Origin of the sequence: Micromonospora chalcea, assembly GCF_002926165.1 — a bacterium.
Classification (GTDB): domain Bacteria; phylum Actinomycetota; class Actinomycetes; order Mycobacteriales; family Micromonosporaceae; genus Micromonospora; species Micromonospora chalcea.
On the sequence record NZ_MAGP01000106.1, the window covers coordinates 1 to 87798 of the forward strand.

An 87798-nucleotide genomic window follows, 5' to 3' on the forward strand; every position below is an offset into this window, starting at 1 on the left:
CGCAACCACCGGCCAAACCCGGCCGCCCGCCCCGGCCGGCCGGAGCGCCGACCCGGAACACCGTCCCGCAGCGGGCGGACCTCTCCGCTGCCACGCTGCCGCCCCGGCAGCAGCCCGTGCCGACGGCGATCGGGCGAGCGCTCACCGACAAGTACCAGATGGTGCACGTCCTCGACCAGGGCTCCCCGGGCCTGGGCCACCAGGCGGCGACGGTCGCCATGCTCGACGGGCTGGCCGCGACCGGCTACCAGGGCACTGTGGTGCTGACCTACCCCAGCAACAAGACGCCGTACTACGCCGGGCAGCTCGGCCGGCAGGCCGACTTCGACAGCCCGGTGGGCTCGTACGACCTGTTCCACCGCGAGTGGACCGGTCGCCGGGGCGGGATGAACGTCGTCATGCGTCCGCAGCAGAAGCCCGTCGACCCGGGCGAGGGGCGGATACAGACGCCCGCCGACGACCTGCGCAAGGAGCGGGACTGGAAGGAGAGGCAGTGGCCCGGCGCCGGCGGCAGCGATCTGCCCGACTGGCGACGGGAGCTGCAGCCGTCGTTCCGGAAAGAGGCGGAGACCACCGCTCAGGAAGTCGGCCAGGGCCTGCGCCTCGACCTGGTCCGCGCCGAAACGCTACCTCCGGGCGCCGTCCTGATCGTCCTGCCGGCCGTGGACGCGAAGAACAGCGACGGCTCGGAGGTAAGCGGGGAGAAGAAGGAGGAGTGGTTCCAGGAGAACTGGGAGCGTGGGCTGCGCACCGCCCACAACGGCAAGCACGACGTGCTCACGCTCCAGCCGTTCCTGTGGGACAAGTTCCCCCGTCAGTTCCGCGGCGCGGACGGGACGGTCACGAATCTGGACGAGATCCTGCCCGGTGTGCCGACCTACCGTGGCCGGCCACCGGCCACCCCGCCGCCGGCCGCCGCCGAGGTAGTCAGGGCCACCGGCGTTCCCGGGGCCGACGCTCTCGCGAATCTGGTCGACGACCCGGGCACCGACGTGGTGCTCGTCTACTACGGCATGACCGAGGCCACTCCTGAGCACAGGGACGTGGTCGGCCGGCTTGCCGTCGCCGCCCGGCCCGGCCGGCCGACTGTCGTCCTGGTGGTCGGCGACGCCGGGCGGAGCTTCACGACAGGCAACCCCGACGTCCACGTCGCGGCGCTGCCCCGGGTCTCGCCGGAGCAGATGGCCGGGCTCCGTGACCGCGCCACGCTCGTGGTCACCGAGGGCGCCAACACCTGGCAGGAGTCCCTCGCGGCGGGCAAGCCCACGCTCTCGGTGACCGCGTCCGCGGGTGACACCCGGCCGTGGGAGCACGGGCCCGCGTCGGTCCGGACCGACTCCGGCGAAGGCCGCGACCGGCTATTGGCGGCGTCGGAGTACCTGCGGCACGGCGGCGATCCCGCCACCCTGCGGGACTTCGTCCAGGACGACGACGGCAGCGTCCGCACGTACTTCGACGGGTGGCAGCAGGCCCTCGGCCAGCGCGGCTCCGACCAGGTCGACCAGGCCCTCGCCACGGTCACCGGTCTGCCGTTGGACCCGGAGGCCCGCTCGCGTGAGGCCGCTCCGGGCGCGCCCCCGGTGGACACCACCGCCCGCACGGCCGGGACCCCGCCGGCCCGGCTCGACGTACCCAAGACCCGCGACGAGATCGCCCGGGCGCGCCACGAGCAGCGCGACACCGCGCCGCGGCGGGTCGCGAACACCAGCGCGTACGACGTCATCGTCCGCGACCCGAGTCCGGACACCCGGGTTCCGGACGTGGTCGCGCGCTCCTACGAGCGGGCCGGTCTGCCCCTTCCGGCGGCCGGCCGCCCCCGGCTGCGCCTCGAAGCGGTCGACAACCGGATCGCGTACGACCACCGGGTGCTCGACCTCGGCGACCGGAACGTGCAGGACTTCACGGTCAAGGTCTTCCTGGACGCGCGCGACGCCACGGCCGCCGCCGCCCGGGACGAGGTGGAGACCCGGGTGACCGAGGCGGTCGACCGGATCTACAACCAGGGCTTCCGCATCGGTGACCGCGACCAGCTGAACGTCACCGTGGAGTTCGTGACCCGGCCCGGCGAGGCGCACGCCGTCGTCGCGCTGCACGGCACTCCGTCGCCGACCACGCAGACCGCCTGGTCGACGCATTCGTCCGACCTGGACCTGGCGCACGAGATCGGGCACTTCCTGGGCCTGCGCGACGAGTACGCGATACCGGGCCGGGCCCTGGAGCGCGCGCTGGTCCGCGACGACAACTCGCTGATGGCGACCACCACGCCGCAGCCCGGCAACGAGCCGCGGCTGCTGGCCCGCGGCGTCGAGCGGATCGCCGGCCTGCGGCACGACGTGCTCTCGCCCGATCGCGGCGCGCTGCCGCCACGGACGCGGCCGGCCCGGTTCGAGCCGGTACGGGTGCCCGGCGGCCGCAACGCGCGGTTCGACGAGCTGACCGGGCACACCCGCGACGTCGACCCGGGCAACTACCGGCAGGCGACGATCGACCTGAAGGCCGAGGCGGCGCCGATCGGGTTCGTCGTCAACTCGATGCTCCCGGCCGCCGACGTCGACCAGATCCCCGAGGTGGTGCGTGCCGTCACCGAGGGCCTCGCCCCGGGCACCCGGGTCGCGTTCGTCTTCGGCGTCAACACCACCGCCGAGGTGCCGGACCTGGCGTTCCGGGACGCTGTCGCCCGGGCCGCCCGGCTCGCCGAGAGCCTCGACGCGCCGGTGGCGGTGAACGGCTACGCGGTCGGCACGAAGAACGACAAGTTCCCGTACGGCCGCACCCGCAACCAGGTGCTGCGCGATCCCGACACGGTGGCCGCGATCCGGGGCCTCGCGCAGGGCGGCCCGGACGGCGCGGACCGCCGCTACCCGTACGTCTCGATCCAGGACTTCGACCGGGGCGCCCGTACGGTCGCCGACGGCACCCACGTCTTCGACCGCGTCGACCGGGCGACCCGGTTCGACCCGGAGGCGACCGGGCAGCAGGCGGACTCCCCGGCCCGGCCCTTGATGATCTCCGGCGGTTACCGGGTCGGCGACGCCGCGGATCTGGTCCGGCGGACCCGGGAACGGCTGGAACGACGCGCCCGCGACCACGAGGCGAGGATCGCCGAACTCGCCACGCGCGACGACCGGGAGGCGCGCAAGGAACTCGGGATCGAGCGACAGAAGCTGGCCGCCGTCCACGGCGGGCTCGGCAAGCTCGCCACCGAGGCCGGGCAGGAGAAGTTCGTCCGGGACTTCGCCACGGCCGTGGACGAGGACATGCGCTCCCGGGACCGGCAGGCCACCGTCCACCCCATGCTCCCGTACTCGCCGGAGCCGAACCTCTTCGTCGACGGCCTGCTCGTCCTCGGCCGGCCCGAGGTCCGGTTCGGTGACGCGGGCGCCGAGTTCCTCCTGCTGGCCGAGAGCCTGCACCAGGCGTACGGCGACGAGCTGGCCGTCGCCCACGGCGCGGCGACGCCGGCCGGCCTGCCCCCGGACGTCCTCACCACCGATGTCCAGGTCGAGTCGCAGAACAACAGGCACCCCGACCGCGACCTGGGGTTCATGACGGACTTCGTGGGCGCCGCCACGCCCACCGACCTGTCCCGGCTGGCGGCCGACTTCGCCGCCGGCAACTTCCTGCCCCAGTCGCACGCCGTGCCCACGAACGCCAACCGGCAGCTGTTCTACACCGAGGGCACCGGCTTCAAGGAGTACCGGGCCGAGCTGCGCAAGCCCGACAGAGCCGCCGGCAAGCCGTACGCCGCCCCCACCGACGTGACGCCCCGCCGTGCCGGGGTGGCGCGTGCCCCGGGCGAGCCGCCGCGCACGTGGCAGGAGTCGCTGACGCCGGAGCAGCTCCAGCAGCTCGGCGCGCAGCCGCACAACCGGCTCGTCACCACCGTCTCGCTGCCGCCGCCCGGGTCCGGTCCCGCGCCGGAGCCGAGCGGCGAGTTCACCGTCGACCCCGACCTGGACCCGTCGAAGCCGGCCCGGACCGTGGGCCTGCCGACCAGCCAGCGCCTCGTCGCCGCGCACCTGGTCGCCACGTCCAACGACTCCGGGACCATCCAGCAGGAGTTCGCCGCCGCCACCGCCATCGCCGATCGTGGTGGGCTCAGCCGGCAGCCCGGCTCCCTCTACGACGCCATCGCGGCCGGGCTGCCGGGCGCCGATGCGAACACCCTGCGGATCGACACCCTGCGGGCGGGCCGGGACACGATCGTGCTGGACGACGCCGCCGCGATGCGGCAGCAGCGCCCGTACGACAACGGGCACTTCGTGCGGGCGGCCCTCGAACCCGACCCCGGCACGCAGCGCCGCGGCGCCCCGATCGACGACGCCGAACGGCAGCGGATCGGCAACGCGCACGACGTGGTCGAGTTCGCCGCCGCCCGGGGCAGCCGGGTGCACCTCACCGTGCACGACGGGGCGGGCGGCCCGGTCCGGGAGTATCAGGTGCGCGGCGCCAAGCCGCAGGGCCGGCTGGCGCTGGTCCGCACGATCGACGCGTGGGGCGGGGTCACCTACGCGCCGTACGTGCCCCCGCCGCCCCCGGCGGCTGACACCGGCGACGACAGCGACAGCGAGTCCGGCGACTTCGGGATGTTCGGCGACGACGGCCTCGCCACGTTCGCGCCGACCGCCACCACGACAACGACCACGACCACGACCACGAGCGCCACGACCGGCGGCGCCGTCGACTCCGGCCTGGTGTTCGCCGCGCCCGACGACCGCGCCACCAGGTCCACCGCCCGGGACTTCCCGGACCGGCCCGACCGCTACCACGTGTTCGGACACGGCGAGACGGACGCGATCCGGGTCGGCGACGCCCGGATCACCCCGGCGCAGCTCGCCGCGCGCATCCGCGAGGACCACGACCGCTGGCAGGGACGCCCGATCGTCCTGATCGTCTGCGACAGCGGCACCGACCGCCGGGACGGCTTCGCCGCGCAGCTCGCCCGCGAACTGCCCGGCACCAGGATCATCGCGCCTGGCGGCGTGGTGTGGGCCGGGTCGACCGGACACGCGATCGTCACCGGCAGCGACAGTCGCGGCCCGGACGGCGAAGCGCTCACCCCGCCGACCGGTGACACCCGGTTCGTCGAGTTCGAGGCGTCACCCACCGACCCCGCCCGGCTCACCGTCACCGAGTTGTCGCACGTGCTCGACGCGTACACCCCGGTCGGTCAGGTCGACCCCGACCGGACGGCTCGGTCCGTCGCGCAGCTCTCCGCCTGGGCGCGGTCCGACGCCACCGAGGTCGAGACCCGGACCCGGCCGGCGCTCGACGCGCTCGCTCCGGCCCTCGACGACGCCACCCGGGCCGACGCCACGCACCGGCGCGCCGCCGGGCTGCACCGCGACGCGGCGAACCGGGTGGCCGACCTGTCGGAGAGCCAGCTCCAGCTCGACCAGCGCGCCGACGAGGCACCGAAGCTGGCGCGGGCCGGCGTCGACGCGGCGGCCCGGGCCGGGGACACGGCCGACGCGCGGCGGCTGCGCGAGATCGCCGGCCGGACCGAGGAGCACATCCGCGACCGGGACGCCGGGGTACGCGCCTCGCTCGCCGCCTCGGCCGCCGAGGTGGCGACCGTACGCGACCTGCGCGACGACGCCGCGTGGGCGCAGTCGACGGCGGCGCGCGCCGACGCGGACCTGCGGTTCCTGCGGGAGCGGCACGACCGGCTCGCCGCCCTGCGGGCCGAGACCCGGCACTGGGCGGACCAGGCCGCCCGGGCGGCCGCCGACGCCACCGCGGCGCTCGGCCTCCCGCCCGGCCCACGACGGGACCTGGCGCTCGCGGACGCGCTGCTGCGGGCGTACCCGGCGGTCAACGCGACCGCGCGGCGACGCGCCGACCTCGACCGGATCACCGCCGAGCTGGCCCCGCTCGGTGACCTGCCCACCGCGGTCCGGGACCGGCGCGACATCGCCGCCCAGGCCGAGCGCCTGGTCGCCGACGTGGCGTCCCGGGCGCCCGGGGCGTACGCCGCGCACACGGCCGCGCTGTCGCACATGGACGAGGCCCACGACTCGCTGACCGGGTCGGAGGAGCGACTCAACGACGTCTACGACCTGGCCGAGCGGCTCGGCGTGCCGCCCCGGACCCCGTCGCCCGCGCCGGCCGACGCGCCGGACGCGACGACGCCGCAGGACGACGCCGACTCCGACCTGGAACCGCCCGCCGACCTGCTGGTGGAGACCGCACCGGCGGGGCTGGCGCCGTTCTCTGCGCCGGAGGCCGGCACCGACGCGGCCACGACGGGCGAGGCGACCCCGGCCGAAGCCGGCCCGGAACAGATCGGCACGGCGCTGACCACCGAGGGCGAGGCGGCGCTGCCGTCACCCGAGGCGGTGCGCCGCCGCCTGCCCGCCTACCTGCGGGACAGCCGCACCCTCGGCCTCGCCGAGCAGCTACGGGCCACCCGGGACGCGGCGCTCGGCGCGGCGCTGCGGACCCTCGACCCCCGCCTGCCGGCCGACGTCGTCGCCGCGGTGGAGGCCGACAGCCGCGACGACATCGACCAGTGCCTCGGCGCGGGCCGCCCCTACCCGGTCACGGTCGGCGGCCGCCCCGCCGAACTGGTGGTGACCGCCGTCCTCGACTGGGACCGGCTGACGGTCGACCGGGTGCACGACGACCCGCGCAAGGTCACCACGAAGACCCGGGAGAACCTCACCCACACGCTGCGGCACACCCGGGACCGGCACGTCGAGCCGAAGGCGACTGTCACCGCGCTGCCGGGCGTGATCGTCGGCGCGGGCGGCTCGGTGCCGACGGCGCCCACCACCGAACACTCCACCGCCCACAAGAGCACCTACACGTCCACCACCACGGTCAAGGTCAGCGACCTGGCCGAAGTGACAGTGCCGATCCGCTTCGTCGCCCGGCTCGTCCGGCCCGGCCGCCCCGACACCGGACCGGTCCAGGCCGCCGGCACCGTCGCTCTCGCCGTACCGACCGGGTTGCGTCCGGTCGGCGCGACCGCGCCGTCGGCCGCGGGCCCGGCGCTCGACGGACCGGTGCCGGCCCGGTTCGCGGTGGAGAGCGTACGCAGCCGCCCGGCCGATCCGGGCGCCACGTTCTTCGAGCAGGTCGAGGCGATCCTCGCCGAGGACGGCATGGGCGACCTGGTCCGCATCGGCGCGCCCGGCCGTCCGGCCGTGCAGAAGCTGCTCAGCGACGCGGCGTTCGCCGGCAAGCTGCCGACGACGGTCGTCACCGACCCGGCGAACCGGCACGACGGCTGGGTCCGGTCCGGTTCGCTGCCGCGCGGCGCGCGCACCGGCTGGCGGCGCTTCTTCCCGGGCCGCAGCCAGCAGGTCGAGGTGCGCCTGGTCGCCGTCCGCGTCGAGCAGGTGGAGAGCGTCGACGGCATCACGCACGTCGACACGTCCGCGCTCGCCGCCGAGAGCACCGGCGGCGCCACCGCCAAGCGGCTGTGGGGTGTCTGGGGCACCGCCGGTCCCGGTGTGGACGCAGGGCCGCTCAGCCTGGTCGTCGCGCCCCGGGTCGGCGGCAGCCGGGAGTCCGGCGTCAGCCGGACGATCACCGAGCGGACCGGCGCAAAGCAGACCGTGACGGGCACCGCTCCCGCCGTGCGGTACCGCGTCGAGTACGGCGTCCAGGTGCGCGTCCTGGGCCGGCCGCCGCGGATGCTGGCCGGCTCCGTCGAGGCGCTCCAGTGGACCACCCGCGACCGGCTGCCGGGCACCGCGCTCGACCCGGGCGGCCGGGAATGGCACGGACGGCGCGGCGCCGCCCGGACCCACTTCGCGCCGGCCCGCATCGAGCGGGGCGAGTCGTTCGGCGGCGCGTACCTGACCCGGTTCGGCGACCAGGGGCTCTACGAGACGGTCGCCGAAGCGGTGCGGTCGGTGCCCGGTCACGACCGGTTCCGCCTGGCCACCCGGGACGAGATGCTGCGGCACTTCGACGACCCGCGGCTCGCCGACGGGCTGACCCCGCAACTGCAGGCGGCGCTGAGCCGCGACGCGGACCTGCGTACCCAGCTCTCCCCCGACCAGCTGCGCCACCTGGCGGACCGGATCGTCGGCCCCGGGCTGAAGATCCCGCTGATCCGCACCGGCACGTTCCACGACCACGTCACTGTGGTGACCATCCGGGGCACCCTCGGCGACGTGTCCGACGGCGACCTGCTCGACCACGACAAGGTCGGCGCCGACGCCAAACAGGACGCCCGGTCCACTGTGACCGGCGGGCGCGACCGCAGCACGTCGGCCGAGATCAGCCTGGAGCCGCGCATCCTCGGCCCGCTCGGCCAGGCCGCCTCGGCGATGCACGGCGGCCCCCGCGCCGCCGTCACCTGGAGCGCCGCCGACGAGAGCGCGATCACCGGCCGGCAGGCCGCCGAGAGCAGCCACGGACCGGCGCTCGACGACAAGGGCAAGCCCACCGGGGTACGGCTGCGCCAGTTCGCCGCCACCCTCGACCTCACCGTCACGACCCGGTCCAGCGTGCGGGTCAACCAGGCGGGCCGGCAGCTGTCCGTCGGGGCGTACGGCCGGGACGTGCCCACCGTCGTCGCGACGTCCGAGCAGCGCCCCCGCACCCACCGCCTCGACGTGCGCATGCTCGTTCCCGAGACGCGGGTCTCCCGGCAGCGCCCCGCTCCCGAGCCCGGCCCCGCCGTCCGGGACGAGCAGACCATCGCGTACCCGCCGCCGCTGAGCCGGATGACCGGCGGACCGCACGACCTCGACGGACGCCGGGTGGAGTCCTTCGTCGGCGCCGGCCGGCTGCAGGAAGCCGTGGTCGACACGCTGCACGAGGCCAGCGGCGACGACATCTACACCGCCGAGGACGGCCGGATCTCCACAGTCGTCGCGGACGAGCTGTCGCCGGAGCGCCTCACCGGTGACGCCGAGCTGTTCAGCCGGCCGCTGGCGCTGAGCAACCTGTGGCACGGCCGCCGGGCCGCGGACGCCCGCGCCGACGTGCGGGTACGGCTGCGACCGACGAACCCGGTGGTGCTCGACGACGCGGACGAGTTCGCCCGGATCAAGCGGACCTTCGCCAGCGGCACCGCGCGCAAGACCACGCACGGACGCTCGGTCGAGCTGAGTCTCTCCGCGACCGGCGTCGCCACGGTGAGCGGGCCGGCCGCCGACCACGGCGGCAGCACCGGCCGGCCGGCGGGCGCCGTCGTCCTGTCCGTCACGCCGTGGCGGCGCGCCTGGGGCCGGATCAGCGAGCGCAGCGTCTCGGGCATCTCGAAGCTGCGCGTCGGCGGCCGGCCCGAACGCGAGCTGCTGGTGCGGGTCGACGTGGAGGCGGAGGTGGTCGCCGAGGCGCGGCACGACACCAACCTGCTTCCGCTGGGCCTCTGGCCCGCCTCCCCGGCCCGCCGCGCCGGCCGGCGGCTCACCCTGCCGGGCGCTGTCGTCATGCGGATGACGCCGGCGGAGCTGAAGCGGCTCCAGGACCGCGACCGGGCCCGCCGGCACCGGAGCGCCGACGTGCGGCTGCAACTGCGGCACGCCGAGAACGCCGAGACGGTCCGCGCCGACCAGCGCGAGCAGCGCGCCCGGATGGCGCGGGCGCAGGCCACCGAGCGCGGGAAACTGCTGCGGCGGCAGCACACCGAACGCCGCGACGCCTCCGACTACGTCGACCGGGTACGCCGGCGCCGCGAGGTCGGCGAGGCGGAGCGGCGGCTCGTCGACCAGTCCTTCGCCGCGCTGCAGGAGCGGCACCGGCGCGAGCTCGCCGAGCTGACCGCGACGCACGACGAGGCCACGCAGGCGCTGCTTCAGGCGCAGGAGCGCCAGCGGGCCGTACAGGCCGAGCACCAGCGGCGCGAACGCGAGCTCGTCCGGCAGGAACAGCAGCGGCAGGACGAGGCCGCGGCCGACCCCGGCACCCCGGACGACGGGGAACAACCCGCGTTCCGGCCCGGACCGCAACGCTCGTTCGGCATCGGCGGCGCCACCACCCACGTCGACCTCACCGACCGCATCCCGCACCTGCGGCGGGCCCTGGCCCGGGCGGCCGGCGAGGAACTCGCCCAGGCGATCCTGCCGTCCACCCAGGACCGCAGCCCGTTCGACCCGGTACGCGGGCTCGGCAGCTCCGGTTTCCTCGGCGCCGCCCACCTGCACCTGGCCGACGCGCTCAACGGCGGCCGGAGCGAGCCGATCCGGGTGGAGCGGCGCTTCCGGGGCTCCACCTACCACGTCACGCTCACCGCCGAGCCGATGGGCGAGCCGAGCTTCACCGGCATCGAGGTGGTCGACGAGCTGTCGGTCACCGACCGCTCGGTCGTCGGCGAGGCGCACACCCGCACCACCTCCCGGACGGCGGCGCAGGTGACGCTGACCGCGCGGGCGCAGGGCACCGAGACCGAACGGGTCGAGGACGACGCCACCCGGACCACCGGGCACGGCCCGGCCTCCGGCACCGTCGCCGCCGGTCTCACCGGCACCGCCGCCCTCGACAACCGGGCCACCAAGGCGACCGAACGCGCCGGCCGCACGTACGAACAGACGCTCACCGTCTCCGGGCCGGTGCCGACGTTCCGCGGGGCGGTCCGGCTGACCATGACCGTCACCGGCAAGGGGCTGCCCGAGGACGGCGTGTCGATCCGGGCCGTCCGCGACGTCACCACGTACTCGGCCACGCCGGGCCGGTCGCAGGCCGTCTCCGAGCCGGTCACGGCGGTACCCGCCGGGCAGACCACCGATGCGGGGCGGCAGGTGTGGCGCGCCGCCACCGGCTTCGATCCGCTGCCCGAGCCGGGCCGCTTCGCCGTCGAGGACGTCCTGGTCCGCCTGCCCGACCTGCACGAGGCGGCCCGGCAGGCGCTCGTCGCCTCGGGCGTCGAACCCGGCCGCGACGTCACCGCAGCGCTGCGCGACGCCCTGACCGTCACCCGGATGAAGGCGCTGCCGGCCATGCTGGCCGGCGCGTTCCCGCTGCCGATGCCGGCCCGGCTGGGCCGCGACCTGTTCCTCGACGCCCGCCTGGTGGCCCGCCCGAAGCTGCTGCGCGCGGACGCCACCGTGAAGATCGGCGGCTCGGCGAAGCGCAGCGCCGACACCGAGTACGAGCAGACCAGCGCTCATTCGTTCGCGCTGAGGACGGCCGGGCCGCTGGTCGTCTGCGGCGTCGGTCATCCGGGCGGCGCGAGCAAGGTCGGCGAGCGGGACGCCTTCAACGCGGTGAACGCCGCGACCCTCGTCGAGCAGCAGCTCTACCGCACCGACCCGGCCCGCCAGGTGAAGGACGAGGGCAAGGTCGCCGTCAGCACGACCGGCAAGCCGACCCGGCGCACCGACCCGGACGACAAGCTCACCGCGGCGGTGGAGTACGACGTCGAGTTCCGCTTCGTGGCGCGTTCCCGCGACGCCGCCGGCAAGCACCGGGGCGGCGCCGAGGTCCGGGTGCCGGGCGGCTACGTGGTCCGGCTGGACGAGGAGGCGGCCCGCACCGTCACCGGCCGGGACCTCCCCCCGGGGCTGCGCGCGTCCGCGCTCGCCGTCGCCGACGCGGCGAAGACGCTGTCCGAGACGACGGCCCGCCGGGACGGCCTGACGTCCCGGGCCGACGCGGACCCGGAGGACGTCGCCGCCGCCGAGCGGGCCGTGACGGACGCCGAGCGCGCCTGGTGGGACGCCCACCACGCGCACGAGGCCGAGGTGACCCGGCCGCCGGAGCCGGTCCCGCCGGAGGACGTGCCGGCCGAGGACGTCGCCACGCCGACCGCGCAGACGCCGCTCGTCGGCGACCCGGTCGACGTCGCCACCGGCCGGGTGATCTACACCGAGGTGGACGCCCGGCTCCCCGGGCTCACGCTGGAGCGGACCCACCGATCCGACTACCGCCAGGGCCGCTGCTTCGGCCCGGCCTGGGCCTCCACGCTGGACCAGCGCGTCGTCACCGACGCCACGCACGCGCGGTTCCTGGCCGCCGACGGCTCCGTCCACACGTACCCGCTGCCCGCCGAGGGCGACGAGGCCCGGCCGGTCCTGGGCCCGGGCGGGCCGCTGCGCCGGCTGACCGGCGGCGGCTGGCTGCTCACCGAGCCGGGCCGGCGGCTGCTGTTCGATCCGGCCACCGGGCACGGTGACTCCTGGCTCAGCGACGTGGTCAGCGACGACGTCGGGTGGCACGTCGAACGCGCCGCCGACGGCACCCCCGAGCTGCTGACCTCGACCTCCGGCGTGGTCGTGGTGCCGCACCTGGCCGGTGGCCTGGTCGTCGGCGCGCACGTACGGGCAGCCGGCGACACCGCCGCCGAGGCGCTCCACCTGCCCACCTTCGGCTACGACGACCGGCGGCACCTGGTCGAGGTACGCAACTCCTCCGGCCACGCCACGCGGCTGCGCTACGACGAGGCGGGCCGGCTGGTGCGCTGGCAGGACCGCAACGGCGAGTGGTTCGGCTACGACTACGACGAGGCGGGCCGCTGCGTGCGGGCCGGCGGCGCCGGTGACTGGCTGCGCTACCGCCTGCGGTACGACGACGGCGTCACGTCCGTGACGAACTCGCTGGGCCAGGTGACCCGGTACGAGATCAACGAACGCCGCCAGGTCACCGCGATCGTCGACCCGCTGGGCGCTACCACCCGGCAGGAGTGGGACGCGGCGAACCGGCTGCTGTCGCGCACCGACCCGCTCGGGCGCGTCACCCGGTTCGACCACGACGCGCGCACGGTCACCCTGCCGGACGGCTCGACCCACCGGGTCCCGCCGCCCCGGCCCGCGCCCGCGGGCGGCATCGAGTTCGACGCGCTCGGACGGGTCCGGGCGACCCGGGCCCCGGACCGGGCGGTCACGACGTACGGCTGGACCGCCGAGGGGGACCTCGCGTGGCGGGTCCGCCCGGACGGCTCCACGCAACGGTGGTTCTACGACGGTGAAGGGAATCTGGTGGACGTCATCGACGCCTCAGGAAGGGCGGTGAGCTTCGAGTACGGCCCCTTCGATCTACCCACGGCCCGGGTGGATCAGGCGGGGAACCGCACCGAGTTCACGTACGACACGGAACTACGGCTCGTCGGGGTGACGAATCCGGCGGGCCGGACGTGGCGCTACGAGTACGACGCGGCCGGCCGCCTGTGCGGGCAGACCGACTTCGACGGCCGTACCCAGCGCTACGAGCACGACGACGCGGGACAGCTGATCGCGCACACCGACGCCGCCGGCACCGTCACCCACTACCGCTGGGACGCGCTGGGCCGGGTCGTCGAACGCCGGGTCGGTGACGCCGTCACCCGCGTCGAGTACGACGCCGACGGCCACGTCGCGGCCGTGCTCAGCCCGGACGCGCAGGTGCGGTTCACCCGGGACGCCGAGGGCCGGGTGCTGTCCGAGACGATCAACGGCCGGACGGTGCACACGTCGTACACCGATTCCGGCGCGGTCGCGACGCGCACCACGCCGTCGGGCCGGTCGAGCCGGTGGACGTTCGACGCCGCCGGCCGCCCGGAGCGCCTGACCGCCGGGGAGCACCTGCTCGGCTTCACGCACGACGACGCCGGCCGGGAGATCGGCCGGACCGTCGGCGGCCTGGTCGCGCTGCGGCAGACCTTCGACGCGGCGGGCCGGCTCACCGGGCAGCACATCGCCGACGCCGCCGAGCGCCGCTACAGCTACGACGCCGCCGACCGGGTCACCGCGATCGCCGACTCGCTCGCCGGTGACCAGTCCTTCACCGCCGACGACACCGGCCGCATCCGGGCCGTCGACGGGGACGTCCCGCAGCGGTACGACTACGACGAGGCCGGCAACCTGGTCGGCGCCGGTGGTGGACGCTGGGAGTTCACCGGCACGATGCTGGTGCGCTCCGACGACGCGACGTTCTCCTACGACGCGAAGGGACGCCTCACCGGCCGGGTCGACGCCGCTGGCGCGTGGCGCTTCGAGTGGGACGCCGAGGACCGGCTGGTGCTGGCCGTCACCCCCGGCGGCGACCGCTGGCGCTACCGCTACGACGGCTTCGGCCGGCGCATCGCCAAGCAGCGCCTCGGTGACGGCGACCGGGTGCTGGAGGAGGTGTGCTTCGCCTGGTCCGGCGACCTGATGCTGGAGCAGACGCACCGCGACGTCACCGGCGCGACCACCACGACCACGTGGGACTACCGGCCGGACGCGCCGGTGCCGGTCGCGCAGACCGACGGCGGCACGCTCCGCGCGGTGATCACCGACAGCATCGGCACCCCGACCCACCTGGTCGAGCCGGTCGGCGGGCTGCGCTGGTGGTCGCGGGGTGACCTGTGGGGACGCGGCGCGGACCGCACCGTGACGCCGCTGGCCTTCCCCGGCCAGTACGTCGACGCCGAGACCGGCCTGCACTACAACCGGTTCCGCTACTACGACCCGGCGACCGGCCGGTACGTCAGCCCCGACCCGCTCGGTCTGACCGGCGGCCCGAACCCGACGGCGTACGTCGCCGACCCGCTGACCGTGGCCGACCCGCTGGGTCTGACCAGTTGCACGCCGGCCCCGGCTACGCCCCACCCGATGGCCGCGGTGGAGCCGGCGCTCGCCGTTCCCTCCGCGCAGACGCCCAGCAGCCTGCCCACGACCGCGGCGCCGCCCCCGCCGAGCGCGCTGTACGGCATGCCGGTCTGGGTGCGGGAGACCAGGCGCAACGCGGACGGCACCGTCACCCACGTGTACGTGGAGCGCGACACCCCGTCGCCGCCGCCGTTGAGCACACCGGTCGGTCAGGTCACCGCGCAGGCCCAGGCCTGGTTCGACACCGTCGGTTTCGCCCCGCAGACGGCGCTGGCCGACACGTCCTCGACGGCGCACCAGAGCTTCGAGAGCATCCGCGCCGACATGTACGCGCGGACCGGTCACCGCCCGCGTACCGGTCCCCGCAGCAACCGCGAGGGTCACTTCAACGAGCCGATGATCGGCAGCCGCCCGTACAACCATGCGGACGGGACGAGCGGCCTCGGCGACCGGATCGGCGCGGAGTCCGACGGCGGCCGCCGTACCGCCGGCCAGATCGCGAACTACCTGCGCGGCTTCACCGCCCTGGAGTCCATCGAGAGCACCGCCGGGCGGGAGTTCGCCACAGTTGTCGCGTTCGCCGAGCAGGCCCGTGGCTACCGCCAGGAGCGGCACGAGGCGGCGAACGCGCTCCAGGAGATCCACTCACTGGCCCGGAGCGGGCGCGCACGGCGCTACTGGGGGGACGTCGGTCACTGGTACGGCCCCGCCCGTCGTGGCTACGCCAGCGAGGAGGACTACGTACCGCCGTCGGAGCGCCCCCGGCCAGATCAGCTGATCACCGGTGAACGCCGGCCGCAGCGGACCGCGGCCCGCACGTTGGCGGTCGACGGCGAGCCCAGCGGCAGCCGCGACCGCAGCGACAGGTCACGCAGCCCGCGGGACCGGAGCCGTCCCGGCGGCAGCAGCCACCGGCGCGGCGGTGGCCAGGCGTACGGCTTCCAGGGGCCGCAGAGCGCTCCCGCGAGCCTCGGCGCCGCCTCCGCCACGCCGTCGGCGGACACCACGACGCCGCTGGCCGAGCAACTGGCAGCCGCGCAGGGTGACCCGGCGGCGCAGTCCCGGATCCTCGACACCTTCCGGGACGCGCTGTCCCGCGACGTCCCGCTGAGCAACGGGTCGACGCTGCGGATCCTGGCGGCCAACTCGCACGGCGGCACCGCGAACACCGCCGCCGACCTGGCGACGCTCGACGACGCTGACCGGGGGCACCTGCGGCAGATCCACCAGGGCCGGGACGCGGCCAACCAGAACGACTGCGTCACGCTCACGATGGCCGTGGACAGCTACAAGCAGTCCGGGCTGATCACCCAGATCCCGCCGCAGACGCACCCGAGAGCGCTCAGCGACATCCAGAAGCAGTACCCGGGCCGCACCACCGAGGAGGTCGGCACCCTCCAGGGCCTGATGGACGCGCTCGGCGCCATGCCGAACGGCACCAACGGCATCGTCGGCTTCCGCACCGACGGCCCCGGCGCCGTCGGCCACGTGGTCAACGTGTCGAAGGACTCGCAGGGCCGCGTGACGTTCGAGGACTCGCAGGTGCCGGGCCTGGCCACGCTGCCGCAGATCGGCCCGGACGGCTCCGTCGTCCTGATCCGGACCAGCGACCCGCAGCCGGCCCCGTCCTCGGACGTGGACATGGCCTCGGTCCGCGACACCGACTCCGACGTCGACATGACCTCGGTCCGCGACACCGACTCCGACGTCGACATGGCCGACTTCTCGCCGACCACCGAGACGTTCGCGGGTGTGGCGCCCGAGGAGGTGGCGAAGACCACCGCGCAGACGCCCACCGTGGGTGACCCGATCGACGTCACCACCGGGCGGATGATCCTCACCCACACCGACGCGGTCCTGCCGGGCCTCACGCTGGAGCGGACCTACCGCTCCGACTACCGGTGGGGCCGGTCGTTCGGCCGGGCCTGGGCCTCCACGCTGGACCAGCGGATCATCGTCGACGGCGAGCAGGTCCGCTACCTGGCCGCCGACGGCTCGCTGCTCACCTACCCGCTGCCCGCCGAGGGCGAGGTGGCGCAGCCGGAGACCGGCCGGACGCTGCCGCTGCGCCGGCTGGTGGGCGGCGGCTGGCTGCTGACCGATCCGACGTCCGGCCGCAGCCTGCTGTTCGCCGCGGCGTCGGACACCGAGTCGCTGCTCACCGACGTCACCGACGGCGGCGTCAGCTGGACGATCCAGCGCGACCGCCGGGGTACGCCGACGCAGCTGCTGTCGTCGACCGGGGCCACCATCGCGTTCACCTCGTCCGCCGGGCTGATCACGATGGTCTCCCTGCCCAACGCGGCCGGTGACCTCATGGCGGCGTCGCGGTTCGGCTACGACGGTGACCTGAACCTGATCGAGGTGACGAACTCCTCGGGCGACCCCGAGCGCTTCACGTACGCCGACGGGCGGCTCGTGCGCTGGGAGGACCGCAACGGCGAGTGGTACACGTACACCTACGACGAGGCCGGCCGGTGCGTCGCCACCGACGGCAAGGGCGGCTACCTGCGCTACCGGTTCGACTACCAGCCGGGCCGCACCGTGGTGACCGACTCGCTCGGCGCGGTGCGCGTCTACGAGCTCAACGACCGCTTCCAGGTGGTCGCCGAGACCGACGCGCTGGGCGCGACCACGCGCAACGTCTGGGACGAGGCGTACCGCCTGCGGTCCACGACCGACCCGCTGGGCCGCACCACCTCCAGCGAGTACGACGCGCTCGGGCGGCTGGTCGCGGTCACCCGGCCGGACGGCAGCCGGTCCACCACCACGTACGACGACCTCGGTCGTGCGGTGTCCTGGACCGACTTCGACGGGAGCACCCGCAACCGTCAGTTCGGCCCGGACGGCCTGATGGTCGCCGAGGTGGACGCCGCAGGCGAGGTGGTCCGGTACGAGCAGCCGGCCGCCGACGGCCGGGGCACGACCACGCACGTCGGCCCGACGGCTGTCGTGCGCAACCCCGCCCGGCAGATCACGTCGGTGAGCACCGGGCAGGGCGAGACGGAGTACATCTATGACGCGCTCGGCCGCCTGTTCAGCATCGAGGACGACAACGGTCTCACCGAGTTCGGCTGGACGCTGGAGGGCGACCTGGCCTGGCGGGAGAACCCGGACGGCTCGGTCGAGGAGTTCCGCTACGACGGCGAGGGCAACCTGGTCGAGTGGGTTGACGCCACCGGCCGCCGGACGATCCGCGAGTACGGCGCGTTCGACCTGGTCACGGCCGAGATCGACGACGAGGGCAACCGCACCGAGTACGCGTACGACACCGAGCTGCGGCTGGTCCGGGTCACCAACCCGGCGGGCGCGACGTGGACGTACACGTACGACCCGAACGGCCGGATGGTGTCCGAGACCGACTTCGACGGCCGCACCCAGCGGTACGTCTACGACGCCGCCGGGCAGCTCGTCGAGCGCACCGACGCGGCCGGCGCTGTCACGCACTACGCGTACGACCTGCTCGGCCGGGTCGTGGAACGGCGCACCGGCGAGGCGGTGACGCGGTTCGCGTACGACGCGGCGGGCCGGGTCGTCCCCGCCGGGGACGACGACTCGCAGATGCGGCTGGAGCGTGACCCCGTACCCCGGCGCTGACCCACCGCCCGCCCCGGCCGTCACCGCGGCCGGGGCGGGCACCCTGCCCGACCACCATCGACAGACAAGGACAATCTGATGGACGCCGACGACGCCCGCACCCGGGCGCAGGACGCGCTGCGCCGGCTGGAGAACCCGGCGCAGCCGCTGACGCTGCTCGCCCCGGACGCCCCGGCCGAGTACGCCTGGTGCTGGGTGTACCCGTTCAACACGGTCCGGGCCACCGAGACCGGCAGCATCATGGACACGCTCGCGGTGGGCCCGCTCGTGGTGCCGAAGAACGGCGCCGAGCCCTGGGTGGCCCCGTCCGGCCCGCCGCTGGAGCGCTGGCTCAACGAGTACGCCGCACGCGAGGGGCTGCCCCCGGTGCCGGTTCCGGCCGCGCCGGACCCGTTCGCCTGAGCCCGGACGGTCCGCCGCGACCGGCACGACTGTCGCGGCGGACCGCCCGCCACCTGGAGGAACCATGACGGACCGGCCTTCCCCGCCCGGACCACCGCTGGCTGATCTGCTGCACCGGATGATGCGCGGCGACGAACCGGTGGAGCGGATCGGGTCGGCGCTGCGCGACGCCCGGCTCGACCTCGCGATGAACGGCGACGGCCGGCCGCTGGTCGTGCGCTCCTTCGACGACATGCCCTGCGTGGTGGTGGCCACCTCGGCGGCCACGCGCGCGGACACGTTCGCCCCGCTGTGGCGCCCGGTCGAGCTGGCCGAGCTCGCCGAACTGCTGCCCGACGGCATCGACCTGCTCGTCGACCCGGACGGTCCCGAGCCGGTACGGCTGGCCGCCGCGATCGTCTGGCACGCCCTGCTGCCCGCCGACGAGGAGGCCGCCGGGTGAGCGACGCCGAGTTCCTTCTGCTGCTCGATCCGGAGTGGACCGACGGCGAGGACGACGAGCCGCCGTTCGAGGCGGTCGTCGGGATGTGGCCGGTCGGCCCGGACGGCGAGGTCGGCCGGTTCCGGAGCAACCCGGAGTACCGTCCCCGCTTCCCGGACTCCCCCACCGACCCGGCCGACGCCCTGCTGCGCCTGACCGCGGCGGGCGAGGCCGAGCCGGCGGACCTGCTCGCGGTCCTGCGGGACGCCACGTTCCACCTGGCGACGAACGGCGACGGGCGGCCACTCGTCGTGCCCGATCCCGAGGACGGGAGCTGCATAGTGGTCACCACGAGCGCGGCGCACCGGGAGCGGGTGCCGGCGCCCGGCTGGTGGCTGCTCGACCTGACGGAACTGGCCACCGCGGCCGGCGCGTACGACGCGCTGGTCAACCCGGGCGGCCCGGCGCCGGCCCGCCTGTCCGCCGCCTTCCTGCGCGAGGCGGCGCCGTGAGCGCCGGGACGCTGCACCTGCTCCTGCTGCGCGCCGCGGGCCGCATCCCGGACGACGACCTCGTCGCACTGCGCGCGCTGCTCGCCGACGGCGACCGCGGCGCCTGCGCGGCCCGGCTGCTCGGCGCGTTCCCGCAGTCCGCGGCGGAGATCACGGCGCTGGCCGCGCTGCTGCCACCGGAGACACCGTTGCCGCCGGACCCGGCGGCCGACGAGGACGTGGACACCGAGCCGCGCACCCCGTTCGTCCCGTTCCCGCCGGCCGACCTGCCGCTGTACGCGACCGCCGCGCCGCTCGTCGTGGACGAGACCGCGGGCGGAAACGTGGACGACCTCGACCGGGCCCTGCTCGACGTGCTGGACCCGGCGCACACCGCCGGGGTGTGGCGCTGCTGGCGGATCACCGCCGGGCCGGGCGACACGGCGAGCGCCGTGCGCGTCTACCTGGTCGAGGCGACACTGCCCGACGACGAGCTGCCCGACGTCGCCGACCGGGGACAGCGGGCGCTCGGCGCCGCCGGTCACGCCGTGCCGGTCGAGGTCTACCGGCCCGGCCTGCCGCTGCCCGCGTACCAGTGGGCGGCCCGGTCCCGGTCGGCGCTGATCTGGGCCCCGCGGCCACCCGGCGAGGTCCGGGTGGCGGCCGACGGAGACGGGCGGCTCCCACTGGACGACGACGAGATCGCGCCGTTCGTCACCTACCTGCGGTCCGCCCCCGCGCTGACCGAGCGCCTGCGCACCGACGGCGCGTGGATCTGGCCGGCCGACCTGGCCGACCGGGTGCTCGACGAGGGCGCGCTGGCCGACGAGGGCCTGCGCCGGCACCTGCGGCTGCGCCGGGCCGAGCCGGGGCCGCCGGCCGACGCGGTCGCCGTGCACCGGGCGCTCGCCGCTCTGGTACGCGCCGGCTGGCCGCGCTGATGCACGAACGGCTTCGGTCGGGGTGTCCTTAGGGCACGACCGTCCGGCCGGACCGGCGCCCACGGCACCCGGCGTGGTCGAATGCGCCGAGCGCCGCCGACGAGGACGCGAGGAGGCCGGGAATGACGGAGCAGGAGCAGCTGCACATCGCGCTGCTGCGCCTCGGCGGGCAGGTCCCCGACGCGATGCTGGCCGAGGCACGGCTGCGGCTCGCCGACACCGGCACGGTGGCCCTGCCCGAGCCGCCCGCGGACCTCGACCTGGCGTTCACGTTCGCCTCGGCCGTACCCGATCCGCGTGTCTTCGGTGGACGGGTGCCGCCGCTGGCGGACCTCACCGGCCGCGAGGGCCTGATGGACGACACCGACCGGGACGCCGTCGCGGCGGTCCGGCGGCAGCCCGACGCCGTGGCGCTGTGGCGCGCGTGGCGGATCGCCCCGGAGTGGGCGGCCTCGGTGATCCCGCCCGCGCCGGTGTACGTGCTGGAGGCGAACGGGCCGCAGGCGGTGACGACGGCGAACGTGATGCGGGCGCTCGCCGGGGCCGGGCTCACCGCGCCGCTGGTCGAGGTGTACCGCTCCGGTGACAAGCTTCCGCCGTACGCCGCGGCGGCCCGCGCATCCGGCGCGCTGCTCTGGGCCGACCGGGACGCCGAGCCACTGCGGATCGCCCGGGTCCACGACGAGGTGGACGACGACGGGGCCCGCTTCGCGCCCGACCGGGAGCGGCTGTCGGGCCCGGAACTGGCCCGGGTGGCCGCGTACCTCGACGCGGGCACCCCGGTGCTGGCCACCACCGCGCGGGGACCGGACGTGGTCCGGCCCGAACGCGGCCGGGTCGTGCCGATGACCTACCGCACGGACGGCCGCTGGCTGTGGCCCGAGTCGGTCGCCTACTACCTGCAGGCGTACGGGCTGGCGCCGGAACCGGACCTGCTGGCCCACATCCGCTCGCGCGGGGATCTGCTGCCGGTCACCGATCCCGCCGACGAGCACCGCGCGCTGGCCCTGCTGTTCCAGTCGTACGCCCTCGTGCCGGCGGCGCCGGACGCATGACGATCTTCGTGGCGATCGCGTCGTACCGGGACCGGGAACTGGTGCCGACGGTGCTGGACTGCCTGGCGAAGGCGGCGCGCCCACAGGACGTCCGCGTCGCGGTCTGCTGGCAGCACCTCGGCGACGAGGACATCTCCGCCATCCGGGACCTGCCCGGCGTGGACGTCCAGGAGTACGACGCCCGCGACAGCCGGGGCGCCTGCTGGGCACGCGACCAGACGTTCCAGCGGTACCGCGGTGAGGACTGGCTGTTGCAGGTCGACAGCCACACCCGGTTCGCGCCGGACTGGGACACGCGGCTGATCCGGATGGCGCGGGAGACCGGCGCGGCGAAGCCGGTCCTGACCGCGTACCCGGCGAGTTACGAGCCCGAGCGGGAGTTCACCGGCGACGGCGTGCCGGCCGAGATCGTGGTCACCGACTGGACGGCGTTCGGCATACCGGTCTTCGGTCAGCGTCCCATCGAGGGTGCGGCGCCCGGCGTACCACCCAAGCCGGCGCTGTTCCTGGCCGCCGGTTTCCTCTTCGCGCCCGGCTCGTTCGCCGTCGAGGTGCCGTACGACCCGGGCATCTACTTCCACGGTGAGGAGATCACCCTGGCGTTGCGCGCCTACACGTGGGGCTACGACCTGTTCCATCCCACCGAGGTGCTGGCGTGGCACTACTACATCCGCCAGGACAAGCCGCGGCACTGGAGCGACCACGTCGAGTCCGACTGGGCCCGCTACGAGGAGCTGAGCCGCCGGCGGGTGCTCTACATGCTGCACACGCCGCCGGTCGACCGGCTCGGCATCGGCCCGGTACGCACGCTGCGGCAGTTCGTGGAACACACCGGCTGCAACTTCACCCGGCGCACCTGGACCGACATGCTGGCCCAGGAACTCGTGCTGCTCTTCTGACATTCCGTCGGCCGGCTACCGGGCGAGCCGGTTCCGTTCGTAGTGGCCTGTGAAGTCGAAGAAGCGCAGCCCGTCCACAGTCGCGTCGGCAGCGATCTGCTCCGCCGTCCAGACATGGTCGGAGTAGTCGTCCATCGCGACGCCGCCCCGACCGAGCAGCGTCAACGTCAGGCGACGGACCTCCACCGTCCCGTCGACCCGGCCAGAGACGTCGACCTGCACCGCCCACCTCGGCCGGTCACCGCGGGCGCGGCTCAGGGCCCGCACCGCCGCCGGCTCCCAGTCCGCGTACAGGTGCTCGTCCTCGTCGGTCAGATCCGGGTACAGGCATCCGTCCACCAGCCACGGATGTCTCTGATCCGGCGACAGCCGGTCGAGCAGGGCGACGACGGCGGCCTGCGCCATGGCCGGGAAGACGAAGACGGTACGCACGCCACGAGCGTCGCACGCCGCAGCCGATCCGACAGCGCCCCGCCACTGCGACCTGCCGGCGTGCGGGCAGGCGTTCAGCCGTTGCTGGGACTGGAGATCCCGCGCCTCGCGAAGGACTCGGCGACCTCGTCGAAGGCCGCGACGGCCAGCTCCGGCCGCGCGGCGGCCTCGGCCAACGGCAGCTCCGCCTGAGGGTCGTAGCCGGACAGACCGGTGACCGCTTCGACGACCGCGCCGAGCCGGTGCACCGCCGCGACGACGGCCCGGGCGTCACCGCCCCGGTACCAGTACGGCACGGTGACACTGACCTCGTCCGCGTAGTAGCTGACCTGGACGCCGGTCGGCTCGTGCGTCAGCTCGTAGTTGTCGGCCCCCTCGAACACGGAGACCTCACCGAGCACCTGCCGCGCCGCCGCCACGATCCCGTTCCACGCCTCGGCGCGCGGACACTCGTCGCTGTCGGCCTCCGCCGCCGCCTCCAGAGCGTCCTCCCAGGACTGGTCGTCGCCTCGGGGTACGAAGATCAGGTCATAGCTCATGACGAAGGACCGTACATCCAGGCGCTTTGATTCTCCGGTGGGCAGCCGCCCACGAACTTCCGGCTGGTGCGATATGGCGCAGCCGAACCGAGCCAACGCTTCTCCGGCAGGCCGCATCGCTGTTCCAGCTTCCATTGACGTCGGTCGACAAGTAACGTGAGGTATCGATCAAATCGCATTGAGTAACGTTCCGGCCGTGCCGCGACCCGGGCCTGCCGGATGAGCGAGGTGGCCCCGACATGGACGCCGACAGGCACAACCCTCGTTGCGCGAAGGCTGAAAAACATCGCTGCGTCTGCAGCGAGTGCGGCGGCTCTCAGCACGGCGTGCAGGGATGGCTCGACCTCGTCAACCAGGACGATGCAGGCCGTCGAGGGCGACGGGAGTTCTTCGAGAACAAGCTGTCCTGGACGCAGGATCGGTCACAGCGCGCGCAGAAGGACCGCGTCAACAGGGAGGTCGCCACCGACCTCGCGCGCGTCGACATCGCAGACTGGCTCGCCACCACCCCACCTCCGCACGCCGGGGGCGAGACCGAGGCTTACCCGTCCCCCGCCGAGCAGGTGACCGCGCTCGCCGAAGAGATGGCGCGCGGAGCATGGCGGGAGATCACACCGGAGCTCGATCGCGCCGCCGCAGATGCCCGGGGCGTCAGGCGCGACCTCACCCACCACGGCTGGTGTGACCTCTTCATCGCCATGGCCCGAGTCGTCGAGGCGACCCGGCGCGGCTTCGACAGCATCCCCGGTCAGGTGAAGCACATGATCCTGCGCTCGCCGTTGCAGGCCGGCCGGCCGAACGTCACCGAAGCCGTCGTCGGCCTGATCGTCGACAAGGCGTGGCGCGGGTTCCAGGTGGCGGCATTCTCCGGCGTACCGTTGCTCGACCTCATCTCCAACGAAGAAGCCTTGCGGGCCCTGCGGATCCTCGCGGTGTTCATCTGCCCCGCGCCGGCACAACACCCCGCGGTACGGCAGCATGCGCTGACACCACTCGGAGAAGACGCCACCAAGATCCTCACCGACCGGACCAGGGCCCGGCTCGCCGAACTGTTCACCGACCCGCCACCCGACGGCGTTGCCCTGACAGGCGGATGACGGGCCGTACTCCCGGCTGCGGAACGCGACACCTCACTCCGCGCCATGGACGACCGCGCTGTCGCCGACGACACGCTGCCGGGTCAGGCGGCGGGAGAGCTTGCCGTGCCCCGACTTGGGCAGGTCGTCGAGCACCACGATCCGCTTCGGCACCTTGTAGCGCGGCAGGTGGTCGCGGCAGTGGGCGATCAGCGCGGCCGGCGGGTCGGCGGGAGCGGGCTGCCGCAGTGCCACCGCGGCGACCACCGCCTCGCCCCACCGTCCGTCGGGCGCGCCGAACACCGCCACCTCGCGCACGCTCGGGTGTTCGCCGAGCACGTGCTCGACCTCGGTCGGGAACACGTTGTAGCCGCCGGAGATGATCATGTCGTCGCGCCGGTCGACCAGATAGAGGTAGCCGTCCTCGTACCGGCCGAGGTCGCCGGTGAGGAACCAGCCGTCCCGGAGCCGCTCGGCCCAGGCATCCGGCTGACGCCAGTAGCCGGACGCCAGCCACGGCGTGCAGAGGGCGAGTTGTCCGACCTCGCCGGGCGGCACCTCGCGCATGTCGTCGTCGACGATGCGCGTCTGCACGCCCCACGGGTGTTCCCGCCCGCACGAGGTCAGCAGATGCGCGGCGCCGGCCATCGCCCGCTCGTGGTCGGCCGTGTCCAGCACCGTCACCGGAGCCGGCGCCTCCGTCGAGCCGTACACCGACGCCACGACCGGGCCGAGCCGCTCGTGTGCCCGCCGCACCAGCGACGGTGACGCCGGGGCCGACGAGTACACCACCTGCCGCAACGACGACAGGTCGCCGCCGGCGGCGCCGTCCACGAGGTCCTGGAGCACCGTCGGCACCAGCAGCATGTGGGTCACGCCGTACCGCTCGATCGCGGCGGCGACCGGACCGGGCTTGGGCGACTCGGCGATCACCACCCGTCCACCGGCGACCAGGGCGGACTCCACCAGCCGCCCGGCGGCGTGGCTCATCGGCGTGGTGACCAGGACGACCTGGTCCGGCCCCGCCTTCGTCACGGCGGCCCAGGCCCCCATCGCCCCGGCCGTGCTGTCAAAGCTGTGCACGACGCCCTTGGGCCGGCCGGACGAGCCGGACGTGAACAGGACCTGGGAGACAGCGCCCGGCGGCACGTCCACCGGGGCCTCACCGCCGTGATCGCCGGGCGGGCCGGGGTCGGCTGCGTCGAGCACGGCCACCGGCTCCACGGTCTCCTCGATGTAGTGGCGTTCCCCAGCGGAGAGCACCCCCAGCACCGGCACGTACGCAGCCCCCCGCCAGGCCGCCGCCAGCACCGCCTCCAGGTAGCCGTACGTGTTGGCCTGCCGGACGAGGACGCGGTCGCCGGGGCCGACACCGGCCCGGGCCAGCGTGGCGGCACGCCGGGCCACCCGGTCGGCCAGTTCCCGCCAGGTCAGCTCGACGTCCCGGGCCGGATCCGCGACCGCCGGCCGGTCCGGGAACAGCAGCGCGGCGCGCCGCAGGCAATGGGCGTACGGATGCAGCACGTTCCCTCCCTCAGCTCCGGTCCAGGCCGAACACCTTCCAGGCGTTGTCGCGCAGGAACATCCGCTCGACATCGGCCGGAAGATCAAGGGTGGACACCTCGCCGACCGCGCGGTCGTAGCGAAGAGCCGGGTAGTCGGTGCCGAACAGCACCTTGTGCGGCGCCCGGCGCTTGAGGAACCGGACGAACCGGTCCGGGTAGCGGGTGGGCGCGTGGGCCGACGTGTCGACGTACACGTTGTCGTGCTTCCAGGCGAGCATGCCCATCTCCTCCTCCCACGGCCACCCGATGTGCGCGCCGACGATGGTCAGTTCGGGGAACGTGAGCGCCACCTCGTCGAGGTAGATCGGCCGGCCGGGCTCCGACGGCAGCAGCGGCCCGGTGTGCCCCACCTGGATGGTGACGGAGACGCCGAGCTCGCAGGCCTTGGCGTAGATGGGGTACCACAGCTTGCTGTTCGGCGGGTTGTCGTAGCCGTACGCGTACGGGCACACCTTCACGTTGACGAAGCCGTAGTCGCGTACCCATGTCTGCATCTCCCGCAGCGCGGCCATCGGCCGGCGCGGATCGACGGCCAGGCTGCCGCGGAACCGCGTCGGGTACTTCTCGACGCAGGCGGCGACCTCCTCGTTGCTGATCTTCACATCGTCGGCCTCGCGGATGGCGGACAGCACGGCCATCTCGACGCCCCACCGGTCCATCTCCTCGACCTGCTCGTCGATCGACCAGCCGCCGAAGCCGGATGCGCCGAACAGCGCCATTCCGTGGGTCCGTTTGGGATCGGAGTTCCACCGGTCGGAGATCGGCGGGTGGCAGGGCATCGCCCAGGCGTCCACGATGCCGTACGGGCGTTCGCTCATCTGTGCTCCTCTCGTTGCCTACACCGCCGCGCCGAAGCGCAGCGACAGTCCTCCGTCGACGACGAGCAGGGCGCCGGTGACGTACCGGGCCTCCTCGCTCGCCAGGAACAGCGCAGCGTGGGCGACGTCCCACGCGTCACCCATGGCGCCGGTCGGGCAGCGCCGGGCCCGGCGCGCGCGCAGGACCGCCGGGTCGGCGTCCGGCTGGCCGGCGTACACGGTCGGCGTGTCCACCAGACCCACCACGACGGCGTTGCAGCGGACACCGGTGGCCGCGTGCTCGGCGGCGACAGCGCGGGTGAGGTGGTTGAGCCCGGCCTTGCTGACCCCGTACGCGGTCAGCCGGTCGCCGGTCGCGCCGAGCGAGGCGACCGACGAGATGTTGACGATCGAACCGCCGCCCTGCTCGCGCATGTGCGGAACGACGGCCCGCGTGGTGAGGTACGCGGAGGTGAGGTTGATCCGGTGGACCAGGTCCCACTGCCGCGGCTCGGTGTCCTCGACACCCGCGACGACGCCGACGCCGACGTTGTTGAGCAGCACGTCGACCCGCCCGTACCGGCGCAGGCACGCCTCCACCAGCGCGGCGACTCCGTCGGGGCGGGACACGTCGGCGGTGAACGGCTCGCACTCGCCGCCTTCGGCCCGTACGATCGCGGCCGTCTGCTCGGCCGCGTCGGCGCGCCGGTCGACGGCGAGGACACGGGCGCCGGCCCGGGCGAACAGCACGCTGGCCGCCTTCCCGTTGCCCCATCCGCCGCCGAGCGATCCGGCCCCGGTGACGACGGCGACGCGGTCGCGCAGCCGCCCGGTGACGTCGCCTCGCGCTTCGGGGGCCGGCGTGGTCATCGGGCGACGTCCGGGAAGTAGGAACGCGCGATGATCATCCGCTGGATCTGGTTGGTGCCCTCGTAGATCTGGTTGATCTTGGCGTCGCGCATGAACATCTCGACCGGGAAGTCGGTGACGTAGCCGTAGCCGCCGTGCACCTGGACGGCGTCGGTCGTGACCGCCATCGCCATGTCGCTCGCGTACGTCTTGGCGATCGAGGCCAGCCGGGCGGCGTCCGGATGGCCGTCGACGTAGGCCTGCGCCGCGTCGTAGACCAGCGACCGGGCGGCGTGCAACGGGATCGCCATGTCGGCGATGAGGAACTGCATGCCCTGGAACGCGGCGATCGGCCGCCCGAACTGCCGCCGCTCGCCGGCGTACCGGACGGCCGCGTCGAACGCGCCCTCGGCGATGCCGAGCGCGAGGGCGGCGACGACGATGCGGCCCTCGTCGAAGCCCTGCATCAGCAGGGGGAAGCCACCGTTCTCCGGCCCGAGCAGGTGGTCGGCCGGCACCCGGACGTCGGCGAAGACCATCTCGGCGGTCGCCGAGGCGTGCAGGCCCATCTTCTCCTCGAACCGCACCGCCTCGACCCCGGGCCGGTCGGCCTCGACGTAGAAGGCGGACACGCCGCGCGGCCCGGGACCGCCGGTCCGGGCGACGACGACGTAGAAGTCGGCGTGGCCGCCGTTGGTGATGAACCGCTTGCTGCCGTTGATCACCCACTCGTCGCCGTCGCGCCGCGCGGTGGTCGCCACGCCGCCGAGGTCCGACCCGGCTTCGGGTTCGGTGGCCGCGACCGCGCCGAGCCGGTCGCCGGATGCCACGTCCCGCAGCACGCCGGGGAGCCAGGCCGGCGCGTCGGGCCGGTCGGCCGCCCGCACCATCACCTTGGTCGGGAACCAGGTCGCGGTCAGCACGGTGGACGCGCTCGGGTAGACCTTGGAGATCTCCTCGAGGACGACGACCTCGGCCCGGACGTCGGTGTCGACGCCGCCGAACCGCTCGGGCACCACGAGCCCGGTGAAGCCGGCGCCGGCCAGGATCTTGCGCAGCTCCGGTGAGAACGTGCGGCCGCGCTCGAGTTCGGGTACGAGCGGCGCGATCCGCTCCGTCGCGACGTCGCGGGCGACCGCCGCGAGGTCCCGTAGCTCCGTTGGCAACATGTCGAAGAACACGCGTGGATCCCTTTCAGCTCAAGCGCCGGTATACGGGATATTGGAAGGGACGGGATGACCGCGACTCCGGACGCGGTGCGGCAAAATGGCAGTAAGCGGCGGAAACGAACAAACCAGCCGCAGAGGAGGACCTGTGAGTCTGACGTCGGAACGGCTCGACCGCACGCCGCTCGGCCAGCGGATCGCCGACGCGCTGCGGCACGACATCCTGTTCGGGCGACTCGCGCCCGGCACCAAGCTGGCCCAGACACAGGTGTGCGAGCGGTTCGGCACCAGCCGGATGCCGGTCCGCGACGCCCTGCGGCAGCTGACGTACGAAGGATTCCTGACCGGCGACGGCGGCGGGCACAGCGTCGTGGCGCCCCTGCGCCGGCACGACATCGAGGACAGCTTCCTCATCGAGGGCCAGCTGCACGGCATCGCCACGCGGCGGGTCGCCGAGCGGGCCGACCCGGCCCACCTGGCCGAGCTGGCCGAGCGCCACGCACAGATGTGCGGCGCCGCCGAGGACGCCCAGCTGGCCGCCGATCTGAACTGGCACCTGCACCGGCGGATCAACCAGATGGCGCAGTCGCGCCGGCTGATCGTCGCGCTGCGGGCCCTTGCGGTCACGATTCCGCGCGACCTGCTCCTGGAGTTCCCGCAGTGGATCGACCGGGCCAACGACGAGCACGCGCAGATCATCGCGGCGGTCGCGGCGGGTCGCGGCGAGCAGGCCGCCGGCCTGATGCGCGACCACGTGGCCGAGGCCGGCCGCGACCTCGTCCGCTACCTGGAGAAGAAGGGCGTCGACCTGACCTGATCCGGCGGCGGTCATGGCGCCGCCGCGAGTTCGTCGGCGACGAGCAGGCAGCCGTGCAGCCCGATGCCGCACGCCAGCGCGACGGCCTCGGCGACCTGCCCCGGTGTGGCGCCCAGGTCCAGGGCGGCCCGGATGTGCTCGCGGACGACATCCGCGTCGGCGAGGGTGACCGCCGCCGCGACGGCGACCGCGATCAGCTCCCGGTCGACGGCCGGCAGCCCCGCCGCCCCGCCCGCGTCGACCACCTCGGTGTGGGCCGAGGCGAGCGCGGCGTCGACCGGCGGCAGCCCGACCTCGCCGTCCGCGGCCGGGCCGGCGAGGTCGGCGAGGATCGGCAACGCCAGCGTCGCGGCCCGGATGCCGACCGAGCCGGCCACCGCCGCCGCGTGCATGACGTGCGCGCGCGGGGCGCCGGCGCGCAGCGCGCCGGCGACGTGCATGCGCACCCCGGCCGGATAGAGGTGACCCGGCGCCGCACTCAGCGCCACGCAGATCAGTTCCTTGAGCGCCACCGGCAGCTCCCGGCCGCGCCACGGCACGGCCGCCAGGCGCAGGTACGCCTCCAGCACCTGTGGCGCCTCGACCGCGATCGCGTCGAAGGCCGGTGTCCACCGTCCGCCCAGGTAGCGGTCGGCCAGGGTGCGGTCAGCCGGCATCGGCCACCACCCCGCCGCACAGCGCCTCGCGCAGCCAGTCCGGCATCGGGGCCGCCCGCAGCCGGCCACCATCGAGCCGCGACCACACGTGCACCGTGCGTACGCGCACCGCCTCGCGCCGGTCGGGCCGGCGGAATCCGGTCGAGCACAGCGTGAACGAGCTGCGCCCCACCGGCCCGGACCGCAGCTCCAGGTCGACCCGGTCGTCGAGACCGACCGGCGCGAGGTAGTCGGCGTTCGCGCTCACCGTGGCCGTCGCCTCGCCGACCCGCAGCAGGCCGCTCAGCGGATGGCCGATCGCGTCCAGCCAGCCGGTGTAGACCTGCTCGTGCCAGGCCAGCGGGGCCGGGTAGTAGATGACACCAGCCTGATCGACGTCGCGCATCGGCACCCGCAGCCCGAGGCGGGCGAGCAGCGGCGCGACGCCATCAGTCACGGCCCATCCCCAGTGTCCGGGCCACCCGGTTGCGCACGAGTTCCTCGGTGATCCGCTCGAGCCGGAAGGCGCGCAGGTCCCGCCACACGTGCTCGACCCCACCCCAGCGGGTGAAGCCGATGCCGCCCATCAGCTGCACCGCTACGTCGGCGACCCGCTGCGCCGCGTCGACGCTGCGCGACTTCGCGACGTCCGCGCCGACCGTGACCGGCGCGCCGGCCGCCCACCGCCGCGCCATGGCGTACGCGTAGTGGCGGGCCGTCTCGAGGTCCATGACCGCGTCGGCGACCTGGTGCTGGAGCGCCTGGTAGCTGTCCACGCGGGTGCCGAACGCGGTGCGCCGGGCCGCGTAGGCCAGGCCGCGTCGCAGCGCGCCGTGCGCGGCGCCGACCACGATGGCCGGGATCAACAGCCGCTCCTCCACCAGCACCGTGCGCAGCGCCGCCTTGACCGCCGGACCGGTGAACGCGTGGTCGACGGCCACCCCGTCGAGGTCGACCTCGTACGTGCCGAACGAGGACGCGAAGCTGGGCGTCGGCACCCGGGACATCGACAGCCCGGGCGCGTCCGTACGCACGAGCGCGAATGCCAGTCCGCTCGTGCCGCCGGCCGGCGCCCCGGCCTCCCGGACCAGCAGGAAGAGATGGTCGGCCGAGGCCGCGGCGGTGCAGTAGCGCTTGCGTCCGCTGACCCGCCCGTCGTCCAGGGTGGTGTCCAGCGCGCCGAACAGGTCGGATCCACCGCCCGGCTCGGTGACCCCGAACGCGAAGCGCCGGCGGCCGGCGGCCAGCCCGGGCAGCAGCTCCTTGCGGGTGGGCTCGTCGGCCAGCGCGGCCAGCAGCGGCGCGGCGAAGCAGTTGGAGATGCCCCAGACCCAGGCCAGCACCCCGACCCGCTCGGCCAGCACCTCGGCGATGCGCATCTTCGCCACGATGTCGGCCGGTTCACCGCCGTACTCCTCGGCGATCCCGACCCGGTGCAGGTCGTGCTCCGCGACCCAGTCCCACAGGTCGGCGGGAAACTCGGTGCGGGCGGCCAGGTCGGCAGCTGTCTCGTCGTCGATCCGGGCGACGAGTTCCCGGGCGCGGTTCACCGCGTCGTGCTCAGGTCCGTCGAGCGGCTCGAGGACCTGCTCGGCGGGGGCCGCGGACGGTACGAGGGTCATGAGGGCCTCCGTCGGTCGATGAGACGGCTCCTAGCGGTCGACATACTGTATCCCGTATGCTGTTTTTGCTGAAGGGGGTCGTCATGGTGAACGTCGGATGCTTCCTGCCCACCTACTCCGCGAGCGGTCCGATCGAGCCCGCATCGGTGCTCGACATGGCCCGTGACGCGGAGGAGCTCGGCCTCGACCATGTCTGGGTCGGCGACCACTACCTCTGGAACGTCGGCATGCTCTCGCCCCTGCCGGCGCTCGCCGCGGTCGCCGCGGTGACCCGGCGGGTCCGCCTCGGCACCGGCGTCTACCTGCTGAACCTGCGTCATCCGGCGCTGACCGCGAAGGACGTCGCGACAGTCGACGTGCTCTCCGGCGGCCGGCTGGTGCTGGGCGCGGGCATCGGCGGCGACAACCCCGAGGAATACCGGGCCCTCGGCGTGGACCCCGGCCGGCGGGCCCGCCGCTTCGAGGAGACGGCCGCCGCCGTCCGGGGCCTGCTGGCCGGCAGCGGCGAGCCGTACCAGGGGCGCATCGTCGACCTGCCGGCGTTCACGATGGAGCCGCTGCCGGTGCAGCAACCTGTGCCGCTGTGGCTCGGCGGGCGCGCGTCCGCCGTCGTCGAGCGCGCGGCCCGGGGCGCCGAGGGCTGGTTCCCGGTGTGGGTCAGCGCCGGCCGCTTCCAGGCGGCCACGGACACCGTGGGCACGATCCGCGGCGACCTCTCCGGCTTCGCGTTCGCGCTGAATCTCTTCACCACCATCGCCGACACCCGCGAGGCGGCCCGCGACGCCGTGTCCAACCACCTTGCCACGGCGTACGGGCTGCCGTTCGACAGCTTCGAGCGGTACAGCGCCTACGGCACCGCCGACGACATCCGCGAGTACCTGGCTCCGTACGTCGAGGCCGGCATGACCGATGTCGTGTTCAACATCGCCGGGCCGGACCCGCGCGGGCAGCTGCGCCGGCTCGCGGCCGAGGTCGTGCCGGCGCTGCGCTGACCGGTCAGCCGAACACCGGAAAGATGTCCGGCGCCCGCCGGCCGGTGGCCACCTCGATGAGGGCGAGCGGCGGCGCCATGCCGGTCAGGAAGCGCACCGTGTGCTCGGTCGCCCCGTCCGGCAGGTCCGGTTCGCGGCCCAGCGCCGCCGCGAGGTCGAGCAGGTGGACGGTGGCCTCCACGAGCCGGACGACGGTCGCTGCCCGCACCGTCGTGGTGCCCCGGCGGAAGTACTCGACCGTCTGGTCCGGCTCGGCCGCGGCCAGCGCCACCGCCGCGGGGCCGTCCTCGGCCAGCCGCCGCACCAGCTCCGCGGTACCGGCCGCGCGGGCGTCCGCCACCGCCGCGTCCGCGTTGCGGGCAGCGAGGTCCGCCGCGACGTGCTCGTCCGGCTTGAGGGCGCGCAGCAGGGCCACCGCGTCGCCGTGCTCCGGCGGACCCTCGGCCCGGCGCCGCCGCACCAGCGCCGCCAGCCCGCCGACACCCTGCGAGACGTGGGCGTAGAGCGCGGCCACGTCCCACCCGGCGCAGCGCGTCGGTGCCGTCCACCGTTCCTCGTCGAGATCCGCGCCCCAGGCGCCCCAGACCCGCCACAGGTCCCCGAGGACCTCCGTCTCCGTGCGCATGCGACTCCTCTCAGGTCACTGCCGCGAACAGGCCGATCGCGGCGCCGCCGGCGCCCAGCAGCGCCAGGCCGAACGGGAGATTCCAGCGCAGCCCGATGTGGACGGCACTGCGCCCACTCAGCGCCGACACCAGCAGGGTCAGGCCACTGAGCGGGGACAACACGAAGGCCGCCATCGTGCCCACCAGCGCTGCCGCCGCGACCAGCGCCGGCCACGCGCCCGTGCCCAGCGGGGCGAGCACCGTCGTCACCACGATGAGGGTGGTCAGCGGGTACAGCCCGGCCAGCCCCAGCACGGTGATGGCCAGCGCGCCACCGGCCAGCAGCGCCCACGCGGGCAGCCCGGCGGCGTCGAGCAGCCGGCCGACCGCTCCGTCGGCCGTCCACCGGCCGGCCGCGGCGACCACGAAGCCACCGGCGCCGAAGAGCAGGAACTGCTCGCGCCAGGAGCCGGCCTCCGAGCGCGCCAGGGCCACGGCGCGGGCCGGCAGGCGGGTCCCGCGTTCCCAGAGCGGCACGACGAGCAGGACCGCCGTCATCGTCGCGGCCGGATGGCTGAGCGGCGTAACCATCTCCAGCACGACGAGCACCACCACGACACAGCCGATCATCGCCGCGAACCCCGCGGCAAGCCGTCCTCGCTCCGGTCGCGGCGCGGGCAGCGCCCGGGCCCGCGGCACCGGCCCGAGCGGCACCAGCATCGCGGCGACCAGGCCCAGCGCCAGCGCGTACGGCAGGAAGCCGGTCCAGGTCAGGCCGGTGAGCGTGAGCACCACGGCCAGCGGTGGCGACAGCGGCGTCACCAGGTTGGCCGCTATGAACGCGCGGCACACGACTCCGGCCGAGCCCGCCTCGTCGGCGGCGGAGTCCATCGCCCGCACCGACCGGTACGCCAGGGCGACCCCGCCGAACGACAGCGCCAGCGAGAGCAGGTAGGTCAGCGTGGCCGCGGACCAGACCGCGCGGGTCCGGCGCAGCCGCACGAGGGTGACCTCGGCGATCGCCGTGTGGTAGCCGCGACGCAGCATCGGCAGTTCCAGCAGCCGTACCACGGCGACGAACGAGAAGACGCCGCACATCGTCGCGAACGCGGCCGACACGTCCGACCAGCGGGCGCCCGCCACCAGGCAGAGCGCGGCGCCGGCGAGCATCATGGCGAGCACCGTGCGGCGTACCGGCGGGCGCAGCGTGGGCCAGGCCGTCGCGGCGACGACCACCACTCCGGCGACGAGCAGCGGCGCCGTGTAGGGCCGCGCGGCCGGCACGACCAGGGTGCCGACGCCGGCGGCCGCGCTCAGCCACAGGACGGCGTCGGGCACCCCCAGCCGCGGCGCGACGCCGGCTCGGGTCATGCCCGGCCGGACGACGCCGAATCGGCAGTGAGCCGCTGCCGCAGCACGTTCTTCTGGATCTTCCCGGTGGGGGTGGCCGGCAGGGCCTCGATCACCTCGAGCCGCTCCGGCCACTTCTGCCGGGTGACCCCCATCTCGTCGAGGAACGCGGAGATCTGCGCCAGGGTCAGCTCCGCGCCGCCCCGGGTGACCACGAAGGCGCAGGCCCGCTCGCCGAGCCGCTGGTCGGGTACGGCCACGACGGCCGCCGCCTGGACCAGCGGATGGGCGGCGAGCAGGTTCTCGACCTCCAGCGCGCTGATCTTCACGCCACCGCGGTTGACGATGTCCTTCATGCGGTCGACGTACAGCACGTAGCCGTCCTCGTCGACGGTGCAGAGGTCGCCGCTGTAGTAGCGGCCGGACTCGTCGCGGGCCTCCGCCGTGGCTTCCGGGCTGCCGTAGTAGCCGAGGAACACGTGCGGCCCGGCGGTGGAGTACTCGCCGACCTCACCCACCGGCACGGGTGTCGCGCGGTCGGCCGGGTCCACGATCGTGACGTCGATGCCGTCGAACGGACGGCCGTCGCGGCCGGTCACCTTCTCCCACGGGTCGTCTGGGAAGTTGAGCGTGTGCAGCGGCGCCTCGGACTGGCCGAAGACCCGCAGCAACAGGCAACCCAGCTCCGAGCGGGCCCGCTCGACGAGCGCCGGCGCCACCCGCGCGCCGCCGGAGACGAAGTAGCGGAACGACGACAGGTCGTACGAGGAGAGGTTGTCCTGCTCGACGAGGTCGCCGATGAACGGGGTGGCGCTCACCGTGAAGGTGGCCCGCTCCCGGCTGATCATCTCCAGCGCGCGCTGCGGATCCCACTGGTCCTGCAGCACGAGTTTGGCCCCGCACAACAGCGAGTCGTAGACGCCGAACAGCAGGCCGGTGGCGTGCGCGATGGGACTCGGCATCCAGATCGGCGTCTCCGGGCCGAGGCCGAGCGCGCCGGCGATCATCGTGGGCGGCGACAGGTCGGTGTTGTGCGTGTGCACGACGCCCTTGGGCAGCCCGGTGGTGCCCGAGGTGAAGCTCACCTTGGACACCTGGTCCGGGTGGGGCCGCAGGTGGGCGAAGGCGCCGGGGGCCGGCGCCCGTTCGGCCAGGAACCGCTCGTACGGCACCATGCCCTCGCCGGCCTCGCCGAGCACGATGACGGTGCGCAGGTCGGGCGCCTGCGAGCGCAGCCGCTGCGCCATCGCGACGAAGTCGAACCGGCGGTGCGTGTCCGGCACGATGTACGCCCGGGCGCCGGTGGTGCGCAGCATGTACGCGACGTCGTGCTCCCGGTAGATGGACATCATGGTGAGCGCGCGCAGACCGGCCCGCTGGATCGCGAGGTAGATCTCCACGAACTCGATCCGGTTGGGCATCTGCACGGCCACGAACTCACCCGGCCGAAGCCCGGCGTCCACGAACGCCGCGGCGAGCCGGTCGACGCGGTCGGCGAGGGCGGCCCAGGTGATCCGCCCGTTCTCGTCGACCACCGCGGTCCGGTCCGGGCGCTGTCTCCGGTGCCGGTCGAGGAAGTCGACGATCAACTGGTCCCGCCACTGCCCGGACGCCTTGAACGCGGCGATCCGCTCGAGGGTGTACACGTCACTGGCCGAGGTGATGACACCCGGTACGGTCACAGACATCCGAAGAACCCTCCTGACACGTGGATCACCTCGCCGGTGACGTACCGGCCGTCGTCCCCGGCGAGGAACGCCACGGCCCTGGCCACGTCGACCGGATCACCGAAGTCGGCGAGCGGGATCCGCTCGCGGTAGCGCGCCTGGACGTCGGCCGGGATCCGCTCCATCACCGAGGTGCGGATGACGCCGGGCGCGACGGCGTTGACGGTGACCGCCGGGCCGAGTTCGAGCGCGCAGCTGCGCGTGAACGCGACGACACCCGCCTTGGCAGCGGCGTAGTCGGCCTGGCCGGACGCCCCGTCCTTGGCCACCGAGGAGATGTTGACGATCCGGCCGTGGCCGCGCTCGCGCATGTGCCGGCCGAACAGCTGGGTGAGGTTGAACGTGCCGCGCAGGTTCAGCCGCATGGCCTCGTCGAACCGGTCCAGCGGGATGTCGAGCACGTCCTCGTACATCCGGCCGCGGTAGCCGCCGACCACGTTGACCAGCACGTCGACCCGGCCGAAGGCGGCGAGCGCCGCCGTGGCCAGCGCCTCGGCCTCGGCCCGGTCGGTGACGTCGCACCGGTACGGGTGCGCCGCCCGGCCGTGCGCGGTCAACCGGTCCCCGGCCTCGGCGAGCCGGCGGCCGGAGATGTCGGCCAGTACCAGTGCGTGCCCGCGTGCGCCGAGTTCCGCCGCGATGGCGCCGCCCATCGCCCCGGCCGCGCCGGTCACCACCGCGACCATCAGACCGGTCCTTTCTCGACCGCGTCACCGAGGTAGGCGGCCCGGATCCGGTCGTCGGCGAGCAGTTCCGCCGGCGGGCCGGACGCCTCGATCACGCCGGTGTTCAGCACGTAGGCGTGGTCGGTGACGCGCAGCGCCTGGTGCGCGTTCTGCTCGGCGATCAGCACCGCGGCGCCTTCCGAACGCGCGACGTCGGCGACGATGTCGAAGACGTGCCGCATGGTGCGCGGCGCCAGCCCGGCCGACGGCTCGTCGAGCATCAGCACCGTCGGCCGGGGCATCAGCGCCCGGGCGATGGCCAGCATCTGCTGCTCGCCGCCGGACAGGCTGCCCGCGGTCTGCCCGGCGCGCTCGCGCAGCCGCGGGAAGAACTCGAACAGCTCCTCCATCCGGGCCGGGATGTCACGACGGCGCATGGTGAAGCCGCCGAGACGCAGGTTGTCCCGCACCGACATGTCCGCGAACAGCTCGCGCCCCTGGGGTACGTAGGCCAGCCGCTCGGCGACGATGCGGTGCGGCGGGAAGCCGCTGACCCGCTTTCCGCCCAGCCGTACCTCGCCGCCGCGCAGCGGCAGCAGACCGGCGACGCCGCGGACCGTGGTGGTCTTGCCCGCGCCGTTGGGGCCGAGGACGGAGACGATCCGCCCCGCGTCCAGGCGCAGCGACAACTCGTGGACGACGACGATCTTGCCGTAGCCGAGAGTCACGCGATCGAGTTCGAGCAGCGCTGTCATGACTCCACCTCGCCCAGGTAGGCGGCCACCACCGCGGGGTCGCTCTGCGCCCGCTGTGGTGAGCCGTCGAAGATGACCCGGCCGTGGTCGAGCACCGTGACCGAGTCCGACAGGCCCATCACGAACCGCATGTTGTGCTCGATCAGCAGCACCGTGACCCCGGCGGCACGGATCCGGCGTACGTCGTCCATCAGCGCGGCCGCCTCGCCCGCGGTGAGGCCGGACGCCGGCTCGTCGAGCATGAGCAGCCGCGGCTCGGCGACCACCCCCAGGCCGATCTCCAGTCGTCGCTGCACGCCGAGCGGCAGGCTCTCGGCCGGGGTGTCCGCGTAGCGTTCCAGGCCCAGCGTCGCCAGCGCCGCCCGCGCGGCGTCGCGGGCCCGCCGCTCCTCCGCCCGGGCGGACGGCAGGCGCAGCCCGGTCCGCCACAGTCCGCAGACGTCGCGGTGGTGCCGCCCGACGAGCACGTTCTCCAGCGCGGTCATCGAACGGAACATCTCCACGTTCTGGAACGTGCGGGCCAGCCCGGCGCCGACCACCTGGTGCGGGCGCAGCCGGAGCATGTCCCGGCCGGCGAACGTGACCGACCCCTCGTGCACGGGGTAGACCCGGGTCAGGACGTTGAACAAGGTGGTCTTGCCGGCGCCGTTGGGGCCGATCAGCCCCTTGATCTCGCCGTCACGTACCCGCAGGTCGACACCCTCGAGCGCGATCAGCCCGCCGAAGCGCACGGTGACGCCGCCGGCGGTCAGCATCGGCTCCCCCACCGGACCGCCGGTGAGCGCGGGCCGCTCGGCCGGCGGCGCCGGCCGGTCGCGGACCGCGGTCACCGCGCCGGCGGTGACGGCGGCGTCGGGCGGCGGCGCGCCGGAGCGGCGGCGCCGCACCCACGCGGCGGTCCGGCTCACCCCGGAGGCGAGTCCGCCCCGCAGGAAGATCAGGACCAGCAGGAGTACGACGTAGAACACGAGCAGCGAGTGCTCACGGAACGGGGTCAGGAACTCCGGCGCGAGGACGAGGAGCGTCGCGCCGAGCGGCGGGCCGACGAGCGTGCCGAGCCCACCGAAGAGCACCATGGTGAGCTGCTTGACCGACTCCCACAGGTTGAACGCGGCCGGGTCGAGGAATCCGACGGTGATGGCGAACATCGCGCCGGCCAGGCCCGCGTATGCGGCGCTCACCCCGAAGGCGAGCGTCTTGTACCGGGCCACGTCGACGCCGAACACGGACGCGGCGATCTCCTTGTCCCGGATCGCCCGCCACGCCCGCCCGACCCGGGAACGCACCACGTTGCGGACGAAGAGCAGGCTGAGCAGCGCGGCGACGAGGACGAGGTAGTACAGGTTGCGGTCGGCGAGCGGGAACACCCCGACCACTGCGGGCGGTACGGCGATGCCGCGTGGCCCGTTGGTGACCGATTCCCAGTTGAAGATGACGCTCTGCACGATGAGCTGGAACGCCAGCGTGGCCAGGGCCAGGTAGTGCCCCGCGATGCGCAGCGCCGGCAGGCCGACCACGTAGCCGAGCAGGGTCGCGAGCAGGACGCCGGCCAGCGCGGCGAGCGGGAACGGCAGCTCCCACCGTCCCATCAGGACGGCTGTGGTGTAGGCGCCGACCCCCATGAACGCCGCGTGCGAGATGGAGATCTGCCCGGAGAAGCCCATCACGACGTTGAGGCCGACCACGGCAATGACGTAGACGAGGACCACTGTGGCCAGATAGGTCCGGAACGGTGGTAGCAGCAGCGGGAGCGCCAGCAGGACGATTCCGACGAGGAGCCATGCCGCGGCCCGGGCTGCGCGTGGCAGACGGCCGTCGCCGGCCTTCTGCGGCGCCGGCCCCGGGATGGTGGCCGCCGGGGCCTTCTCGGTGCTGCCTGCGGTCTGGTTGCTCATCCGCTCAGACCCTCCGGACCACGCGGCGGCCGAGCAGGCCGGCCGGCCGCACCCACATGACGACGAGCAGCAGGCCGTAGACGACCACGTCGACGGCTGCCTGGTTGAGGTAGACTTGGGTGAAGGTCTCGATCGCGGCCACCGCGACGCCGCCCATCACCGCGCCTTCGAGGCTGTCCAGGCCGCCGAGCGCCGCCGCGACGAATCCCTTGACCAGCAGCAGGCCGATCTCCGGTGAGACGTCTGTCGACGGGGCGATCAGGACGGCGGCGACAGCGCTCACCGCGCCGGCGAGAGCCCAGGTGACCATCAGGGCCCGGCTCAGGTTGATGCCGACGATCTGGGCGCCGACCCGGTTCTGCGCGACCGCCTCCAGCGCGCGCCCGTACGTGGTGTAGCGGAAGAACAGCAGCAGCGCGGTCACCACGACGACCGTCGCGCCGAGCACCCACAGGTTCTGCGGTGTGATGCGTACGCCGAGGACCTCGACCGGGTCGCGGGACAGCACCGGCGGGAACGGGAAGTGGTTGGACTGGTAGCGCAGGACGGCGAGCTCGCGCAGCAGCCCGCCGACCGCGAGGCTCGCGACGACGAACGTCCACGGTGAGGCGCTCATGATCCGGCGGAACACCGCGCGGTCGATGACCAGCCCCATCAGCGCGCCGCCCAGCGGCGCCAGGATCAGCACCAGGTAGAGGGGCAGGCCGGCGGTCAGCAGGGCGAGCGCGATGTACGCGCCGGCGAGCACCCAGTCGCCGGCCCCGAAGTTGACCAGGTCGGAGGACTTGAAGACCAGTACGAGACCCAGCGCCACGAGCGCATAGATCGCGCCGAGCGTGAGCGAGTTGACAAGCAGTTGGATGACTGTCACATCAGTACCTCGCTTGCGCCGCGGGCCCGGCCGGTGCGGCCGGGCCCGGGAGGGGTTGAGTCAGGAGCCGGAGACCTTGCCGGCGATCTGGGCGAGGCCGGCGTCGTCCACCGGTACCGCCTTGCCGCCCTGGATCCGCATCCAGACCAGGTCGACGAAGCACTCGTGGCGTTCGTTGGCGCAGCTGACGTTGGGGCTGATCGGCGTCGGCCTGGCGTCCTTGACGGCGGCGAGCGCCTCGATGAACTTCTCCGCCGTGAGGTCCTTGCCGGCCTCCTCCAGCGCGCTCTTGAGCAGATAGGCAGCGGTGTAGGAGAAGTTGTCGGCGTGGTTGGGCCGTCCGGTCGGCGCCGACGGGTACTCGGCCTTGTACTTCTGCAGGAACTCGCCCTGCGCGCCGGTGGTGTCGGTGAGGAACTGCGGCTCGTACCAGTTGAACAGCCAGTCCTCGGCGGCCGCCTCGTTGCCCGTCCAGACGGTGGCGTTGGCCTGGCCCGCGTCGCCGACGAACTGGGCCTTCAGCCCCAGCTCGCGAGCCTGCCGCAGGATGATCTTCGCGGCCGGGAACAGGCCACAGTTGACGACGACCTGCGGGTTGGCGTTACGGATCGCCACGAGCTGGCCGGTGAAGTCGTTGCCGGCGGCCGGGTACGTCTCGTTGGCGACCACCTGCAGGCCGCTCTTGCCCTGCAGCTCGGTCGCGACCTGGGCGCACAGCGTGCGGCCCCACTCGCCGTCCTCGTGCAGGATCGCAACCCGGGTGGCCTTGAGGTTGTCCGCGACCATGTCGGCGATGCTGGGCGCGACCCACTTGGTGGAGACGGCCTCGCCGTGGAACATGTTGTCGACCTCGGGGGTCTTGCGGGCGGCCTCGCTGCCGGAGAAGCCGTTGTAGACCGGCAGTCCGCTCTGCCGCAGCTGGTCGGCGACCGCGAGGAAGGTCGTGCTGCCCGTGCCGGCGTACACCATGAACGGCTTGTCCTGCTGGATGATGCGCCGCGCGACCTGCTGGGCCTGCGCGACCTGGAACGCGTCGTCGTGGAACTCGAACCGGATCTTCCGGCCGTGCACACCGCCCGCGGCGTTGATCTCCTTGACCGCGAGGGCGAAGCCGTCGCGGTTGCCGAGGCCGACCCAGCTGGCCGGACCGGTAATGGGGCCGAATCCCTGGATGTAGATCTCCGTGTCGGTGACGCCCTGTGTGCTGACCTGCGTGCCGCCGCCCTCACTCGAGGTGGTTGTGCAACCCGCAAGCGCCAACGCCAACAGGGCGATCGCCGTAACCGACTTTCGCACCATGAGCTGCCTCCAAACTGTGGCCGCGACGGCGGACGACGCGGAAGGCGTCGGGTGAAGCCGTCGCTCGCCAGGCCGGCTCCGAAGGTCACCGGGCGGAAGAGCACCAGCTCATCGCCCTGTCGGCCGGACTCGTCGCCTCAACCGGGCTGCCTCAGGAGCATAGGAAAAACGGTATCCAGTGTCCAGTATTCAGTTTTCCTCGACCGTGCCGATCGACCGAAGACGTGCCACGTCATCCGCCGTTCGGCCCAGCTCGACCAACACCTCGGCGGTGTGCTCGCCGACCCGCGGCGCCGGCCGTCCGGCCGAGAGCGGGGTACGGGACAGCCGCGGAGCCGGCGCCGGCTGCCACCGGCCCGCCGCCTCCTCGAACACCCCCCGGGCGACGTTGTGCGGATGGTGCGGCGCCTCGGCCAGCCGCAGCACCGGGCTGACGCAGGCGTCCCGCCCCGCGAACCGCCGCGCCCACTCGTCCCGGGTGGACGTCGCGAACCGCGCGGTCAGCGCGGACCGCAACGCCGGCCACCGGGTCCGGTCGTGCTGCGGCCACTCGGCCGGGTCCAGGCCGACGCCGTGCAGCATCTCCACGTAGAAGCGCGGCTCCAGCGCGCCCACCGCCACGAATCCGCCGTCAGCGGTCTGGTACGTGTCGTAGAAGGGGCACCCGCCGTCGCTGAGGTTGGCCTCCCGCTCGTCCGTCCACTCGCCCAGCCCGGTCAGGCCGAACACGAACGAGCCGAGCGACGCCGCTCCGTCCAGCACCGAGGCGTCGACCACCTGGCCCAGCCCGGTGTGCCGCCGGTCCAGCAGCGCGGCCAGCACGCCGATCGCCAGGAAGGCCCCGCCGCCACCGAAGTCACCGACGTAGCCGGGCAGCGGTGGAGGCGGGGCGTCCGCCCGGCCCATCCCGTGCAGCAGGCCGGCGACGGCGAGGAAGTTGAGGTCGTGACCGGCCGCGGTCGACAGTGGCCCGTCCTGGCCCCAGCCGGTCATCCGCGCGTAGACCAGGCGCGGGTTGCGGGTCAGGCACACCTGCGGCCCGAAGCCGAGCCGCTCGTCCACGCCCGGCCGGAAACCCTCGACCAGGACGTCGGCGCCGTCGGCGAGGTCGAGCAGGATCTGCAGGCCCGCGTCGTGCTTGAGGTTCACCGCCACCGACCGCCGGCCCCGCCAGCAGCCGGCCATGAGCCGGCCCAGATCCGCCGGATCCGACGGGGCCCGGTCGACCCGGACGACGTCGGCGCCGAGGTCGGCCAGGAGCATCACGCCGTACGGCGCGGGTCCCAGTCCGGCCAGCTCCACCACGCGGACACCCGTCAACGGTCCCGCCATCTCGCGTACCTCCTCAGCGTGCGGACATACCGCCGTCCAGGTAGACGACCTGCCCGGTCATGTAGCGGCTGGCGTCGGACGCCAGGTGGACCACAGTCGGCCCGATCTCCGCCGGGACGCCGAACCGGCGGGCCGGCACCCGCGCCAGCACGCGCTCGGCCACCCCCTCCTCCGCCAGCCGGTCCCGGTTGATGCCGGTCGGGAAGTAGCCGAGGGCGAGGCAGTTGACGCGGATGCCGTACCGGGCCCACTCCACCGCCCAGCCACGGGTGAGCTGGAAGACAGCGGCCTTGCTGGCGCCGTAGTGCGACAGTCCGGACGTTCCCGAGCGGCCCATCACCGACCCGATGTTGACCACCGCGCCGCCGCCCCGGTCGCGCATGTGCGCGGCGACCGCCCGGGCCGGCAGGAACGTGCCGATCACGTTCGTCTCCAGGACCCGGCGAAACTCCGCGACGTCGAGCTCCAGCGCCCTGTGCTCCGACGCGACGCCGGCGTTGTTGACCAGCACGTCGATGCGCCCGTACCGGTCCACCGCCGACCGGGTGAGGGCGTCCACCTGCGCCTCGTCGGTCACGTCGCAGACCACCGGCAGCGCCGAGGCGCCCACCGACTCGACCAGTGCGCACGTCTCGTCGAGCGCCGCGCGGTCGCGGCCGGCGGCCACCACGGCGGCGCCCGCCCCGGCCAGTGCCAGGGCGGCCTGCCGGCCGAGCCCGCGGCTGGCGCCGGTGACGACCGCAACCCGCCCCGACAGCGGCGTCATGCCGACCGCTTCGCGAGCTGCCGGGCCAGCACCAGCCGGTTGACGTCGTTGGTGCCGTCGTAGATCTGCGTGATCTTCGCGTCGCGCATGCACCGCTCGGCCTCGAACTCGCGCATGTAGCCGTAGCCGCCCATCAGCTGCACGGCGTCGCCGGCGACCCGCATCGCGACGTCGGAGCAGTAGACCTTCGCCGCGGCGGCCTCGACCGCCCGGTTCCCGTCCGGCGCCGCGTCGACGAACCGGGCGAGCCGCTGCACGAGCAGCCGGGCGGTGACCACGGCGATGTACATGTCGGCGAGCCGCAACTGCACGGCCTGGAACTCCCGCACCGGCCGGCCGAACTGCCGCCGCTGCCGGGTGAACCCGTCGGCGATGTCGTACGCGCGCTGCGCGATGCCCACCGCCTGGGCCGCGGTGCTGATCCGCGCGTCGGACAGCACGTGCACGGCCGTGTGGAAGCCGATCCCCTCGGGTCCGAGCCGGGCCGTCGCCGGCACACGCACCTCGTCGAACGCCAGCTCGACCGTGTTCGACGCGCGGATGCCCATCTTCGCCAGCGGCCGGCCCGGCCGTACTCCCGGTGAGCGCGCGTCGACGACGAAGACGCTGATCCCGTCGCGTCCCGGCGACGTACGGGCGAACAGCGTGATCAGGTCGGCGACGCCGCCGCTGGTGATGAACATCTTCCGGCCGGAGACGACGTACCCGTCGCCGTCGCGGACCGCCCGTGTCGCGAGGGCCGGCACGTCGGTGCCGGCCTCCAGCTCGGTGATGGCGATCGCGCCGAGCGCCCGCCCGGCGGCGAGGCCGGGCAGCCACCGGCGCTTCTGCTCGTCGTCGCCGACGGCCAGGATCGGCAGCATCGCGTGGGTCTGCGTGATGAACGCGGTGGTGGTGGCCGCGCAGGCCCGCGCCAGTTCCTCGGTGGTCAGGGCGTACTGGCGCATGGCGGCGCCCTGGCCGCCGTACCGCTCCGGGATCAGCAGCCCGAACAGCCCGGCCTCGCCGAGCAGCCGCATCGACGAGTGCGGGTACTCCTCCGCCTCGTCGATCCGCCGGGCCTCCCCGGCGATCCGCTCTCCCGCCAGCCGCCGGACCAGGTCGCGCAGTGCCCGGTCCTCGGCCGACAGCTCGATGTCGTCCATCGTGGACATGGCCGCTACGACGTCATGGTGAGGCCGCCGCTGACGCTCACCGTCTGGCCGGTGATGTACGAGGCGGCGTCCGAGGCCAGGAAGACCAACGCGTTGGCCTGCTCGACGGGCTCGCCCATGCGCTTGAGCGGCACCGCCCGCACCATCTTCTCGATCACCCGCTGGTCGGTCTGGGCCCGGATGAGCGGGGTGTCGGTGGGCCCGGGCGAGATCGCGTTGATCCGCAGCTGGTGCCGGGCGACCTCCCGGGCCAGCGACTTGACGAAGCCGATCACGCCGGCCTTGGCCGCCGCGTACACCGTCTCCCCCATGGTGCCGACCTTCCCGGCGTCGGAGCTGGTCAGCACGATCGAGCCGGAGCGCCGCTCGATCATGTGGTCGAGCACCGCCCGGCACAGGAAGATCGACCCCATCAGGTTGATGTCGATGATCCGGCGCCAGTACGCCTCGTCCTCGTCCACCAGGAACGTCGTGTCCGACCACCCGACCGTGCTGACCAGGATGTCGATGCGCCCGTACTCGGCCAGCACGTCGCGTACCAGGTCCTCGGTCTGGTCCCGGCGGGTGATGTCGACAGCGAACGCGGAGGACTTGGCGCCCGCCTCGACCAGCCGGGCCGCCGTGTCCTGCGCCCCGGCGAGATTGATGTCGGCGACCGCCACCGTGGCGCCGTTGGCGTGGAACACCTCGGCGGCCGATGCCCCGATGCCGCTGCCGGCGCCCACCACGAGCGCCACCTTGCCGTCACACCGCACCTGCGTCTCCCCTCACTTGCGGAACTTGCCGAACTGCGGCGGGCGCTTCTCCAGGAAGGCGCGGGTGCCCTCGTGGAACTCCTCGGTGCCGTGGATGAACGAGATCATCTGGTTGCCGTGCAGCACCGACGGCCACAACTGGTCGGACTCGTAGTTGAGCGAGATCTTCGCCACCCGCAGCGCCTGCGGGCTGAGCGTCAGCATCCGGTCGCACCACGCGCGTACCGTGGTGTCGAGTTCCTCGACCGGCACGACCTTGTTGATCAAGCCCATGTCGAGCGCCTCGCGCGCGGTGTACTGCTCGCAGAGGAAGATGATCTCGCGGGCCTTCTTCTCGCCCACCATCCGCGGCAGCAGTTGCGTGCCCCACCACACCGGCACCGAGCCCATCTTCGGCCCGGACTGCCCGAAGCGGGAGTCCTCGGAGGCGACAGTGAGGTCGCACAGCATCTGCAACTCGTTGCCGCCGCCGACGGCGAAGCCGCGCACCCGCGCGATGATCGGCTTGCCGCAGCCGCGCATGACCAGCGACAGGATCGTCGTACGGCGGGCCATCTGGATGGCGCCGGACTCGTCGGACGCCTCTTCCCAGTGGATGTCCCCGCCGGCGCAGAACGCCTTGTCCCCGGCGCCGGTCAGCACGATCACGCCCACCTCACGGTCGGCCTCCGCGGCCCGGAACGCGTCGATCAGCTCGTCGAGCGTCTCCGACCGGAAGGCGTTACGGCGCTCCGGCCGGTTGATGGTGATGGTCGCGACGTTGTCGGCGACCTCGTACAGGATGTCGCTGTAGCTGCTCATGCCTCTCCCTGGTTGCTGGGGAATCTCGGGGCCACACGTCGGTAGAAGGCGTCCAGGCCGGCCCGCGCGTCGGCGGAGGCCATGTGGGCCAGCGCGATCGGGCGTTCGGCGGCGAGGGCCGGGTCCAGGCCGAGTCCGGCGCCGGCGGCCAGCGCGCGTTTGATCGCCGCGCTGGCGAGCGGACTGCGGGTGGCCAGGAGGGCGGCCATCTCGCTCGCCCGGGCGACGACCCGGTCGGCCGGTACCGCCTCGTTGGCCAGGCCTGCCGCCACGGCGTCGGCCGCCGGGATCTCCTCACCGGACAGCAGCAGCCACCGGGCCCGCCGGTCACCGATCAGCCGGGGCAGGCGCTGGGCGCTGCCCCCGCCGGGGAAGAGCCCGTAGCGGGCGTGCTGGTCGCCGAGCCGGGCGTCGTCGGCGACGACCGCGACGTCGCACACCTGGAACAGCTCGAAGCCGCCGGCGAAGGCGATCCCGTGCACCGCCGCGACGGTGGGCCGGCTGCACGCCGCGACCGCGTCGAACGCGTCGTGCCAGTCCTGCATGAAGGCGGCGAACGCCGCCGGGTCACCGACGATGTCGCCGAGGGCGTGCATGTCGGCGCCGGCGCTGAACACCCGGCCGTTGCCGCGCACGACGACCGCCCGCACTCCCGGGTCGGCCTCGATCGTGGCGATGTGCTCGCGCAGCAGCCGCAACGTGGCCGGGTCGATCGCGTTCAGCCGGTCGGGACGGTTGAGCACCAGGTGGGCGACTCCGTCCGCGCGTTCCAGTAGCACTTCCTCGGGCATCAGTTCCTCCTCCGCGAGGGCTAGGTGTCGATCCGCCGCAACTCGCGTCGGAAGCGGGCCGCGTTCTCGACGTAGGCGCGCACCGCGTGTGCCTGCCAGTCCTCCTGGCCGGCGGGCAGGTCGCGCAGGCGGGCCGGTACGCCGACCGCGAGCCGTCCGGGCGGCACCTCGGCGCCCTCCCGGACGAGCGCGCCGGCGGCCACCACGCTGCCGGCCCCGATCCGTACCCGGTTGAGCACGATCGAGCCCGAGCCGATCAGGCACCGGTCGGCGACCGTGCAGCCCTCCAGGTGCGCCAGGTGCCCGACGACGCAGTCGGCGCCGATCTCCGTGGGGTGGTCCGCCACGCTGTGCAGGACCGTTCCGTCCTGGACGGAGGTCCGGGCGCCGACCCGGATCACGCCGTAGTCGCCGCGCAGCACCGCGCCCGGCCACACGCTCGACTCCGGTCCCAGCTCCACCGAGCCGATCACGACGGCGTCCGGGTGCACGTACGCCGACGGGTCGATCCGCGGCGTCCGGTCACCGAGCGCGTACAGAGGCATCGCCGTCCGCCTTTCCGTGCAGCCGGCCGAGGAACGTCCGGGCCGGGTCGTACCGGCGCAACGCGGACAGCTCCGCGGACGTCGGATCCGGCTCGCGGGCGACGCCGCGGGCGATGTCGAGGTCCCAGCCGCAGCCGGCGCGCAGCCGCTCGACCGCCTCGGCGTCGGACTCGCCGGAGCGCGCGACGAACGCCGTCGCCACGAACCGTCCGTCCACCCGCTCCAGCACCCCGGCGGTGGAGACGACGGTACGGACACCGTGACCGGGCGACGTCACGTACGGCACCCGCCGGACCAGGCGGTGGCTGCCGTGCGCCACTGTCACCAGCACCTCCTCGGCCGAGGTCGCGATGTCGTTGGCGCCGCCGGAGCCCACGATGTAGCTGCCGTCCTCGGCGTACGTCGAATTGGTGTTGCCGTCGGCGTCGACCTGCCCGGCGCCGATCACGCCCAGCGACCGGGTGGCCGGCCCGCCGACGAACGCGCCGAGCACGGTGGCGACGTCGGTGAGCAGTGCGCACGTGGGCAGGTTGCGGTGCGCGAAGATGAACGGCTCGCCGGGGCGGGGGCGGTAGCCGAACATGCCGATCTCGGCCATCAGCTCCACGTCGGCGCCGACGGCCTGCAGGCCGGTGACCGCCAGCCACGAGGCCAGGTTGGCCTGGCCGACGCCGGCCAGGACCGCGTCGAAGTCCTGCTTGCGGACCCGCCCGGCGATCCGGCGGGCGGCCGTGACGACCATCGCCTCCGCGTCGGTCCACCGGACCGGCGGATCGGCCGCGGCGGTCAGCGTCGAGCGCCAGCCGTCCTCCTCGGCCTGGGCCCGCAGCGCGGCTATCCGGTTCGGCCCGAGTTTGGCCAGGTAGGCGTCGTGGTCGGCGGTGCCGAGCAGCCACTCGTCGATCCACCGGCGGAACTCGGCCGGGTCGTTGGACGCCCGCACCACCTCGGCCATGAACTCCTCGTCCGGCACGTAGCCGGCGACCCCGTCGAGGCCGGGGTTGAACAGCCCGTACGGGTGCGAGCCCAGGGGCACCTCGCAGACCGCGAGGACTGCGTGCGCCGGTACGCGCACGAGGGCCGCGTGCTCGCGGATCGTCTCGGTGTCGACGATGCGCTCGACGGAGGCGATCGCGCCGCGCCGAGCCGCGAGCGCGCCCCACGCCCCCTCGCCGTACGGCGCGGAGAGCACCACGTTGCCGGCCCGGTCGGCGGCCACGCCGTGCAGCAGCACCACGTCGGGCCGGAGAGCGGCGACGACACCGGACGGCGGCCCGCCGAACGGGTCGGCCACCTCGGCGAATCCGCGGCCGTGCAGCGCGGCGCCGAGGTCGCTGCCGGCGAGCGACCGGACGGGCAGGTGCGGCAGGCCCAGCGCGGCGGCCATGAGGCGGGCCGTCAGCGACCACAGCGACCAGCTCTCCACCTCGATCCGGCCCTCGCGCACCGCCCGCTGGAACGCCCGGTTCGGGCGGGGAGCGGGGAGGTTCTCGCCGGCGAACGAGGCCACCAGACGGTCGAGCACGCCGAGTTCGACGAGCGCGTGCTGGCTGCTGACCAGACCGGCGGTGACCAGCGTCAACCCGGCGGGCCGGCCGGCGAAACGGCGGACCAGCTGGTGCAGCGCCGCGTTGGGGCGGGCGTCGGCGTACGCGACGTGCACGACGTCGCCCGGGCGCACGTGCGTCTCGACCGCGGCCGCGAGCGTGCTGACCTTGTCCGGCGACCGTCCGTTCGGACCCGCGCCGGTCGCCGCCGTCACGCCGCCGCCCGCGCGGGACCGGCGTCGGTGACCACGGCGACGCAGGCCAGCGATCCCGGACCGCCGAGCGCGTGGGCCAGACCCGTGCGGGCGCCGGGCACCTGCCGAACGCCCGCGCGGCCCCACACCTGGTCGCACACGTCGACGACCATCCGTACGCCGGTCGCGCCGATCGGGTGCCCGCAGGCCTTGAGGCCGCCGCTGGTGTTGACCGGCAGCGCGCCGCCCGGCCCGGTGGCGCCGCTCAGCACCAGGTCACGCCCCTCCCCCTTGCCGCACAGTCCGAGGTCCTCGTAGTTGACCACTTCGGTGATCGTGAAGCAGTCGTGCAGTTCGACGACGTCGATCTCGTCGAACGGCCGGGTGACGCCCGCCTGCTCGTACGCGCTCGCGGCAGCCGACCGGGTGGACTCGAACCCCAGCAGGTCCGAGCGGGAGCTCGTGTTGGCGGTGAAGTACCCGAGGTCGTTGGACATCGCGATGCCGCTGATCGCGGCCGCCCGTCGACCGTGGGAGTCGGATTCGCGCACCAGGACCAGCGCCGCCGCGCCGTCGGTGGTCGGGCAGGCGTCGAGCAGGCCGATCGGGCCCGACAGCGGCGGTGCCGCCTCCACCTGTTCCGCCGAGACGGCCCGGCGGAAGTGGGCCCGGGGGTTGAGCTCACCGTATGCGTGGTTCTTCATCGCGACCGCCGTCATCGCCGGTCGCGGGTCCCCGTAGACGGCCCGGTACCGCTCGGCGACCAGCCCGAAGATGCCCGGTGCCGTCCGGCCCTTGCTGAGCACCGGATGACCGCGGTTGACGTGCTGCATGACGAGGCTGCCGCGGGGGCCCACGTCGCGCATCTTCTCGGCGCCGACGACCAGCGCGACGTCGCACGTGTGCGCGCGCAGGGCGGCCACGGCCTGCCGGATGGCGTCCAGTCCGGACGCGCAGTACGCGGCGACCCGGGTGACCGGCCGTCCGTGCATGCCGATCGGCTCGGCCAGCGACGTGCCGGCGTTGCCCTCGTCGGAGTAGGTGTAGGCGAACGCGGTGCCGAGCCAGGCCGCGTCGACGTCGGCGAGCGTGATGCCGGCGTCGGCGGTGACCGCACGCACCACGTCCCGGACGAGGTCGGCGTAGCCGCGGTCGAAGAACTCGCCGAACTTCGTGCTCGCCGCGCCGATGGCGACGACGTCTTCACCCATCGAGATCGACCTTCCAGAAGTAGTGCGGCAGGCCGGATGCGGTGTGCAGCCGGCGGAGCACGAGCCGGACCCGGTCGCCGACGGCGAGCCGGCGTGGCACGTCGCGAACCGCCTGCCCGAAGAAGCGGCCGCCGCCGTCGAGGTCCACCACGACCATCTGCACCGGGTCGGACGAGTCGAAGAGGTGGTCGACCGAGTGGGTCGCCACGACGCCCGTGCGCCGCAACGGCCGGTCGGCGACCTCGAACGACCCGCACAGCTCGCAGACGCCGGCTCGCGGGAACCCGATGCCGCCGCAGTCGGAGCATCGATAGCCGGTGGGTCCGAGCAGGGCCGGCATCTCCCGCCAGAGCTCGGCCGGCGACGTCCACGGCCCGGGTGCTTCGGTGGCGCGACCGTGCCAGGCGGCGAGGCCGTACGCCTTCGTGCCGCGCGCCGCGCTCGCGGCCGGCTCCGCGGGTTTCTCCGCGGCGTCGGTGCCCGCGGTGAGGACCGCGCCGCCGCCGCCCCAGCCGAGGTCGAGGACGGCCACCGCGCCGTCTGGTCCGGCGGCGCGCAGCCGGTCGAGCGCGGTGAGCAGCGCGTGCGCGGCCGAGGCGCCGGGGCCTCCCGTGCCGCCGCCGGCCTGCCACACCGAGGGCACCTCCCACCGCTTGGCCCAGCGCGCGCCGCGCAGCCGGGTGCCGCACGTGACGACGACACCGGCGAGGTCGGCGGTGGTCCGTCCGGCGGCCTTGAGCAAGTCGGCGAGCAGCGCGTCGCCCTCGACCGCGACGAGCGCCTCCTCGACGAACCGCGCGTCCTGCTGGTCCGGTGCCGGACCGGTACGCCACCTGTCGAAGGTCAGCGTGTGACGGGCGGCGACCGCGGCCACCCGGGCCACCCGTGGCGGGCCGAAGCGGACGGCGGCCGCGGCGGAGGCCGTCGCCGGCGCGCCGGCCCCGGCCGGGCGGCGGTGGTCGACCAGCAGGCCCAGGCCGGGCTGCGCCAGCCGGGCGGCGAGCGCCAGCAGGTCCGGCGCCCCCGCGTCGGGCGCGAGCGGAATCACTGCCGCCGGCTCCCCGAGCACGCCGTTGGACCGGGCGTGCGCCACGAGCGCCCGCGTCTCGATGTCACTGTCGGGCACGCGAAGCAGTACCGGGCCCTCCGCCTCGACACGGGGCAGGCCGGTCAGCGACTCCCACATGAGAGTGAACGCGTCCTCGTCCGGGCCGGGCACCGAGACGTCAGGCGAGCTCGCTGTCTCGCGCGTCAGGTAGTCGTCGAGCCGGTATGCCGGCACGTATCCGGAGACATCGGCAATCCCCACCTCATGCACGCTCGGCCCCTGTCCGTCGTGATCGGTCGTGGGCAGACTGTATACCGAATCCCGGATACGGGCAACGGAAAATGGCGCTAGGGTGTCGTCCCATGACAGACGTTCTCGGTGTGGGCCTGGTGGGTCTCAGCGCGAAGGGCGGCTGGGCCGCACGGGCCCACCTGCCGGCGCTCGCCGCGGTGCCCGGCTATGAGCTGCGGGCGCTCGCGGCCAGCGACGCCACCGCGGCGGCCGAGGCCGCGCGACGGTACGGCGTCCCCCGGGCGTACGCCACCGTCGAGGACCTGGCGGCCGACGAAGGTGTCGACCTGATCGTCGTCGCCGTGCGGGCCGACCGGCACCGGGCCTGCCTGCTGCCGGCGCTCGCGGCCGGCAAACCCGTGCTCTGCGAATGGCCGCTGGGCACCGGCCTCGCCGAAGCCGAGGAACTCGCCGCCGCCGCGCGCGGGACGCGCACCGCCGTCGGTCTCCAGGCCCGGTCGGCGGCGCCGATCCGGTACCTGCGCGACCTGATCGCCGACGGCTACGTCGGCCGGGTGCTGTCGACCACGATGACCGGCGCCGGCGGGCTGTGGGGACCGACCTACGGCTCGTACGCCGCCTACACCCTCGACCCCGCGTACGGAGCGACGCTGCTGTCCGTGCCGTTCGGACACGCCGTCGACGCCCTGTGCGCCGTCCTCGGTGAGCTGCGCCCGGTACGCGCGCTGACCGCCAACCGGCTACCCCGGGTACGCCACGCCCGCACCGGCGAGATCGCGGAGAAACGCACCGACGACCAGGTCGTGGCGGTCGGGCTCGTCGACGACGACGCCGTGGCGACCGTCCACTACCGGGGCGGACCGGCACGCGGCGACGGACTCCGCTGGGAGATCACCGGGACCTCGGGCGAACTGCTCGTGACCTGCCCCGGGCACCTGCAACACGGCCCCGTCCGCATCCGCGGCGGGCGGGACGACGACCGCGAGCTCACCGACCTGCCCGTCCCGGCCCGCTACGACCGCTCATCCGGCCTGGCCGCGCCGGCCGGTCCGGTCGCCGAGGCGTACGCCCTGCTGGCGGCCGGCGACGGCGCCGTACCGGACTTCGAGCACGCGGTCCGCCGGCATCGCATGCTCACCGACATCGCCGAATCCGGTCGAGCCGGATAGGCCGTGTCGGGCCATACTCGCCCCATTGGGCATGGCAAATTCGTGAATCCTCCCCGGCACCGGATACCGTGCACACGTTCACCACGTGAGAGAGGCGGACAGGTGGGCATCGACAGCAGCGCCAGCGCCCGAGCGGTGATCCAGCGAGATCCGTTGGGCACCCAGATCGCGGCCGCCCTCCGGCAGGACATCTTCTTCGGCCGGCTGCTGCCCGGCACACGACTGTCGCAACAGGAACTCTGCGAGCACTTCGGCACGAGCCGCATGCCCGTGCGTGACGCCCTGCGCGAGCTGGTCTACGACGGCCTGCTCGAACTCGACGGCGGCCGCCACACAGTCGTCGCGCCGCTGAACAAGGCCGACCTGCGCGACTCGTTCCTCATCGAGGGCATGCTCAACGGGCTCGCCGCGCGGCGGGCGATCGAGTTCGCCACCGAGGCGGACTACGCGGTCCTCGAAGACCTGCACCGGCGCATGGAGAGCTACCACGAGAACTCCGAACGCACCAACCTCGCCGACCTCAACTGGCAGTTCCACCGGCACATCAACAAGCTTTCCGGATCCCGCAAACTGATGGCCGCGATCAGGGTGGTTTCGCTGAACGTGCCGCGCGACTACCTGCTCGAAGTGCCGCAGTGGAGGAAGCGTTCGAACGCCGACCACGAGGGAATTCTCGCGGCGATGCGGGCAGGCGACGCGGAACGGGTCGAGCACATGATGACCGACCATCTGGTCAGCTCGGCCGAAGGGCTCATCGAATACCTGACGTCCAAAGGCGTGCGTCTCACGTAGTGCCCGTCGGCCGGCACGAGCCTCGATCCGCCGTATGACAGCGGCATCGCGTATCGGCCCTCGCGCCGATTCACTGACCGTGGCTCGCCCGCGTTCGCCACTCGTCCAGGCGCGTACCGGCGATGCGGGCGCCGTCGGCGGGAACCAGCGAGCGTTCGGCCACCGCGGCACCGGTCAGCGCCTCCGCCACTCCTTCGCCGGTCAGCGTGTTCACGCCGGTCTTCGGCGACGCCGCCACCGCTTCGTGGCCCTGGGCATCGAGGATCTTCACGAGCTTGGAGCCGATGTCGTCGCGCCGGAGGCCCTACCCGCCAGAGGCGTCGCCCCGGTCGGCCTCCGTGAAGCGTGGGAGCAGCGGCCAGACAGGGGTGAACATCTCGTCCTGCCAGCCCGGTCCCAGCGCTCGGCTGACATTGACGTACACCGGCCCGTGGGACGTGTTCAATCGCCAGTTGTCCCATTGGTCCAGATCGTGCTCAGCAAACCGCGCCAGCAAGCGGAACATGGTTGCCACTTCGGAGTCGGTGAGCGGGCCTCCTGGCTGGTCTCCCATCTCAGCAGAGTGTCACCAGCGGGCCGATCGCACCAGGCCGGAGCCCGGCGTCGGCAAAGCGCGCGCCGGTCGGCGGCCGATCCAAAGCTCCGGTCGCGGACATGCTGTGGCCGGCAGTCGCGTCGCTGCGGGCGAGGCGGTGCGGGGGGTGCCGGGAGCTGCTGGCCGAGTTCGCCGTACGAGAGGCGCGGGCCGCCGCAGACCGGGAACGGGAGGCGTACCCGCGAGTGCAGCAGGAGCGGTTGCGGCTGGCGCGGGAGTTCCAAGATGCGGTCGCGCACCCGATAGCGGCGGTGAACGTGCAGACGGGAGTGCCTGTGGCCGCCTTCGACCAGCGTCCAGACGCGGCGCGCGGCGTTGGCTCAGGCACGGGCATCCAGCCGGGACGCCCTGCGTGAGCTGCGGACCACGGCGGCGCTGCTGCGCCACGCGGTGCCCGGTGACTCGACCGATCCCGCCCCGCGCCTTGGCCAGCTCGATGAGCTCTGGCGCGACTGCCCGGTGGTGGCAGTGGAGTCAATGGGCTCGACACCGCCCTGCCGATCTACTATTCGCCCCGACACGGGATTGACGTCGGCCACACCCCATCGGCGGCGCCGACCTGCGGTTGGCCTACGTGTATCGACGTCGGGCCGGCACACGTGAACCCACGCGCGTGGCCCAGCGCGCTCGACTGCGACCCGGTCGAGGACCTGCTGCGGCCGGCGGAGGTGAGCGAGAATGCCGCCAGGCTCCGAGGGGACGGACAGCGAAGCGCGAGGCGCTTGCGGCCGCGACAGAATTTGCTGCTGACAGTTTCGACCTGATGGAGACACGCTTCAGCTGCCCCGAGTAGGGCCAGTGAGTCGGCAACCCGCGGATCCATCAGTTGATGCCCGATGTCAGGCCGATGCGAGGTGGCTTTCATCAAGCCAGTCCCGGAGCCCCCGTCGGCGGGGTCTGCGCGTTCGGGCAGCGGGCGTAGGCTTCTCGCTGACGCCGCCAATTCGTAGTGCGCCCACTGGATCGCAGGGAGAGCGATGGGGAACGATACCCAGTCAGCACTTGGCACGACACCCCAATCGCTAGCCGAGGTTCGGGAGATCTTCGGCGAGCGGTTCGTGGCGGCACGCGTCGAGGCCGAGGCGGATGCCCGCGACCTACTCGACAAACGCGCTGGCTCCATGAGCGTCGACGAGGCATTGCAGCTGGGGCGGCTGTTCAACCGGCATGAGAAGACCGGCCAGGTGCGCCTGGACCGGTTTTCGCCCGGCTTCGCCGGGGCCGTGATGAACAAGCTGACCGAAGACATCGACCGGTTCAACCGCGTAGTCGCGGAGCTGTGGTCCTCTCCGGCCGACGAGGCATTGGCGTTGCTCGGCCGCATGTTCACCGACCGTTCGGTGCTGCCCGGTGCAGGCTCGTCGTTGCCGAGCATGCTGCTGTATCTACGCGATCCGGAGCAGTTCGGGGTCTGTATCAATGCCACGATGAAGGGCCTCGCTCACGTATCCGGCAAGACGTTCCGAGCGGACGGTCAGGTCGGCTACGAGCGATTCTGTCAGGCCCTGCGGATGTGGCGTGAACAGTATGGTGTCGCGCCACAAGAAGCGGACGCGGTGCTCACAAACATCATGCGGGCCGCCACCGCACCAAGCGTCGCAGGGCCCGTTGCCAAAACAGCGACGGTTATCGACGTTCCTCCGAGCGGACGACTCACCGTTGAACAGGTGGCAGACCAGTGCTTCCTGCCCGTGGAGCAGATCGACAAATGGGTTGCGGCGCTACACGGACCGATGCGTCAAGCGGTGTTCTTCGGGCCCCCTGGGACCGGGAAGACGTGGGTCGCTTTGAAGCTTGCCCATCACCTCGCGACCTCGCCCGACCATGTCGAACTCGTGCAGTTCCACCCGGCATACTCTTACGAAGACTTCGTCGAAGGCCTGCGGCCCGACTTGGCCGACGGCGGCGCCCTGCGCTACACCCCGCGCGATGGGGTGTTCTTGAAGCTGTGCGAGCGGGCACGCAAGGGCCCACCCGATGACGTGTTCGTGCTCGTCATCGACGAGATGAACCGAGCTGACCTTGCTGCCGTCTTCGGTGAGCTGCTCTTCCTGCTCGAGTACCGGGCTGTCAAACCAGCAGTGCTGCCGTACTCGCAACGGCAGTTCTCGGTGCCGCCCAACGTCATCATCCTCGGGACCATGAACACGGCAGACCGCAGCCTCGCACTCGTTGACTTCGCCCTGCGCCGCAGGTTCAACGCCTTCCACCTGCACCCCAGCGATGACGTTCTCACCAGGTGGTCCAGCGTACGCTCCGACGTGGACGCCGACCTGCTGCTCGGCATGTTCCGGATGATCCGCGACCGAGTTGGTCGCCAGTCACCGGTCAGCCCTGGCCACTCGTACTGGATGGTCGAGCAGATCGACGCCGCAACAGCCGAGACCATCTGGTCCTACCAGCTGTACCCGTACCTGGCAGAGCACTGGTTCGAGCGGCCAGAAGATCTGGACCGGTTGGACGTCGATATCCGCGCCCTCATCGCCGAGCGAAGCTGAATGCTGCACCTGCGCGAATACAAGGTCAGCCGGGTCGCGCTCACCGAGCGGGAAGCCGGCGAACTGGGACGGCTGACCCGCGGCTCGGCGGCCCGACGGGACGAGCCCCGGATCATCCAGCAGATCCTGCCGTCTGGGGAGCCCGGGCTCTATGACGTGCAACCAGGGCCGTACGTTGGACGATTCACGCTCGGTTCCCTGCGCACGGTCGACATCGCCAGCCGCTTTCCATTCGCGGATCTCCGTGAGCTGCTGCAGCTTGCCACACGCCCGCCCGTGCTGCTACGCGACACCGCAGCCGCTGGCAGCGCCGGCCGTGGCCTGGTCGATCTCATCGCCACCGCTTTCGCTCGGGAGACAGAGCGCCTGGTCGGATTTGGCTTAGCCAAGGAGTACCAAGCTCGAACCTTCACCCGATCGCCCTACCCTGGCAGCCCCGATGTGACTACCCACCTCGCCAAGTATCTCGGGCGCCCCGATCGCCTGGTAACCAAGGCCAAGCGCCTGACCCAGGACATTCAGCTCAACCAGACCATCGCCGCCGCGCACCGAGTGCTCCTACAGCAGCACTACCCCGATCAGGCGCTGTCGGCCCGGCTGCGAGCACTCAGCCCATGCCTCGCGTCGATCTCGCAAGTCGCAGACCCTCAACGACTGATGCAGCGCCGCCCGACCTTCATACCGTCGCGATACCAAAAAGCCTACGCGCTGGCATTGCTCGTCCTCGCCGGCCAAACCGTGCTTCCGACCGCCGCCGGTGCCTCCGGCGTCACGGTCCTGTTCAACATGACGAAGGTCTGGGAGACCTACGTCGGCCACTGGCTCGCGAACCAACTACCAGCCGGACACCGAATTTCAGCTCAACACCCCGTGGCGCTCACCGACGACCCACAGCCCATGACCGCGTACGCGGACTTCGTCATCCTCGACGAACAGCACAAGCCCGTGGCGGTGTACGACGCCAAGTACCGGCACTGGCAGGCCAAACCGAAGGCCGACGAGCTCTACCAGCTGAGTACCTACGCCCGCCGACTCCACGTGCAGCGAGCTGCACTGCTCTACCCGGGCCATGAAGGCCAAGGCAGCCACGTCACCGTCGGCGACCTCTGGATCGCCACGATAGGCGTGCCGGTTCTCAGCTCAGCGCTCGCTGCCGCCCAGACTCACGGCGGCTGAGTCAGCTCAAGCGCCACAGCCAACTCCGGCGCAGCACCCGGCCCACACCTCTTCCAAGTGGAGGTCGAAAGCCGCCGCCCGCTCATCCGGCGATTGTGCTACGTCAGGCCGCTCATGGAGGAGGTCGTGCGTGCTGCGATTTACGGACTCGACCACTTCGCCAACGCGGTCTCCCGAACCAGCAGTCCGGGCCGTTCAGGCAACAGCTACATGTCGGAGCCGCTGGCAGCCCGGAGGTCCATGGTCATCATCGGTGCCGGATTGCAGCTGGCACCCCGCGCTTACGCCCACCGCGGCCGGCTCCAACGGGATTGTCCAGAGCAATCACGCCGGTGCGTAGCGGCGCACTCCGTCGACGTCGGCAGCCTTCAGCCGCCCCTGCGCCACCAGCAGGTCGAGGTGGGCGGCCGTCTCGGTGACGGCGAGCATCTGGTTGAACAGGTCCAGGTCGGCGAAGGCACGCTCCCGCCTGGTCCAGGTCAGTTGACCCGCCGCCTCGTAAGCCGTCGTCGCGTCACGCACGACCTCGCACGCCTGGTCGAGTCGCTTCGCGTGATGGTGCAGGAGTTCGTCGACGCGCGCGTGGACACTCGGGCCGACCGGGCCGTGCGCGGGCAGCATCCGCTGGTCGGGCAGAGACCGGACCAACCGCAACGAATCCAGGTAGTCCCCGAGTGGCAGCGCCGCGGCCGCCGCCTCGAAGCCGATGGACGGCGTGATGTGCGGAAGGACGTGGTCGCCGGTGAACATCAGCTCCGCGTCGCGATCGAGGAAGACGACGTGCCCACGGGTGTGTCCAGGGGTCGCCATCACCCGCAGGGTCCTGGTCGGTAGGACGACGTCGGTCCCCCCGGTCAGCCAGTCGTCCGGCGCCGCCCAGTCCGTCGGATCATGCCGCGCCGACTCGGCCCGCGCGCGCAGCGCTTCGACGATCTCGCCCGCACCGCATCGCATCAGCGCCTGCCAGTGTTCGGACATCGGCCGATGACCGGGAGTCGACAGCTCGCGGATAGAGGGTTCCTCGCCCTCGCCGAGGCTCACCGTGGTGCCGAACTCGCGCCGTACGGCCACCGCCATCGCGTAGTGGTCGCGGTGCACGTGCGTCACGAGGAACCGACGTACGTCCGCAAGGCCCGCGCCCAGTGCAGCCAGGGCCGCGTCCAGTGTCTGCCGGGCCGCCGTGATGGCCCAGCCCGAGTCGACCAGCACGAGGCCGTCGTCACCGGCCAGGGCGTACACGTTCACCGATCGCAGACCGTCCTGCGGTAGCGGCAGCGGAATGCGGTACACCCCGGCGGCCACCTCGAACACGCCCGGACGCGTCCAGTCCGACGTCACGTCATCGGGCTCGACCCGCATCGCTGCTGCCCCCACCATTCGCCGTCCTCCATCCAGAGCATGACCGACACGACTGTGTCACTTGCGCTTGCGGATCTCCTCGGCGGCCTGGGGGACGACCTTGAACAGGTCGCCGACCACGCCGTAGTCGGCGAGTTCGAAGATCGGCGCTTCGGCGTCCTTGTTGACCGCTACGATGGTCTTCGAGGTCTGCATGCCGGCCCGGTGCTGGATCGCCCCGGAGATACCCAGCGCGACATACAGCTGCGGAGTGACCGTCTTGCCGGTCTGGCCGACCTGGAACTGGTGCGGGTAGTAGCCGGAGTCGACTGCCGCGCGGGACGCGCCGACCGCGCCGCCGAGCAGGTCGGCGATCTCCTCGACCAGCTTGAAGTTGTCCGCGTTACCGACACCCCGCCCGCCGGACACGACGACCGACGCCTCGGTCAGCTCGGGGCGGGAGCCCTTCTGCTCGGCGACCCGCTCCACGACCTTGGCGAGCTTGTCGGTGTCGGTGACCGACACGGTGAGCTGCTCCACCGCCGGGCTGGCCGCGGCCGGGACCGGGTTCAGCGAGTTCGGCCGGACGGTGACCAGCGGCAGGCCCTTGGTGACCTTCGCCTTCACGATCGTGGACCCGGCGAACGCCACCTGCGTGGCGGTGCCGTCCGCGGCCAGGCCGACCACGTCGGTCAGGATGCCGTTGTCCAGCTTGACCGCCAGGCGGGCGGCGATCTCCTTGCCCTCCTGCGACGAGGCGAGCAGCACCGCCGCCGGCTGCACCCGCGCGACGAGGTCGGCGACCACAGTCGCCTTGGGGGCCACCAGGTAGCCGTCGATCTCCTCACCCTCGGCCACGTAGATCTTCTCCGCCCCGTACTCGCCGAGCTTGGCGCTCAGCGCCTGCGCGGCGCCGGCGCCACCGAGGACGACCGCGCTCGGGGTGCCCAGCTCGCGGGCGAGGGTGAGCATCTCGAGGGTGACCTTCTTGACGCCGAACTCCCGGGTGGCTTCGACGACGACGAGAACCTCAGACATGTCAGCGACCTCTCACACGAACTTCTCGGAGGCGAGGAACTCGACCAGCTTCACGCCGCCCTCGCCCTCGTCGGTGATCTTCTCGCCGCCCGAACGCGGCGGGCGCTTCAAGTGCTCCACCACCGCGCTGGTCGCGCCGTCGAAGCCCACCTCCGCCGGGGCCACGCCCAGGTCGCCCAGGGAGAGCGTCTGCACCGGCTTCTTCTTCGCCGCCATGATGCCCTTGAACGACGGGTACCGCGGCTCGTTGATCGTGTCCCAGACGGAGACCACAGCCGGGGTCGAGGCGGTCACCACCTCGTAGCCCTCCTCAGTCTGCCGCTCCACCGTCAGCGTCGAGCCGTCGACGGTGAGCTTGCGCGCGCCGGTCAGCGCGGCCACACCCAGCCGCTCGGCGATCATGTGCGGCATCACCTGCACCCGCCCGTCGGTCGACTCCGCACCGCACAGAACCAGATCGGCGCCCAACTGACCGAGCGCGGCGGCGAGGACCTTCGAGGTCGCCACCGCGCAGGAACCGTGCAGCGCGCCATCCACCACATGCACGGCCTTGTCCGGGCCCATCGACAGCGCCTTACGGATCGACTCGGTCGCCCGGTCCGGACCCATCGTCAGGATGGTGACCTCACCACCATGCGCTTCCTTGATCTTCAACGCCTCTTCGATGGCGTACTCGTCCATCTCATTGATGACGTTGTTCGCCGAACCGCGGTCGACGGTGTTGTCGTCAGAACGCAGGCTGCGGTCCGCGCCCGAATCAGGCACCTGCTTGACGAGTACGACGATATTCATCGCTTCGATCACCCTTCCTGTCTCGCGGCGTCACGCATGCTCCGGGCGTCCTGGCCACCGAGGGAGTCAATGCCCACCTCGGCATTGTGCGCGTGCGCGACGTGGTGCAGCCCGAACACCGAATCCATTCCGTCCCGCAGGCCCATGAGGTCCTCGGCCTGGTTGACCGCCTTCTTGGTCAGCGCGAGACCCAGACGCGGCATCTGCGCGATCCGTGCGGCGAGCCCCATGACCTCCGCCTCGAGCTCGTCTCTGGCGACCACCCGGTTGACCATGCCGAGCTCGGCGGCGCGCGCCGCCGGCATCCGGTCGCCGGTGAAGAGAAACTCCTTGGCGAAGCGCGGACCCAGCACCCACGGGTGGGCGAAGTACTCGACGCCGGGGATCCCCATGCGGACGACCGGATCGGCGAAGAACGCGTCGTCCGAGGCGACGATCAGGTCGCACGACCAGGCGAGCATGAGGCCCCCGGCGATGCACGCTCCCTGCACCATCGCGATCATCGGCTTGGGCAGCTCACGCCAGCGGCGGCACATCCCGAGGTACACCTCGGACTCCCGGGCGAACCGGCTGTCGGCCCCGGCCTTGCCCACATGGTCCCACCACAGTCCGGCCCGCCTGTCGAACGACGAGTCGATGTCCCGGCCCGGCGTACCGATGTCGTGGCCGGCCGAGAAGTGCTTCCCCGCGCCCGCCAGGACGATGACCTTCACCTCGTCGTCCGCGGCCGCGCGGTAGAACGCGTCGTCGAGCGCGTAGGTCATCGCCGAGTTCTGCGCGTTGCGGTACTCCGGCCGGTTCATCGTCACGACGGCCACCGGCCCCCGCGTCTCGTACCGGACGACCTCCGCCGCCGCCTGCGGGTCCACGCCGCTGGTCTCGCTCATCTGGATCTCCTTCTCACGGGTCGGTGTACGTCGTGCGGGGCCGGCGGTCAGGACGCGGGGCGCACGCCGGTCAGGCCGACACCGAGGTCGTCCAGCAGAGCCGCCCGGTGCCAGGCGGCGCTGCCCCACGACGACTCCAGAGCCCACGACCGCTTGAGGAACAGGTGCAGGTCGTACTCGGTTGTGTAACCGATCGCGCCGTGGCACTGCAGGGCGGCCCGGCCCACGACGTGCGCCGCCTCGGACGCCAGCGCCTTGGCCGTCGCCAGGGCGCGCAGCCGGCCCGGAAGGCCCGCGGCCAGCTCGAACCCGGCCGTCGCCACCACCGGTACGGCGAACTCCAGGTGCAGCAGCGCCGTGGCGAGGTGGTGCTTGACCGCCTGGAAGCTGCCGATCGGCACCCCGAACTGCTCCCGGGTGCGGACGTGCTCGACAGTGAGGTCGAGCATCCGCCGGGACAGCCCGATGAGCTCGGCCGAGGTCGCCAGCACCCCGCGCTCCCAGGCCAGCCGCACCACCTGCGGGTCGTCCACCGCCGCCACGAGCCGCGCGCCTGCGTACCCGGTCAGGTCCAGCGCGACGTCCACCGACGGCGACGTCGAGACCGCCGCGTCGGACACGTCGAGAATCTCGATGCGCCCCGTCCCACCGAAGCCGCCACGCAGCACCAGGTCGACACCGGAACCGAACGCGACATGCCCGGTCTCCGCAGGGTCGGCGCCGACCGTGAGGCCCCCCTCGACGAGCTTCGCCAGCAGGTCCGGAGCGCCCGCGGCGAGCACCGCCGGGGCGACCGCGAGGGTCGCCGTGAGCGGCAGCGGCGCGGCGGCGTACCCGATCTGCGCGAAGACCGACACGAGGTGGTTCTCGTCCAGGCCCAGCCCGCCGTCGTCCTCGGCCACGAGCAGCCCCGCAACGCCGAGACCGGCCAGGCTCTCGGCCAGTGCGGCCACCTGCGCCGATCCGGCTCCGGCGCGTACCGTCTGCGGCGGGCACCGGTCGGTGAGCACCTGACGGACGACCGCCTCCAGCTCCCGCTGCTCGTCACTCGGAGCGAAACGCACGCCTGATCACCTCCTCGGCAGACCGAGCAGGCGCTCGGCGATGATGTTGCGCTGGATCTCGTTGGTGCCCGCGTAGATCGGGCCCGACAGCGAGAACTGGTAGCCGCGGGTCCACGGCCCGTCGACGAGCGCGTCCGGGCCGAGCAGTTCCAGCGCCGTCTCGTGCAACGCGATGTCCAGCTCGGACCAGAAGACCTTGTTGAGGCTCGAACGTGCGCCGGCCGGACGACCCTCGACGATGTCGGTGACCTGAGCCAGCGTGAACTGCTGGTAGGCGTGCGCCTGCATCCACGAGCGCGCCACCCGGTCGCGGAGCAGGTCGGTCGCCGCCTCGCCCCGCTCGCCCGCGAGCGCCACGAGCGCGGCTGCCGCCTTGAGGAAACGCCCCGGTGAGCGCAGCGTCAGTCCCCGCTCCGAGCCGGTCGTCGACATCGCGACCGACCAGCCCTGGTCGACGCCGCCGAGGACCGCCGAGTCCGGTAAGAACGCGTTCTCGAAGAACACGTCGGCGAAGCCCTCGTCACCGTCGAGCCGGTCGAACCCGCGCACCGTCACGCCCGGGGTGTCCAGCGGCACGAGGAAGTACGTCAGTCCGCGGTGCCGCTGCGCCTGCGGATCGGTACGGAACAGCCCGAACAGGTGGGTGCAGAACGCGCCCCGGGTCGACCAGGTCTTCTGCCCGCTCAGGCGCCACCCGCCGGCCTGCTCGTCCCGTACCGCCCGGGAGCTGATCCCGGCCAGGTCGCTGCCCGCGCCCGGCTCGGACCAGCCCTGGGCCCACAGGTCCTGCGCCGCCGCCATCCGCGGCAGCAGCTCGTCCTGCTGCTGCTTCGTGCCGAACTCGAAGATCGTCGGGGCCAGCAGGAAGATGCCGTTCTGCGTCACCCGCTGCGGCGCGCCGGCCCGGTAGTACTCCTCCTCGAAGATGAGCCACTGCCAGATCGAGGCCTCGCGGCCGCCGTACTCCTGCGGCCACGACACGACCGACCACCGGTCCGCGTGCAGTGCCCGCTCCCACTCCAGGTGGGCGGCGAAGCCCGCCGCGGTGTCGCCGGAGGGCAGCGGCTGCCGCGGCACGTTCGCGGTGAGCCAGTCGCGGGCCTCCGCACGGAACTGCTCGTCCTGCTCCGACCAGGTCAGATCCATCTCAATCCCGTCCCGTCCCGGCGGAAACCGTCGGCGGCGTGTCGCGGTAGCGACGCAGTTGCGTGCGCGCCACCGTGCGCAGGTGCACCTCGTCCGGGCCGTCGGCGATGCCGAGGATGCGGGCGCTGGCCCACATCCGGGCGATCGGGAAGTCGTCGGTGACCCCGCCGCCGCCGTGTGCCTGGATCGAACGGTCCAGCACGTTGCGGGCGACCCGGGGCGCGACGACCTTGATCGCGGCGATCTCGGTCGCGGCGCCCTGGATCCCGACCTGGTCGATGAGCCACGCCGCCTTGAGCACGAGCAGGCGCGCCTGCTCGATCTCCATGCGGGACTCGGCGATCCAGTTCCGCACCACGCCCTGGTCGGAGATCGGACCGCCGAACGCCTCGCGGGCCGTCGTCCGGCGCACCATCAGCTCGAGGCCCCGCTCGGCCATGCCGACGCAGCGCATCGCGTGGTGGATGCGGCCCGGGCCGAGGCGGGCCTGGGCGATGGCGAAACCCTCGCCCTCGGCGCCGAGCAGGTTCGTCACCGGCACCCGCACGTCGTCGAACCGGATCTCGCAGTGGCCGTGCTGGTCGTGGTAACCGAAGATCGGCAGCGAGCGCAGAATCGTCACCCCGGGGGTGTCGACCGGTACGAGGATCATGGACTGCTGCCGGTAGACGGCCGCCTGCGGGTCCGTCTTGCCCATCAGCACGAGGATGGCGCAGCGTGGGTCGGCGGCGCCGGTCGTCCACCACTTGCGTCCGTTGATGACGTACTCGTCGCCGTCACGCACGATCGAGGTGGCGATGTTGCGTGCGTCGGAGGAGGCCACGTCCGGCTCGGTCATCGAGAAGCCGGAGCGCATCGTGCCCTCGAGCAACGGGGTCAGCCACCGCTGCTTCTGCTCGGGCGTGCCGAACATGTGCAGCAGCTCCATGTTGCCGGTGTCCGGCGCGGCACAGTTGATCGCCTCGGGGGCCAGGTAGGGCGAGCGTCCGGTCTCCTCGGCCAGGTAGGCGTACTCGACGTTGGTGAGGCCGGACAGGTCGGGCAGGAAGAGGTTCCACAGCCCCAGCGTGCGCGCCGTCGCCTTCAGCTCCTCGACGACCGGCGGCAGGACGTGGGACACCCCGCCGTTCTCGCGGGCCGCGGCGGCGAGCTGGGCGGCGTACACCTTCTCGGCGGGGTAGACGTGCTCGGTCATGAACGTGCGCAACGTCGCGAGCAGTTCGCTCGCGCGCGGGCCGGGGCCGAGGTCCATCCGGGTCAGGTCGGTCGCGTCAGCCACCGTCACTCCTTGCCTGTGCTCGTGCGGAGGGCGATCTTGCCGCGCGCGCCACGGTTCAGCACCGTGCCGAGCGCGCGGGCGGCCTCCTCCAGCGGGAAGACCTCGCTGACGTGCGGCCTCAGCCGGCCGGCGGCGATCCACTCCAGCACCGTCGTCATGTTGGCGGCGTTCGCCGCCGGGTCGCGCCTTGCCCAGGCGCCCCAGAGGACCCCCAGCACCGCGCCCTCGGTGAGCAGCAGCCGGTTCAGCTTGACCTGCGGGATCGTGCCCGCCGCGTAGCCGACGGTGAGGAACCTCCCGGCCCACGCGAGGGCGCGCAGCGCCGCGGTGGCGGCGTCGCCACCGACGGGGTCGTAGACGACGTCGGCGCCGGCGTCGCCGGTCAGCGCGCGCACCGTCGCGGTCAGGTCGTCGTAGCCGATGGCGTGGTCGGCGCCGTGCGTCAGGCACAGCTCACGCTTGTCCTCGCTCGACGCGGCCGCGATCACCGTCGCGCCGAGGGCCTTGCCGATCTGCACGGCGGTGAGGCCGACGCCACCGGAGGCGCCGAGCACGAGCAGCGTCTCGCCGGCGGCGAGGCGGGCCCGGTCGACGAGGCCGTGGTAGGACGTGCCGTAGACCACGGGGATCGTACTCGCCTCGACGAGGTCGACGCCGTCGGGCAACGGGTGGACCATGCGCGCGTCGACGAGCACCTGGGTGGCGTAGCCGCCGATGCCGCAGAAGCCGACGACGCGGGTGCCGACGGGTGGGCCGGTCACCCCGTCGCCGAGCGCCGCGACCGTGCCGGCGACCTCGCAGCCGGGCACGAACGGCAGCTCCGGCTTGGTCTGGTAGGTGCCGGCGACGATGAGGCCGTCGGGAAAGTTCACCCCGGCGCCGGCGACGTCGACGAGCACCTGCCCCGGTCCGGGCTGCGGCTGCGGCCCGTCGGTGACCGTGAGCACCTCGGGACCGCCGAGCTCGCGCACCACCATCGACCGCACGGCTCAGCCCTCGCTGCCCGGGCGCGCCGCCTTGTCGGTGCCGGCGAACTCGTCGCGGATCCGGTCGGCGACTCCGGTGAGGTTGAGCTCGAAGGTGAAGCCCTGCTCGAAGCGGTAGCTGCGGTTGACGTCCCACAGGTCGATGCCGTTGAGCGAGGCCTTGGCGGCGCGGATCACCGTGGGGTCCTTCTCGGCGATGCTGGTCGCGACGGCGAGCGCCGTCGCGCGCAACCGTTCCCGGGGTACGACGCTGTGCACCGAGCCGTACGCGTGCAGCTCCTGGGCGGTGGCGGTGGCCGAGGTGTAGACCATGGCGCGCATCCGGTGCTGGGGCACCATCCGGGACAGGTGGGTGGCCGCGCCGAGGGCGCCGCGGTCCACCTCGGGCAGGCCGAAGGTGGCGTCGTCGGAGGCGACGATGACGTCGGAGTTGCCGACCAGGCCGATGCCGCCGCCGAGGCAGAAGCCGTGGACGGCGGTGACGACCGGGACGGGGCACTCGTAGACGGCCTTGAACGCGGCGTAGCAGCCGCGGTTGGCGCCGAGTAGCGCGGTGAAGCCGTCGGTGTGCTGCATCTCCTTGATGTCGACGCCGGCGTTGAAGCCGCGGCCCTCGGCGCGCAGCAGCACGACCCGCACCGACTCGTCGGCGCCGGCGGCGTCGAGGGCGGCGGCGAGCGCGAACCAGCCGGCCACCGGCAGCGCGTTGACCGGCGGGTTGTCCACGACGATCTCGGCGATCCCGTCGGCGTGCACGGTCGTCGTCACCGACGGGTGGCTCGTGGGGTTCATCCCTGCTCCTCGGTGGTCTCGGGCCGCTCGCCGGCCTCGACGGCGGCGTCGAGGGGCAGGACGAATGTCGCCCACGCGGTGACGGCCTTGTCGCCGCTCTGCCGCCGGCAGGTCAGCTCGACGTCGACGCGGCCCTCACGGCCGTCCTCGCTCTCGAGCACGTAGGTGCGCAGCGGAACGCCGTCGAGGGTGAGGACGTCGCCGGGCCACACCTGGGCCAGGAACCGGATGCGGAAGTCCCGCACGTTGGGGCCGCCGAGCCAGTCGGTGGCGTAGGTGCCGAGCAGGCTGGCCTGCCACATGCCCACCGAGAAGGGGCTGGGGAACCCGGCCGCCTTGGCGAAGACCTCGTCGTGGTGGATCGGGTTCATGTCGCCCGAGGCGCCCTGGTAGCGGACGAAGTCGGTGCGGGTCACCGGGCCGTACGTGCGCGCCGGAGGGGTCGCCGGGACGGGCAGGGCGACCTCGGTCGTACGGGGACCGGCGGTGGCCGTCGTGTCGCTCATGCGGACGCTCCGTCCTGTGCCGCGTCCCCGGTGGCCGGCGGGCGGGCCGTCTCGACACCGGTGAGCTTGGCGCGGGCGACGAGACGCCCGGTCTCGTCGTGGAAGTCGGTGTACATCACGGCGAACGTCATCTCCCCGCCGCGACGCCCCACCTTGGTGTAGATCTCGCCGATGCGCGACTGGCAGGTGAGCCGGGTGCCGGCGCGGGGCGGCTCGCCGAAGAAGGTGTACTGCTGCTCGGCGTGCAGGCCGCGCTGCTGGTCGAGCTCGACCGCGGACCACGGGTTGGAGTCCTCGCCCTGCCAGAAGAACGTCGTGGTGAGGAACGTCGGCTGTACGACCGGGTTCTCCTCCCGCAGGTAGTCCGCGTCAGCCGCGCCGGTGGCCAGCGCGAACTCGCGGATCTTGCCGCGTTCGACGTCGAGCCGGAAGGGGGCGCCGGTGACGCCCTGCGCGTCGGGGTTGGCCACGACGTGCTCCTTTCGTTGGTCCGCTGCGAGCCGGCACGGTCGCCGGCGCGCAGCGGGTGGTCACGGGTGCTGGCTCGAGACGGACACGACCTCGCCGGTCATGTACGACGAGTAGTCACTGGCGAGGAAGACGATCACGTTGGCGATCTCCCACGGCGTCGCGGCCCGGCCGAACGCCTCCTGGGCCGAGAGCTGGGCGAGCAGCTCGTCGCTGGTCACCTTGGCCAGATGGGCGTGCATCGCGATGCTCGGGGACACCGCGTTGACCCGGATGCCGTGCTCGGCGACGTCGAGGGCCGCGCAGCGGGTCAGCGCCATGACTCCGGCCTTGGCCGCGGCGTAGTGCGCCTGCCCCTTCTGGGCGCGCCAGCCGATGACGGAGGCGTTGTTCACGATGACCCCCTTGCCGGCCGGGATCATGTGCCGCAGCACCGACCGGGTCGCCTTGAACGTCGAGGTCAGGGTCACCGACAGGACGGAGTCCCACTGTTCGTCGGTCATGTCCTGCACCGTCGCGGTGCCGCCGAGGCCGGCGTTGTTGACGAGCACGTCGATGCCGCCGAACTCGGCGGCGACGGTGTCCATGAGGTGGTCGAGCTGGGCCTGGTCGGTGACGTCGCAGGGCACCGCGAGCGGCCGGGTCCCGGTGAGGCGCTCGATCTCGTCGGCCGACGCGGCGAGGCGGCGCTCGTGGCGGTCGCTGACGGCGACACGCGCGCCTTCCTCTGCGGCGCGGCGCGCCGTGGCGAAGCCGATGCCGGTGCCGGCCGCGGCGGTGACGAGCACCGAACGCCCGGAGAGCAGCCCGTGGGCCGGGCCGGCCCAGTCGGCGACGTCGGTGTGACCGGTGTCAGACACGGGCGGCCATCTCCTTCGCGATCTCCTCGACGGTCCAGCGGGCACCCTTGTCGATCGTCCAGTCGTAACTCCACGGCGCGCAGCGGCGGATCTCGCCGCCCTTGGCGTAGTACACCTCGCCGGTCACCGGCACGTCGGCGGTGAGCAGCCAGGCGACGAGCGGGGAGACGTTGCCCGGGTGGTAGACGTCGAACACGGCGGGGTCGGCCGGGGCGGCGACCATCTCGCCGACGCCGGGCAGGTCCTGGGTCATCCGGGTACGCGCGACCGGGACGATCGCGTTGACGCGTACGCCGTAGCGGCTGATCTCCTGGGCGAGGATGACGGTGAGGGCGGCGATGCCGGCCTTGCCCGCGCCGTAGTTCGTCTGCCCGACGGCGCCGATGATGCCCGAGGTCGACGAGACGTTGACGATCGAGGCGACCGGCTGGTTGCCGGCCTTGGACTCGGTGCGCCAGTGGTCGGCGAACACCCGGCACGGCGCGAACGTCGCGCGGAGCTGGCCACGGATGACCGCGTCCCAGTCGTCCTCGCTCATGTTGACGAACATCCGGTCCCGCAGGATGCCGGCGTTGTTGACGAGGCCGTCGACGCGTCCGTAGGTGTCGCGGGCGAGCGCGAGCAGCTCGCGGGCGCCCTCGGTGGTGGCGACGTCCGCGGTGCTGGCCACGGCCCGCCCGCCGGCGTTCGTGATCTCGGCGGCGACGGCCTCGACGACAGAGGGGTCGCTGCCGGTGCCGTCGGCGGCGGCGCCGGTGTCGGCGACGACGACCGAGGCGCCTTCGGCGGCGGCGAGCAGGGCGTGCTCACGGCCGAGGCCGCGGCCGGCACCGGTGACGACGACGACGCGTCCCTGCAGTGCTCCCATGACTACTCCTCCTTGTGCCCGGCCGGGGTCGACGCGACCGGCGCGGGCACGCCGAGCCGGTCGAGGGTCCGGGTGGCCTCGTCGATGATGCGGTCGATGAGCTCGGCGACGCTCGGGACGTCGTCGATCAGTCCGACGACCTGGCCGGTGGCCATGACGCCGAGGTCGGTCCTGCCCTCCAGCAGGGCCGACCGGTAGAGCATCGGAGCGTTTGCCGCCATGACGACCTGGCTCCACGTCAGGTCGTGGGCCTTGCGCATGGCCAGGCCCTCGCGGACCATGCCGCCCCACGGCGTGCCGGACAGCTTCTGGAAGGCGAAGGCGTTGCGTACGGCCCGAAGCAGCCGGCCGGCGGCGGAGGTGCGCTCCATCTCGTCAATCGTGCCGGCGCGCAGCACGCGCTGCGGCACACCGTCGACCTGCAGGGTCAGCACGGTGTCGTTGACCGTCTTGGACAGGTAGACGTCCTTCACCGACGGCTGCACCGGCGAGTCGCTGGTGAGCAGGAAGCGGGTGCCCATGGCGACACCCTCGGCGCCGTAGGCGAGCGCGGCGACGAGGCCGCGGCCGTCGAAGAAGCCGCCGGCCCCGATGACCGGGATGTCGACGGCGTCGACGACCTGAGGCAGCAGCAGGCTGGTGGGCACCCCGCCGGTGTGGCCGCCGCCCTCACCACCCTGCACGATGACGGCGTCGGCGCCCCACGCGGCGACCTTCTCGGCGTGGCGGCGCGCGCCGATCGACGGTACGACGACGAGGCCGGCATCCTTGCACCTGGCGATGAGTTCCTGCTTGGGGGCCAGCGCGAAGGACGCGACCTTGACGCCGGCCGAGATGAGCAGGTCGATGCGCTTGACGACGTCCGGCTGGTCGGCACGGATGTTGACGCCGAACGGCGCGTCCGTGCCGGCCTGGATCTGCTCGACGGCCTCCACGAGCTCGTCGTAGGAGAGCAGGCCGGCCGCGAGGATGCCCAGTCCACCGGCGTTGGCCGTCGCGGTGGTCAGACGTACGTCGGAGACGTAGCCCATGCCGGTCTGGACGATCGGGTACCGCACCCCGAACAGGTCGGTCGCCCGGGTACGCAGCGTCGGGTGCATCCCGCGGCCCTGACTCATGCCGGGATCTCGCGGTCGCGCAGCGAGCGGGGGTCGATGACCTCGCGGATGAGGCGCAGCTCCTCGGCGCTCGGCTCGCGGGTGGCCGGGACCTCGCCCTCGACGTGCACGGCACAGCCGGTGGCGGCGTGGAACTCGTCGAGCGTGACGCCGGGGTGCAGGCTGAGCAGCCGCATCGTGCCGTCGGGGCCACCGAAGTCGAGGACCGCGAGGTTGGTGACGACGCGCCGCAGCTCGTGGTGCGCGATCGCGGCCGGGCCGGCGGCCCGGGCGCTGTCGGTGCCGACGCCGGAGATCATGTCGACGGTCCGGACGAAGCTGCGCGTGGAGTGGTTGGGCACCCAGTAGCTGGTCGGGTGGTAGATGCTGTTGCCGGGGGCGCCGCGTACGCCGAGCAGTTGGACCTTGGGCCGGGTGTAGTCGCCGATGGCCGAGATGTTGGTGTTGCCGTGCCCGTCGATCTGGACCGGGATCATCATGACGTGCCGCTTGCCGTGCCAGACGAGGTCGAAGATGGTGCGGAACGGGCTCCAGCCCTCGATGACGACGCCCTCGGTGGCGTGCGGGTCCGCGCCGATCTCCCAGGAGCCGGAGACGAAGTGGGCCTCACCGTCGGTGAGCAGCAGGTCGGGGGCGACGGTGAGCCGGGCGAGGCGGACGCCGATGGCCGGGATCGTGCCGAAGGCGCTGGCGATGGACTCACCGTCGCCGGCGAACGTGTCCGCCACGGCGACCGCGCAGTACTCGGCGCGGGTCACCGGCGCGTCGGCGGTGGTGGCGCTGCCCGTGGGCTGGTCCACGGACTCGGTGGCGGCGCTGCTCATGCGACCTCCTCGGCTCGGGCGGCGACGGCCGCCTGGTAGTCATCTTCGGTACCGGACAGGTACCGCTGCTCGAACTTGGCCCAGGCCTGCGGGTCGCCGGCGGCCTTGACGTACTCGCGCTGGAAGGCCTCGTCGCGCTCGTAGTCGGGGGCGCAGGAGGTGAAGTGCGCGCCGTTCGGGGTCTCGACGACACCGGCGACGAGCTGGCGATTGATCTTGATGGTCGCCGAGTGCCCGGCGGCGCTCAGCTCAGCCGTGGGCACGATCCGCTCGCAGGACATGAAGGCCTGGTCGGCGGCGAGGCAGTAGAGGTCGTCGAAGTACGGGTCGGGCCCGAGGAACTGGCCGTTGCCCTGGGCGTCGGCGCGGTTCATGTGCACGAGGGCCGCGTCGAGGCGCAGCGGCGGCATCGCCACGAGCTGCTCGGTGCCGTACGGGTCCTGGACGAGCTTGAGGTCGGGGTTGTGCTTCAGGACGTCCGACCCGAGCCCGGCGCGGGTCGGCAGGAAGGGCAGGCGGATGCCGGCGGCGTACAGCCCCCACTGGAGCATGCCCTCGTCGTACTCGGCGATCTCGACGGCGCCGTTCTGCCGCGCGGCGCGGAAGTGCGGGTCGAGGGCGATGCTGTCGAGGGAGACGAAACCGAAGACGACCTTCCTGGCCTTGCCGGCGGCGCAGAGCAGCCCGACGTCCGGCCCGCCGTAGCTGACCACGGTCAGGTCCTTGAGGTCGGAACGCAGGATCTCGCGCACGAGGGCCATGGGCTTGCGCCGTGAGCCCCAGCCCCCGACGCCGATGGTCATCCCGGATTCGAGCCGCGACACGACGTCGCGGGCGGTCAGAGTCTTGTCGGCCATGTGTCCCTCATCGTTGCGTCTGTCGGAGCACTGCCCGAGCGGTGGTGAGCAGCGCGAAGGGCGAGTCGCGTGCCGGGCATCCACGGCCGGGTCGCCATGTAGCAAGCGCTTGGTTGGTACACTAACAGCCCCAGGGGAAGGGTCAAGACCCTGCGGCCAAGGAGGGCGGAAGATGGACACCGTGGTGCGCGAGCGCGTCGACGCGGTGGGAGTCGTCAGGATCAATCGGCCGCAGGTGCGCAACGCCCTCGATCCCGACACCCTCCTGGCGATGACCGACGCCCTGCTCCGGTACGACGCGGACCCGGGCGTACGCGCGGTCGTGCTGACCGGCACCGGCGAGTTGTCCTTCAGCGCGGGGATGGACCTGCGCGCCGCGGCCGAGGGGCGCCTGGTCGACGTGGCCCGCAGCCCGCTGACGCTGCTGCGCGGCGGCTACCGCAAGCCGGTCATCGCCGCGGTCAACGGGCCCGCCGTCGGCGGCGGCTTCGAACTCGCCCTCGCCTGCGACCTCGTCGTCGCGGCCGAGCACGCCTACTTCGCGCTGCCCGAGGTGGGGCGCGGCATCGCCGCCACCGAGGGCGGCACCGACCTGCCGCGTCGCCTGCCGGTCGCCGTGGCGCTGGAACTCGGACTGACCGCCGAACCGCTTGCCGCGGCCCGGGCCCATGAGCTGGGGCTGGTCAACGCCGTGGTCCCCGCCGACGAGGTCCTGCCGCGCGCGCTGCAGCTGGGCGCCCGGATCGCGACCCACTCCCCCGCCGCGGTGCGGGCGACCAAGCGGCTCATGCACCTGAGCCTGGACCCCCGCGTGGGCGATCTCGCCGCGGTCAACCGGCTCGCGACCCTCGAACTGCTCGCCGGCCCGGACGCGGCCGAGGGCGCGGCCGCGTTCGTCGCCAAGCGCGCGCCGCGATGGGCGGACGCGCCCTGAGCGCTCAGGGACGCGCCGCCGCGATCTGCGCACGCGTCCACGCGACCGAACGGGTCAGCGCCGGCTCGGCGCCCTCGGCCTCGACGGCCGGGCCGAGCAACTCGACGTCGACGACGCCGGTGTAGCCGGCCCGCAGCACGCTCGCCAGCAGACCGGCCATCGGCAGGTCGCCGTCCCCGGGCACCCACCGGTTCGGGAAGGTCGAGGTGCCGACCCGGAAGTCGGACACCTGCAGAATCTCGACCTGACCGACCCGGTCGCGGATCAGCTCCGTCAGGCCCCGCTCCTGCCAGCAGCAGTAGAGGTCGAGGCAGATGCCGATGCCGCAGAGGTCGGCCAGGGCGACGGCGTCGCGCGCGGTGTGGGTGAAGCTGAGGTCGCACTTGACCGGCAGCGTGTTCTCCACAGCGAGGCGTACCCCGTGTTCGCGGGCGGTGGCCACGACCGGAGCGATCCGCTCGGCGAACCGGCCGGCCGCCTCCTCCCACGTCAGGTGCGCCGACGGGCCCGAGGTGAGGTAGACGAGGTCGGCCCCGAGCCGTCCGGCGTCCACGACGCCCTGCTGCAACGCCGCGACCTGCTGCGCCCAGCCCGGCTCGTCGTCCGGGTGGGCGGTGAAGCTGTGCACGAGGTAGCCGAGCCGTACGTCGTGCCGGGCGAGCAGGTCGCCGAGAGCGGCCACGCCGAAGGAGGCGACCTTGCTGCGCTGCAGGCCGACGAGGTCGGCACCGGTACGCCGGTACATCGCGACCTCCTCGGGCAGGGCCCAGGACATCGCGGCCATGCCGCTGACGCAGACCGGGTTGGTCGTGGCGGACATCGGGCTCCTGTCGGCTCGGCGGTCGTCCGGAGGGTCGGACGTCGGGTCGGTCTCGGACGTCGGGTCGGCCTCGGACGTCGGGTCGGCCTCGGACGTCGGGTCAGTCGAGGTATTCGATGCGCGCCCGGCGTACCCCGAGGGGCGCCAGGTGCGGTCGCAGCCGCGCCGTGACGGCCTCGGCGATGCGCTCCGGGGTCCACGCCGTGTGCCGCAGCACGGGCTCGGCGAGCGCCGGGTGGGTCGTCAGCATGAGTTCGGGACCGTAGGAGCGCAGCACCTGGCCGGTCAGTTCGGCGCTGAGGTCGGAGAGCAGGTAGAGCAGCAGCGGCACGTTGGCCTCGGGCGCGACACCCGCGTTCTGCCCGCTCGGTACGCCGCGGAACCGCTCGAGCACCTCGGCCATCCGGGTCTGGGCGTTCGGGGAGATCGCGTTGACGCGGATCCCGGCCTCGGCGAGTTCGGCCGCCCAGGCGTAGGTGAGCGTGGCGATCGCGGCCTTCGTCGCCCCGTACACGGCCGTCTCGGCACGGCCCATCTGCTCGCCCGAGGTGACGTTGACCAGGACCCCGTGCCCCTGGGCGCGCATCGCCGCGATGGCGGCGTCGCCCCAGGCGACGGCGCCGAGCACGTTGACCTCGAGCATCCGGCGCACAGTGGCCTCGGACTCGGCGCCGGCGCGGGCCATGGCGAAGACGCCGGCGTTGTTGACGAGGCCGTCGAGCCTGCCGTGCTCGGCGAGGCAGTCACGCACGAGGTCGTGCGCGCTCGCCCAGTCCGCGACGTCGGCGACCCTGATCGAGCCCCGGCCGTCCGCCGCGGCGATCTGCCCGCTGAGCCGTTCGAGTCCGTCCGCGTCGACGTCGACCGCGACCACGTGGCCTCCGGCCGCGGCGATGCCGCGCGCGTACGCCGCCCCCAGCCCGCCGGCGGCGCCGGTGACGAGGACGACACGGCCGGCGAGCAGGCCGGCTGCCCGGTCGGGCCGGGCGGCGGGCGGACGCCCGGACGGGACGGCGGGAATCGGGTCGGGCATCGGGCAGCCCCTCTCGGCTGATCGGGATCCGCAGCGCGGGCTCCGGGCACCGAACGAGCGCTTGGTTGGCCGCCACCCTAGGCATTGCGAGCACCCCGGTCAAGGGAGGCTGGCTTTATCATGCTGAAGGCATCGAAGTGATATAAAGCAAGCGCTTGACCAACACATTGCTCGAGGAACCGGGAGCACCCATATGTCGACGACCCAGGACCGACGCTCGGTCATCCTCGACAACGCCGCCCACCTTTTCGCAGCCAAAGGAATCGATGCCACGACCGTCCGCGAGATCGCCGATTCGGTCGGGATCCTCTCCGGCAGCCTGTACCACCACTTCAAGTCCAAGGACGAGATGGTCAACGCGATCATCTCGGACTACCTGACCGACCTGACCTACCGCTACGGCGAAGTCCTGGCGTCCGAGGAGAAGCCGGCGACCCAGTTGCGCAAGCTCGTCACCAGTTCGCTGGCCAACATCGAGGCCCACCCGCACGCGACCGAGATCTACCAGAACTCGAGCGGTTACCTGCCCAAGATCGAGGGCTACGAGCACATCCGCGAGGCGGCCGCCACGATCCAGCGGGCCTGGATCCAGGTGCTCGAGGCCGGTATCGCCACTGGCGACTTCCGCAACGACATCCCGGTACGCGTGCTGCACGGCATGCTGCGCGACGCGCTGTGGCTCTCGGTCCGCTGGTTCAAGCCGACCCCGTCGTACTCCATGGCGAACTTCGCCGACGACTTCGTCTCGGTGTTCCTCGACGGCATTCTCGCCCGCGACTGAGCGCGGACAAACCAAGCGCTTGCTAGGTTGGTGCCCGGAAGAGGAGGCGCCCCCATGACGGCAGCAGGTCACGCCCGGACAGGTCCGGCCCCGATCGAGCCCACCCGGCACGCCGGGCTCCCGGCGGGCGTCGACGCCTGGCTCGGCCGCGCGGTGCCCGAGCTGCAGGGCAACCTCCGGCACGAGGTCATCGCCGGAGGGCGCTCCAACTTGACCTACCGGACCACCGACGCGGCCGGCCACGTCGTCGTGCTGCGCCGTCCACCGCTCGGAAACCACCCGGCCACCGCGCACGACGTCCTGCGCGAGGCGCGAATCCTGCGCGGGCTGCACGGCCACCTCCCGGTGCCCCGGGTGCTCGCGGTCGAGGAGACGGGCGAGGTGGCCGGCGCGCCCCTCGTCGTACTCGAGCACCTCGACGGCGTGATCCTGCGCAGCCCCGCCGACGTCGAGCGGCTCACCACCGAGGCCGACCGCGCGCTCATCGGCCCCACGCTCGTCGACGCTCTCGTGGCCCTGCACCGACTCGCCCCGGAGGTCATCGGACTGGGCGGCCTGGCCCGCCGCCGTGACTACCTCCCCCGGCAACTCGGACGCTGGCACGAGAACTGGCAGCGGAGCAGGATCCGCGACCTGCCCGACCTGCAGACCGCGCACGAGCACCTGGTGGCCGCGGCGCCCGGGCAGTCCCGCTCGGGGATCGTGCACGGCGACTTCCGCCTGGACAACTGCATGCTCGACTCGCGATGGCGGGTCCAGGGCGTACTCGACTGGGAACTCACCACCGTCGGCGACCCGTTGGCCGACGTCGGCCAGTTGCTCGTCTACTGGGCGCAGGCCGGCGACACGGCCCGCGCGCTGCACGACCCGGCCACGGTCCGGCCCGGCTTCTCGACCCGGGACGAACTGCTCTCCCGGTACTGCCTCGCCACCGGCACCGACCCGGGGCGGATCGACTACTTCGTCGCCTACAACTGGTGGAAGACCGCGTGCATCCTCGAGGGCGTGTACACCAGGGTCACGCAGGGCGCGATGAGCGGCGGCGACCGCACCGCGGCCTCGTTCGCCGAGCAGGCGGCCGCCGTCGCCGGCCGGGCGGCGGCCCTCGCGGCGGCGCTGCCCCGGCACTGATCCGCGCCCGGCCGTACCCACTCGGCGTGGTGGCGTGAGCCGGCTGTCGACGTCCCCGGTTCGACCGGGGACGTCGACACACCCGCCTAGGAGAGCCGCTCGATGACCATCGCCATGCCCTGGCCACCGGCCGTGCACATGGTCTCGAGGCCGAACTGGCCGTCCCGCGCCCGCAGCCCGTTGATGAGCGTCGTCGTCATCCGCGCTCCGGTCTGACCGAACGGGTGGCCCAGGGCGATCGCGCCGCCGTGCACGTTGACCCGCTCGGGGTTGGCCTTGAGGTCCGAGATGGAGGGGACGACCTGAGCGGCGAACGCCTCGTTGAGCTCGACGAGATCGATGTCGGCCATCGAGAGCCCGGCCAGCGCGAGGGCCCGCCTCGACGCCTCGACCGGGCCGAGACCCATGATCTCCGGCGAGATCGCCGAGACACCGGTGGACAGGATCCGGGCCAGCGGCGTGACGCCGAGTTCGGCGGCCTTGCGGCTGGACATGATGATGAGGGCGGCCGCGCCGTCGTTGAGCGGGCAGCAGTTGCCCGCGGTCACCGTACCGTCGGGCCGGAAGGCCGGTTTGAGGCCGGACAGCGACTCGGCCGTCACTCCGGCGCGAGGGCTGTCGTCGGTGGCCACGACGGTGCCGTCGGCGAGGGTCACCGGCGTGATGTCGGTGGCGAAGAAGCCCGACTCGATCGCGGCCTGGGCCCGCTGCTGGCTCGTGGCGGCCCACTCGTCCTGCTCGGCGCGGCTCACACCGCGGTGGCTCGCGACGTTCTCGGCGGTCTCGCCCATCGCGATGTAGACGTCGGGCAGTTCATTCGCGTCGCGTGGGTCGGTCCACGGGCCGGCGCCACCCCGTCCGCGGGTGGCGGTGCGCTCCCCCGCCGCGGCGAAGATCGGGTTCTTCGTGTCCGGCATGCCGTCGGACTTGCCGGCGGCGAAGCGCGAGACGGCCTCGACCCCGGCGGAGACGAGCACGTCGGCCTCACCGGAGCGGATGGCGTGCAGCGCCATCCGGGTCGTCTGCAGGCTCGACGCGCAGTACCGCTGCACCGTCGTCCCGGGAACCCGGTCGAGCCCGAGTTCGACAGCGACGACGCGCGCGAGGCCCCAGCCCTGCTCGCCGGCCGGCTGCGCGCAGCCGAGCATGAGGTCGTCGATCTGGGTCGGGTCGAGCGCCGGCACCTGGGCCAGGGCCGCCTGGACCATCTGGGTGGCCAGGTCGTCGGCCCGCATCGAGGCCAACGACCCCTTGAAGGCCCGGCCGATCGGCGAGCGCGCCGCGGCGACGATGACTGCGTCCTGCATTGGTGTCCTCCGGTTCTCGGGCTGGCGCCCGTGACGGCGGTGCCGTCGGTGTCAGGTCTGGTCGGGGCGTCGGGCCTGCCGGCGAGCAGGGCACCGGGGCCGGTGCGCCCGCACGAAGCGCAACGCCGGGCTCACCCGGTGAGCTTGAACTTCTGGATCTTTCCGCTCGCGGTTCGTGGCAGCGCCGCAACGACGGTGAAGCTGCGCGGGCGCTTGAAGTTGGCCAGCCGCTCCCGGCACCACGCCTCGAGCTCGTCGGCGAGCGCCGACTCGTCACCGGTCCAGGCGGGAACGGTCTGTACGAAGGCGCTGCCGACCTCGCCCATCCGCGCGTCGGGGACCCCGACGACCGCGACGTCGAAGACGGCGGGATGTTCGGACAGCACCCGCTCGACCTCGGCGGGGTAGACGTTGAAGCCCCCGACCATGTAGACGTCCTTGATCCGGTCGGTGATGCGCAGGTAGCCGTCCTCGTCGACCCAGCCGACGTCACCGGTGTGCAGCCAGCCGTCCTCGTCGATGGCCTGCGCCGTGGCGTCCGGGTCCTCGAAGTAGCCCGCCATCACGTTGTAGCCGCGCACGAGGATCTCGCCCGACTCGCCGGCCGGCAGCGGCTGTCCGTCGAGACCGGCGATCCGCAACTCGGTGCCCGGGATCGCCCGCCCGCAGCTGGTCGAGATCCGTTCGAGGCCGGCGTCGGGCGGGCACACGGTAGCGGTGCCGCACGTCTCGGTCAGGCCGTAGGCGGTGATGACATCGCGGAAGCCGAGTTCCTCGCGCATCCGGCGCAGCAGCGGCACCGGCACGATCGTGGCGCCGGTGACGGCCAGGCGTACCGAGCTGAGGTCGTACCTGCCGAGGTCGGGGTGTTCGAGCAGGGAGGTGTAGACGGTGGGCGCGCCGGGGAAGACCGTGACCCGTTCCTGCTCGATGAGACGCAGCACGGTCTCGACGGCGAACACGGCGACCGGGATGATCGTGGCGCGTGTGAGGAGGCAGGCCAGGATGCCGGCCCGCCAGCCGAAGCTGTGGAAGAACGGGTTGACCATGAGATAGCGGTCGCCTCGCCGCAGTCCGACGAGTCGGGCCCACTCCCGGTCGACGCGAAGGTTCGAGGCGTGCGAGACCATCGCGCCCTTGGGGTAGCCGGTGGTGCCGGAGGTGAACAGGATGTCGGACACGTCCTCCGGGGCGAGGGCGGCGATCCGTTCGTCGACGACTCCGGGGTCGACCTGGTCGGCCAGCGCGGTGAAGCCCGCCAGGGACCACACGCCGTGATCGGTCTGCTCGCGGCCGGTGGCGGACAGGTCGACGACGGTACGCACCGAGGGCAGCAGTGGCACGGGGCGGCCGAAGGCCGGTGACGGCCCGTCACCGCGCAGCGCGGCCAGGTAGCGGGTGTCCAGGAAGGCGTCGTCCAGGACGACCATCGTGGCCCGGACCTTGGCGATGACGGACCGTGCCTCCGCACCACGGAAGCGGGTGTTGACGGGGCACAGCACGCCCCCCGCGGCCAGCACGCCGAGGGCGCTGACGACCCAGTCGGCGCTGTTCGGGGCCCAGACGACGACGCGGTCCCCCGGCTCGAGACCGTGCGCGACAGCGGCCCGCGCGAACCGGTTGACGGCCGCGTCGAGCTCGGCGAAGGTCATCCGCACGTCCCCGTCGACGAGGGCCTCCAGCTCGGCGGCGTCCTGCGCGGCCTGCCGCAGCAGGGCGGGGATCGTGGTCAACACGTCACTCACGCACATCTCCTCACGCGGAGCCGGTCACTTGTCGGAAACGAAGCACAGACTACCAACCAAGCGCTTGCTAGACTAGCGGCAGCGACGCCGGCGGCACCGACCGGTGAGGCATCTGAAGGAAGGGAACCCGGTGGCAGAGGCATACATCGTGGACGCCGTCCGCACCCCCGTCACGCGACGCGGTGGCGCGCTCGCCAAGATCCACTCCGCCGATCTGGGAGCCGCCGCGCTCACCAGCCTCATGAGTTCCTCGGGGATCGACCCCGGCGCCGTCGAGGACGTCGTGTTCGGCTGTGTCGACACCATCGGCCCACAGGCCGGTGACATCGCCCGCACCGCCTGGCTCGCCGCCGGCCTCCCGCAGCACGTACCCGGCGTAACAGTGGACCGGCAGTGCGGCTCGAGCCAGCAGGCGGTGCACTTCGCGGCCCAGGCCGTCATGGCCGGAGTCAACGACGTCGTCGTCGCCGGGGGCGTGCAGAACATGAGCGCCATCCCCATCTCGGCCGCGATGCTCACCGGTCAGCAGTACGGCTTCGACGACCCCTTCTCCGGGTCGATCGGCTGGCGCGAGCGCTACGGCGACGAGCAGATCTCCCAGTTCCGCTCGGCCGAGATGATCGCCGAGAAGTGGGGCGTCAGCCGGGAGGACATGGAACGCTTCGCCCTGCGAAGCCACGAGCGGGCCCTGCGGGCCATCGCCGAGGGCCGCTTCAGCCGCGAGATCCGCGCCGTCGGCGACGTCGACACCGACACCTGTCCGCGCGCCGACACGAGCCTGGAGAAGATGGCCGCCCTCGACCCGCTGACCCCCGGCGGCCGGGTCACCGCCGCCGTGGCGAGCCAGATCTGCGACGGCGCGGCGGCGCTGCTCGTCATGAGCGAGCGGGCAGTGGCCGAGCACGGGGTGACGCCGCGCGCCCGGATCCACCACCTGTCGGTACGCGCCGACGACCCGGTGCTGATGCTCACCGCCCCGATCCCCGCCACCGCGCACGCGCTCGAACGCACCGGAATGTCGATCGACGACATCGACCTGTTCGAGATCAACGAGGCGTTCGCCTCGGTCGTGCTCGCCTGGCTCCAGGAGACGGGGGCCGACCCGGAGCGGGTCAACGTCAACGGCGGCGCGATCGCCCTGGGCCACCCGCTCGGCGCCACCGGCGCCCGGCTGATGACCACCCTCCTGCACGAGCTCGAACGCACCGGCGGCCGCTACGGCCTGCAGGTGATGTGTGAGGGCGGCGGCCAGGCCAACGTCACGATCATCGAGAGGCTCTGATGACCCACTCCCCCGCGACGCCCGGCGGCGTCGACCTGACCGGCCAGGTCGCCGTCGTCACCGGAGGCACCCGTGGCATCGGCGCCGAGATCACCCGCGCCTTCCTCCGGGCCGGGGCGCGGGTGCTCGTGTGCGGCCGCAGCGAGCCCGAGCAACTGCCCGGGATCGACGGACGCACGCCCGTCTTCGTCCAGTCGGACGTACGCGACCCGGAGCAGGCCAAGGCCCTCGTCGCCGCGGCGGTGGACCGGTTCGGCCGGCTCGACATCCTGGTCAACAACGCCGGTGGCGCACCGAGCGCCGACACCGCGACGGTGTCCCCCCGCTTCGTCTCGGCGGTCGTCACGCTCAACCTGCTCGCCCCGTTCTACGTCGCGCAGCAGGCCAACGAGGTCATGCAGCGTCAGGGCAGCGGGACGATCATCAACATCGGCTCGGTCGCCGGAGCCAACCCGGCCCCGGACACCGCCGCGTACGCCGCGGCCAAGGCGGGCCTGACGATGCTGACCCGGTGCCTCGGGCTCGACTTCGCGCCCGCCGTACGGGTCAACCAGGTGACTGTGGGTCTCGTGCAGACCGAGCTGTCGCATCTCTACTACGGCGACGAGGCGGGGCAGGACCGCGTGGCGCGGACCATCCCCATGCGGCGGATGGCCACCCCGGCCGACATCGCCGCGGCCTGCCTGTTGCTCGTCTCGCCGCTGTCCGCCTACGTCACCGGCACGGAGATCGTCGTCGACGGTGGTGGGGAGATCCCGTCGCGGCACCTGGCCGCCCAGCCGCCCGGCGCCGGTCCGCTCGGCTGAGCGCGCGGGGCATGTACGGCGGAGGGGCCGCACCGGTTCGGTGCGGCCCCTCCGCTCCTGCCTGCCGTGGAGTTCGGCGCCTCGCTCAGAGGCCGGCGAGCGCCGCCACCTCGGCGCGGACCGCCGCCGCAGAGCCGGCCAGCAGCTGGGCCGACTTGCCGCGCTTGAAGAACAGGTGTGCGTGGTGTTCGAAGGTGAACCCGATGCCGCCGTGCAACTGGATCGCCTCGGCCGCGACGGTCATCAGCGTGTCGGCGCACACGAGCTTGGCCAGCGCCGCGTCGTGCGAGCGGGTGGCGGCCCCGGTGCGCAACGTCGTGACGAGGTGGTCGGCGGTGGCCCGCGCCCCGGCGACCGCGACGGCGAGGTCGGCGCAGCGGTGCTTGAGGGCCTGGAACGACCCGATCGGGCGGCCGAACTGCTCCCGCACCTTGAGGTAGTCGACGGTGAGGTCGAGGCAGGCGCGGGCGGCGGCCGCCGACTCCAGCGCGAGCATCGCGCGTACGTGGTCCAGCAACACCCGGGCACCGTCGCCGCCGGGGGCGTCGACCCGGGTGGCGGCGGCCTCGCGCAGGCGCACGGTGCTCAGCCGACGGGTCTGGTCGAGCGTCATGTGCGTCCGCACGTCCACCCCGTCGGCGGCCCGGTCCACCGCGTAGACGCCGAGCTCACCGCCCTCGTTGCGGGCGGTGACGAGAACGACCCGGGCGGCTTCGGCCCCGGGGACGACGGTCTTCGTCCCGGTCAGCGCCCACTCGTCCCCGGCGCCGGTGGCCCGGGTGGCGGTCTGCCCGAGATCCCAGCCCGCGCCGTCCTCGGCGAGCGCGACGGCCAGGGTCAGCTGCTCGTCCACGACGCGTGCCAGCAGGGGCTCGGCGCTCGGGCCGAGGGCGCGGGCGGCGAGGATCGCGGTGAGGCTCGTCGCGAGCGCGCCCGGCACGAGCCGGGCCCCGAGCTCCTCGATGACGGCGGTCGCGGCGGGCACGTCCAGGCCGAGCCCGCCGAGGTGCTCCGGTACGACGAGGCCGAGCAGGCCCAGCTCGGCCGTGAGCAACTCGTGCAGCAGCGGGTCGTAGCCCCGCTCCCCGACCATGACCTCGTGGGTTCGGCGCAGGTCGGCCTGCCCGTCGAGCACCTCGGCCACGGAGGCACGGATCTCGGCGAGGTCCTCGGGCGTTCCGGTCATCGTCCTCACCTCATCGGGGCAGGCCGAGCAGGCGCTCGGCGATGATGTTGCGCTGGATCTCGTTGGAGCCGCCGTAGATCGTGTTGGCGCGGCTGAAGAGGAAGTGGGTCTGGGCGTCGTCCAGCTCGTACCCGGGCCCGGTGAGCAGCGCCCCGGCCCCCTCGACGTCGACCGCGAGCTCACCCAGCGAGCGGTTCCACGTGGCCCACTGGAGCTTGGAGATCGACGCCTCCAGACCGGACAGCCCCTCACCGGCGGACGCGAGCAGCCGCACCGCCGAGTGCCGCATCACCTCGAGCCCGATGTATGCGTCGACGAGGCGGTCACGCAGCGCCGGCTCCTGCCAGGCGCCGTTGGAGCGGGCCCGGGCGATGACGGCGTCGAGGCGCCGGCGGAAGCCGATCTGCTGGCCGAGGGTGGACACGCCCCGCTCGAAGCCCAGCGTGCCCATGGCGACCTTCCAGCCCTCGCCCTCGGCGCCGACACGGTGCTCGACGGCGGCGACGGCCTCGTCGAAGAAGACCTCGTTGAACTCGCTCGTGCCGGTCAGCTGGGTGATCGGGCGCACCGTCACGCCGGGCTGATTCATCGGCACCAGCAGGTAGGACAGGCCCGCGTGGCGGGTCGAGCCGGGATCGGTGCGGCACAGCACGAAGCACCAGTCGGCCAGGTGCGCCAGCGAGGTCCACACCTTTTGCCCGGTGATGACGTAGTGGTCGCCCCGGCGTTCGGCGCGGGTGCGCACCCCGGCGAGGTCCGAGCCCGCGCCGGGCTCGGAGTAGCCCTGGCACCAGATGTCCTCGCCGCTGGTGATGCGGGGCAGGAAGCGGGCCTTCTGCTCCGGCGTGCCGAACGCGAGCAGGGTCGGGCCGAGCAGTTGCTCGGACATGTGCCCGAGCCGGCCGGGCGCGCCGGCGCGGGCGTACTCCTCGTGGAAGATGACCTGCTGGGCGAGGGTCGCGGGGCGACCGCCGTACTCGGTGGGCCAGGAGAGGCCGATCCAGCCGGCCCGGCCCAGGTGGCGCTCCCACTCGCGGCGCAGCTCGTGCGCCTCGTGCTCGCGTCCCTCGCCGCCGGTGCCGACGGCCTCGGCGAACGGTCCGGTGAGGGCCTCCCGGAGCCAGCCGCGGATCTCGGCCCGGAACTGCTCGTCGCTCACCGGCGCACCCATGTCAGGCACCGTAGACGGGGGTCGGCGGCTCGGCGCGGGCGATGAGGTCGGCGACCACGTCGGTGAGCTCCTCCGGTTCCCATCGGCCGCCCTTGTCGGCGGCCAACCCGTGGCGCCAGCCATCGGCGAGCGAGACCTCGCCGCCGGCGACCTCGAAGACGGCGCCGCTGACGGCCCGCGCGGCGTCGGAGCCGAGCCAGACCACGAGCGGGGAGACGTTTGCCGGGTCCATCGCGTCGAAGCCCGTCTCGGGGGCGGCCATCGTCTCGGCGAAGACGGCCTCGGTCATCGGGGTACGGGCCGAGGGGGCGATGGCGTTGACGACGATGCCGTACCGGGCCCACTCGGCGGCCGCGATCTGGGTCAGCGCGGCGATCCCGGCCTTGGCGGCGCCGTAGTTGCCCTGTCCGACGCTGCCCATGAGCCCCGCGCCGGAGGACGTGTTGACCACGCGCGCGGCGACCGGGCGGCCGGCCTTGGCCTCGTCCCGCCAGTAGGCGGCGGCGTGGCGCATCGGGACGAAGTGTCCCTTGAGGTCGACCCGCAGGACCAGGTCCCACTCCTGCTCGCTCATGTTGACAAGCATCCGGTCGCGGTTGATGCCGGCGTTGTTGACGAGGGTGTGCAGCCCGCCGAAGGTCTCGACCGTCTCGCGCACGAGGCGCTCACCGTAGGCCCAGTCGCTGACGTCGCCGGTGCTGACGACCGCGCGACCGCCAAGCGCGCGGATCTCGTCGACGACGGCCTGGGCCGCCGCCCGGCTGCTGTCGATGTCGTTGACGACGACGTTCGCGCCCTGCCGGGCGAATTCGAGGGCGTGGACCCGGCCCAGCCCCTGTCCGGCACCGGTCACGATCACCGTTCGTCCTGCGCAGAAGCCGCTCACGGCACGCCCTTTCACTCGAGGTACGGGAAGAAAACCACACCCGGCACTAGCTATGCAAGCAAGCGCTTGGTAGGGTCCCGGAAACGACAGAAGGATGGCGAAAGACGTGAAAATGTTCTCGGCCCTGCAATTCCGAGACTTCCGCTTCGTACTCCTGACCCTGGTGTTGTCCCAGGCCGGCTACTGGGGCTGCAACATCGCCTTCCAGTCGGTGCTGATCGAGAGCGACGCCACCCCGGCGACGATGGGGGCGCTCTTCTTCTGTCTGCTCGTGCCGTTCACGCTCTTCTCCATCCCGGCCGGGGTGCTGGCCGACGCGGTCGACCGGCGGCGGCTGCAGATCGGCGTGCTCCTGGCGACCACCGTCCTGGCCGGGGTCTGCGCGGCGACGATCGCGGCCAGCATCGTCGCCCTGCCCGTGATGCTCGGGCTCGCCTTCCTCGCCGGCACCGGAATCAGCTTCCTGTCCCCCGTGACCCAGGCACTCGTGGCAAACACCGTCCCGGCCGAGGCGCTCGGCCATGCCGTCCCGATCCAGGCGGCCGGGCTCAACCTCGCCCGCTCGATCGGCCCCGCGGTCGCCGGGCTGATCCTCGTGGCCTGGGGACCGCTGGGCACGTTCGTGATGTACGCGACGCTCACTCTCGCCGCGGCCGCCGCCGCGGTAGCGGTCCGCACCCGGCGCATCCCGCCGGCCGTCCGGGTGGCCCGGGAGAGCCTGGCCACCCAGGTGCGCGCCGGGATCCGGCACGCCCGCGAGCGTCCCCCGGCCGCGCTCTGCCTCGTCATCGTCGCGGTGAACGCGTTCTTCGGGTGCGCCTTCACCACTCAGCTCCCCGTCCGGGCGGCCGCGACCACTGACAACCCGGACCCGGTCTTCCCCGTGCTCGTGGCGCTGACCGGGCTGGGCTCGCTCCTCGGGATCCTCGTCGTGGCCCGCCTGTCCGAGCGCATCGCCACCGTGTGGCACGCCGCTGTCACCCTCGTTCTGCTCGGCCTGAGCAACGCCCTGCTCGGCGCCGCCACGACGGTGCCCGTGCTCGCGGCGGCCGCGCTGCTGTGCGGCACGTTCAGCATCGGCGCCATGGTGACCCTGCAGACGGTGGTCCAGAAGGTCGTCGACGACGCGCAGCGCGGCCGGGTGATGAGCCTCTACTTCCTCGGCTGGGGTGGCATGCCGTTCGGCGCCCTCCTGCTCGGCGGGCTGAGCACGTGGCTCGGCTCCACGACCGCGTTCCTGCTGTACGCCGCCGCATGCCTGGCCACGGCCGCCACCGTGCTCCTGTGGTTGCGCCGCGGACGCGCCGACCCCCTCCCCGCGACCTGACCTCCCCCGGCC

General features: G+C 73.0%; 71 protein-coding genes and 1 pseudogene. 20 read left to right on the forward strand and 52 right to left on the reverse strand.

Annotated elements, in window-relative coordinates:
• Positions 1 to 116 precede the first annotated feature (116 nt).
• From BAW75_RS12560 to BAW75_RS12590, 7 genes are all read left to right on the forward strand, one after another.
• On the forward strand, positions 117 to 18062 hold the full coding sequence (locus tag BAW75_RS12560; protein WP_244206103.1) for a DUF6531 domain-containing protein: 17946 nt from the start codon (positions 117 to 119) through the stop codon (positions 18060 to 18062).
• A gap of 78 nt (positions 18063 to 18140) precedes the next feature.
• Entirely contained in the window at positions 18141 to 18464 is a 324-nt protein-coding gene (locus tag BAW75_RS12565; RefSeq protein WP_064446314.1) for a YrhB family protein, read from the forward strand.
• A gap of 64 nt (positions 18465 to 18528) precedes the next feature.
• Positions 18529 to 18906, forward strand: coding sequence for a hypothetical protein (locus BAW75_RS12570; protein WP_064446315.1), 378 nt, complete (start codon positions 18529 to 18531; stop codon positions 18904 to 18906).
• Positions 18903 to 19397: a type VII secretion system-associated protein gene (locus BAW75_RS12575; protein WP_104113696.1), complete on the forward strand. Its 495-nt coding sequence runs from the start codon at positions 18903 to 18905 to the stop codon at positions 19395 to 19397. Before BAW75_RS12570 ends, BAW75_RS12575 begins: the two co-directional genes overlap by 4 nt.
• The gene (locus BAW75_RS12580) at positions 19394 to 20317 is read left to right on the forward strand and encodes a hypothetical protein (RefSeq protein WP_104113697.1); all 924 of its coding nucleotides are present in this window, start codon (positions 19394 to 19396) and stop codon (positions 20315 to 20317) included. The genes BAW75_RS12575 and BAW75_RS12580 overlap by 4 nt, the downstream gene beginning before the upstream one ends.
• Positions 20318 to 20439: 122 nt before the next feature.
• Complete coding sequence (locus BAW75_RS12585; protein WP_104113698.1) at positions 20440 to 21372, forward strand: hypothetical protein; 933 nt, start codon at positions 20440 to 20442, stop codon at positions 21370 to 21372.
• Entirely contained in the window at positions 21369 to 22271 is a 903-nt protein-coding gene (locus BAW75_RS12590) for a GlcNAc-transferase family protein (protein ID WP_064446318.1), read from the forward strand. The genes BAW75_RS12585 and BAW75_RS12590 overlap by 4 nt, the downstream gene beginning before the upstream one ends.
• Before the next feature lie 15 nt (positions 22272 to 22286).
• On the opposite strand, the gene BAW75_RS12595 is transcribed toward BAW75_RS12590, so the two are convergent.
• On the reverse strand, positions 22287 to 22703 hold the full coding sequence (locus tag BAW75_RS12595) for a hypothetical protein (protein WP_104113699.1): 417 nt from the start codon (positions 22701 to 22703) through the stop codon (positions 22287 to 22289).
• Positions 22704 to 22777: 74 nt separating this feature from the next.
• A complete protein-coding gene (locus BAW75_RS12600) occupies positions 22778 to 23242 on the reverse strand; it encodes a hypothetical protein (protein WP_104113700.1) in 465 nt (154 codons plus the stop codon).
• 239 nt (positions 23243 to 23481) lie between these two features.
• On the opposite strand from BAW75_RS12600, the gene BAW75_RS12605 reads away from it, so the two are divergent.
• A complete protein-coding gene (locus tag BAW75_RS12605; RefSeq protein ID WP_104113701.1) occupies positions 23482 to 24339 on the forward strand; it encodes a hypothetical protein in 858 nt (285 codons plus the stop codon).
• Positions 24340 to 24372: 33 nt separating this feature from the next.
• Here the strand turns inward: BAW75_RS12605 and BAW75_RS12610 are convergent, their stop codons facing one another.
• Genes BAW75_RS12610 through BAW75_RS12625 form a run of 4 tightly spaced genes read right to left on the reverse strand, consistent with a single transcriptional unit; the run spans position 24373 to position 28710 of the window.
• On the reverse strand, positions 24373 to 25842 hold the full coding sequence (locus BAW75_RS12610) for a class I adenylate-forming enzyme family protein (RefSeq protein WP_167435560.1): 1470 nt from the start codon (positions 25840 to 25842) through the stop codon (positions 24373 to 24375).
• A 10-nt stretch (positions 25843 to 25852) separates the two neighbouring features.
• Positions 25853 to 26701, reverse strand: coding sequence for an amidohydrolase family protein (locus BAW75_RS12615; protein WP_043324788.1), 849 nt, complete (start codon positions 26699 to 26701; stop codon positions 25853 to 25855).
• A gap of 18 nt (positions 26702 to 26719) precedes the next feature.
• A complete protein-coding gene (locus BAW75_RS12620; protein ID WP_051610999.1) occupies positions 26720 to 27550 on the reverse strand; it encodes an SDR family NAD(P)-dependent oxidoreductase in 831 nt (276 codons plus the stop codon).
• Positions 27547 to 28710 (reverse strand): acyl-CoA dehydrogenase family protein, encoded by a 1164-nt coding sequence (locus BAW75_RS12625; RefSeq protein ID WP_208635239.1) that lies wholly within the window; start codon positions 28708 to 28710, stop codon positions 27547 to 27549. The genes BAW75_RS12620 and BAW75_RS12625 overlap by 4 nt, the downstream gene beginning before the upstream one ends.
• A gap of 133 nt (positions 28711 to 28843) precedes the next feature.
• Here BAW75_RS12625 and BAW75_RS12630 point away from each other — a divergent pair, with 133 nt between their 5' ends.
• A complete protein-coding gene (locus tag BAW75_RS12630) occupies positions 28844 to 29512 on the forward strand; it encodes a GntR family transcriptional regulator (protein WP_051611001.1) in 669 nt (222 codons plus the stop codon).
• An 11-nt stretch (positions 29513 to 29523) separates the two neighbouring features.
• On the opposite strand, the gene BAW75_RS12635 is transcribed toward BAW75_RS12630, so the two are convergent.
• Genes BAW75_RS12635 through BAW75_RS12645 form a run of 3 tightly spaced genes read right to left on the reverse strand, consistent with a single transcriptional unit; the run spans position 29524 to position 31769 of the window.
• Positions 29524 to 30168 carry a carboxymuconolactone decarboxylase family protein gene (locus BAW75_RS12635; protein WP_167435561.1) on the reverse strand — a complete coding sequence of 215 codons (645 nt, stop codon included), beginning with the start codon at positions 30166 to 30168 and terminating at the stop codon, positions 29524 to 29526.
• Positions 30158 to 30604 carry an acyl-CoA thioesterase gene (locus tag BAW75_RS12640; RefSeq protein ID WP_104113705.1) on the reverse strand — a complete coding sequence of 149 codons (447 nt, stop codon included), beginning with the start codon at positions 30602 to 30604 and terminating at the stop codon, positions 30158 to 30160. The genes BAW75_RS12635 and BAW75_RS12640 overlap by 11 nt, the downstream gene beginning before the upstream one ends.
• Positions 30597 to 31769 (reverse strand): acyl-CoA dehydrogenase family protein, encoded by a 1173-nt coding sequence (locus BAW75_RS12645; protein ID WP_104113706.1) that lies wholly within the window; start codon positions 31767 to 31769, stop codon positions 30597 to 30599. The genes BAW75_RS12640 and BAW75_RS12645 overlap by 8 nt, the downstream gene beginning before the upstream one ends.
• A 56-nt stretch (positions 31770 to 31825) precedes the next feature.
• Here BAW75_RS12645 and BAW75_RS12650 point away from each other — a divergent pair, with 56 nt between their 5' ends.
• Positions 31826 to 32761, forward strand: a complete 936-nt coding sequence (locus BAW75_RS12650; RefSeq protein WP_051611005.1) for an LLM class flavin-dependent oxidoreductase — start codon at positions 31826 to 31828, stop codon at positions 32759 to 32761.
• Positions 32762 to 32765: 4 nt separating this feature from the next.
• Here BAW75_RS12650 and BAW75_RS12655 read toward each other — a convergent pair whose 3' ends face one another.
• The 18 genes from BAW75_RS12655 to BAW75_RS12740 form a co-directional block, all read right to left on the reverse strand.
• Complete coding sequence (locus BAW75_RS12655) at positions 32766 to 33386, reverse strand: maleylpyruvate isomerase family mycothiol-dependent enzyme (protein WP_043324791.1); 621 nt, start codon at positions 33384 to 33386, stop codon at positions 32766 to 32768.
• A gap of 10 nt (positions 33387 to 33396) precedes the next feature.
• Positions 33397 to 34737 carry a hypothetical protein gene (locus BAW75_RS12660; protein ID WP_043324792.1) on the reverse strand — a complete coding sequence of 447 codons (1341 nt, stop codon included), beginning with the start codon at positions 34735 to 34737 and terminating at the stop codon, positions 33397 to 33399.
• Positions 34734 to 36404, reverse strand: coding sequence for an AMP-binding protein (locus BAW75_RS12665; protein WP_104113707.1), 1671 nt, complete (start codon positions 36402 to 36404; stop codon positions 34734 to 34736). The genes BAW75_RS12660 and BAW75_RS12665 overlap by 4 nt, the downstream gene beginning before the upstream one ends.
• The gene (locus BAW75_RS12670; protein ID WP_104113708.1) at positions 36395 to 37129 is read right to left on the reverse strand and encodes an SDR family NAD(P)-dependent oxidoreductase; all 735 of its coding nucleotides are present in this window, start codon (positions 37127 to 37129) and stop codon (positions 36395 to 36397) included. The genes BAW75_RS12665 and BAW75_RS12670 overlap by 10 nt, the downstream gene beginning before the upstream one ends.
• Complete coding sequence (locus tag BAW75_RS12675; RefSeq protein WP_104113709.1) at positions 37129 to 37863, reverse strand: ABC transporter ATP-binding protein; 735 nt, start codon at positions 37861 to 37863, stop codon at positions 37129 to 37131. The genes BAW75_RS12670 and BAW75_RS12675 overlap by 1 nt, the downstream gene beginning before the upstream one ends.
• Positions 37860 to 39758 (reverse strand): branched-chain amino acid ABC transporter ATP-binding protein/permease, encoded by a 1899-nt coding sequence (locus BAW75_RS12680; RefSeq protein WP_104113710.1) that lies wholly within the window; start codon positions 39756 to 39758, stop codon positions 37860 to 37862. The genes BAW75_RS12675 and BAW75_RS12680 overlap by 4 nt, the downstream gene beginning before the upstream one ends.
• Positions 39759 to 39762: 4 nt before the next feature.
• On the reverse strand, positions 39763 to 40629 hold the full coding sequence (locus tag BAW75_RS12685) for a branched-chain amino acid ABC transporter permease (RefSeq protein WP_051611011.1): 867 nt from the start codon (positions 40627 to 40629) through the stop codon (positions 39763 to 39765).
• 60 nt (positions 40630 to 40689) lie between these two features.
• Positions 40690 to 41928 (reverse strand): ABC transporter substrate-binding protein, encoded by a 1239-nt coding sequence (locus BAW75_RS12690; RefSeq protein ID WP_043324795.1) that lies wholly within the window; start codon positions 41926 to 41928, stop codon positions 40690 to 40692.
• Positions 41929 to 42117: 189 nt separating this feature from the next.
• Positions 42118 to 43260: a CaiB/BaiF CoA transferase family protein gene (locus tag BAW75_RS12695; RefSeq protein ID WP_104113711.1), complete on the reverse strand. Its 1143-nt coding sequence runs from the start codon at positions 43258 to 43260 to the stop codon at positions 42118 to 42120.
• 13 nt (positions 43261 to 43273) lie between these two features.
• The gene (locus BAW75_RS12700; RefSeq protein ID WP_043324798.1) at positions 43274 to 44026 is read right to left on the reverse strand and encodes an SDR family NAD(P)-dependent oxidoreductase; all 753 of its coding nucleotides are present in this window, start codon (positions 44024 to 44026) and stop codon (positions 43274 to 43276) included.
• The gene (locus BAW75_RS12705; RefSeq protein ID WP_104113712.1) at positions 44023 to 45180 is read right to left on the reverse strand and encodes an acyl-CoA dehydrogenase family protein; all 1158 of its coding nucleotides are present in this window, start codon (positions 45178 to 45180) and stop codon (positions 44023 to 44025) included. The genes BAW75_RS12700 and BAW75_RS12705 overlap by 4 nt, the downstream gene beginning before the upstream one ends.
• A gap of 5 nt (positions 45181 to 45185) precedes the next feature.
• Positions 45186 to 45935: an SDR family NAD(P)-dependent oxidoreductase gene (locus BAW75_RS12710; RefSeq protein ID WP_043324799.1), complete on the reverse strand. Its 750-nt coding sequence runs from the start codon at positions 45933 to 45935 to the stop codon at positions 45186 to 45188.
• 12 nt (positions 45936 to 45947) lie between these two features.
• A complete protein-coding gene (locus BAW75_RS12715; protein WP_043324800.1) occupies positions 45948 to 46736 on the reverse strand; it encodes an enoyl-CoA hydratase-related protein in 789 nt (262 codons plus the stop codon).
• Positions 46733 to 47527, reverse strand: coding sequence for an enoyl-CoA hydratase/isomerase family protein (locus BAW75_RS12720; RefSeq protein WP_104113713.1), 795 nt, complete (start codon positions 47525 to 47527; stop codon positions 46733 to 46735). The genes BAW75_RS12715 and BAW75_RS12720 overlap by 4 nt, the downstream gene beginning before the upstream one ends.
• A 20-nt stretch (positions 47528 to 47547) precedes the next feature.
• The gene (locus BAW75_RS12725) at positions 47548 to 48072 is read right to left on the reverse strand and encodes a gamma carbonic anhydrase family protein (protein WP_104113714.1); all 525 of its coding nucleotides are present in this window, start codon (positions 48070 to 48072) and stop codon (positions 47548 to 47550) included.
• Positions 48050 to 49834, reverse strand: a complete 1785-nt coding sequence (locus BAW75_RS12730; protein WP_104113715.1) for a CoA-transferase — start codon at positions 49832 to 49834, stop codon at positions 48050 to 48052. The genes BAW75_RS12725 and BAW75_RS12730 overlap by 23 nt, the downstream gene beginning before the upstream one ends.
• A complete protein-coding gene (locus BAW75_RS12735; protein WP_104113716.1) occupies positions 49831 to 51024 on the reverse strand; it encodes a thiolase family protein in 1194 nt (397 codons plus the stop codon). The genes BAW75_RS12730 and BAW75_RS12735 overlap by 4 nt, the downstream gene beginning before the upstream one ends.
• Positions 51017 to 52333: a Zn-ribbon domain-containing OB-fold protein gene (locus BAW75_RS12740; RefSeq protein ID WP_146074834.1), complete on the reverse strand. Its 1317-nt coding sequence runs from the start codon at positions 52331 to 52333 to the stop codon at positions 51017 to 51019. Before BAW75_RS12740 ends, BAW75_RS12735 begins: the two co-directional genes overlap by 8 nt.
• A 101-nt stretch (positions 52334 to 52434) precedes the next feature.
• Here BAW75_RS12740 and BAW75_RS12745 point away from each other — a divergent pair, with 101 nt between their 5' ends.
• Together BAW75_RS12745 and BAW75_RS12750 are read left to right on the forward strand one after the other, a co-directional pair.
• Positions 52435 to 53493 carry a Gfo/Idh/MocA family protein gene (locus BAW75_RS12745; protein WP_104113718.1) on the forward strand — a complete coding sequence of 353 codons (1059 nt, stop codon included), beginning with the start codon at positions 52435 to 52437 and terminating at the stop codon, positions 53491 to 53493.
• Positions 53494 to 53595: 102 nt separating this feature from the next.
• Entirely contained in the window at positions 53596 to 54285 is a 690-nt protein-coding gene (locus BAW75_RS12750; RefSeq protein WP_104113719.1) for a GntR family transcriptional regulator, read from the forward strand.
• Between the two features lie 70 nt (positions 54286 to 54355).
• On the opposite strand, the gene BAW75_RS32590 is transcribed toward BAW75_RS12750, so the two are convergent.
• Both BAW75_RS32590 and BAW75_RS12760 read right to left on the reverse strand, forming a co-directional pair.
• The gene (locus tag BAW75_RS32590; RefSeq protein WP_208635240.1) at positions 54356 to 54556 is read right to left on the reverse strand and encodes a hypothetical protein; all 201 of its coding nucleotides are present in this window, start codon (positions 54554 to 54556) and stop codon (positions 54356 to 54358) included.
• Between the two features lie 33 nt (positions 54557 to 54589).
• Positions 54590 to 54790 carry a hypothetical protein gene (locus BAW75_RS12760; protein WP_167435559.1) on the reverse strand — a complete coding sequence of 67 codons (201 nt, stop codon included), beginning with the start codon at positions 54788 to 54790 and terminating at the stop codon, positions 54590 to 54592.
• 1067 nt (positions 54791 to 55857) lie between these two features.
• Here BAW75_RS12760 and BAW75_RS12770 point away from each other — a divergent pair.
• Both BAW75_RS12770 and BAW75_RS12775 read left to right on the forward strand, forming a co-directional pair.
• Positions 55858 to 57378 carry an McrB family protein gene (locus BAW75_RS12770; RefSeq protein WP_104113722.1) on the forward strand — a complete coding sequence of 507 codons (1521 nt, stop codon included), beginning with the start codon at positions 55858 to 55860 and terminating at the stop codon, positions 57376 to 57378.
• Positions 57379 to 58554 carry a 5-methylcytosine restriction system specificity protein McrC gene (locus BAW75_RS12775; RefSeq protein WP_104113723.1) on the forward strand — a complete coding sequence of 392 codons (1176 nt, stop codon included), beginning with the start codon at positions 57379 to 57381 and terminating at the stop codon, positions 58552 to 58554. It abuts the gene before it with no gap.
• Between the two features lie 324 nt (positions 58555 to 58878).
• Here the strand turns inward: BAW75_RS12775 and BAW75_RS12780 are convergent, their stop codons facing one another.
• The 16 genes and pseudogenes from BAW75_RS12780 to BAW75_RS12855 all read right to left on the reverse strand — a co-directional run bounded on the left by BAW75_RS12780 (position 58879) and on the right by BAW75_RS12855 (position 73377).
• On the reverse strand, positions 58879 to 59931 hold the full coding sequence (locus BAW75_RS12780) for an MBL fold metallo-hydrolase (protein ID WP_208635241.1): 1053 nt from the start codon (positions 59929 to 59931) through the stop codon (positions 58879 to 58881).
• 39 nt (positions 59932 to 59970) lie between these two features.
• Positions 59971 to 60930, reverse strand: coding sequence for an electron transfer flavoprotein subunit alpha/FixB family protein (locus tag BAW75_RS12785; RefSeq protein WP_104113725.1), 960 nt, complete (start codon positions 60928 to 60930; stop codon positions 59971 to 59973).
• 12 nt (positions 60931 to 60942) lie between these two features.
• The gene (locus BAW75_RS12790) at positions 60943 to 61722 is read right to left on the reverse strand and encodes an electron transfer flavoprotein subunit beta/FixA family protein (protein WP_104113744.1); all 780 of its coding nucleotides are present in this window, start codon (positions 61720 to 61722) and stop codon (positions 60943 to 60945) included.
• Positions 61723 to 61730: 8 nt separating this feature from the next.
• On the reverse strand, positions 61731 to 62609 hold the full coding sequence (locus BAW75_RS12795; protein ID WP_104113726.1) for an enoyl-CoA hydratase: 879 nt from the start codon (positions 62607 to 62609) through the stop codon (positions 61731 to 61733).
• Between the two features lie 47 nt (positions 62610 to 62656).
• A complete protein-coding gene (locus BAW75_RS12800; RefSeq protein WP_104113727.1) occupies positions 62657 to 63673 on the reverse strand; it encodes an acyl-CoA dehydrogenase family protein in 1017 nt (338 codons plus the stop codon).
• A gap of 6 nt (positions 63674 to 63679) precedes the next feature.
• Positions 63680 to 64819: an acyl-CoA dehydrogenase family protein gene (locus tag BAW75_RS12805; protein ID WP_104113728.1), complete on the reverse strand. Its 1140-nt coding sequence runs from the start codon at positions 64817 to 64819 to the stop codon at positions 63680 to 63682.
• Between the two features lies 1 nt (position 64820).
• Positions 64821 to 66071, reverse strand: coding sequence for an acyl-CoA dehydrogenase family protein (locus BAW75_RS12810; protein ID WP_104113745.1), 1251 nt, complete (start codon positions 66069 to 66071; stop codon positions 64821 to 64823).
• 29 nt (positions 66072 to 66100) lie between these two features.
• Entirely contained in the window at positions 66101 to 67075 is a 975-nt protein-coding gene (locus BAW75_RS12815) for an NADPH:quinone oxidoreductase family protein (protein WP_104113746.1), read from the reverse strand.
• Between the two features lie 12 nt (positions 67076 to 67087).
• The gene (locus BAW75_RS12820) at positions 67088 to 67876 is read right to left on the reverse strand and encodes an enoyl-CoA hydratase family protein (protein ID WP_043324815.1); all 789 of its coding nucleotides are present in this window, start codon (positions 67874 to 67876) and stop codon (positions 67088 to 67090) included.
• Positions 67873 to 68382, reverse strand: a complete 510-nt coding sequence (locus BAW75_RS12825; RefSeq protein ID WP_104113729.1) for a MaoC/PaaZ C-terminal domain-containing protein — start codon at positions 68380 to 68382, stop codon at positions 67873 to 67875. Before BAW75_RS12825 ends, BAW75_RS12820 begins: the two co-directional genes overlap by 4 nt.
• A complete protein-coding gene (locus BAW75_RS12830; RefSeq protein WP_069090084.1) occupies positions 68379 to 68852 on the reverse strand; it encodes an FAS1-like dehydratase domain-containing protein in 474 nt (157 codons plus the stop codon). The genes BAW75_RS12825 and BAW75_RS12830 overlap by 4 nt, the downstream gene beginning before the upstream one ends.
• Positions 68853 to 68912: 60 nt before the next feature.
• Positions 68913 to 69706 (reverse strand): annotated as a pseudogene (locus BAW75_RS12835) (SDR family oxidoreductase).
• Positions 69703 to 70578 carry an SDR family NAD(P)-dependent oxidoreductase gene (locus BAW75_RS12840; RefSeq protein ID WP_104113731.1) on the reverse strand — a complete coding sequence of 292 codons (876 nt, stop codon included), beginning with the start codon at positions 70576 to 70578 and terminating at the stop codon, positions 69703 to 69705. Before BAW75_RS12840 ends, BAW75_RS12835 begins: the two are co-directional and overlap by 4 nt.
• A gap of 2 nt (positions 70579 to 70580) precedes the next feature.
• Positions 70581 to 71678: an NAD(P)H-dependent flavin oxidoreductase gene (locus BAW75_RS12845; protein ID WP_208635242.1), complete on the reverse strand. Its 1098-nt coding sequence runs from the start codon at positions 71676 to 71678 to the stop codon at positions 70581 to 70583.
• 14 nt (positions 71679 to 71692) lie between these two features.
• A complete protein-coding gene (locus tag BAW75_RS12850) occupies positions 71693 to 72520 on the reverse strand; it encodes a CoA-transferase subunit beta (protein WP_205797172.1) in 828 nt (275 codons plus the stop codon).
• The gene (locus tag BAW75_RS12855; protein ID WP_104113733.1) at positions 72517 to 73377 is read right to left on the reverse strand and encodes a CoA transferase subunit A; all 861 of its coding nucleotides are present in this window, start codon (positions 73375 to 73377) and stop codon (positions 72517 to 72519) included. The genes BAW75_RS12850 and BAW75_RS12855 overlap by 4 nt, the downstream gene beginning before the upstream one ends.
• Before the next feature lie 172 nt (positions 73378 to 73549).
• Between BAW75_RS12855 and BAW75_RS12860 the strand changes: the two genes are divergently transcribed.
• Positions 73550 to 74311: an enoyl-CoA hydratase/isomerase family protein gene (locus tag BAW75_RS12860; protein ID WP_104113734.1), complete on the forward strand. Its 762-nt coding sequence runs from the start codon at positions 73550 to 73552 to the stop codon at positions 74309 to 74311.
• Between the two features lie 4 nt (positions 74312 to 74315).
• Here the strand turns inward: BAW75_RS12860 and BAW75_RS12865 are convergent, their stop codons facing one another.
• Together BAW75_RS12865 and BAW75_RS12870 are read right to left on the reverse strand one after the other, a co-directional pair.
• A complete protein-coding gene (locus BAW75_RS12865; RefSeq protein ID WP_104113735.1) occupies positions 74316 to 75131 on the reverse strand; it encodes a sugar phosphate isomerase/epimerase family protein in 816 nt (271 codons plus the stop codon).
• A gap of 100 nt (positions 75132 to 75231) precedes the next feature.
• On the reverse strand, positions 75232 to 76164 hold the full coding sequence (locus tag BAW75_RS12870) for an SDR family NAD(P)-dependent oxidoreductase (protein ID WP_104113736.1): 933 nt from the start codon (positions 76162 to 76164) through the stop codon (positions 75232 to 75234).
• A 193-nt stretch (positions 76165 to 76357) separates the two neighbouring features.
• Here BAW75_RS12870 and BAW75_RS12875 point away from each other — a divergent pair, with 193 nt between their 5' ends.
• Complete coding sequence (locus BAW75_RS12875) at positions 76358 to 76945, forward strand: TetR/AcrR family transcriptional regulator (RefSeq protein WP_043324821.1); 588 nt, start codon at positions 76358 to 76360, stop codon at positions 76943 to 76945.
• A gap of 54 nt (positions 76946 to 76999) precedes the next feature.
• Positions 77000 to 78076: a phosphotransferase family protein gene (locus tag BAW75_RS12880; RefSeq protein WP_104113737.1), complete on the forward strand. Its 1077-nt coding sequence runs from the start codon at positions 77000 to 77002 to the stop codon at positions 78074 to 78076.
• A gap of 86 nt (positions 78077 to 78162) precedes the next feature.
• Here the strand turns inward: BAW75_RS12880 and BAW75_RS12885 are convergent, their stop codons facing one another.
• Both BAW75_RS12885 and BAW75_RS12890 read right to left on the reverse strand, forming a co-directional pair.
• Positions 78163 to 79383: an acetyl-CoA C-acetyltransferase gene (locus BAW75_RS12885; protein WP_104113738.1), complete on the reverse strand. Its 1221-nt coding sequence runs from the start codon at positions 79381 to 79383 to the stop codon at positions 78163 to 78165.
• 131 nt (positions 79384 to 79514) lie between these two features.
• Positions 79515 to 81119, reverse strand: a complete 1605-nt coding sequence (locus BAW75_RS12890; RefSeq protein WP_275937797.1) for a FadD3 family acyl-CoA ligase — start codon at positions 81117 to 81119, stop codon at positions 79515 to 79517.
• A 139-nt stretch (positions 81120 to 81258) separates the two neighbouring features.
• Here BAW75_RS12890 and BAW75_RS12895 point away from each other — a divergent pair, with 139 nt between their 5' ends.
• Together BAW75_RS12895 and BAW75_RS12900 are read left to right on the forward strand one after the other, a co-directional pair.
• Positions 81259 to 82410, forward strand: coding sequence for an acetyl-CoA C-acetyltransferase (locus tag BAW75_RS12895; RefSeq protein ID WP_104113740.1), 1152 nt, complete (start codon positions 81259 to 81261; stop codon positions 82408 to 82410).
• Positions 82410 to 83216 carry an SDR family oxidoreductase gene (locus tag BAW75_RS12900; RefSeq protein ID WP_104113741.1) on the forward strand — a complete coding sequence of 269 codons (807 nt, stop codon included), beginning with the start codon at positions 82410 to 82412 and terminating at the stop codon, positions 83214 to 83216. The genes BAW75_RS12895 and BAW75_RS12900 overlap by 1 nt, the downstream gene beginning before the upstream one ends.
• An 85-nt stretch (positions 83217 to 83301) precedes the next feature.
• On the opposite strand, the gene BAW75_RS12905 is transcribed toward BAW75_RS12900, so the two are convergent.
• Genes BAW75_RS12905 through BAW75_RS12915 form a run of 3 tightly spaced genes read right to left on the reverse strand, consistent with a single transcriptional unit; the run spans position 83302 to position 86432 of the window.
• Positions 83302 to 84402 carry an acyl-CoA dehydrogenase family protein gene (locus tag BAW75_RS12905; protein WP_069090077.1) on the reverse strand — a complete coding sequence of 367 codons (1101 nt, stop codon included), beginning with the start codon at positions 84400 to 84402 and terminating at the stop codon, positions 83302 to 83304.
• A 10-nt stretch (positions 84403 to 84412) separates the two neighbouring features.
• On the reverse strand, positions 84413 to 85561 hold the full coding sequence (locus tag BAW75_RS12910) for an acyl-CoA dehydrogenase family protein (protein WP_197494884.1): 1149 nt from the start codon (positions 85559 to 85561) through the stop codon (positions 84413 to 84415).
• A 13-nt stretch (positions 85562 to 85574) separates the two neighbouring features.
• The gene (locus BAW75_RS12915; RefSeq protein WP_244206105.1) at positions 85575 to 86432 is read right to left on the reverse strand and encodes an SDR family oxidoreductase; all 858 of its coding nucleotides are present in this window, start codon (positions 86430 to 86432) and stop codon (positions 85575 to 85577) included.
• 139 nt (positions 86433 to 86571) lie between these two features.
• On the opposite strand from BAW75_RS12915, the gene BAW75_RS12920 reads away from it, so the two are divergent.
• Complete coding sequence (locus tag BAW75_RS12920; protein WP_043324830.1) at positions 86572 to 87786, forward strand: MFS transporter; 1215 nt, start codon at positions 86572 to 86574, stop codon at positions 87784 to 87786.
• The last annotated feature ends 12 nt before the right edge of the window (positions 87787 to 87798 follow it).

Bases quoted from the DNA above. Each gene is read 5' to 3' on its own strand.
- BAW75_RS12720 (WP_104113713.1), bottom strand. From the start codon at position 47,527: ATGCCCGAGGAAGTGCTACTGGAACGCGCGGACGGAGTCGCCCACCTG.
- BAW75_RS12855 (WP_104113733.1), bottom strand. From the start codon at position 73,377: ATGGCCGACAAGACTCTGACCGCCCGCGACGTCGTGTCGCGGCTCGAA.
- BAW75_RS12860 (WP_104113734.1), top strand. From the start codon at position 73,550: ATGGACACCGTGGTGCGCGAGCGCGTCGACGCGGTGGGAGTCGTCAGG.
- BAW75_RS12875 (WP_043324821.1), top strand. From the start codon at position 76,358: ATGTCGACGACCCAGGACCGACGCTCGGTCATCCTCGACAACGCCGCC.
- BAW75_RS12635 (WP_167435561.1), bottom strand. From the start codon at position 30,168: ATGCCGGCTGACCGCACCCTGGCCGACCGCTACCTGGGCGGACGGTGG.
- BAW75_RS12670 (WP_104113708.1), bottom strand. From the start codon at position 37,129: ATGGTCGCGGTGGTGACCGGCGCGGCCGGGGCGATGGGCGGCGCCATC.
- BAW75_RS12570 (WP_064446315.1), top strand. From the start codon at position 18,529: ATGACGGACCGGCCTTCCCCGCCCGGACCACCGCTGGCTGATCTGCTG.
- BAW75_RS12655 (WP_043324791.1), bottom strand. From the start codon at position 33,386: ATGCGCACGGAGACGGAGGTCCTCGGGGACCTGTGGCGGGTCTGGGGC.
- BAW75_RS12885 (WP_104113738.1), bottom strand. From the start codon at position 79,383: ATGCAGGACGCAGTCATCGTCGCCGCGGCGCGCTCGCCGATCGGCCGG.
- BAW75_RS12735 (WP_104113716.1), bottom strand. From the start codon at position 51,024: ATGGGTGAAGACGTCGTCGCCATCGGCGCGGCGAGCACGAAGTTCGGC.
- BAW75_RS12705 (WP_104113712.1), bottom strand. From the start codon at position 45,180: ATGTCCACGATGGACGACATCGAGCTGTCGGCCGAGGACCGGGCACTG.
- BAW75_RS12650 (WP_051611005.1), top strand. From the start codon at position 31,826: ATGCTGTTTTTGCTGAAGGGGGTCGTCATGGTGAACGTCGGATGCTTC.
- BAW75_RS12615 (WP_043324788.1), bottom strand. From the start codon at position 26,701: ATGAGCGAACGCCCGTACGGCATCGTGGACGCCTGGGCGATGCCCTGC.
- BAW75_RS12845 (WP_208635242.1), bottom strand. From the start codon at position 71,678: ATGCACCCGACGCTGCGTACCCGGGCGACCGACCTGTTCGGGGTGCGG.
- BAW75_RS12770 (WP_104113722.1), top strand. From the start codon at position 55,858: ATGGGGAACGATACCCAGTCAGCACTTGGCACGACACCCCAATCGCTA.
- BAW75_RS12675 (WP_104113709.1), bottom strand. From the start codon at position 37,863: ATGACAGCGCTGCTCGAACTCGATCGCGTGACTCTCGGCTACGGCAAG.
- BAW75_RS12700 (WP_043324798.1), bottom strand. From the start codon at position 44,026: ATGACGCCGCTGTCGGGGCGGGTTGCGGTCGTCACCGGCGCCAGCCGC.
- BAW75_RS12815 (WP_104113746.1), bottom strand. From the start codon at position 67,075: ATGGTGGTGCGCGAGCTCGGCGGTCCCGAGGTGCTCACGGTCACCGAC.
- BAW75_RS12665 (WP_104113707.1), bottom strand. From the start codon at position 36,404: ATGTCTGTGACCGTACCGGGTGTCATCACCTCGGCCAGTGACGTGTAC.
- BAW75_RS12715 (WP_043324800.1), bottom strand. From the start codon at position 46,736: ATGAGCAGCTACAGCGACATCCTGTACGAGGTCGCCGACAACGTCGCG.
- BAW75_RS12805 (WP_104113728.1), bottom strand. From the start codon at position 64,819: ATGGATCTGACCTGGTCGGAGCAGGACGAGCAGTTCCGTGCGGAGGCC.
- BAW75_RS12585 (WP_104113698.1), top strand. From the start codon at position 20,440: ATGACGGAGCAGGAGCAGCTGCACATCGCGCTGCTGCGCCTCGGCGGG.
- BAW75_RS12840 (WP_104113731.1), bottom strand. From the start codon at position 70,578: ATGGGAGCACTGCAGGGACGCGTCGTCGTCGTCACCGGTGCCGGCCGC.
- BAW75_RS12905 (WP_069090077.1), bottom strand. From the start codon at position 84,402: ATGACCGGAACGCCCGAGGACCTCGCCGAGATCCGTGCCTCCGTGGCC.
- BAW75_RS12745 (WP_104113718.1), top strand. From the start codon at position 52,435: ATGACAGACGTTCTCGGTGTGGGCCTGGTGGGTCTCAGCGCGAAGGGC.
- BAW75_RS12680 (WP_104113710.1), bottom strand. From the start codon at position 39,758: ATGAGCAACCAGACCGCAGGCAGCACCGAGAAGGCCCCGGCGGCCACC.
- BAW75_RS12645 (WP_104113706.1), bottom strand. From the start codon at position 31,769: ATGACCCTCGTACCGTCCGCGGCCCCCGCCGAGCAGGTCCTCGAGCCG.
- BAW75_RS12690 (WP_043324795.1), bottom strand. From the start codon at position 41,928: ATGGTGCGAAAGTCGGTTACGGCGATCGCCCTGTTGGCGTTGGCGCTT.
- BAW75_RS12785 (WP_104113725.1), bottom strand. From the start codon at position 60,930: ATGTCTGAGGTTCTCGTCGTCGTCGAAGCCACCCGGGAGTTCGGCGTC.
- BAW75_RS12775 (WP_104113723.1), top strand. From the start codon at position 57,379: ATGCTGCACCTGCGCGAATACAAGGTCAGCCGGGTCGCGCTCACCGAG.
- BAW75_RS12725 (WP_104113714.1), bottom strand. From the start codon at position 48,072: ATGCCTCTGTACGCGCTCGGTGACCGGACGCCGCGGATCGACCCGTCG.
- BAW75_RS12620 (WP_051610999.1), bottom strand. From the start codon at position 27,550: ATGACCACGCCGGCCCCCGAAGCGCGAGGCGACGTCACCGGGCGGCTG.
- BAW75_RS12660 (WP_043324792.1), bottom strand. From the start codon at position 34,737: ATGACCCGAGCCGGCGTCGCGCCGCGGCTGGGGGTGCCCGACGCCGTC.
- BAW75_RS12605 (WP_104113701.1), top strand. From the start codon at position 23,482: ATGGACGCCGACAGGCACAACCCTCGTTGCGCGAAGGCTGAAAAACAT.
- BAW75_RS12590 (WP_064446318.1), top strand. From the start codon at position 21,369: ATGACGATCTTCGTGGCGATCGCGTCGTACCGGGACCGGGAACTGGTG.
- BAW75_RS12760 (WP_167435559.1), bottom strand. From the start codon at position 54,790: ATGTTCCGCTTGCTGGCGCGGTTTGCTGAGCACGATCTGGACCAATGG.
- BAW75_RS12565 (WP_064446314.1), top strand. From the start codon at position 18,141: ATGGACGCCGACGACGCCCGCACCCGGGCGCAGGACGCGCTGCGCCGG.
- BAW75_RS12810 (WP_104113745.1), bottom strand. From the start codon at position 66,071: ATGGACCTCGGCCCCGGCCCGCGCGCGAGCGAACTGCTCGCGACGTTG.
- BAW75_RS12920 (WP_043324830.1), top strand. From the start codon at position 86,572: ATGTTCTCGGCCCTGCAATTCCGAGACTTCCGCTTCGTACTCCTGACC.
- BAW75_RS12900 (WP_104113741.1), top strand. From the start codon at position 82,410: ATGACCCACTCCCCCGCGACGCCCGGCGGCGTCGACCTGACCGGCCAG.
- BAW75_RS12870 (WP_104113736.1), bottom strand. From the start codon at position 76,164: ATGCCCGACCCGATTCCCGCCGTCCCGTCCGGGCGTCCGCCCGCCGCC.
- BAW75_RS12850 (WP_205797172.1), bottom strand. From the start codon at position 72,520: ATGAGCAGCGCCGCCACCGAGTCCGTGGACCAGCCCACGGGCAGCGCC.
- BAW75_RS12790 (WP_104113744.1), bottom strand. From the start codon at position 61,722: ATGAATATCGTCGTACTCGTCAAGCAGGTGCCTGATTCGGGCGCGGAC.
- BAW75_RS12795 (WP_104113726.1), bottom strand. From the start codon at position 62,609: ATGAGCGAGACCAGCGGCGTGGACCCGCAGGCGGCGGCGGAGGTCGTC.
- BAW75_RS12825 (WP_104113729.1), bottom strand. From the start codon at position 68,382: ATGAGCGACACGACGGCCACCGCCGGTCCCCGTACGACCGAGGTCGCC.
- BAW75_RS12600 (WP_104113700.1), bottom strand. From the start codon at position 23,242: ATGAGCTATGACCTGATCTTCGTACCCCGAGGCGACGACCAGTCCTGG.
- BAW75_RS12780 (WP_208635241.1), bottom strand. From the start codon at position 59,931: ATGGTGGGGGCAGCAGCGATGCGGGTCGAGCCCGATGACGTGACGTCG.
- BAW75_RS12880 (WP_104113737.1), top strand. From the start codon at position 77,000: ATGACGGCAGCAGGTCACGCCCGGACAGGTCCGGCCCCGATCGAGCCC.
- BAW75_RS12820 (WP_043324815.1), bottom strand. From the start codon at position 67,876: ATGAACCCCACGAGCCACCCGTCGGTGACGACGACCGTGCACGCCGAC.
- BAW75_RS12865 (WP_104113735.1), bottom strand. From the start codon at position 75,131: ATGTCCGCCACGACCAACCCGGTCTGCGTCAGCGGCATGGCCGCGATG.
- BAW75_RS12695 (WP_104113711.1), bottom strand. From the start codon at position 43,260: ATGGCGGGACCGTTGACGGGTGTCCGCGTGGTGGAGCTGGCCGGACTG.